99 protein-coding genes and 2 tRNA genes (2 of these 101 cut by a window edge) are annotated in these 115,343 nt (G+C 34.5%); 63 read left to right on the top strand and 38 right to left on the bottom strand.

Going from position 1 to position 115,343, the window contains the following annotated elements; translation table 11 throughout:
* Both yihA and FGF67_RS08750 read right to left on the bottom strand, forming a co-directional pair.
* On the bottom strand, positions 1 to 589 hold the 5' portion of the coding sequence (gene yihA, locus FGF67_RS08755) for a ribosome biogenesis GTP-binding protein YihA/YsxC (RefSeq protein ID WP_139696817.1). The gene continues 23 nt to the left of window position 1, outside the view; the window shows 589 of its 612 coding nt (coding positions 1–589); its start codon is at positions 587 to 589; its stop codon lies off the left edge, out of view.
* Between the two features lie 46 nt (positions 590 to 635).
* On the bottom strand, positions 636 to 1,400 hold the full coding sequence (locus FGF67_RS08750; RefSeq protein WP_139696815.1) for an alpha/beta fold hydrolase: 765 nt from the start codon (positions 1,398 to 1,400) through the stop codon (positions 636 to 638).
* A 326-nt stretch (positions 1,401 to 1,726) separates the two neighbouring features.
* On the opposite strand from FGF67_RS08750, the gene mraZ reads away from it, so the two are divergent.
* The 25 genes from mraZ to FGF67_RS08625 all read left to right on the top strand — a co-directional run bounded on the left by mraZ (position 1,727) and on the right by FGF67_RS08625 (position 29,709).
* Entirely contained in the window at positions 1,727 to 2,197 is a 471-nt protein-coding gene (gene mraZ / locus FGF67_RS08745; RefSeq protein WP_139696813.1) for a division/cell wall cluster transcriptional repressor MraZ, read from the top strand.
* Entirely contained in the window at positions 2,178 to 3,080 is a 903-nt protein-coding gene (rsmH, locus tag FGF67_RS08740) for a 16S rRNA (cytosine(1402)-N(4))-methyltransferase RsmH (protein WP_233244044.1), read from the top strand. Before mraZ ends, rsmH begins: the two co-directional genes overlap by 20 nt.
* Positions 3,081 to 3,398, top strand: coding sequence for an FtsL-like putative cell division protein (locus tag FGF67_RS08735; protein WP_139696809.1), 318 nt, complete (start codon positions 3,081 to 3,083; stop codon positions 3,396 to 3,398).
* Positions 3,399 to 3,461: 63 nt separating this feature from the next.
* Positions 3,462 to 5,423, top strand: coding sequence for a penicillin-binding protein (locus FGF67_RS08730; protein ID WP_139696866.1), 1,962 nt, complete (start codon positions 3,462 to 3,464; stop codon positions 5,421 to 5,423).
* A complete protein-coding gene (locus tag FGF67_RS08725) occupies positions 5,420 to 6,883 on the top strand; it encodes a UDP-N-acetylmuramoyl-L-alanyl-D-glutamate--2,6-diaminopimelate ligase (RefSeq protein ID WP_139696807.1) in 1,464 nt (487 codons plus the stop codon). Before FGF67_RS08730 ends, FGF67_RS08725 begins: the two co-directional genes overlap by 4 nt.
* A complete protein-coding gene (mraY, locus tag FGF67_RS08720; protein WP_139696806.1) occupies positions 6,884 to 8,125 on the top strand; it encodes a phospho-N-acetylmuramoyl-pentapeptide-transferase in 1,242 nt (413 codons plus the stop codon).
* The gene (gene murD / locus FGF67_RS08715) at positions 8,126 to 9,457 is read left to right on the top strand and encodes a UDP-N-acetylmuramoyl-L-alanine--D-glutamate ligase (protein ID WP_139696804.1); all 1,332 of its coding nucleotides are present in this window, start codon (positions 8,126 to 8,128) and stop codon (positions 9,455 to 9,457) included.
* 11 nt (positions 9,458 to 9,468) lie between these two features.
* Positions 9,469 to 10,662, top strand: a complete 1,194-nt coding sequence (locus tag FGF67_RS08710) for an FtsW/RodA/SpoVE family cell cycle protein (protein ID WP_139696802.1) — start codon at positions 9,469 to 9,471, stop codon at positions 10,660 to 10,662.
* A complete protein-coding gene (gene murG, locus FGF67_RS08705) occupies positions 10,663 to 11,763 on the top strand; it encodes an undecaprenyldiphospho-muramoylpentapeptide beta-N-acetylglucosaminyltransferase (RefSeq protein WP_139696800.1) in 1,101 nt (366 codons plus the stop codon).
* Positions 11,760 to 13,112 (top strand): UDP-N-acetylmuramate--L-alanine ligase, encoded by a 1,353-nt coding sequence (gene murC / locus FGF67_RS08700; protein WP_139696798.1) that lies wholly within the window; start codon positions 11,760 to 11,762, stop codon positions 13,110 to 13,112. The genes murG and murC overlap by 4 nt, the downstream gene beginning before the upstream one ends.
* Positions 13,113 to 13,128: 16 nt before the next feature.
* Positions 13,129 to 13,821 (top strand): cell division protein FtsQ/DivIB, encoded by a 693-nt coding sequence (locus FGF67_RS08695; RefSeq protein ID WP_317128545.1) that lies wholly within the window; start codon positions 13,129 to 13,131, stop codon positions 13,819 to 13,821.
* A 3-nt stretch (positions 13,822 to 13,824) separates the two neighbouring features.
* Positions 13,825 to 15,159 carry a cell division protein FtsA gene (ftsA, locus tag FGF67_RS08690; RefSeq protein WP_139696794.1) on the top strand — a complete coding sequence of 445 codons (1,335 nt, stop codon included), beginning with the start codon at positions 13,825 to 13,827 and terminating at the stop codon, positions 15,157 to 15,159.
* A gap of 107 nt (positions 15,160 to 15,266) precedes the next feature.
* Positions 15,267 to 17,249, top strand: a complete 1,983-nt coding sequence (gene ftsZ, locus FGF67_RS08685) for a cell division protein FtsZ (protein WP_139696792.1) — start codon at positions 15,267 to 15,269, stop codon at positions 17,247 to 17,249.
* 143 nt (positions 17,250 to 17,392) lie between these two features.
* On the top strand, positions 17,393 to 17,842 hold the full coding sequence (locus tag FGF67_RS08680) for a GatB/YqeY domain-containing protein (RefSeq protein WP_139696791.1): 450 nt from the start codon (positions 17,393 to 17,395) through the stop codon (positions 17,840 to 17,842).
* Positions 17,843 to 17,864: 22 nt separating this feature from the next.
* Positions 17,865 to 17,938 (top strand) — tRNA-Arg (locus FGF67_RS08675).
* Positions 17,939 to 18,041: 103 nt separating this feature from the next.
* Positions 18,042 to 18,833, top strand: coding sequence for an IclR family transcriptional regulator (locus FGF67_RS08670; protein WP_139696788.1), 792 nt, complete (start codon positions 18,042 to 18,044; stop codon positions 18,831 to 18,833).
* A 171-nt stretch (positions 18,834 to 19,004) separates the two neighbouring features.
* Complete coding sequence (locus FGF67_RS08665) at positions 19,005 to 20,021, top strand: zinc-dependent alcohol dehydrogenase (protein WP_139696786.1); 1,017 nt, start codon at positions 19,005 to 19,007, stop codon at positions 20,019 to 20,021.
* 105 nt (positions 20,022 to 20,126) lie between these two features.
* Positions 20,127 to 20,891, top strand: a complete 765-nt coding sequence (locus FGF67_RS08660; RefSeq protein ID WP_199240675.1) for an SDR family NAD(P)-dependent oxidoreductase — start codon at positions 20,127 to 20,129, stop codon at positions 20,889 to 20,891.
* A 131-nt stretch (positions 20,892 to 21,022) separates the two neighbouring features.
* Positions 21,023 to 22,477, top strand: a complete 1,455-nt coding sequence (gene aldA / locus FGF67_RS08655) for an aldehyde dehydrogenase (protein ID WP_139696781.1) — start codon at positions 21,023 to 21,025, stop codon at positions 22,475 to 22,477.
* A gap of 5 nt (positions 22,478 to 22,482) precedes the next feature.
* Entirely contained in the window at positions 22,483 to 23,577 is a 1,095-nt protein-coding gene (locus tag FGF67_RS08650; protein WP_139696780.1) for a mandelate racemase/muconate lactonizing enzyme family protein, read from the top strand.
* Positions 23,578 to 25,365, top strand: a complete 1,788-nt coding sequence (locus tag FGF67_RS08645; protein WP_139696778.1) for an arylsulfatase — start codon at positions 23,578 to 23,580, stop codon at positions 25,363 to 25,365.
* A 3-nt stretch (positions 25,366 to 25,368) separates the two neighbouring features.
* A complete protein-coding gene (locus FGF67_RS08640) occupies positions 25,369 to 26,403 on the top strand; it encodes an aldose epimerase family protein (protein WP_139696775.1) in 1,035 nt (344 codons plus the stop codon).
* 38 nt (positions 26,404 to 26,441) lie between these two features.
* Entirely contained in the window at positions 26,442 to 27,464 is a 1,023-nt protein-coding gene (locus FGF67_RS08635) for an L-rhamnose/proton symporter RhaT (RefSeq protein WP_139696773.1), read from the top strand.
* A 14-nt stretch (positions 27,465 to 27,478) separates the two neighbouring features.
* The gene (locus FGF67_RS08630) at positions 27,479 to 28,717 is read left to right on the top strand and encodes a glycoside hydrolase family 117 protein (protein WP_139696771.1); all 1,239 of its coding nucleotides are present in this window, start codon (positions 27,479 to 27,481) and stop codon (positions 28,715 to 28,717) included.
* A gap of 254 nt (positions 28,718 to 28,971) precedes the next feature.
* Positions 28,972 to 29,709, top strand: coding sequence for a zinc-dependent peptidase (locus FGF67_RS08625; RefSeq protein WP_233244041.1), 738 nt, complete (start codon positions 28,972 to 28,974; stop codon positions 29,707 to 29,709).
* A gap of 78 nt (positions 29,710 to 29,787) precedes the next feature.
* Here the strand turns inward: FGF67_RS08625 and FGF67_RS08620 are convergent, their stop codons facing one another.
* Positions 29,788 to 30,354 (bottom strand): CHRD domain-containing protein, encoded by a 567-nt coding sequence (locus FGF67_RS08620; protein WP_139696768.1) that lies wholly within the window; start codon positions 30,352 to 30,354, stop codon positions 29,788 to 29,790.
* A gap of 252 nt (positions 30,355 to 30,606) precedes the next feature.
* On the opposite strand from FGF67_RS08620, the gene FGF67_RS08615 reads away from it, so the two are divergent.
* Positions 30,607 to 31,029, top strand: coding sequence for a CBS domain-containing protein (locus tag FGF67_RS08615; RefSeq protein ID WP_139696766.1), 423 nt, complete (start codon positions 30,607 to 30,609; stop codon positions 31,027 to 31,029).
* A gap of 95 nt (positions 31,030 to 31,124) precedes the next feature.
* Positions 31,125 to 31,544 (top strand): CBS domain-containing protein, encoded by a 420-nt coding sequence (locus FGF67_RS08610; RefSeq protein WP_139696764.1) that lies wholly within the window; start codon positions 31,125 to 31,127, stop codon positions 31,542 to 31,544.
* Here the strand turns inward: FGF67_RS08610 and rpe are convergent.
* From rpe to FGF67_RS08595, 3 genes are all read right to left on the bottom strand, one after another.
* Positions 31,541 to 32,203 carry a ribulose-phosphate 3-epimerase gene (gene rpe, locus FGF67_RS08605; protein WP_139696762.1) on the bottom strand — a complete coding sequence of 221 codons (663 nt, stop codon included), beginning with the start codon at positions 32,201 to 32,203 and terminating at the stop codon, positions 31,541 to 31,543. The genes FGF67_RS08610 and rpe overlap by 4 nt on opposite strands.
* 179 nt (positions 32,204 to 32,382) lie before the next feature.
* Positions 32,383 to 33,246 carry a sigma-70 family RNA polymerase sigma factor gene (locus tag FGF67_RS08600; protein ID WP_019387909.1) on the bottom strand — a complete coding sequence of 288 codons (864 nt, stop codon included), beginning with the start codon at positions 33,244 to 33,246 and terminating at the stop codon, positions 32,383 to 32,385.
* A 149-nt stretch (positions 33,247 to 33,395) separates the two neighbouring features.
* Positions 33,396 to 33,770, bottom strand: coding sequence for a hypothetical protein (locus FGF67_RS08595; RefSeq protein WP_139696760.1), 375 nt, complete (start codon positions 33,768 to 33,770; stop codon positions 33,396 to 33,398).
* 292 nt (positions 33,771 to 34,062) lie between these two features.
* On the opposite strand from FGF67_RS08595, the gene FGF67_RS08590 reads away from it, so the two are divergent.
* The 14 genes from FGF67_RS08590 (at position 34,063) to FGF67_RS08525 (ending at position 50,680) form a co-directional block, all read left to right on the top strand.
* A complete protein-coding gene (locus tag FGF67_RS08590; protein WP_139696758.1) occupies positions 34,063 to 35,205 on the top strand; it encodes a helix-turn-helix domain-containing protein in 1,143 nt (380 codons plus the stop codon).
* A 123-nt stretch (positions 35,206 to 35,328) separates the two neighbouring features.
* Complete coding sequence (locus tag FGF67_RS08585) at positions 35,329 to 36,012, top strand: DUF6134 family protein (RefSeq protein ID WP_139696756.1); 684 nt, start codon at positions 35,329 to 35,331, stop codon at positions 36,010 to 36,012.
* A 2-nt stretch (positions 36,013 to 36,014) separates the two neighbouring features.
* Positions 36,015 to 36,686: a CPBP family intramembrane glutamic endopeptidase gene (locus tag FGF67_RS08580; protein WP_139696755.1), complete on the top strand. Its 672-nt coding sequence runs from the start codon at positions 36,015 to 36,017 to the stop codon at positions 36,684 to 36,686.
* Complete coding sequence (locus FGF67_RS08575) at positions 36,683 to 37,663, top strand: NAD-dependent epimerase/dehydratase family protein (RefSeq protein WP_139696753.1); 981 nt, start codon at positions 36,683 to 36,685, stop codon at positions 37,661 to 37,663. The genes FGF67_RS08580 and FGF67_RS08575 overlap by 4 nt, the downstream gene beginning before the upstream one ends.
* A gap of 6 nt (positions 37,664 to 37,669) precedes the next feature.
* Positions 37,670 to 38,461: an SDR family NAD(P)-dependent oxidoreductase gene (locus FGF67_RS08570; protein ID WP_139696751.1), complete on the top strand. Its 792-nt coding sequence runs from the start codon at positions 37,670 to 37,672 to the stop codon at positions 38,459 to 38,461.
* A gap of 66 nt (positions 38,462 to 38,527) precedes the next feature.
* The gene (locus tag FGF67_RS08565) at positions 38,528 to 39,619 is read left to right on the top strand and encodes a fatty acid desaturase family protein (RefSeq protein ID WP_199240672.1); all 1,092 of its coding nucleotides are present in this window, start codon (positions 38,528 to 38,530) and stop codon (positions 39,617 to 39,619) included.
* Positions 39,620 to 39,639: 20 nt separating this feature from the next.
* Positions 39,640 to 40,620, top strand: a complete 981-nt coding sequence (locus FGF67_RS08560; RefSeq protein WP_139696749.1) for an NAD-dependent epimerase/dehydratase family protein — start codon at positions 39,640 to 39,642, stop codon at positions 40,618 to 40,620.
* A gap of 317 nt (positions 40,621 to 40,937) precedes the next feature.
* Positions 40,938 to 41,339, top strand: a complete 402-nt coding sequence (locus tag FGF67_RS08555) for a hypothetical protein (RefSeq protein ID WP_139696747.1) — start codon at positions 40,938 to 40,940, stop codon at positions 41,337 to 41,339.
* A 114-nt stretch (positions 41,340 to 41,453) separates the two neighbouring features.
* The gene (locus FGF67_RS08550; protein WP_139696745.1) at positions 41,454 to 45,479 is read left to right on the top strand and encodes a hybrid sensor histidine kinase/response regulator transcription factor; all 4,026 of its coding nucleotides are present in this window, start codon (positions 41,454 to 41,456) and stop codon (positions 45,477 to 45,479) included.
* Positions 45,480 to 45,831: 352 nt separating this feature from the next.
* Positions 45,832 to 47,628 carry a hypothetical protein gene (locus FGF67_RS08545; protein ID WP_139696743.1) on the top strand — a complete coding sequence of 599 codons (1,797 nt, stop codon included), beginning with the start codon at positions 45,832 to 45,834 and terminating at the stop codon, positions 47,626 to 47,628.
* Positions 47,621 to 48,850 (top strand): radical SAM protein, encoded by a 1,230-nt coding sequence (locus FGF67_RS08540; RefSeq protein ID WP_139696741.1) that lies wholly within the window; start codon positions 47,621 to 47,623, stop codon positions 48,848 to 48,850. Before FGF67_RS08545 ends, FGF67_RS08540 begins: the two co-directional genes overlap by 8 nt.
* Before the next feature lie 14 nt (positions 48,851 to 48,864).
* Positions 48,865 to 49,593 carry a sterol desaturase family protein gene (locus tag FGF67_RS08535; protein ID WP_139696739.1) on the top strand — a complete coding sequence of 243 codons (729 nt, stop codon included), beginning with the start codon at positions 48,865 to 48,867 and terminating at the stop codon, positions 49,591 to 49,593.
* A gap of 67 nt (positions 49,594 to 49,660) precedes the next feature.
* The gene (locus FGF67_RS08530; RefSeq protein WP_139696737.1) at positions 49,661 to 50,134 is read left to right on the top strand and encodes a lipocalin-like domain-containing protein; all 474 of its coding nucleotides are present in this window, start codon (positions 49,661 to 49,663) and stop codon (positions 50,132 to 50,134) included.
* A gap of 3 nt (positions 50,135 to 50,137) precedes the next feature.
* Positions 50,138 to 50,680, top strand: a complete 543-nt coding sequence (locus FGF67_RS08525) for an outer membrane beta-barrel protein (protein WP_139696735.1) — start codon at positions 50,138 to 50,140, stop codon at positions 50,678 to 50,680.
* A 210-nt stretch (positions 50,681 to 50,890) separates the two neighbouring features.
* Here the strand turns inward: FGF67_RS08525 and FGF67_RS08520 are convergent, their stop codons facing one another.
* Entirely contained in the window at positions 50,891 to 51,208 is a 318-nt protein-coding gene (locus FGF67_RS08520) for a hypothetical protein (RefSeq protein WP_139696733.1), read from the bottom strand.
* Between the two features lie 23 nt (positions 51,209 to 51,231).
* Positions 51,232 to 52,197 carry a sodium-dependent bicarbonate transport family permease gene (locus tag FGF67_RS08515; RefSeq protein WP_139696731.1) on the bottom strand — a complete coding sequence of 322 codons (966 nt, stop codon included), beginning with the start codon at positions 52,195 to 52,197 and terminating at the stop codon, positions 51,232 to 51,234.
* Positions 52,198 to 52,499: 302 nt separating this feature from the next.
* Between FGF67_RS08515 and FGF67_RS08510 the strand changes: the two genes are divergently transcribed.
* The gene (locus FGF67_RS08510; protein WP_139696729.1) at positions 52,500 to 53,426 is read left to right on the top strand and encodes a LysR family transcriptional regulator; all 927 of its coding nucleotides are present in this window, start codon (positions 52,500 to 52,502) and stop codon (positions 53,424 to 53,426) included.
* Positions 53,427 to 53,461: 35 nt separating this feature from the next.
* On the opposite strand, the gene FGF67_RS08505 is transcribed toward FGF67_RS08510, so the two are convergent.
* From FGF67_RS08505 to FGF67_RS17250, 8 genes are all read right to left on the bottom strand, one after another.
* A complete protein-coding gene (locus FGF67_RS08505) occupies positions 53,462 to 54,901 on the bottom strand; it encodes a glycosyltransferase (RefSeq protein ID WP_139696727.1) in 1,440 nt (479 codons plus the stop codon).
* Positions 54,902 to 55,144: 243 nt separating this feature from the next.
* A complete protein-coding gene (locus tag FGF67_RS08500) occupies positions 55,145 to 56,011 on the bottom strand; it encodes a DUF1735 domain-containing protein (RefSeq protein WP_158293205.1) in 867 nt (288 codons plus the stop codon).
* Positions 56,012 to 56,047: 36 nt separating this feature from the next.
* Entirely contained in the window at positions 56,048 to 57,769 is a 1,722-nt protein-coding gene (locus FGF67_RS08495; protein ID WP_233244040.1) for a RagB/SusD family nutrient uptake outer membrane protein, read from the bottom strand.
* Between the two features lie 82 nt (positions 57,770 to 57,851).
* Positions 57,852 to 60,629 (bottom strand): SusC/RagA family TonB-linked outer membrane protein, encoded by a 2,778-nt coding sequence (locus FGF67_RS08490; RefSeq protein ID WP_139696721.1) that lies wholly within the window; start codon positions 60,627 to 60,629, stop codon positions 57,852 to 57,854.
* 17 nt (positions 60,630 to 60,646) lie between these two features.
* Positions 60,647 to 62,488 carry a RagB/SusD family nutrient uptake outer membrane protein gene (locus tag FGF67_RS08485; protein ID WP_158293204.1) on the bottom strand — a complete coding sequence of 614 codons (1,842 nt, stop codon included), beginning with the start codon at positions 62,486 to 62,488 and terminating at the stop codon, positions 60,647 to 60,649.
* 26 nt (positions 62,489 to 62,514) lie between these two features.
* Entirely contained in the window at positions 62,515 to 65,691 is a 3,177-nt protein-coding gene (locus FGF67_RS08480; RefSeq protein ID WP_139696717.1) for a SusC/RagA family TonB-linked outer membrane protein, read from the bottom strand.
* Between the two features lie 615 nt (positions 65,692 to 66,306).
* On the bottom strand, positions 66,307 to 67,614 hold the full coding sequence (locus tag FGF67_RS08475) for an FG-GAP repeat domain-containing protein (RefSeq protein ID WP_139696715.1): 1,308 nt from the start codon (positions 67,612 to 67,614) through the stop codon (positions 66,307 to 66,309).
* A 71-nt stretch (positions 67,615 to 67,685) separates the two neighbouring features.
* The gene (locus FGF67_RS17250; protein ID WP_158293203.1) at positions 67,686 to 67,982 is read right to left on the bottom strand and encodes a c-type cytochrome; all 297 of its coding nucleotides are present in this window, start codon (positions 67,980 to 67,982) and stop codon (positions 67,686 to 67,688) included.
* 218 nt (positions 67,983 to 68,200) lie between these two features.
* Between FGF67_RS17250 and FGF67_RS08465 the strand changes: the two genes are divergently transcribed.
* Positions 68,201 to 70,012, top strand: a complete 1,812-nt coding sequence (locus tag FGF67_RS08465) for a tetratricopeptide repeat protein (RefSeq protein WP_158293202.1) — start codon at positions 68,201 to 68,203, stop codon at positions 70,010 to 70,012.
* Positions 70,013 to 70,093: 81 nt separating this feature from the next.
* Here FGF67_RS08465 and FGF67_RS08460 read toward each other — a convergent pair whose 3' ends face one another.
* Together FGF67_RS08460 and rpsO are read right to left on the bottom strand one after the other, a co-directional pair.
* On the bottom strand, positions 70,094 to 72,361 hold the full coding sequence (locus tag FGF67_RS08460) for a polyribonucleotide nucleotidyltransferase (protein WP_139696709.1): 2,268 nt from the start codon (positions 72,359 to 72,361) through the stop codon (positions 70,094 to 70,096).
* Between the two features lie 264 nt (positions 72,362 to 72,625).
* Positions 72,626 to 72,895 carry a 30S ribosomal protein S15 gene (gene rpsO, locus FGF67_RS08455; protein WP_139696860.1) on the bottom strand — a complete coding sequence of 90 codons (270 nt, stop codon included), beginning with the start codon at positions 72,893 to 72,895 and terminating at the stop codon, positions 72,626 to 72,628.
* 170 nt (positions 72,896 to 73,065) lie between these two features.
* On the opposite strand from rpsO, the gene FGF67_RS08450 reads away from it, so the two are divergent.
* On the top strand, positions 73,066 to 74,175 hold the full coding sequence (locus tag FGF67_RS08450; protein ID WP_139696708.1) for a sensor histidine kinase: 1,110 nt from the start codon (positions 73,066 to 73,068) through the stop codon (positions 74,173 to 74,175).
* 28 nt (positions 74,176 to 74,203) lie between these two features.
* Here FGF67_RS08450 and accD read toward each other — a convergent pair whose 3' ends face one another.
* From accD to tamL, 3 genes are all read right to left on the bottom strand, one after another.
* Complete coding sequence (gene accD / locus FGF67_RS08445; RefSeq protein WP_139696706.1) at positions 74,204 to 75,061, bottom strand: acetyl-CoA carboxylase, carboxyltransferase subunit beta; 858 nt, start codon at positions 75,059 to 75,061, stop codon at positions 74,204 to 74,206.
* A 280-nt stretch (positions 75,062 to 75,341) separates the two neighbouring features.
* Positions 75,342 to 76,409: a class II fructose-bisphosphate aldolase gene (gene fbaA / locus FGF67_RS08440; protein WP_139696704.1), complete on the bottom strand. Its 1,068-nt coding sequence runs from the start codon at positions 76,407 to 76,409 to the stop codon at positions 75,342 to 75,344.
* A gap of 134 nt (positions 76,410 to 76,543) precedes the next feature.
* Positions 76,544 to 79,069 carry a translocation and assembly module lipoprotein TamL gene (tamL, locus tag FGF67_RS08435; RefSeq protein WP_139696702.1) on the bottom strand — a complete coding sequence of 842 codons (2,526 nt, stop codon included), beginning with the start codon at positions 79,067 to 79,069 and terminating at the stop codon, positions 76,544 to 76,546.
* Between the two features lie 179 nt (positions 79,070 to 79,248).
* On the opposite strand from tamL, the gene FGF67_RS08430 reads away from it, so the two are divergent.
* On the top strand, positions 79,249 to 79,965 hold the full coding sequence (locus FGF67_RS08430; protein WP_139696699.1) for an RNA methyltransferase: 717 nt from the start codon (positions 79,249 to 79,251) through the stop codon (positions 79,963 to 79,965).
* Between the two features lie 4 nt (positions 79,966 to 79,969).
* On the opposite strand, the gene porT is transcribed toward FGF67_RS08430, so the two are convergent.
* Positions 79,970 to 80,698 carry a type IX secretion/gliding motility protein PorT/SprT gene (porT, locus tag FGF67_RS08425; RefSeq protein WP_139696697.1) on the bottom strand — a complete coding sequence of 243 codons (729 nt, stop codon included), beginning with the start codon at positions 80,696 to 80,698 and terminating at the stop codon, positions 79,970 to 79,972.
* A gap of 4 nt (positions 80,699 to 80,702) precedes the next feature.
* Complete coding sequence (gene ubiE, locus FGF67_RS08420; RefSeq protein WP_233244043.1) at positions 80,703 to 81,368, bottom strand: bifunctional demethylmenaquinone methyltransferase/2-methoxy-6-polyprenyl-1,4-benzoquinol methylase UbiE; 666 nt, start codon at positions 81,366 to 81,368, stop codon at positions 80,703 to 80,705.
* 297 nt (positions 81,369 to 81,665) lie between these two features.
* Here ubiE and trkA point away from each other — a divergent pair, with 297 nt between their 5' ends.
* From trkA to FGF67_RS08405, 3 genes are all read left to right on the top strand, one after another.
* Positions 81,666 to 83,015, top strand: a complete 1,350-nt coding sequence (gene trkA / locus FGF67_RS08415) for a Trk system potassium transporter TrkA (RefSeq protein WP_139696693.1) — start codon at positions 81,666 to 81,668, stop codon at positions 83,013 to 83,015.
* Between the two features lie 69 nt (positions 83,016 to 83,084).
* Positions 83,085 to 84,536, top strand: a complete 1,452-nt coding sequence (locus FGF67_RS08410) for a TrkH family potassium uptake protein (RefSeq protein ID WP_139696858.1) — start codon at positions 83,085 to 83,087, stop codon at positions 84,534 to 84,536.
* Positions 84,537 to 84,734: 198 nt separating this feature from the next.
* Complete coding sequence (locus tag FGF67_RS08405) at positions 84,735 to 85,001, top strand: hypothetical protein (protein WP_139696691.1); 267 nt, start codon at positions 84,735 to 84,737, stop codon at positions 84,999 to 85,001.
* A gap of 50 nt (positions 85,002 to 85,051) precedes the next feature.
* On the opposite strand, the gene FGF67_RS08400 is transcribed toward FGF67_RS08405, so the two are convergent.
* Positions 85,052 to 86,236: a pyridoxal phosphate-dependent aminotransferase gene (locus FGF67_RS08400; RefSeq protein ID WP_139696689.1), complete on the bottom strand. Its 1,185-nt coding sequence runs from the start codon at positions 86,234 to 86,236 to the stop codon at positions 85,052 to 85,054.
* A gap of 33 nt (positions 86,237 to 86,269) precedes the next feature.
* Positions 86,270 to 87,364: a fatty acid desaturase family protein gene (locus FGF67_RS08395; RefSeq protein ID WP_139696687.1), complete on the bottom strand. Its 1,095-nt coding sequence runs from the start codon at positions 87,362 to 87,364 to the stop codon at positions 86,270 to 86,272.
* Positions 87,365 to 87,582: 218 nt separating this feature from the next.
* On the opposite strand from FGF67_RS08395, the gene rsmG reads away from it, so the two are divergent.
* On the top strand, positions 87,583 to 88,212 hold the full coding sequence (rsmG, locus tag FGF67_RS08390) for a 16S rRNA (guanine(527)-N(7))-methyltransferase RsmG (protein ID WP_139696685.1): 630 nt from the start codon (positions 87,583 to 87,585) through the stop codon (positions 88,210 to 88,212).
* A gap of 3 nt (positions 88,213 to 88,215) precedes the next feature.
* Here the strand turns inward: rsmG and FGF67_RS08385 are convergent, their stop codons facing one another.
* Positions 88,216 to 89,175 (bottom strand): tetratricopeptide repeat protein, encoded by a 960-nt coding sequence (locus FGF67_RS08385; RefSeq protein ID WP_139696683.1) that lies wholly within the window; start codon positions 89,173 to 89,175, stop codon positions 88,216 to 88,218.
* A 258-nt stretch (positions 89,176 to 89,433) separates the two neighbouring features.
* Between FGF67_RS08385 and FGF67_RS08380 the strand changes: the two genes are divergently transcribed.
* Positions 89,434 to 94,401 (top strand): LamG-like jellyroll fold domain-containing protein, encoded by a 4,968-nt coding sequence (locus FGF67_RS08380; protein WP_139696682.1) that lies wholly within the window; start codon positions 89,434 to 89,436, stop codon positions 94,399 to 94,401.
* 127 nt (positions 94,402 to 94,528) lie between these two features.
* Here FGF67_RS08380 and pruA read toward each other — a convergent pair whose 3' ends face one another.
* On the bottom strand, positions 94,529 to 96,157 hold the full coding sequence (gene pruA, locus FGF67_RS08375; protein ID WP_139696680.1) for an L-glutamate gamma-semialdehyde dehydrogenase: 1,629 nt from the start codon (positions 96,155 to 96,157) through the stop codon (positions 94,529 to 94,531).
* Between the two features lie 149 nt (positions 96,158 to 96,306).
* Here pruA and FGF67_RS08370 point away from each other — a divergent pair, with 149 nt between their 5' ends.
* Both FGF67_RS08370 and FGF67_RS08365 read left to right on the top strand, forming a co-directional pair.
* The gene (locus tag FGF67_RS08370) at positions 96,307 to 97,032 is read left to right on the top strand and encodes an NRDE family protein (RefSeq protein WP_139696678.1); all 726 of its coding nucleotides are present in this window, start codon (positions 96,307 to 96,309) and stop codon (positions 97,030 to 97,032) included.
* Positions 97,025 to 98,014 carry a DUF6695 family protein gene (locus FGF67_RS08365; protein ID WP_139696676.1) on the top strand — a complete coding sequence of 330 codons (990 nt, stop codon included), beginning with the start codon at positions 97,025 to 97,027 and terminating at the stop codon, positions 98,012 to 98,014. The genes FGF67_RS08370 and FGF67_RS08365 overlap by 8 nt, the downstream gene beginning before the upstream one ends.
* Before the next feature lie 46 nt (positions 98,015 to 98,060).
* Here the strand turns inward: FGF67_RS08365 and apaG are convergent, their stop codons facing one another.
* Both apaG and FGF67_RS08355 read right to left on the bottom strand, forming a co-directional pair.
* On the bottom strand, positions 98,061 to 98,447 hold the full coding sequence (apaG, locus tag FGF67_RS08360; RefSeq protein ID WP_139696674.1) for a Co2+/Mg2+ efflux protein ApaG: 387 nt from the start codon (positions 98,445 to 98,447) through the stop codon (positions 98,061 to 98,063).
* A gap of 105 nt (positions 98,448 to 98,552) precedes the next feature.
* Complete coding sequence (locus FGF67_RS08355) at positions 98,553 to 99,803, bottom strand: type IX secretion system plug protein (RefSeq protein ID WP_139696672.1); 1,251 nt, start codon at positions 99,801 to 99,803, stop codon at positions 98,553 to 98,555.
* Positions 99,804 to 99,957: 154 nt separating this feature from the next.
* Between FGF67_RS08355 and FGF67_RS08350 the strand changes: the two genes are divergently transcribed.
* From FGF67_RS08350 to nqrF, 6 genes are all read left to right on the top strand, one after another.
* A complete protein-coding gene (locus FGF67_RS08350) occupies positions 99,958 to 101,313 on the top strand; it encodes a Na(+)-translocating NADH-quinone reductase subunit A (protein ID WP_139696658.1) in 1,356 nt (451 codons plus the stop codon).
* Positions 101,313 to 102,539: an NADH:ubiquinone reductase (Na(+)-transporting) subunit B gene (locus FGF67_RS08345; protein WP_139696656.1), complete on the top strand. Its 1,227-nt coding sequence runs from the start codon at positions 101,313 to 101,315 to the stop codon at positions 102,537 to 102,539. The genes FGF67_RS08350 and FGF67_RS08345 overlap by 1 nt, the downstream gene beginning before the upstream one ends.
* Before the next feature lie 2 nt (positions 102,540 to 102,541).
* Positions 102,542 to 103,285: a Na(+)-translocating NADH-quinone reductase subunit C gene (locus FGF67_RS08340; protein WP_139696654.1), complete on the top strand. Its 744-nt coding sequence runs from the start codon at positions 102,542 to 102,544 to the stop codon at positions 103,283 to 103,285.
* A 1-nt stretch (position 103,286) separates the two neighbouring features.
* Positions 103,287 to 103,934: an NADH:ubiquinone reductase (Na(+)-transporting) subunit D gene (locus tag FGF67_RS08335; protein WP_139696652.1), complete on the top strand. Its 648-nt coding sequence runs from the start codon at positions 103,287 to 103,289 to the stop codon at positions 103,932 to 103,934.
* A gap of 75 nt (positions 103,935 to 104,009) precedes the next feature.
* Positions 104,010 to 104,732 (top strand): NADH:ubiquinone reductase (Na(+)-transporting) subunit E, encoded by a 723-nt coding sequence (nqrE, locus tag FGF67_RS08330; RefSeq protein ID WP_139696650.1) that lies wholly within the window; start codon positions 104,010 to 104,012, stop codon positions 104,730 to 104,732.
* 1 nt (position 104,733) lies between these two features.
* Positions 104,734 to 106,044, top strand: coding sequence for an NADH:ubiquinone reductase (Na(+)-transporting) subunit F (nqrF, locus tag FGF67_RS08325; protein WP_139696856.1), 1,311 nt, complete (start codon positions 104,734 to 104,736; stop codon positions 106,042 to 106,044).
* A gap of 63 nt (positions 106,045 to 106,107) precedes the next feature.
* Here the strand turns inward: nqrF and FGF67_RS08320 are convergent, their stop codons facing one another.
* Positions 106,108 to 106,683 carry a c-type cytochrome gene (locus FGF67_RS08320; RefSeq protein ID WP_139696648.1) on the bottom strand — a complete coding sequence of 192 codons (576 nt, stop codon included), beginning with the start codon at positions 106,681 to 106,683 and terminating at the stop codon, positions 106,108 to 106,110.
* Between the two features lie 50 nt (positions 106,684 to 106,733).
* Positions 106,734 to 107,177 carry a Na(+)-translocating NADH-quinone reductase subunit F gene (locus tag FGF67_RS08315; RefSeq protein WP_139696646.1) on the bottom strand — a complete coding sequence of 148 codons (444 nt, stop codon included), beginning with the start codon at positions 107,175 to 107,177 and terminating at the stop codon, positions 106,734 to 106,736.
* Positions 107,178 to 107,238: 61 nt separating this feature from the next.
* Here FGF67_RS08315 and FGF67_RS08310 point away from each other — a divergent pair, with 61 nt between their 5' ends.
* The gene (locus tag FGF67_RS08310) at positions 107,239 to 107,616 is read left to right on the top strand and encodes a Na(+)-translocating NADH-quinone reductase subunit F (RefSeq protein WP_139696644.1); all 378 of its coding nucleotides are present in this window, start codon (positions 107,239 to 107,241) and stop codon (positions 107,614 to 107,616) included.
* A 9-nt stretch (positions 107,617 to 107,625) separates the two neighbouring features.
* On the top strand, positions 107,626 to 108,627 hold the full coding sequence (locus tag FGF67_RS08305; protein WP_139696642.1) for an FAD:protein FMN transferase: 1,002 nt from the start codon (positions 107,626 to 107,628) through the stop codon (positions 108,625 to 108,627).
* 7 nt (positions 108,628 to 108,634) lie between these two features.
* Here the strand turns inward: FGF67_RS08305 and FGF67_RS08300 are convergent, their stop codons facing one another.
* From FGF67_RS08300 to gpmI, 5 genes are all read right to left on the bottom strand, one after another.
* Positions 108,635 to 109,000, bottom strand: a complete 366-nt coding sequence (locus tag FGF67_RS08300) for a DUF423 domain-containing protein (RefSeq protein WP_139696640.1) — start codon at positions 108,998 to 109,000, stop codon at positions 108,635 to 108,637.
* Between the two features lie 7 nt (positions 109,001 to 109,007).
* Entirely contained in the window at positions 109,008 to 109,772 is a 765-nt protein-coding gene (locus FGF67_RS08295) for a class I SAM-dependent methyltransferase (RefSeq protein ID WP_139696638.1), read from the bottom strand.
* Between the two features lie 3 nt (positions 109,773 to 109,775).
* Positions 109,776 to 110,594, bottom strand: coding sequence for a type I methionyl aminopeptidase (gene map, locus FGF67_RS08290; RefSeq protein ID WP_139696854.1), 819 nt, complete (start codon positions 110,592 to 110,594; stop codon positions 109,776 to 109,778).
* A 116-nt stretch (positions 110,595 to 110,710) separates the two neighbouring features.
* The gene (locus FGF67_RS08285) at positions 110,711 to 111,115 is read right to left on the bottom strand and encodes a BT0820 family HAD-type phosphatase (protein WP_139696636.1); all 405 of its coding nucleotides are present in this window, start codon (positions 111,113 to 111,115) and stop codon (positions 110,711 to 110,713) included.
* Between the two features lie 128 nt (positions 111,116 to 111,243).
* A complete protein-coding gene (gpmI, locus tag FGF67_RS08280; RefSeq protein WP_139696634.1) occupies positions 111,244 to 112,761 on the bottom strand; it encodes a 2,3-bisphosphoglycerate-independent phosphoglycerate mutase in 1,518 nt (505 codons plus the stop codon).
* A gap of 250 nt (positions 112,762 to 113,011) precedes the next feature.
* Between gpmI and FGF67_RS08275 the strand changes: the two genes are divergently transcribed.
* Complete coding sequence (locus tag FGF67_RS08275) at positions 113,012 to 113,413, top strand: ankyrin repeat domain-containing protein (RefSeq protein WP_139696632.1); 402 nt, start codon at positions 113,012 to 113,014, stop codon at positions 113,411 to 113,413.
* Positions 113,414 to 113,482: 69 nt separating this feature from the next.
* Here the strand turns inward: FGF67_RS08275 and FGF67_RS08270 are convergent, their stop codons facing one another.
* Positions 113,483 to 114,250, bottom strand: a complete 768-nt coding sequence (locus FGF67_RS08270; protein ID WP_139696630.1) for a M48 family metalloprotease — start codon at positions 114,248 to 114,250, stop codon at positions 113,483 to 113,485.
* 72 nt (positions 114,251 to 114,322) lie between these two features.
* Positions 114,323 to 114,742: a GNAT family N-acetyltransferase gene (locus tag FGF67_RS08265; protein ID WP_233244042.1), complete on the bottom strand. Its 420-nt coding sequence runs from the start codon at positions 114,740 to 114,742 to the stop codon at positions 114,323 to 114,325.
* 105 nt (positions 114,743 to 114,847) lie between these two features.
* On the opposite strand from FGF67_RS08265, the gene FGF67_RS08260 reads away from it, so the two are divergent.
* Complete coding sequence (locus tag FGF67_RS08260) at positions 114,848 to 115,273, top strand: GNAT family N-acetyltransferase (protein ID WP_139696625.1); 426 nt, start codon at positions 114,848 to 114,850, stop codon at positions 115,271 to 115,273.
* Positions 115,274 to 115,324: 51 nt separating this feature from the next.
* Positions 115,325 to 115,343, top strand: a tRNA-Gly gene (locus FGF67_RS08255); it runs 54 nt beyond the window's last position.

The raw sequence follows: 115,343 nt of genomic DNA, 5'->3' as shown, positions 1-115,343 counted from the left end.
TGCCATTAAGTTGTTCAATATAGTCTAAAACGGTGTCTTTGCCAATGCTCTTTGAGGATGAAGTAATAAAATAATTAGGCATGTCTTCCCAGGTTTCAAGAAGGATTGCTTTATAGGCTTCAATATGGTTTTCAATGGCTTTAGGTTTTAGTTTGTCCGCTTTCGTAAAAATTATAGAAAACGGAATGCCGTTTTCACCAAGCCATTGCATAAATTCTAAGTCAATAGGTTGTGGTTCATGTCTTATGTCTACTAAAACAAAAGCAGTAATCAGTTGTTCACGCAGACTAAAATATTGAGTAATAAATTTTTGAAAAACCTTTTTTGAAGATTTTGATACACGCGCGTAACCATAGCCTGGTAAATCAACTAGATGCCAGTTTTTATTAATTAAAAAATGATTGATAAGCTGTGTTTTTCCTGGTTTTCCTGATGTTTTAGCAAGGCTTTTTCTTCCGGTTAACATATTAATTAAGGAAGATTTACCTACATTACTTCTGCCAATAAATGCGTATTCGGGAAGCCTCGTTTTAGGACACTTAGACACATCAGAGTTACTTACTACAAATTCAGCAGATTTAATTTTCATGAGACAAGCACTTTTTAAACGACGCTGTATTAATTACGGCTCTAAACTAGAAGCCTCTTTTATCAAGCCAAGATTTCAGAATATCATTAAATTCATCGGGATGCTCCATCATAGCAGCATGGCCACATTTATCAATCCAGAATAACTCTGAATCAGGTAAAAGATCATTAAACTCCTCGGCCACCTCTGGAGGTGTTACAGTGTCATTTTTACCCCAAATAATGCAGGTAGGCGTGTGCATTTTTGGTAAATCTTTAGACATATTGTGTCTTATGGCACTTTTGGCAATAGCTAAAGTTTTTACAAGTTTGTTTCTGTCGTTTACCGTTTCATAAACTTCATCTACAATTTCTTTAGTAGCTACCTCTGGGTCATAAAAAACATCTTGCGCTTTCTTTTTGATAACTTCATAATCACTACGTTTAGTATACCCGCTACCCATAGCGCTTTCATAAAGTCCTGAGCTCCCTGTAATAATTAAAGCTTTCACAGATTCAGGAAACATTTTTGTGTGATAAAGTCCAATATGTCCACCAAGTGAATTTCCAAGAACAATGACTTCTTTAAGTCCTTTAAAATCAATGAAATCATGTAAGTATTTGGCAAAACTTTTTACATTGGTTTTTAATAAAGACATAGAGTATATGGGGAGTTCTGGGATGAGTATTTTGTAGCCTTTCTCACTAAAAAAATCGGTCACAGCATCAAAATTACTTAAGCCTCCCATTAAACCATGAAGTATTATAATTGGGGTGCCTTCTCCTGCTTCTATATAACTGTATTTGCTTTCTTTTTTTAAACTATGTGTCATTAAAGAGTCGGTCAATCATTGAAAACAAATATAGTTATTTCATTGAAATTTCAACTATAATTATTCTTTTCCCTTAAAATTAACAAATCTTTAAAATTCACCTAAGATCTCAGCAGCAATTTGAGATGTTAACATTGGGCTGCGGTAAAACGTGAACTGTCTGGTAGTTAGTTGTATACTGTTTTAGGTGGGGATGAGCCACTTTTTTAGCTGTTTTAAATTCGAGTTTATCGAAAATTTATTAACAAAGTGGTATAAAGTGGTAATATGTGGTAAATTTTTCAATATATTTGAAATATAAACGTTTACCAACTAGAAAACTGCTTTTGGACTTAATCACAGGAACATACGATTGCAAAGTTGATGCAAAAGGCCGATTAATGATGCCTGTTGCAATCAAAAAACAACTTTCTTCTGTCATGGATGAAGGGTTTGTATTGCGTCGTTCTGTATTTCAAAAGTGTTTAGAGTTGTATCCCATGAGCGAGTGGCAGGTGCTTATGCAGAAAATGAACAAACTTAACAAGTTTAAAAAGAAGAACAACGATTTTATTAGAAGGTTTACTGCTGGCGCCAAAATTGTTGAGGTTGATGTGAATGGACGCTTGTTGATTCCTAAAGATTTAACGGTTTTTGCTAACATTTCAAAAAATATTGTCGTGGCTTCGGCTATCAATATTATTGAAATATGGGATAAAGATTTGTATGAACAAGCTATTGATGATGCGGCAATTGACTTTGCTGATTTAGCAGAGGAAGTTATGGGACAAGACGATGATGACTATGGAATATCATAACCCAGTGCTTTTAAAAGAAACAGTAGATGGTTTGGCGGTAAGGCCAGATGGTATTTATGTGGATGTAACTTTTGGTGGTGGCGGGCATAGTAGAGAAATATTGAATAGGCTTGGAGCTAATGGGCGTTTGTTTGCTTTTGATCAGGATTCTGATGCGTTGAAGAATGCTATTGATGATGAACGGTTTACTTTAATTCATGAGAATTTTAGATATATAAAACGGTTTTTGAGGTTTCATGGTGTGAAAGAGGTAGATGGGATTTTGGCTGATTTTGGAGTGTCTTCGCATCAGTTTGATGTGGCCGAACGTGGGTTTTCTACGCGATTTGAGGCCAACTTGGATATGCGAATGAATCAAAAGAATGAATTGTCTGCCTTTCATGTGGTCAATGAATATAGTGAAGAAGATCTTAAAAAGGTGTTGTTGCAGTATGGGGAGTTAAGAGCGGCTCCTGCTATGGCACGAGCTATTGTTGAGCAGCGAGATGTTAGTCCTATTGTAACGAGTGAGCAATTGAAACAGGTTTTAAACAAGTTTTTGTCGCCAAGACATGCTAATAAAATTTTGGCCCAAATTTATCAGGCTATTAGAATTGAGGTGAATCAAGAGATTGAGGTGTTGAAAGAGTTTTTATTGCAAACACCTGATATTTTGAAGGTTGGAGGGCGTTTAAGTTTTATTTCCTATCATTCGTTAGAAGATAGGTTGGTGAAGCGCTTTATTAGAAACGGTATGTTTGAGGGTGAGCCTGAACGTGATATGTTTGGAAATTTTGAAGTGCCTTTAAAAAAAGTTAACGGATTACTAGTGCCATCGGCTAAAGAAATAAAAATGAATAATAGAGCGAGAAGCGCAAAATTAAGAGTGGCTGAAAAAATATAAATGAAGACGAATATTTATAACATATTAAAGGGTACATTTTTAATAAGTGAAGATGCTTTTAGGAGTTGGCGGTTTATTCTCTTTTTGTCAGGATTAGCTATTGTGATGATTGCAAGTTCTCACAGTGCAGATAAAAAAGTTTATGAGATTGCACGTTTGAAAAATGAAGTAAAAGAAATACGGTCTAAGTTTTTTGATGGTCGGTCAAGATTGATGAAGTTAAAAATGGAGTCGCATGTTGTAAAGGTTATGAAAGAAAAAGGATTATCGCTTTCAGAGAATCCGCCTCAAAAAATTAAAGTTAAATCTCAAGAATAGCGTTCGGTTTTGGCAGTGAAAGAAAAAGACATATTGAACCGTTTGTATTTTATAGCAGGATGTATGTTCATCTTTGGTATTGCTGTGGTGTTTAAGCTATTGAGTATTCAGTTTGTTCATGGTGAAAAGTATAAAGCATTAGCTACAAAGCGCGTGGTAAAAGATGTGATTATTCCCGCAAATCGAGGAAATGTTTACTCTGTGAATGGCAATTTATTGGCTACTTCAATTCCTAAATATGATATAAGGTTTGATGCTATAACGTCTTCGAAAAAAACATTCGAGAAGCATGTTAAAGGATTGGCAGATTCGCTCGCTGAGTATTCAGGTAGGTCTTCAGCTAAAATAGAAAGGCAATTAAGGCGAGCTAGAGCTAATAAAAACAGATATTATCTTATCGCAAGAAATATAGGGTATTCTGATTATGTACGAATTCGAAATTTTCCATTATTAAATCAGGGAGCGTTTAAAGGTGGCTTAATTGTTGAGCAAACAACAAAGCGGGAGCACCCTATGGGGGGTATTGCGCAAAGAACTATTGGTTATGAGCGTATTGATGATAAAGGCAATGTAACCAGACCAGGTATTGATGGAGCTTTTGGTGTGAAGTATTTGCGTGGCGTTGACGGGAAGCGTAAAAAACAGAAAATTGGGAACGGACAGTGGAAGCCTTTAAACGATGCTAATGAAGTGGAACCAAAAGATGGATATGATGTCTATACAACTATTGATGTAAATGTTCAGGATATTGCGCATCATGCTTTGTTAGAACAGTTAGAAAAGTACAAGGCAGATCATGGCTGTGTAGTGGTTATGGAAACTAAAACAGGAGAAATCAGAGCGATTTCTAATCTTGGTAGAAATAAGAATGGAACATACTATGAGCGCTTAAACTATGCTGTTGGTGAAAGTCATGAATCTGGATCAACATTTAAGTTAATGGCGCTTGCAGCTGTTTTTGAGCATAAGTTGGCAGATACAAGTGATGTGGTGGATACAGAAAAAGGAGAAATAAGTTTCTATGGTAAGAAAGTACGCGATTCTAAACATGGAGGGTATGGTAAAATTTCTGTTTCAAAGGCTTTTGAAGTGTCTTCAAATACAGGTATTGTAAAGGTAATTGATAAGGCTTACAAAAAGAAGCCTGAAAAGTTTGTAGATCAGCTATATGAGATGAACTTGCATAAGGATTTAGATTTGCCAATAATTGGTGAGCCTAAACCTATTATTCCAGATCCTCGTGTAAAAAACGGTAGGTGGAGTGGTATTGCTTTGCAATGGATGGCTTACGGTTATGGTGTGTCTTTTACGCCACTGCAAACCTTAACTTTTTACAATGCTGTTGCTAATGATGGGGTTATGGTTAAACCACGATTTTTAAGAGAAGTTAGAGAGTTTGATAGAGTAGTAGAGACATTTGAAAGAGAAGTGATAAATGAACAAGTCTGCTCAAAAGAAACTATTAGTAAGTTGCAGAGTTTGCTTAAAGGAGTTGTTGAAAAAGACCATGGTACAGGGCATCGTTTGTATTCTAAAAACTTTTCAATGGCAGGTAAAACAGGAACTTGTCAAAAAGATTATAGGAACAAAGAGAAGCTAAATTATATTTCATCATTTGCAGGGTATTTTCCTGCAGATAACCCTAAGTATTCATGTATAGTTGTCATTCATGAACCAGAAAAGGGAATAGGGTATTATGGGGCTGATGTTTCGGGGCCTGTATTTAAAAGAATTGCAAAAAAAATATATACAGATACACCTTTAATAGATCAAGTAACCTCTCTAGATGTGAAAGTGGCAACAGTAGAGAATGAGTTTGAAGACTTTTATAAAGTGGCTCAAACCTATAAAACCATTATGCCTAATGTGGTTGGGATGCCTGCTATGGATGCTGTTGTATTGTTGGAGAATATGCAGGTTGATGTTAAAGTGAAGTTAGATGGGAATGGGGTGGTGCGAGCGCAGTCTATTGATAAAAATACCAAGTTAAAAAATAATCAAACCATAGTTTTAAGAGCCTCTTGATGCAGTTAAAAGATATATTATATAAAGTGACTATCAACGCTGTGGTAGGAAGTACTACTGTGCGTACACGCGCTATTGCGTTTGATTCCAGACTTATAAATAAAGGAGATCTTTTTGTAGCGATACGTGGTTTGGTGTCAGATGGTCATGACTTTATTAAAACGGCTATTTGTGGTGGTGCTGTTGCTGTAATTTGTGAAGAAATACCAAAGGAAATCGTTGAAGGAGTCACCTATATTGAAGTTGATAATTCAAGTAAAGCTCTTGCGGTTGTTGCGGCCAATTATTATGAAAACCCGTCTGAAAACTTAAAACTTGTTGGAGTTACTGGAACAAATGGTAAAACTACGGTAGCTAGTTTGCTCTATCAATTATTTAAAAAGGCGGGCTATAAGGTGGGCTTATTGTCAACTGTAAAAATTATGGTTGATGATAAAGAGTTTAAAGCGACGCATACTACGCCAGATTCTCTGACGATTAATAAGTATTTAAAGAAGATGAATGATGAAGGTGTAGAGTTTTGTTTTATGGAAGTGAGTTCGCACGGTATTCATCAGTATAGAACAAAAGGATTGCGTTTTGAGGGCGGAATTTTTACCAATCTGTCACATGATCATCTAGATTATCATAACACCTTTGCAGAATACAGAGATGTAAAAAAGACTTTTTTTGATGAGCTTCCTAAAAGTGCTTTTGCCTTATCTAATGTTGATGATAAAAATGGTCTCGTTATGTTGCAAAACACTAAGGCTAGAAAGTACACCTATGCTTTAAAACAGTATGCAGATTATAAGGCTCAGATTTTAGAAAATCAATTTGGGGGCTTGTTGCTTAAAGTAAATGATAGTGAGGTTTGGACTAAGCTTATAGGTCATTTTAATGCCTATAATGTTTTAGCAATTTATGCAACCGCCGATTTGCTAGGATTAGAACGTGTTGAAATTTTAAGGTTAATAAGTGATTTGGAAAGTGTAAGTGGTCGTTTTCAATATCTTGTTTCTAATGAGAAGATCACTGCCATTGTTGATTATGCACATACCCCTGATGCTTTGAAAAATGTACTGGAAACCATTAATAGTATCAGAACCAAAAATGAGGAGTTAATCACCGTGGTGGGGTGTGGTGGCGATCGTGATAAGACGAAGCGACCTGTCATGGGGAAAATAGCAGCGTCTTTAAGTACAAAAGTTGTTTTTACAAGTGATAATCCGCGAAGCGAAAATCCTAAAGTTATACTTGATGAAATAGAAGCTGGTGTTGAGCCTCAGAATTTTAAAAAAACACTTACAATTGAAGACAGAAAACAAGCCATAAAAGCCGCCTGTCAAATGGCGCAACCTCATGATATTATTTTGATTGCGGGTAAAGGACATGAAACCTATCAGGAAATTAAAGGAGAATGCTTTGATTTTGATGATTTTAAAATAGTAAAAGAACTTTTAAAACAATTACAGAAGTAAATGCTCTATTATTTATTTGAATATTTAGAATCGCAATTTAAATTTCCAGGTGCATCGCTTTTTGGGTTTATCACCTTTAGAGCGGCTTTGGCTATGATCTTTTCGCTATTATTCTCAACCATTTACGGTAAAAGAATTATTCGTTTTTTACAAAAACAACAAGTAGGAGAAACAATCCGCGATCTAGGACTTGAAGGGCAAAAAGAAAAAGCGGGAACGCCAACCATGGGTGGACTTATTATTATTTTAGCCACATTAATCCCTGTATTTCTATTCGCAAAACTTGAGAATATCTATATCGTCTTGTTGATTGTTACAACACTATGGATGGGGGCTATAGGTTTCATTGATGATTATATTAAGAAATTTAAAAACGATAAAGAAGGTTTAAAAGGAAGATTTAAGGTGCTTGGTCAGGTTGGTTTAGGTATTATTGTAGGAGCAACTTTGTTTTTTCATCCCGATGTTACTCTAAAAGAAAACTTGCCTTTTGTAGAGCAACAAAAAATACTTACAGAGAACCCTAAGGTCGAGTCGTCCAAACTATTTTCGGCAGAAGAAAAAAGTACTAAAACCACCATTCCGTTTGTTAAGAATAATGAATTTGATTATGCTAATTTAATCACATGGATAAACCCCGATTTGAAAAAATATGCCTGGGTTATATTTATTCTAGTGGCTATTTTTATTATTACGGCCGTTTCAAATGGGGCTAATTTAACCGATGGTATTGATGGTTTAGCGGCTGGAACTTCGGCTATAATAGTGCTAACGTTAGGAATATTTGCTTGGGTATCGGGTAATATTATTTTCTCAGATTATTTAAATATTATGTATATACCTCGCGTAGAGGAAATCACTATTTATATTGCGGCGTTTGTAGGAGCTTTAGTTGGGTTTTTATGGTATAACACCTATCCTGCTCAAGTGTTTATGGGAGATACAGGAAGTTTAACTATTGGGGGAATTATAGCGGTAATAGCGATAGCTGTTAGAAAGGAGTGGTTAATTCCAGTATTGTGTGGCATTTTTTTAGCGGAGAATCTATCCGTGGTGCTGCAAGTAAGCTGGTTTAAGTATACCAAGAAAAAATATGGAGATGGGCGACGAATTTTCAAAATGGCACCTTTGCATCACCATTATCAAAAATTAGGATATCATGAGAGTAAAATTGTTACTAGATTCTGGATTGTAGGTATTTTGTTAGCTATTGTGACAATTGTGACCTTGAAAATACGATAAATGAAACGATTGGTTGTTCTTGGTGGAGGTGAAAGTGGTGTAGGAACCGCTCTTCTAGGTAAGGCAAAAGGTTATGATGTTTTTGTTTCGGATAAAGGAACAATAAAAGAAAATTATAAACAAGTTCTTATACATAATGAGATTGAATGGGAGGATGAAAATCATACAATATCACGGATATTAAATACCGATGTTGTGATGAAAAGTCCAGGGATTCCAGATAAGGTGGCTTTGGTGAAACAAATTCGAGAACAGGGGATTACGGTTGTTTCAGAAATCGAATTTGCATCACATTTTACAGATGCTACCATTATAGGGATTACAGGTAGTAATGGTAAAACTACTACGGCAACGCTAACACATCATTTATTGAACACAGAGTTGAATGTGGGATTGGCAGGAAATATTGGGGATAGTTTTGCGAAGCAAATTCTAGAACATGATTATGAAAACTATGTTTTAGAGATAAGTAGTTTTCAATTAGATGATATAAAAGATTTTAAACCAAAAGTAGCGGTTATTACTAATATCACTCCAGATCATTTAGATAGGTATAACTATGAGTTTGAAAATTATATCAATTCAAAATTCAGAATTGCCATGAATCAAACAGCAGATGATTATTTGATTTATGATGCAGATGATACGGTTATAGTGAATCATTTAAAAACAAATCCAGTTCAATCTACATTATTGCCATTTTCATTGGTTACACCCGTTGAAAATGGTGCATATTTTGACGATAATAAAATTATAATAACAATTAATAACAATAAAATAATTATGCCAATATCAAACATGACATTAGAAGGAAAGCACAATGTAAAGAATGCAATGGCAGCTTCTACTGTGGCACACTTGCTTAAAATAAGAAAGCAAACTATACGTGAAAGTTTAGAGAATTTTCAGGGTGTAGAGCATCGTTTGGAGCATGTGCTTAAAATTAATAAAGTGCAATATATAAACGATTCAAAAGCAACAAACGTAAATGCAACGTATTATGCCTTAGAAAGTATGGATGCGCCTACGGTTTGGATTGTTGGTGGTGTTGATAAAGGTAACAATTATGAAGAGTTATTTTCCTTTGTTAATGAAAAAGTAAAAGCCATCATTTGTCTTGGTGTTGATAATGAAAAGTTAATGAGTACGTTTGGTAACATGGTTGATGTTATTGTGGAAACTCAGTTTATGAGTGAGGCTGTGAAGATAGCTTATAAATTGGCTGAGTCTGGTGATAATGTACTGCTGTCGCCGGCATGTGCTAGTTTTGATTTGTTTGAGAATTATGAAGACCGCGGAAGGCAATTTAAAAATGCAGTAAGAAATTTGTAGCAAAATAACGGATGCAAACAGTATTTAAAAACATAAAAGGAGATAGGTTAATTTGGGCTATTGTGGCCTTATTGGCTATATTGTCCTTTCTGCCTGTGTATAGTGCTGCCAGTAACTTGGCATACAGAGGTGGTGGTAGTAATACATTTGCATTTTTTGTAAAACACTTTGTGCATCTTGTTTTGGGTTTTGCCATTATGTATGGGGTACATAAAATTCCATACAGATATTTTAAAGGGTTGTCATTAATTATGATTCCTGTGGTTTTGGTGTTGTTAACGCTAACCATGATGCAAGGCACAAAAATTGAAGGCGCCAATGCAAGTCGTTGGATTCAAATCCCTTTTGTTGGTATGTCATTTCAAACGTCTACTTTGGCAGCGGTGGTGTTGATGGTGTACGTAGCTCGATATATGTCTAAAATTCAGGATAAAACCATCACTTTTAAAGAATCTATTTTGCCGCTTTGGTTTCCGGTGTTTTTAGTACTGATATTAATACTTCCGGCTAACTTTTCTACAGCGGCTATTATTTTTTTAATGGTTACCATGTTGGTGTTTTTAGGAGGGTATCCGTTAAAATATTTAGCGGTAATAATTGGTTCGGGTGTTGTGGTGTTAACTCTTTTTATTTTAACAGCTAAAGCATTTCCTGATGCCATGCCTAATAGGGTAGATACGTGGATGGGACGAATTGAAAGTTTTGCAGATTCAGAAGATACAGAAGAGGATTATCAAATTGAAAAGGCAAAAATAGCAATCGCTACAGGAGAAATTTGGGGTTTAGGGCCAGGGAAAAGCTTACAAAAGAACTTTTTACCGCAATCTTCTTCAGATTTTATTTTTGCCATAATCATTGAAGAATATGGTTTGTTAGGCGGCTTTATGGTTATGGTTTTATATCTGTGGCTGCTTTTTAGAATTGTTATTGTAGCTCAAAAGTCGGAAACTGTTTTTGGTAAATTGTTAGTGTTTGGTTTGGGGTTGCCTATTGTGTTTCAGGCATTAATTAATATGGCTGTAGCAGTTGAATTGTTTCCAGTTACAGGACAAACATTACCATTAATAAGTAGTGGAGGAACATCAATTTGGATGACCTGCTTGGCGGTTGGCATCATTTTAAGTGTAAGTGCAAAACGTGAAGAAATAAAAGAGCAAGAATTAAGGGATGAAAACCCGTTAGAAATCCTATCTGAAACCATTTAAATGAAGAACTATAAGATTATATTATCGGGAGGAGGAACAGGAGGTCATATTTATCCTGCTATAGCCATTGCTATGGAACTAAAATCTCGTTTTCCTGAGGCTGAGTTTTTATTTGTTGGGGCAAAAGGGAGAATGGAAATGGAAAAGGTGCCTCAGGCAGGGTTTGAAATAAAAGGGCTTTGGATCTCTGGAATTCAGCGTCAACTAACGCTCAAAAACTTGAGTTTTCCGGTTAAAGTTATCAGTAGTTTAATGGCGGCAAGAAAAATAATAAAAGCATTTAAACCCGATGTGGCTATTGGTACGGGTGGTTTTGCTAGTGGTCCATTGTTGCATGTTGCAGCTTCTCAAAACATACCTACCTTAATTCAAGAGCAAAATTCTTATCCTGGTATTACAAATAAATTGTTGTCAAAAAAAGCAAATAAAATATGTGTGGCTTATAATGGGTTGGAGCGATTTTTTCCTGCTGATAAGATTGTAAAAACAGGAAATCCAGTGCGTCAGGGGTTGTTGCAAATCGATTCAAAAACCATAAAAGCTAAGGATTTTTTCAAGCTTAATCATGGTAAGCACACGTTGTTGGTTATTGGGGGTAGTTTGGGGTCAAGGCGCATAAACCAGCTTATTGAAAAGGAATTAGACTTTTTTGATATGCAGAATGTTCAAATTATTTGGCAGTGTGGTAAACTGTATTATCAGCAGTATAAAATATACAATCATACCAAGAATGTACAGGTGTATGAGTTTTTAAATACTATGGATTTGGCCTATGCTGCGGCCGATATCATTATATCAAGAGCGGGAGCCAGTTCGGTATCAGAATTATGTATTGTTGGGAAACCTGTCATTTTTATTCCCTCACCTAATGTGGCTGAAGATCATCAGACAAAAAATGCACAAGCCATTGTTGATAAAAATGCCGCTTTAATGATTAAGGAGGAGGATTTAGATGCCGATTTTGAAAATAAGTTTGCTCAGGTATTGGCTTCAGGTGAAAAACAAGCTTTGTTAAAAGAAAACATTAAAAAATTAGCGTTAGTTAATGCAACTAAAGATATAGCAGACGAAGTTGAAAAGCTTTTGAAAGATAAAGAATGAATTTAAAAAATATACATAACGTTTATTTTGTTGGAATTGGCGGGATAGGAATGAGTGCTTTGGCACGTTATTTTAGCATGCTAGGTAAGCATGTGGCTGGTTATGACAAAACGAAAACAGAAATAACCCAAAGCTTGATAGATTTTGGAATTCAAATTCATTTTGAAGATGCCGTTGAAAATATTCCACAATGGTGCCTTGATAAGCTATCAACCTTAGTGGTTTATACGCCTGCTGTTCCTGAAAATCATGTAGAGTTAAATCATTTAAAAGCGCAAGGATTTCAAGTTTTAAAACGATCACAGGTTTTAGGAATAATTACTGAAAACATGTATTGTTTGGCTGTTGCTGGAACACACGGAAAAACCACAACAACTAGTATTTTAGGGCATTTGTTAAACGTGTGTGATGTGCCTTTAACTGCTTTTTTAGGTGGCATCAGTGAAAATTACAATTCTAACTTAATATTAAATGGTGCTGAAGTTTCAGTTGTAGAAGCGGATGAGTTTGATAGGTCATTTTTAACCTTATCGCCTAACTTAGCTTGTATTACATCTATGGATGCAGACCATCTTGATATATATGGTGATGCCAGTGAGTTAATAAAATCGTTTGAAGCATTTTCAAAGAAAATAAAGCCAAATGGAAAATTATTCGTGAAAAACGGATTGCCTTTGCAGGGTATTACCTATGGTATTGAAGATGATTCAGATTATAGTATTCAAAATATAAAAATAGAAAATGGTGCGTATGTTTTTGATGTGAAAACGCCAAAAACAGCACTTAAAGATATAGAATTTAACCTACCAGGTAGACATAATCTGTCTAATGCACTTATAGCCTTGGCGATGGCTGTTGAATATGGTTGCCCGCACAAACAGCTCGCCAAAGCTTTAGCGTCTTATAAGGGTGTGAAACGAAGATTTTCATATCAAATAAAGACAGATGATTTGGTTTATATTGATGATTATGCACATCATCCAGAGGAAATTAATGCCGTGCATCAAGCCGTAAGAGAAATGTATCCAAATAAAAAGGTGCTTGCTGTTTTTCAGCCGCATTTATTCAGTAGAACGCGTGATTTTATTGATGGTTTTGCTTCTAGTCTGTCGCAGTTTGATGAGGTTTTGTTACTAGATATTTATCCGGCAAGAGAACTGCCAATAGAAGGGGTGAGTTCACAATTGCTATTAGATAAAATGTCCCTTAAGCACAGGGCGTTAATAGATAAGGAAAATCTATTGACAGAAGTGCTAAAAAGTGATGCGCAGGTTATTTTAACCTTAGGGGCTGGTGATATAGGAGAAGAAGTTAAACATTTAAAACAAGGATTAAGTCTTGCAAGTTAATTGGAATGTTATAAAAATGCTGTTACTGTTAGTAATAACAGTGTTTTTGTTTGCGTTTGCCTCAGCGAGAAATGAAGAAAGGTCCATCTCAAATCCTAAGGTTACGTTTGTTGGAGAAAACAACCTTTTCATTACAAATGAGGCTGTTAGTAAATTGTTAATACAAAATTTTGAAGGAACTAAAAAGGTGTCCAAAGAAACTTTAGATTTGAATGAATTAGAGAATGCCCTCAAGTCTAACCCAATGATCAAAACTGCAGAAGTGTATGTTGCTGTTAATGGTACACTTAATGCTGAAGTAGAGCAAAAAACACCTGTCGCAAGAGTAAGTACAAATGCATCTTATTATATCGATGACGAAGGAAAGTTTATGCCATTATCAAGAAATTATGCTGCAAGAGTTCCCCTAGTTACTGGTTATGTTGAAAAGAATGATTTAAAAAACATCTATCAAATAGCTCGAAAAGTGCAGGATGATGATTTTTTAAAAAAGCATGTAATAGAGATTCATCAAGATATAAAAGGAAAGTTTTTTCTGAGATTAAGGCGGTGTGATTTTAATGTAGAAATAGGAGATTTATACTATCTAGATAAAAAAGTGAATAATCTTAAAGCTTTTTATAAGAAAAATTTAAAAGATAAGACGCTGAACAATTATAGTAAAGTAAATTTGCAGTTTGAAAATCAAGTAATAGGTACCAAAATTTAAGCTATGGAGCATAATTTAGCAGTAGGATTAGACATAGGAACCACTAAAATAGTGGCAATGATTGGTCGTAAAAATGATTACGGCAAGGTTGAAATTTTAGGTATAGGAAAATCTAAAAGTTTAGGCGTACACCGTGGTGTTGTAAATAATATTACACAAACCATTCAATCTATACAACAAGCAGTACAAGAGGCAGAAGCGGTGGCCGATATGAAAATTGATGAAGCTACTGTTGGTATTGCAGGTCAGCATATAAGAAGTTTGCAACACAGTGATTATATTACTAGAGCGGATTCAGAAACGGTGATTGATGATGATGATATAGATAAACTCATAAATCAGGTACACAAATTGGTGATGTTGCCCGGAGAAGAAATTATTCATGTACTTCCGCAAGAATATAAGGTTGATGGGCAAGCCGAAATTAAGGAGCCAATTGGGATGTACGGAGGCAGGTTGGAAGCCAATTTTCATGTCGTTGTAGGGCAGGTATCTTCTATTAGAAATATTGGGCGTTGTGTAAAGAGTTCAGGGTTGAATTTAGAAGGCATAACCCTAGAGCCTTTAGCTTCAGCCAATGCGGTATTGAGTCAGGAAGAAAAAGAAGCGGGTGTTGCTTTAATAGATATAGGTGGTGGTACAACAGATTTGGCCATTTTTAGAGATGGTATCATCCGTCATACAGCGGTAATTCCATTTGGAGGTAATGTGATTACCGAAGATATAAAAGAAGGGTGTTCTATCATTGAAAAGCAAGCTGAATTACTAAAAATTAAATTCGGCTCAGCATGGCCTGGAGAAAATAAGGATAATGAAATTGTTTCAATCCCAGGTTTAAGAGGGCGGGAACCCAAAGAAATCACCTTAAAGAACTTATCAAAGATTATTCATGCACGTGTTGTTGAAATCGTTGAGCAAGTTTTTGTTGAAATCAAAAACTACGGTCATGAAGAACAAAAGAAGAAATTAATAGCAGGTATTGTGTTAACTGGTGGCGGAAGTCAGTTGAAGCATTTAAAACAGTTGGTGGAGTACATCACAGGAATGGATACCAGAATAGGATATCCAAACGAACACTTAGCGGGCGATAGTGATGGTGAAATTACTAGTCCGTTGTATGCAACGGCAGTTGGCTTGGTTTTAGATGGTTTAAAAAGACAAGAGCGCAGAAAAGTTGAAGAAAAACCAATACAGGAGGAGCATGGAGGAACTGGAGAGCAGCAAGGTGCACAGGCTTCAAATGAGCCAAAAATCACAGAGCAACCTCCTAGAGAGAGACGTTCGTTTTTAGATAAATTAACGGAACGCCTAAAAGACTTTCTAGATAATGCTGAGTAAGTATTTGAGTAGATCGTTTTAAGTAAGCGTTTTCAAGAATAATATTTTAGAACCATTGAACTAAAGAATAAAGTACAAATAAAACAAACCCCAGTAAAACAGAATTTATGAGCAGCAACAAAGAATTCGAAACAAATATTTCATTTGATCTTCCTAAAAACAAGTCAAATGTTATTAAAGTTATTGGAGTTGGCGGTGGCGGTAGCAATGCTATTAACCACATGTTTCAACAAGGTATTAAAGGTGTAGATTTTTATATCTGTAACACAGACTCACAAGCCTTAGAAAATAGTGGCGTGCCTAATAAAATACAATTAGGTGTTCATTTAACCGAGGGCTTAGGAGCAGGAGCAAACCCAGATATTGGTGAGCAATCAGCAGTAGAAAGCGTTGAAGAAATTGCACAAATGCTTGATACTAATACCAAAATGGTTTTTATTACCGCAGGCATGGGTGGTGGAACAGGAACGGGAGCAGCACCAATAATTGCTAGAATGGCTAAAGAAAAAGATATTCTAACAGTAGGTATTGTGACTATGCCATTTCAGTTTGAAGGAAGGATGCGTATTGAGCAATCTCAAAAAGGTATTGAAAAACTAAGAAGCGTTGTTGATTCATTAATTGTAATTAATAATAATAAACTTCGTGAAGTATATGGAAATCTTGGGTTTAAAGCCGGGTTCTCAAAAGCAGATGAAGTATTATCAACCGCTGCCAGAGGTATAGCCGAAGTTATTACACATCACTATACACAAAACATAGATTTACGTGACGCTAAAACGGTTTTGAGTAATAGTGGAACAGCCATTATGGGGTCATCTTTAGCGTCAGGTCAAAACAGAGCTCAGGATGCTATTCGTAAAGCCTTAGATTCTCCGTTGTTAAATGATAATAAAATTACAGGAGCTAAAAATGTATTGCTGCTAATTGTTTCTGGTACTCAAGAGATTACTATTGATGAAATAGGAGAAATCAATGATCATATTCAAAATGAAGCAGGTCATGGTGCAAATATCATTATGGGGGTTGGTGAAGATGAAGCCTTAGAAGAGTCTATTGCCGTAACTATCATTGCTACGGGTTTTAATATTGAACAACAGGATGAGATTTCTAATACTGAAACAAAAAAGGTTAGGCATGTTTTAGGTGAGGATCCAGAAGCAAAAGCGGTAGAAAAGGAGCCTGTAATTATTGCTCCAATAATTGAATTGGAGGAGAAAAAAGAACCACCAGTAGTGCGTCATACTTTAGAGTTAGATTCAGAAGATGATGATAAGCCTGTAGTCTCAAAAAAGGAGAAAGAAGCATCGTCAACAAATTTTAATATCATTCCAACATCTGAGATTATTAAAAATATGGATGTGATTTATAAAGAAGTGTCATCAAGTATTGAAGAGGAGGACGATTTTATTATTAAGCCAGTAACTAGAATGTCATCTGATATTGACGACTTAACCGATGTTGAAGTGGTTTCAGATTATATAGAGGAAGAAAAGCAAATCACACTTACGTTTGATATGCCTATTCATTCTACCAGTGAAAATAATGAAGACAAGGACGATGTTATTGCTCACAAATTAACAGATGATAGTGAGGTAAAAGACATACCGGTGAATGATTATGTTGAGGTTGTTACCGTAACGGAATCTAGTAAAAATGGAGAAGTACGTTATGCACTTGATGATTATGCAGAATCAGATTCTTTAAATAGAAAGAAGAAAGATAACTCGAGCAAGTTTTTAGACGATGTTGAGCCAGATGTTGTTTTTGAGAAGAAGGTGTTGAATACCTCAGTTTCGGAAGAACAAACGGAAGAAATTGATCCTATGAATTCACCTATCTCAGAGCTATTAAAAGATAGAGCAGAGGAGCGTAGGAGAAAAATGAAGGATTTTAATTATAAATTCAACAATGCAAAAATTGATGATATAGAAAGAGTCCCTGCCTATAAGCGTCAGGGAGTGAATTTGAATGAAGCAAAACATTCTTCTGAAACGAATAACATATCAAGAACAAGTGTTGGGCTAGATGATAATGATGATATTCAATTAAGAAGTAATAATTCTTTTTTGCATGATAATGTAGATTAAAAAGAAGGTGTTGTAACCTTTGTGTACACTAAAACCCATAAAGTTGGTCAAGACTTTTTGGGTTTTATTGTGTAAAATTACAGTTGAAGTCTTGTGAGAGTAAGGCTTTTTATTTTTATATTCGCGTACTAAAAAAATAGGAGATGAGTTTACAACAAGAGGTAATGTCTGCTTTAAAAGAAGCAATGAAGTCTAAAAATCAAACGGCTTTAACGGCATTAAGAGCAGTAAAATCAGCAATATTATTAGCGCAAACAGAAAGTGGTGCTAAAGAAGAATTAACTGAAGAACAAGAATTAAAAATTCTCCAAAAACAGGTAAAACAAAGACGTGATAGTGCGGCTGTTTACCTAGAGCAAGGAAGAGAAGATTTAGCAGAGCCAGAATTGGCTGAGGCCAAGGTTATTGAGCAGTTTTTGCCCGAAGCTTTATCAGAGGAAGAGATTGAAAAAGTTGTTGTAGCAACTATAGGTCAAATTGGTGCTGAAGGCATGAAAGATATGGGGAAAGTTATGGGGATTGTTAGTAAAGAGTTAGCAGGACAGGCTGATGGAAAAACAATTTCTACCATAGTGAGACAAAAATTAGCTTGATGCAATTTGTATAAAAACATAAGGCTGCGTAGTTCAACTGGATAGAATATCAGATTTCGGCTCTGAGGGTTGGGGGTTCGAATCCCTTCGCGGTCACTGGAAAAGCTTGGGTTTTATACTCAGGCTTTTTTGTTTAAGTCATTAATTAAAATAGAATTAAAAAATAATTCTATTTTTGTGAAACTAAAACACTAAACCAATGAGTCAGGAAAAAGGAGAGGGAAAATCTACCTATAATGTACCTAATTTAGAACGTGGACTACAAATTATAGAGCTTCTATCGGTTCATAAAAAAGGACTCACTTTGTCAGAAATCATTGATACTTTAGAGATTTCTAAGTCAAGTGCTTTTAGGATTACAAGTACCTTAATTTTTAAAAATTACCTTCAGAAAAACGAAACCACCAAAAAGATAACATTGTCTAGAAAGATGTTAACCCTTGGTATTTCATCACTTAATGAGCAAAGTTTAGTCGAGTCTTCTATTGATGTTATGCGGGCGCTTCGAGATGAATTGAAGGAGTCGGTTATGCTTGGGGTTATTTTAGGCAATAAAGGAACCATTTTAGAGCAGGTGCCATCATCATATTCTGTAAAATTATTTGTGGAGCCAGGAACCCAATTTAATCTTCATACCTCTGTTGGAGGGAAGTCGGTTTTGGCATTTTTACCCAAAGAAGAAGCAGGTAATATAATAAGAACAATGAGTTTTACTAAATACACTAAAAATACCATTGTTTCCAGAAAGGTTTTTAGAGAGCAATTGAAAGAAATATTTGAAAACGGTTATGCTATTGATAACGGTGAAGATATAAAAGGTATTCATTGTATTGGTGCGCCGGTATTTAATGAATATGGGTATCCTGTTGCTGCTTTGTGGATTACAGCACCTCATGGTAGGTTGCCTCATGAAGATTTTCCAATTAAAGGGAATATTGTAGCAAAATATGCTCTTGAAATCTCTACAAAATTAGGGTATACCCAGCGCTAGATTTCAAATCATTATTTTTTATGAATTCTTGACCTTATGGTGTTTTAACCATAGGGTTAGTTTGTTGTACAAAAAAAAATGTTGATTTTCAACTATTTTTTTAAGGGAAAATCATATATTTGTTCCAAATAGCAAACTTGTTTCTTATTTGAAACTAATAGATAATTTTTTATGAAAGCAACGCAGTATGAGGGTAATAAGACCTTCTCGGTAATTGAAAAAGAGATTGAATCGCCGGGTAAAGGCGAAGTAAGAATTAAAGTAGCATATGTAGGTGTGTGTGGAACAGATGTCCATATATATCACGGTATGATGGATAAGCGCGTTAATATTCCGGAGACTATTGGTCATGAAATGTCTGGAGTAATTGATGCTGTTGGAGAAGGTGTTGATGGTTTTAATGTTGGAGATAAAATAGTAGTGAGGCCGCTAGATGATAGAAAGGCTAAGGCTTCCGATAAAGGGTTTAATCACATTTGTGAAGAATTAAAGTTTATTGGTATTGATAGTCCAGGTGCCATGCAGCAGTATTGGAATGTTCCAGCGTTTACTTTGCATAAATTAAAGGAGACTACAGATTTAAAATTAGCGGCACTTATTGAGCCGTTGTCGGTGGCTGCTCATGACGTGCGTTTAAGTGATCTTAAAGCCGGAGAAACTGCGGTGGTTTTAGGTGGAGGTCCAATAGGGTTACTTGTAGCTATGGTGGCTAAAGAAGCTGGGGCTCAGGTTATTATTTCTGAAGTAAATCCTACAAGAATTGAAAAGGCAAAATCTATGGGGCTTGAAGCGGTAAGTCCTGTTGATGTTGATTTGGTAGAATATGTGCGTTCAAAAACAGAAGGTAGGTTAGCTGATGTTGTTTTTGAAGTAGCTGGTGTACAACCCGCTTTAGATGTTATGACAGAGGTGGCAGGTATTAGAGGACGCATTGTAATGGTGGCTATTCATGGACAGCCAAAACCAGTTAACTTATTTAAATTCTTCTGGAAAGAGTTAAAATTAATTGGGGCACGTGTTTATGAGAAGGAAGATTACGAAAAATCAATCGCATTAATAACTGCAAATGAACTACCATTTGAAGATATGATAACAGATGTTCAACCGTTATCAAACATTCAGCAAGTATTTGAAAACATTGATAATAATCCTGATGGTATGAAGGTCTTAATGGATTGTCAACTTTAAAAATAGCGTTTGTGGTTGATGGTTTTTAGTTGTAATAATTTAAAACTAATGAAAAACCTACAGCCATTAATCAATAACAAATAATTTAAATTAATAAGAATGAGTATCTTAAATAAATTCAGTTTAGAAGGAAAAACAGCATTGGTTACAGGGTGTAAACGAGGTATTGGTAAAGCTATGGCAGTTGGTTTAGCCGAGGCAGGTGCTAATATTATTGGTGTTTCGGCTTCCTTAGAAAAAACAGGAAGTGATGTTGAAAAAGCGGTACAGGCTACAGGTAAAGCGTTTACGGCGTATCAATGTGATTTTTCGGATCGTAAATCCCTTTATGCATTTATTGCAGAAGTTAAAAAGAATCATCCTCAAATAGATATTTTGGTAAATAATGCAGGAACTATTTTAAGAACACCAGCAGCAGAACACCCAGATGACATGTGGGATAAAGTTATTGAAGTAAACCAAAATGCACAATTCATATTAACAAGAGAGTTTGGTAGAGACATGGTTGCAAGGGGTTCTGGTAAAGTTATTTTTACAGCTTCATTGTTAACATTTCAAGGCGGTATTACTGTTCCAGGTTATGCGGCGAGTAAGGGCGCTATTGGTCAGTTAACAATGGCTTTTGCTAACGAATGGGCAGGAAAAGGTGTAAATGTAAATGCCATTGCACCAGGATATATTTCAACAGATAATACAGAAGCTTTAAGGAATGATCCTGTAAGAGCAGAGTCTATTTTATCAAGAATTCCCGCTGGTAGATGGGGTGAACCAGAAGATTTTGCTGGTCCAACTGTATTCTTGGCTTCAGAAGCGGCGGCTTATATGAATGGATCTATCGTTTTGGTTGATGGTGGCTGGATGGGAAGGTAACTTCTAGTACTGTTCGTTTTAGTTCAATACAATATAGGTGTAGGTCATCATTAAGACGGAATATAGAAGGATAAATCACAATAAGTAGTAAGATAATAACAAAAAAGGAAAACAAAGAAAAAATTATAAATATGGCGGAAATTAAGGAATACCAGTTGTTTATTAATGGAGAATGGAAGACTTCGGCGTCAGGCGAAACAATAGATATCATAAGCCCATCAACAGAAGAGGTTGTAGCAAGAGTGCAAAATGGTACGGCAGAAGAGGCCATTGAAGCTTTAAAAGCTGCTGAGGCTGCTCAAAAAGAATGGAAAAAATTACCAGCAAGAGATAGGGCAGATTTGTTATACAAATTAGCCGACGAAATTGACGCAAATAATGAGCGTTTAGCAGTATTACTAACAAAAGAGCAGGGTAAACTTTTAAAAGTAGCTCGTTTTGAGGTTTCGGTAACAGCGTCATTTATTAGGTACGCAGCAGAGGGGGCTCGTAGAATTGAAGGCGATATTATACCGTCGGATAATCCTAATGAGCAAATCTGGATTCAAAAAATACCTAAAGGGGTAGTAGTAGCCATTACTGCTTGGAACTTCCCATTAGCGTTGGCAGGTCGTAAATTAGGGCCAGCTCTGGTTGCAGGAAACACTATTGTGATTAAGCCTACTTCAGAAACGCCAATTGCTACTTTAGAGTTAGGAGATTTAGCTAATAAAGTGGGTATTCCTAAAGGTGTTATTAATATTTTAACAGGCCCTGGCCGCGCTATGGGTAATGCTTTAGTAGAGAGCCCCATTACTAAAATGATAACTATGACGGGTTCTACACCTGTAGGGCAAAGTATTGCTCGTGCAGCTGCAGATAACTTAACACATGTGCAGTTAGAATTAGGCGGGAAAGCACCATTTATTGCCTTTGCTGATGCCGATATTGATGCTGCTGTTGATGCTGCGTTACATTCACGTTTTGATAACTGCGGACAAGTTTGTACCTGTAATGAACGTATGTACATCCACGAAGATATCTATGATGTGTTTATGGAAAAATTCTTGGCAAAAGTTGCAGAAATTAAGGTTGGTGATCCTATGTTAGAGGAAACAGATATGGGACCAAAAGTAAATGCTAATGAGTTAAAACACATGGAGCATTTGGTAGAAGTTTCTGTAAAAGAAGGCGCTACAATTGCAGCCGGAGGAAAACGTCCAGAGGGAGCAGAATTCGAAAAAGGGTATTGGTTTGAACCAACAGTTTTAACTAATGTTACTCAAGATATGACTATTGTTCATGAGGAGTCTTTCGGGCCAATTTTACCAGTTTTGAAATTCAAAACTTTCGAAGAGGTTATTGGGTATGCTAATGACTGCGAATATGGTTTAGCTGCTATGGTATTTACCAACGACATGAACACCATCATGAAATGTAATGATGAGTTAGAATATGGGGAAATTTATGTAAATAGAGGTCATGGAGAACAACACCAAGGATTTCATAATGGCTATAAACTTTCTGGTTCTGGAGGGGAAGATGGTAAATACGGGTTTGAGCAGTATTTAGAGAAGAAAACATTTTATATCAGACACAAAGCTTAAAAGCTATGAGTACAAAAATTTCAAAAGTTGAGACACGATTATTTACGGTGCCCTTACCAGAAGTAATGTCTGATGCTAAGCATGGTGATCATTATCATTTTGAACTAGTAACGGTTACTATCACTTTAGAAGACGGTAGTGAAGGCACAGGGTACACGTATACAGGAGGAAAAGGAGGCTTTGCTATAAAAGCCATGGTAGAGCATGATTTTTCTGAAGTACTTATAGGCAAAGATGGTACCGATGTAGAAGGCATCTATGACTTTCTAGAATGGCATGTGCATTATGTAGGCCGTGGAGGAATCGCATCGTTTGCTATTTCTGCTGTTGATATTGCCTTGTGGGATATACGCTGTAAAAAAGCAGGGCAGCCCTTATGGAAAATGGCTGGTGGACATGGAAATACCTGTAAAGCCTATTGTGGGGGTATTGATTTAATGTTTCCTATAGAGAAGCTTTTAGGAAATATGAAAAGCTACTTAGAACGTGGATTTAATGCCGTTAAAATTAAAATAGGAAGAGATAATTTGCAAGAAGACCTTGATCGTATTAAAGCGGTAAGAGAATATATAGGGCCTGATGTAACCTTTATGGTAGATGCTAATTATTCCATGACCGTAGAGAAGGCTATAAAAGCTATTGAAGGCTTTAAGCAATACGATATCACCTGGTTTGAAGAACCAATTATTCCTGATAATTATAAAGGCTTCGGAGAAATAGTTGATGCCACAGGATTTCCATTAGCTATGGGTGAAAATTTACATACCATTCATGAGTTTGAATATGCTATGGATCAAGCAAAATTGTCTTATGTACAACCAGATGCCTCAAATTGTGGTGGTGTTACAGGGTGGTTGGCCGCCGCAAGACTTGCTGATAAGCATGGCATTCCAGCATGTTCACATGGTATGCAAGAACTGCATGTGAGTTTAGTGTCTTCACAGCCAAATTCAGGCTGGTTAGAGGTGCATAGTTTTCCTATTGATGAATATACAACAAGACCTTTGGTAGTTGAGAATTTTAGAGCTGTAGCTCCAGATTATCCAGGTGTTGGGGTGATTTTTGATTGGGAAAAATTAAAGCCCTTTGAAGAAAAGTAAATGAAATATAGAATTAAGATAATAGTTTGTTTCTTGATTGTGGCGTCATGTGTATGGGGCTGCAATCAAGCGAATGAACAAATTGAAAAACCTAATGTTATTTTTATTCTTACAGATGATCAAGGTATAGGTGACTTAGGCTGTCATGGTAATCCGTGGCTTAAAACACCTAATATTGATGCTTTTTATGCAGAATCTGTAAGACTTACCGATTTTCATGTGAGTCCTGTTTGTACGCCAACAAGGTCGGCTTTTATGACTGGCCAATACCCCATAAATAATGGAGCTTGGGCCACTTTTAAAGGACGTGCTGCTTTGCATGAAAATACGAAAACGATTGCGGATATTTTTAAAGATAATGGGTATCAAACAGGTATGTTTGGTAAATGGCATTTGGGCAACAATTATCCCTCACGCCCAACTGATATGGGATTTCAGGAAGCTATTCATCATGAGTTTGGGGGTATTGGTGAGATAACCGATTATTGGGGTAATGATTATTTTGATGATGTTTATTTAGCCAATAACAGACAGCAGCAATTTTCAGGATACTGTACCGATGTTTGGTTTGATGAAACCATGAAGTTTATCAAACGCAATAAAGAAAAACCGTTTTTTGTGTACCTGCCTACTAACGCTGCACACCATCCGTTAAATGTCGATGAGGCTTACGCTGCGCCGTATAAAGATTTGGAAGGGAAAGAAATACCTAGTGCCAATTTTTATGGTATGATTGCCAATATTGACGAAAATATGGGAAGGCTAAACCAGTTTCTTGAGGACAATAATTTGATCGAGAATACCATTGTTGTTTTCGCTACAGACAATGGAAGTCAATTTGGGTACAGTGAAGATGGAAACTTAGGCTATAACAAGGGGTTTGAAGGAAGAAAGGGTGATATTGAAGAAGGCGGCCACCGTGTTCCATTTTTTATAAGATGGCCTAACGGAAAAATTCAAGGCGGAAAAGATTTAAATATTTTAGCTTCACACGTAGATTTAATCCCAACGTTATCGGGGTTATGTGGCTTTACATTGAGTGAAGACTTAGATCTAGATGGGATTGATTTATCAAATGCCATAAAAAATGATGAGAAGGTAGTATCTAATAGAACCGTTTTTGTTCATAATAATCAAGATTGGCGCCCACCACATTCTACTAAAAAAGCCTGCATCATGAAAGGTAACTGGCGTCTTTTAAACGGTACCATGCTGTATGATATTCAAGCAGATCCTAAACAAAATAATGATGTTTCAAGCCAATTTCCAGAGGTAGTACAAGAGCTTATAGCAGAAAATGAACAATTTATAGCTAAAGCAAAACAAAAGGACGCTTATCAAAATTTTCCTGTTGAGATTTGCGGTAGTTTGCTACAAGCGGTTACAACGTTAACCATTCAAAACGCCATTGGAAATGATACTCCTGTATGGAAACAATCACAAATTGCCCAAGGCAAAAAAAACAAAAACAATAAGTATTCCGTTGGATTTGCTACTTCTGGAAAATATCAAGTGTCTTGCAGAAGGTGGCCTATAGAATGCCCAGGGCTTATACTTGGTATTCCAGCCAAAAATCCAGATAATCAATTTGATTATCAAACCATCTCACCTGAAAAAGTGCGATTAAAAATATTTGATAAAGAATACTTAAAAGAAGTTGAAGCGAATTCAGAAGAAGTCGCTTTTGAAATTGATGTTAAAACAGGACATACCATGTTGGAAGCTGATTTTATTGAGGAAGAAGCCAATTATGGAGTTTATTACATATACATAAAAAAACTAGACTAAAATATGGCAATTACCAAAACGCATTTCGGAACATTAAATGATCAAGAGATAGACTTGTTCACGTTGAAAAATGAAAACGGAGTTGAGATTAAAATAACTAATTATGGGGCAACCATTACATCAATCTTAGTTCCAAATAAAAATGGAGATATTCAAAATATCGCTTGTGGTTTTGATACTTTAGAGGGCTATTTTGAAAAAGAGTATGTTGAAAATGCACCCTATTTTGGTGGAACAATTGGCAGATATTGTTCCCAAATAAAAGATGCCAAGTTTTCCTTAAACGGTAAAGTGTATCAACTAGAAAAAAATTGTGGAGATAATAATTTGCATGGTGGAGCTGTTGGCTTTGATAAACGCATCTGGACAGCAGAAGTACTTGAAAATGGTGTTAAGATGTCTTTAAAGAGTAACAATCTTGAAGAAGGTTTTCCTGGAAACGTTGATGTTATCGTCGTGTTTAGTCTGACTTCAGATAATACATTGAAAATAGATTATAATGCTATACCAGATCAAGATACACCGTTATCACTAACTAATCATACCTATTTTAATCTAGATGCATTTTCAAATACGGTTGAGAGTCATATTGCTCAGGTAAATACCAGCAAACGACATGCTATGGACGATACTGGTGCTGCAACAGGAGAAATACTGTCCATTGAAAATGAAGTTGATGATTTAAGAACAGGCAAAATTATAGGTGATGTACATGAAGCTATGGGCGACGGGTTTGAACATTTTTATGTTTTTGACAACCCAGAATTTAAGGTTCAGGAAGTAGCAAAAATTAAATCGGATGCATCTGGTCGTTCATTAATCGTTTATTCGTCAGAACCATGCATGTTGCTTTATACGGGCAAATATACGTCTGATGCGTTAAAAAGAGAGAATGGAGAGCAATATGGCAAATATAGAGGCTTCTGCTGTGAAACTCATCGTTATCAAAATGGACCAAATATCGAAGATTCCCCAAAGTCAATAACCAAGGCAGGTGAATCTTTTGAAAGTACAACTATATTTAAATTTGATTGGTAAAAACAACCATTATAAATAATAACTAAAACTATATTATTATGATTACAGGCGTTTTATTTGCTATTCTAGCAGGTTTATTACTGGGTTTATACGCATTGCCCGAAAAATTCACAAAAGATTATGAGTTTGAGAACACATGGAGTATGTTTTTTGCCATTAATACCTTTGTTGTTCCCAATATTGCGGCCTTTTTGCTGATAGATGGTTTTTCCGATGTACTTAAATCTATTCCTGGTGACGTATTACTGGGTATGGTTATCTCTAGTGTGGCATGGGGTATTGGTGTAATGATGTGGGGTAAGGCTATTAACTACATAGGGCTTTCATTAGGGTTTTCAATATTTATAGGAACCGTTATTTTGGTGGGATCGTTGCTTCCATTTTTTGTTCAAGGTGTTCCAGAAACTAATGTTTTTCTTACTATTCTTGGAGGATTGTTTGTGGTACTTATTGGTGTTATGGCCAATGGTAGAGCAGGTATTCTTCGCCAAAAGGACGAAGAACAAGCTGAGTCATCTGAATTGGCTAAAAAAGAAACATCAATGGTTACAGGTATTTTAATTGCAGTTGTTGGTGGGTTATTGGCTACAGGTTTTAGTTTTGCAAATTCTTATGGCGCAGAAGTTATTAATGAAGCAGCGCTTGCTCAGGGTAATGCCCCTTGGAAAAGTGCCATAGCCGTAATGTATGTTATTTACATGTCTGGTGGGGTGGCAATTGCCGTTTACTTTATTCAGCAACTTTCAGCAAAAAAATTGTGGTCTAAATTTAGAACGCCTTACCTAGGAAAAAATATCTTTTTAACATCAATAATGGGGGTGTTCAATTTTGCCGCTTCTGTGGTATTTGCTTACTCTGCATTTAAATTAGGTCAAGAATTAGGAGGAAGTGTGGGCTACGCCATTTTTAATACAGCTTGTGTGGTCACAGCAATAGTAAGTGGAATAATCACAAAAGAGTGGATTAAGGCATCATCAAAAGCAAAGAAGTTTTTATACTTTGGTCTAGCTTGTATGGTGTTGGGTATTTTGATAGTAGCGTATAGTAATAGTTTAAAATAACAATTAAAATAATAATGAATAACCAATTAAAAGCATTAGTGTTTTGCGTAAGTTTAGGTTTGTTGTCTTGTAACAACAAGGTAGATTGTAATCATGAACAAAAAGAAGATAAAGAGAAAGTATCCGATGAAAAATTAGACCGGTTTGGTATAACTAATAGAGAATATTTAAGTGCTGCATCAAAGAGAGCATTACAATGGGAGTATGTTGAAAATGATTGGTACAGAGATTTTAATCCAATGAAACCTTTAAAAGGAGATTTGGCTTATGAAGAAGGGGTAGTTCGTAGAGATCCTTCAGCTATGATAAAAGAGAATGGAAAGTACTATGTTTGGTATTCTAAAAGTACGGGGCCTACTCAAGGCTTTGCTGGTGATGTTGAGAATGACAAAGTGTTTCCTTGGGACAGATGTGATATTTGGTATGCCACATCTGATGATGGATGGACTTGGAAAGAAGAAGGACCAGCAGTATTAAGAGGAGAGAAGGGGGCTTATGATGATCGTTCAGTGTTTACTGTTGAAATTATGAAACACGAAGATATGTATTATTTGTGTTATCAAGCTGTAAAGTCACCTTACACTGTAAGAGTGAAAAATACGGTTGGTTTGGCATGGTCAAATTCTCCTGATGGCCCATGGACGAAGAGCGAAGAACCTATTTTACAACCTGCAGATAATGGTATTTGGAAAGGAACTAAACAGAACCGATTTTTGGTTGAGAAAAAGGGCGATTTTGATTCACATAAGGTACATGATCCGTGTATTCTTCCTTTTAATGGAAAGTTTTACCTGTTTTATAAAGGCGAGCAGATGGGAGAAGAAATCTTGTTTGGCGGACGTCAAATTCGTCATGGAGTGGCTATCGCGGATAACCCTAAAGGACCATACATTAAATCAAAGTATAATCCTATATCAAATTCAGGTCATGAAGTAGTTGTTTGGAAAACTCAGGGAGGAATAGCTTCTTTAATTACTACTGATGGTCCAGAAAGAAATACATTTCAATGGTCTCCTGATGGTATTAACTTTGAAATTCGTGGAGCAGTCAAAGGAGCCAATATGCCTCATGCTATTGGTTTAAATAGAACTGTTGAGGTTCCGGACGATAATCCAACAAAAATTTTCGATTGGGGATTGTCTCATGTTTATAACAGTTGGGATTATCAAAGTATCATGCGTTTTGATTCAAAGAGGATGACGTCTCATGTAGCCAAAGGAGAGGATGATTCTAGAAAAGATGATGAAGAATAATAGGTTTTAAAGAGAATACCTAAAGTACATATATTTTTTAGGCAAATAGGGGTTTGAGGACTCTATTTGCCTTTTTTTATTTAGAAGGTAGTTATTTAAGTTTTTATTTGTTTCTTTAAAACAAATTGATTTATCTTAATATAATGGTTTTAGTGCTATTTGATTCAGATGTACTTGTAAGTAAAATTATTCTGGCTGGTTGCATTGCAGTCTTGTTTTATTTGATTTTACATTATGCTCTTAAAATGTTAGAAATGGGATACGTGCTAAAGTATATGAAACCTTGGTATACCCATTTTTATTTAAGGTCAAAAAAACTTTCAAAACAGCAAAGACATGTGTTGCAGCAAGACTTTCCGTTTTTCAACAAGTTGGATAAGAAATATCGTGGTTACTTTGAGCACCGTTTGGTCTCTTTTATGTCTGATAAAGACTTTTTAGGAAGGGAAGGATTTCAAGTAAACGATGAAGTAAAGGTATTAATTTCGGCCACAGCCGTTATGTTAACATTTGGTTTTAGGGATTATTATATTGGGATTATTTCTAAAATTATGATTTATCCAAAAGCATTTTATTCAAATACTAATAAAACATTTCATAAGGGCGAGTTTAACCCCCGATTAGGAGTGCTGGTGCTTAGTTGGGAAGATTTTAAATTGGGATTAGATATAAGCAATGATAATTTGAATTTAGGTATACATGAGTTTACCCACGCCATTCACATTAATAGTATAAAAGAACGCGATATAAGTTCAACCATTTTTAGTGATTCCTTTAAAGAATTGAAAGAGCTTTTACAACACAGACCTGAACTTAGGGAAACGCTATTATCATCTGGATATTTTAGAAATTACGCCTTTACTAATCAGTTTGAGTTTCTCGCCGTATTGATGGAAACGTTTATTGAGACGCCAAAAGAGTTTCAGGCTAATTTTCCTGAGGTTTATGCTAAGGTAAGGCAAATGTTAAATTTTAAGTTTGCAAATTATTGAGCATATGTTTTTATATAATAAAGCTACTTAATCCATAGATTTAAGTAGCTTTATTGTTCTTTTAACTAATAGGTACTGTTATAATTGACCTCTTATTTCTCCGCTTCCAATAGCCGTGGTATGTACATTTACATATATGAGTCCATCTCTTATGGCTTCAACTAAATCTCCAATAGTTTTTCCAGTTAAGCCTCCAGTTAGATCGCTTTCATTTATATATCCTTCTGCAAGAACACCATTAAAAATACCTGAGGGCTGCCCAGTTCTGTTATCATAAAGCCAAACCACAACACCTCCATTAGTTCCAGCGGCCCCCATATGAAAATGAGCCATAGTAACATTTTCAATATTAGAAACAATTAATTTATAATGAATCATGGTTTCCTCCTTGTTTATATGAACAATGGCTTGTCCGGTAGCATTTGAATCATTAGGTGTTGTTTCATTACTGCCTTTTAAGGAAGCAGTAAAATGGAGTCTGTTGCTTTTATTCGCATCTTTTTGAATTGTGATTTTGCTGTCTAAGCTCGTTACATCTGCTTCGGAGGTTGAAGTGATAAGTGGTTCGCTAGAGCATGTTAACAACATGCCACTAAGCACAAAAAATACCATTTTGTGCATTACAAGGTTGTAACTTTTAATCATAATAAGTTTTTTTTAGTATTCAGTTTTATGCACTCACGCATAAAATTTGGGGAAGAGGTTAGTTATAAAACTAAACAGTGTTGATATTAATAGGTATAAAATAGTGAAAAATTACGAGCTTTTAAAAATTAATCGATATGGGGAAGTATTTCAATATTAACACGTTATATGCCAATTAACATGATTTTTATCATAAAATTTTATGCGTTGTTTTTCTAACTTTAGTGAAAGCTAAATTAAAACGATAAGATTATGATACGGAAAGCACCAATTTCAATGATAATGACATCGCCTGTTATTACATTGCATAAAGACGATAGTTTAGAAAAAGCGGAGCAATTGTTTAAACAGCATAGAATTAGGCATATTCCTGTAGTGACTGATGGAGTTGTAATAGGTATGTTAAGCTATACTGATTTATTACGTTTTAGTTTTCCAGATATGACTAATAATGATTATAATGACGATACGGATGTGGCCGTTTATAATATGTTTAGTATTGGGCAAATAATGACTAGGAATATTGTTACAATATCGTCATCTAGTTCAATTAAGGATGTGGCCGAAATTTTTGCAACTAAAGAGTTTCATGCATTACCAGTTGTGAGCAATTCCATTTTAGTTGGTATCGTTACAACAACCGATCTTATAAAATACTTACTGAATCACTTTTAGTACATACTCATAATTGAGATTCAGAAGGTAGTTGTGTTTGTATGGCTGTTAAGGCTATTTCCGTTATGTGCGTTTTTAATGTTTAGTTTAAAAGAATGAGAAATTGTACACCAATATCCTCAATCATGACAAAGCGTGTTATTGCTTTAACCAGAGAGGATGACTTAGAAAAAGCAGACAGACTTTTTAAAAGATATAAAATAAAGCATATTCCAATAGTTTCAAGAGAAATGGTAATTGGTATGCTTAGTTATACAGATTTGATGCGTATAAGTTTTGCTGAAACTTCATCAACATCAGAGGAAAGAATCGATACTGTGGTTTATAATATGTTTTCAATTGAACAGGTTATGGCCAAGCATGTCATAACCGTTACCGAGGACACCTGCGTAAGAGAGGCATCAAACATTTTAGCTAAAGCCCCTTTTCATGCTTTGCCAGTAGTTGAAAATGGATTTTTAAAAGGTATTGTTACGACTTCAGATTTACTAAACTATTTTTCCAAACAATTTTAAGAATTAGCCAGTTCCTTTAATGTTTTGATGGTTTCTGTTTGGTTGCCACTTTTAAATACATGACTTCCTGCAACAAACACATCAGCACCAGCTTCAACCAGTTGTTTTATGTTTTTATCGGTAACACCACCGTCAATTTCAATATGCGTATGTAGCCCTTGCTCATCTATCATGTTGCGGAGTTTTTTAACTCTGTTATAGGTGATGTCCTCAAACTGTTGTCCGCCAAACCCAGGATTAATAGACATAAGTAAAACCATAAAACATTCTGGTAAAATGTCTTCAAGAACTGATACAGGAGTTGTTAAATTAAGTACAATACCTGCTTTACATCCTGCGGCTTTAATTTGACGTAAGGTTCTGTGTAGATGCACCGTAGATTCATAATGTACTGTGATAATATCGGCTCCAACTTTGGCGAATTCTTCAATATAACGTTCAGGTTTTTCTATCATTAAATGCACATCAAGAGGCTTGGTAGCGTGTTTTTTAATGGTTTGAATTACAGGCATGCCATAAGAGATGTTAGGTACAAAATGCCCGTCCATAACATCTATGTGAAACCAATCGGCATCACTGTTGTTAACCATTTCGGTATCACGCTGTAAATTACCAAAATCTGCTGCAAGCATAGATGGCGCAATTAACTTAGAACTCATATTGTGAATATTGTATTTAATTTTTGCAAATATAGAAAAGTCTTTTTGTTCTCATGAAATTTAAATATACAAAAGAACAAACCCCCGGTAATCAGCCGGGGGTTCTTTCATCAATCAAAAAACGAACAGTTATATTGTAACTGTTGTTACCTTTATTTAGTCGTAATTTTTAAATATTACTATCCTAAATAGGTCTTTAATATTTTACTTCTAGAGGTGTGTTTTAATCGTCTAATCGCTTTTTCTTTAATTTGTCTTACACGCTCACGTGTTAAATCAAATGTTTCGCCAATTTCTTCTAAGGTCATAGGGTGTTGGTTTCCTAAACCAAAATATAAACGAATCACATCGGCTTCACGAGGCGTTAACGTTTCTAGAGCACGTTCAATTTCGGTGCGTAAAGACTCATGTAATAACTCTTTATCTGGATTTGGAGATTCACCAGAATTTAAAACATCATACAGATTAGAATCTTCTCCTTCAACTAAAGGCGCATCCATACTTACATGACGTCCTGAGTTTTTCATAGACTCTTTAACATCATTTATGGTCATGTCTAGCTCTTTTGCAATTTCTTCAGCAGAAGGCGGACGCTCATGGCTTTGCTCTAAAAAAGCAAAGGTTTTATTAATTTTGTTAATAGATCCAATTTTATTGAGTGGCAAACGTACAATTCGAGATTGCTCCGCTAAGGCTTGTAAAATGGATTGTCTAATCCACCAAACAGCATAAGAAATAAACTTGAAACCACGCGTTTCATCAAATCGTTGTGCTGCTTTAATTAAACCAAGATTACCTTCGTTTATTAAATCTGGCAGGGTTAAACCTTGATTTTGGTATTGTTTTGCAACTGATACCACGAAACGTAAATTAGCTTTTGTTAACTTTTCTAAAGCAATTTGATCTCCAGCCTTGATACGTTGCGCTAATTCTACTTCTTCGTCTGCAGTAATAAGATCTACCTTGCCAATTTCTTGCAGGTATTTATCTAACGATGCAGTTTCTCTATTGGTAACCTGCTTCGTAATTTTAAGTTGTCTCATCTAATATTCTCCTGTAATTTTATTGTGAATAAATAGGGCATTCATTAGTTATACGTAAAAGAGTGAAAAAATGTTACAAAAAATTACATGTTTTTTATCATTACGATTTTAAAGACAAATGACACGGGTGCATTTGTTTTGAAATACGCTTAAATTTTAATAAGGTTTTTGTTGCTCAAGTTAACATCCTCTAGCATGTCTTCAGTGAATTTATAATGCCCTTTTTTTGTGATGAGCTTAAAATGATGTGATTTTAATCGACTTAGCGTGTTTAAAAATAGCCATTTCGATTTTAAGAGTTGCGGTTTTTCAGATTTTAAACTGATATCAAAAATGTGTTTTCTTCCTTCTTTAATAGCAACAATATCTGGGGTAATTGAAATATTTGTGCCTTTTTTTGTATATGATTTGGGCGATTCATAACCATCCATATCGGCTTTGATATTTTTATATCCGCGGTTTTGTAAATAGTTTATGGAATCTTCCAGTACTTCAGAATATTTCTCTTTTTCAGAATAAATCATGGTATCTTTTGCGTTTAAGGTGAACGAATAAGATAGATTTTATTTTGTGAAAGCCAAGTTTTTAACAGGGTTTAACAGTTTGTTTGCACAAATGTTAATGTATTAGTAAGTTAAAATGTTTTTTGAAACCTTCCAAAAGGCGTACTTTGTGCTAAAGTTTTTCCGTATTTAATCATTTGGTAATTAGTGTTTTGTAGTAGTTTGTTTTTGATGGTGTAAATAATTACTACACTTTTTTTATTATCTTAGAGAAGTGTAATCCGTTAGTTTAGATGATAAGATTGAACTCTGAATGAACTTAGAAGGTATTATTAATTTTTTGCTCATAGCTGGAGTAGTACAGGGTTTAGGCTTTAACCTTGTAACCTCATGTGTTAAAAAGAAAACCAATAAAACCATCGTGTTTTTAAATTTAACAGTTTTATTTATTTCACTAAATAATTTACAACGCTGGTTAATTGAAAACGGTTATTCTTCAGAGTTGTTTTTTTTCAAGAACTTTTTAGTACCATGGTATTTTTTAATAGTACCCATGTTTTATGCCTTTACTATTCACTTTACTAAAGTGCAAGATAAGGTAAGAAGTTTTTTAAAGACTACTATTATAATATTTATAGTAGAAGTTATATTAAGACTCTGTTTAATGTCTTATGTGTATTATGAAGTGCCCGACAGAAATACTATCTTGTTAGAGTATTACACTTTTATTGAAGACTATTTTAATCTGTTTTATATTATATTTCTCTTTACTAATGCCTGCTTTATAATTTTTAATAGACAACGTTTAACCTCGTACATATTATCTTATGATGATTTAAATTGGCTAAAATGGTTTGTTCGGTTTGGCTTTATCATTATTGGTTGTTGGGCCATTGCATTAACCGTAAATCTTTTTACAGGAAATGATATGGTTTATCTGCTTCTGCGTTTTAGTATGTCCGTTTTACTATATTGGTTAGGGTATCAAGGCTTTTATAAGTACAATGTTATAAAAGATAGAATTTCACTAAGAAGTTCTTTGGCAGCAGAAGAACTTGGCATTGGAAATATCAACCCATCAAGCTTAGATAATGATAAAGATGATTTTTTTAATAAAAAGCATCAAGCCGATTTTGACAAGATTAAAAATTACATTATCAAGAATAAGCTTTATTTAGATCCCTTGTTAAGTATGGAATCTGTAGCATCAGAATTGGGAATGAGCAAAAGTTATTTTTCAAAGCTTATAAATTCGTATAGTGACTATAATTTTTCCGATTTTATTAATTCACTTCGCGTAAAACAGGCCAAAAAGTTTTTGTCTAACGATGACTTTAGTGATTATACCATTGTCGCCATAGGTTTAGAATGTGGATTTAATTCTAAGTCGACATTTTATGCGGCATTCAAGAAATTTACTTCAGAAACCCCTTCAACTTACAGAGCACAATTTTAAAAAGTATTAACTGTCCGAAATTATCGTTGGACATCCAGAAAATTACATCTTAGACTAATTGGGATAGTCGTTCTATGTCTTGGTAATAATTTTACAGTAAGCAAAACCATTAAACTTACTGTCATGATACCCATGTTAATTTTATATCTGATAAGAAAAGCGAAAAAGGCCTCGTTCTTTTCAAGAAGGTTAGGCGATTTTAAAAAATTGGTTTGGAAACTTAAATTACTCCTCACTCTTTTTACAGTAACTATCTCTTTTGCAAGCAACACAGATCCGAATACGCATTTAACTTATAATGTGGTTAGAAACAATCATGTGATTGGAACCATTAGTATAAATAGAATGTTTAGTGAAGATTCTATAGCGTATTATTTAGAGAGCAAAATACAAGCCAAAGCGCTTTTCAAATTTGTAATCATTGGGAAGGAAACATCCATTTATAAAGATGGTCTACTTACATATTCTTCCATTTTCAGAAAGGTAAATAATAAAATTAAGGCAAATCATAAGTTGGTTTTTAAAGGAGTTACCTATAAAAACCTAAATGCAGATAAGCACCATCAGCTAAACCATACCAAAATACATAGAAACTTGGTAACCCTCTTTTTTGTTGAACCCAAAGGAGTGAGCGAAGTGTTTTGTGATTTTGAAAAACGCATGGTACGTTTAGAATATTTAGGGCATGGTAAGTACAAAGTGATCTTTAATGGTGGTAAGTACAATATTTATCATTATCGCAATGGTAAATGTGTGAAAATAGAAGCCAATAGCACCTTATTTGATGTTGATTTAATACCTGTATAGTCATGGAAAATTCACAAGATATTTGGGTTTTTATTAGTGTGGTGTTTCTAACCTATTTTCTTTTAAGTTGGATTTATGAGAAATTAGATATTTGGAATTTAGAGCAGGCACTACAAGTTAGAAATGGCTTAAGGTTATTAAATATGAGGCACGGTTTGGGCATTGTGCTTTTAGGTGTTTTGTTCTATGAGATATGTCCTGATTTAAGATTTTTATTAAATTATATTGAAATCCCGAGGTTGTACATCCTTCTACCTTATGTTGCTTTGGTCTTTTCGGCGGCATACATATCGTATTTGGCATCCAAGAAAGCAAAGGATACAAACGACGACGTTATTTACTATAAATTTGAACAGGCCTGGTCTTATTTTATTATTAGAACCCTCTTTTTATTGAGCTACGAATTCTTCTTCAGAGGTGTTTTGTTTTTTACATTTCTAGAATATTTCAGTTTAGTGGAATCTATCGCCCTAACAACAATTCTGTATTTAATTATTCATGTATTCGATTCAAAGGGAAAGATGATGGGAACCATTCCGTTTGGCATCATTCTATGCGTAATAACCTATGAAACACAAAGTATCTGGTATGCCTTTGTATTGCATTTAACATTATCTGCGGTATACGAAATCTCAATTTTTTACGGTAAAACACTTAAAACTTTAAAATCATGAAAGTACTATTAACTGGGGCTACAGGATATATTGGGCATCAATTGGCAATGACTCTGGCTTCAAAAAACATTAAGGTTCATGCCCTTGTACGAGATGTAAACTCGAGCAAGGTGCCAAAGCATGAAAACATAACAGTTTTTCAAGGAGATATTTGTGATTTACAATCCATACAACAAGCTATTAAAGGCTGTTGTTATGTGTTTCATGCCGCCGCGTTTACAAATTTGAAATGTAAAAATATTCATCGCTTTTATAAAACGAATGTTGTGGGAACAGAAAATGTATTACAAGCCGCCTCAAGTGAGCAGGTAAAGAAGGTTATTTATACAAGTACCTTATCCGTTTTTGGTCCTTCCTATAAGAGAAAGCCTATTACAGAAAATCAGCCCCGTTTGGCTTCTTATGCTAATGATTATGAATTAACCAAAACCATGGCTGAAGAGAAAATTGGAGCGTTTGTAAAGAAAGGTTTGCCATGTGTTATTTTAAACTTAACTCGGGTTTACGGCCCTGGGTTAAGAACTTTCTCAAATGGCGTCAATAAATTGGTCGATATCGTTACAAATAAGAGCGTACTTATAGTGCCTTCTAAACTCAAAATAGTTGCAAATTATGTTTTTATAGATGATGTTATTAAGGCTCATATATTGGCTATTACCAGTGGTGAAAATGGAGGAAGGTATATCATTGGGGGTGAAAACTTAAATTACAAAGAACTTTTTAAAAAGGTAAAAAAGTATACCAAGAGCAATATAAAAATACTAACGCTAAACTATAATGTTTTGAAAATGTTGTTGGTGCTATATTCAAACATAAGGGCTTTATTTAAAATGGGCGTTAGTATGACCCCTAGGGTAATTGATTCCCTTTTTATAAATAGAAGCTCTTCTTCGCAAAAAGCAGTAGCGGAATTGAATTATACTATTACACCTTTCAAAACTGGGATTTTGAGAACCATTGAGTCCTTAAAAATTTAAAATATTATGAAAGCGTATACACTAATTACGGGAGCAAGTCAAGGTTTAGGAAAGTCTATCGCGCTTGAATTTGCAAAACGAAATATGAATTTGGTTTTAGTGGCATTACCCAAGTCTGGTTTGCCTGAACTGTCTAAATTCATTAAAGAAAATATGTACGTTGAGGTGCATTATATTGAAATTGATTTAAGTACGGTTGACAGTTGCTACGCCATTTCAGAATATATTACAACGCATAACCTTCCAATTAAAAACTTGGTTAATAATGCAGGAGTTTTAAGTCGTGGATTGTTTGATAATTTAGACGAAGCCTTTATTCTTAAGCAAATTGCTGTAAACGTTACTACGCCAACTCTACTAATAAAATTGTTATTGAATAATATGAAGTCGGTTGCGCCAGCATCTATTCTTAATATAAGCAGCATGGCCAGTTTTTTTGCTCTACCTAAAAAACAGGTGTACGGCGCCACAAAGGCTTATTTAACCTCCTTTTCAAAAAGCTTAAGAAAGGAATTAAAAACAACTAACATATCAGTTACAACCATTTGTCCAGGAGGATTAAATACAACAACCAGACTGTGTTATCAAAACCGAATTGTTAGTTGGGTAACACGAAAAACGGTATTAAATCCAGAAGATGCTTCAAAAATAGCGATTGAAGCCATGCTCAGAAAACAAAGGTTAATCGTACCAGGGTTTGTAAACAAATGTTTAATGATTTTAGATAAACTTTTGCCTGAATTTATTAAAGATAAGTTGGCGGAAAAGGAACTCAATAAATTTCCTAAGGCTGCTTAATTGTCAATAAATGATATCATTTCAATGTAATAGTAAATCAAATTGTCAATATAAAAATGTACAATCATGGAAGCTCAAATTACTTTTTGTCCAAGTTCTACATCAAATTCACACTATAGAAAATTAAGACTGCGTTTAAAGGAGGTTATGAAAACCTTGCCCAAAAAGCGCAAACGTAATAAAATTTACGTGGTGTTAAGTTTGCCTCTGGTATTTTTAGGTGTATATGTTTTAGCACTGTATTTCCATAATCTAAAAAGTCTTTTTTATTTGTTGTATGCATTTTTAGGCATACTATCTGTGTTGATTTTTTTAAACATCATTCATGATGCTGTGCATAATAATGTTTTCAAAAAACGATGGATGAATCATTCGTTATTAATAATTTTTGATTTTTTAGGAGCCAACAGTTATATCTGGAAAAAACGTCATGTTTTATTACATCATAATTACCAGAATATAGCAGGATGGGATTCTGATATTGAACAATCAGGGTTGATTAGAATTTTTAAAGATGATCAGCTTTCTTGGGTAAGTAGAAATCAAAGTTGGCTTATTTTTATACTATATCCAATGTATTTGTTAAACTGGATGTTTCTAAGAGATTTTAAAGATTTCTTTGTAAAAGGGAGAACCATAAAGAAGGTGTGTGACATTCCACGTATTGAATATTTTAAGCTAATTTGTTTTAAATCATTTTTCATTTTTTATACCGTGATTCTTCCTATTGTTTTAGGCGTAAAATGGTACGTAGCTTTAACGGCATTATTTATTCTTTTAACCACTGGAAGCATATTTGCCATGCTAACCCTATTGCCGCCGCATGCTAATGATAAAAGTGAATTTCCTATTCCAAATGAAGAAGGTATTGTAAATATAAGCTGGTTTGAACATCAGTTTAAAACCACTAATGATGTTATTATGGATAATTGGATTTCAAGACATGTAATGGGAAACTTTAATTACCATGTTGTACATCACTTATTCCCCAACATAAGTTCGGTATATGCTCCAGAAATGACTAAAGAGATAAAAGCATTCGCTGAATCGGTTGGGATTAATTATCGTGAGTATAAATTGCATAAAGCGCTGTATTATCATTATCAGTTAATAAAAGCCAATGCATTTGATGAGAATATTTTTGAGGAAGATATGTAGGTATAAATAGACGGGTTGTAATGTCTGATGTCACTAGAGTTTTTATTACAGGAGTTAGCGGATTACTTGGCACTAATACAGTGCATGCCTTTTTAGAAGCAGGGTATCAAGTATCTGGTCTGGTTAGAAAGAAGGTTAGTTTTGTTGGAACTCAACATAAGCATTTACAATTAATTGAAGGTGATATTTTAAATAAGATGGCGATTGAAAAGCATATGAAAGGGTGTGAATTTGTTATTCATATTGCCGCTTTATCAGATCCTAAAGAAATAAATTATAAACGATTTCACCAAGTGAATGTTATAGGCACCAAAAACATTGTAGAATCAGCTATAATCTGTAAAGTTAAAAAAGTCATTTATGTAAGTACAGCAAATGTTTTTGGCTATGGGAATTTGAATAATTTGGGACACGAATTAATGCCTATTAAAACACCTTTTTTAGAATTAATGTATTCTAAAAGTAAAAAGAAAGCCCAAGAGTATGTGTTATCTAAAAAAGATGATATTGAGGTGGTAAGTATTAATCCCACGTTTATGCTTGGTGCTTATGATACTAAACCAAGTTCGGGAAAACTGGTTTTGTATGGTTTAAGAAAGTTAATTCTTTGTCCGCCTGGTGGAAAAAGTTTTGTGTGTGTTAAGGATGTAGCAACAGGTATAGTAAAAGCTATTGAAAACGGTGAAAACGGGGCATCCTATATTTTATCAAACAATCATCTAAGTTATAAGGCCTTTTTCTCACTGTTAGCTAAGTTACATGGTACAAATTCGCTAATACTTAGCGTACCAAAATTATATCTCCGCGTTATTGGATTTGTGGGAGACATTTTAAGAAAGTTTCATGTTAAAGTGACATTTTCGTCAAATAATATTAGCGTGTTGTGTGTAAGTAGTTTTTATTCTAATAAAAAAGCCAAAGAAGAATTGGGAGTTACATTTTCTCCTATAGAAGAAGGGATGACAGATGCTATTAATTGGTTTGCAACCAGGAAGTCTTAGAGGTTTTTACCATCTGAATAATTCATAAAATCATTAAGATAATTATGTTTACTAGTATTTCTAGCAATTATTATCAACGCTAGAGCCTTCATCCTAATCAAAAAAGAAATTAAAAACAGGAATAGTGAAGCTCAAGAGCTCCATTGCTATTTACCAATAATCTGGAAACCAATTTGTGCATATGTTATAGCCCCAAAATGAAGGTTTTTCTCTAAGAATCAAAAGCACGTAATAGGTGTCTAAAATACGCTTCAAAAAGCAGTGTTGGGTACTTAAGAGTATTAAGTTAAGAAATGGGTTATGTAAAATTTATAGTCATGAAAAGATTAGAACAATTTATTGTATTCTGTTTGCTTTCCGTTTATTGTTATGCACAAGATACCGCATTAATGGCAGACAAATGTTTAGTGTTAAGTACATCTAAAAATACGCTGAATTTTAATCAGGAGTTTTCTGTTTATAAAACGCTAAAGATATGTGCAGAACCTCAGTTTGGAGATTTGTTCAATAACTCTTTTAAACAAATACTAGGCATTGCAAATTTAAATCAGTTTTATAATCGGTTTGATTTGGGGGTGAATTTAGGATTGGTTCACAACTTTCAAAAGCATATTAAGGTAAAAGGACTTTGCAATTTTGGAATGTTAAGGTTTAAAAATTACGAGGCCAATAAACCTGAGAATTATATGGTGAAGGTATCGCTGAGTTATATTTTTTAAACGTATCCTCTATATGTCTGATTTTAAATCAGAAAACAGTTTAATTTCAGTACTCTCACTGTAAGAATATATTTTTTATATTTAGATATGTTTACTTAAAATCGACTATTAAAAGTGAAAGCCATCAAACTCTTATGTTCTTATTTTCTCTTTTTTGTGGTTTTTCTAGTTTTTGCACAAGAGCCTTCGTTTAGAATAAAATATCTTTCTGTAAAGGATGGTATGTCCCAAGTTTCGGTAAATGACATGATAAGGGATGACAGAGGATTTGTTTGGATTGGAACCGCCGATGGATTAAACCGTTATGATGGCAATTTATTTAAACATTTTGGTAATGATGTAAGTGATTCGATTTCAATTTCTGGAAACTATATCACTAAACTAAAAAAATTACCTGATGGAAACATACTAGTTGGTACAAGGGATGATGGATTAAACCTATATGATCCTATTGAAAATACGTTTAAAAGATTAAATATTGGAAGCCATTTTGAGCAGATCACCGTTTCAGGTATTGTTTTAGATGAAAAGGGTGCGGTATGGGCTTCAACTCAAAATAATGGTTTATTTTATTGGGAAAATTTTGATACACAACCAGAGCATTTTTTACCGCATCGTAAAATTACAAGTATCTTTAGAGATTTTGAGAATGCCCTATGGGTAGGGGAGTTGAACGGAACCATTGAAGGTTATGTAGGAAACATGCAGCACCCAAGGATTAAATTTAAGGTTTCAGGAAATGTGCAGAGTTTTTTCAGAACCAAAGATTATTTGTTCGCTGGAAGTTACGATGGCCTATTTGTTTATGATTTTGAAACAAATAAAGTGAAATCTATAGAGCTTGAGAATAGTGGGAATTTTAAAACCATGCATGTTCTAGACTTTCTTCAGGAAGATGACAATCAAGTTTGGATTGCCACAGGAAGAGGACTCTATCTATACAATTTTAAAACGTTTAAAGTTGTAAATAAAATTGAATACAAGGAACATGGAGAACAGGGTTTGAGCAATAATACAGTTCAATCGTTGTTGAAAGTGTCTCCAAATCAATTATTTGTTGGTACCGCCAATGCATTGAATTGTATAGATTTCAAAACATCGGTATTTAAAAATATCTCTAAGAACAAAAAAGGGGATAGGTTACTTAATGATAATGTCATCTTTTCGGTATATAAAGATGAAAACAGATTATGGATAGGCACTTCAGATGGTGGCCTTAATCTTATAACCAACGGCAAAGTTTATTACTACATTGATAACCAAAATGACCCCAATAGTATTGCAGGATCAGTAGTTAGGAGTATTGTGCATGACAAGGTAAATAACCGCATGTGGTTTGCTACTTCAAGAGGGCTTAGTCTACTAGGTTTAAATAATTTTGATCCTGAGCACCTTGTTTTTAAAAATTTCTACCACAACCCTAAAAATATTAATTCTATAAACTCTAATTTTTTAAAAGATTTAGTGCTTGATGTCAATAATAACCTTTGGGGGGCTACGCATGAACATGGTATATTTAAAATGGCATATGCTTCTGATGGCAACTATCAAATAACAAGATATGTACATAAAGAAGGGCGCTCTAATTCACTAGTAAATAACGAAACCAATTGCTTAGAGGTTGACAAGGCCGGCAATATTTGGGTAGGCACACAAAATGGTGTTTCTAAAATTACTTTAAAAGGGATTAATTATATTCAGATTGAATTTGAGAATTTTATAAAGGAAGATAGAATAGATAAAACACTAGCGCATAATGCTGTTAATGATATTTCGGTAGATAGCAGTAATCGAATTTGGCTGGGTACAAGAAATGGGTTGAGTTTGTTAAATGATGATAAAACATATACCACTTGGACAAAGCAGGATCAGTTTCCCAATACGTTAATTTATAGCCTGCAAGATGATTTGCAAGGTAATCTTTGGATGGGCACCAATGATGGTTTGGTAAGGTTCAATACGTCTACACAGCAATTTTCTCATTTTTCAGTTTTAGATAATATACAGGGAAGAGAATTTGATACCCATGCACGGTTTCGTGATGCGGATGGTATGGTTTATATGGGCGGTGTTGAGGGTCTTACTTTTTTTAATCCCAATGAAATACACGTCTTAGATGCGCCCCAGCAACTTTATTTTTCACAATTACAAATAAAGAATCAAAACATAACCCCTTTAAATCAAAAAGAGGTTATAAAATCTTCTATAGAAACTGCTGAGAACATAACTATTCAAAGCGATCAGTTTCCTTTCTATTTGAAATTTTCTGCTTTAGATTTCAGGATGGATAAAAACATCCAGTATGCTTATCGACTTAAGCCACTTGATAGCAAGTGGAGCTTTCTTAGTGAAAACAGAATTCAGTTTTTAAACTTACCACGAGGGGAATATAATTTAGAAGTCAATGGTTTTTCAAGAGGAATAGCATGGAAACAAGCCCCTCTCCAATTAAAGATTAAAGTAAATCCGCCTTGGTGGTCTACAACCATTGCCATTATAGGTTATATTATGTTGCTTTTAGTGTTATCCTACTGGTTGTATAATTTTCAGTTGTCCAGAAAATTGGCCCTTGCAGAATCGAAAAAATTAAAGGAAATAGATGAACTTAAAAATTCTTTGTATACCAATATTACTCATGAGTTTAGAACTCCTATAACGGTTATACAAGGCATGATAGAAACCTTAGAAAATCAGGAGAATTCTAAAAACCCTAAAACTATAAAATCGTTAAAGCTTATAAAAGAAAATAGTGCCAGCTTGCTTAAAATGGTAAATGATATGCTTGATCTAACCAAGCTTGAAAGTGCTGAACTAGAGGTTAATTGGAGTCAGGTTGAAATAGTAAATTACGTTAAATACCTTTTTGAAAGTTTTGAATCTATGGCTAAAGAAAAGCATATAGATTATGTGTTCTATTCAGAAGTGGATACTTTGTATATGGATACAGACGCTGAAAAACTTTCTACCATAGTTAAAAACCTAATTATTAATGCTATTAAGTTTACCCAGGAACGGGGAAAGATAATTTGTCATATAAAAACGTTTAATAATAATTTGGTGCTTAAAATTATCGATAATGGTATTGGTATAGCTAGAGAAGATCTTCCCAATGTTTTTGAAAAATTTTATCAGGCAAAAAACTTGGCAACACCACAGTTTAAAGGAACAGGGATAGGGTTAGCCTTAACAAAAGAACTTACAAAACTTTTGGGCGGCACTATTGATGTAAAAAGTGAGAGGCAAAAAGGCAGTGAGTTTTCTATAACACTACCTATAACCAATCGTGCAGCGATAATTAAATCGAAGTTGGAGGATCACTTAGACCCTCCCAAAACTGTGCACCGTGATGAAACGGATGTGGAGCAATGTTTTCATACCGACTTAGATGAAACATCATCTATAGCCTTAATTATTGAAGATAACAAAGACGTTGCTTATTATTTAAAGACTTGTCTTGAAGCTAATTATAAAATCCTTCTAGCAGAAGACGGGGAAAAGGGCATAGAATTAGCAAAGACATATATTCCCGATATTATAATAAGTGATGTGATGATGCCAAAAAAGAACGGTTTTGAGGTTTGTAATACACTGAAATCGGAATTAATGACCAATCATATTCCTATAATACTATTAACAGCGAGGGCCAGTGATAAAGACCGCATAACGGGGTTAATACATGGTGCAGACGCCTATTTAATAAAACCATTTAATAAAAACGAATTATTTGCAAGAATAAATCAATTGACAAGCCTTAGAAAAACCATGATTGAAAAATTCAGTCAGGAGGATTTTAAGACTTTTATTGCACGTAGAGATAAAGAGCCTCAAACGGTATTTATTAAAGCGGTTGTTAAGTTTGTAAATGAAGCGTTAGATGACTCTGGGTTTGGATCGGTTCAGCTCGCTGAAAAATTACATTTAAGCGAATCGCAGTTATATAGAAAAATCAAGGCAACCACCAACCGTTCTACGGCAGTATTCATTCGATCTATCAGACTAAATAAGGCTAAAGCCCTCATTCAAACTTCAAATAAAAGTATATCAGAAATCGCTTATGAAGTCGGTTTTAACGATCCTTCATGGTTTAGTCGTGCTTTCAAAAAAGAGTTTGGAATAGCTCCAAGTGAACTAAACGAATAGTGCAATTTATTTTGTATAATGCAATAATAATTCTTGCGTTTATTGGGTATGCATAAATACTCCTATGCTTTGACAAAATAGTTAATGCAGTTTCTTATTGTATGTTTTAATTTTACTCTATCTCCTTTTTAGAATATTAATAGTAGCCATTTCCTGTTGAATTATAAAATTTTAAATCTGAAAAGTATTTTCAGATTATTATGGTACAAAGGTTACAAGTACTTAGGTCTTTGCATTAAAACCTAAAGCCCGTTCTTACTTATGTAAGTATGGCCAAAATACTTGTTGGCAAGTATCAATATAAATGGTCAAATTGAATTAAACATGTCAACCTATACTAAAAGCTTCTATCATGAATATAAAAAATAACAATTGTATGTATGGTTGGGTTCCTCTTAAATTATGTAAAAAATATACAAGAGAAATAGCAGTACTTTTTTCATTCGCTACTATAAATCTTTCTATATCATGTTCCTATTACACTGTTAAGGATGTTGCAACCACTAAAGAAACTATTTCAGGCACTATCAAGAATTTTAATGAGCAAGATAAGTATGCTATTCTACATCAAAAGGATTTAGAATGGCATTTAAATGAGATTGTAGTTAATGAAGATGAGCAAACAATTAGTGGTGTTTTGGCTCCTGTTTCATCAAAACATCAGTTTGAAAAAAAGGTTTCAAAAAAAAATCCCAATAAAGGATTAAAAAATAAATCGAATAAGAATCGTAGCGAAAGCACAGATGAGGTAAAAGATTCTGTTCAAACATATACTGCTACTCGAGATACTAAGCGAGTTCATCGCTATAAACCATCAAAGCAAACACCACTTAATGAGGTGCATTTTTATTTGAACAATAGTTCAAACTTCAATGACTACCAAAATGTAAGTATCCCTTTTTCAGATGTAGAACGGGTTTCTATTAATGATAAGAATACGGGGCGGTCAATAGCAAATGTATTGGCAGGTACATTTGGTACTATTGCCTTTGTAACCTTGTTGGTGGCTGCGCTTAAAAGCTCTTGTCCTTTTGTTTATGTAAAGCATAATGAAGGCTATTATTTTACTGGAGAGCTTTACCCTGGAACCATTACTTCAAACATGCAACGAGATGATTACCTGGCGCTTCCTAATATTCTAGGTGACAACGGGGAGTATAATATAAAAATAGCCAACCATCTAAAGGAAGTGCAATATACGGATGTTGTACAATTGATTCGGTTTACGCATAACGAGGATATAGAAGTCTTGATAGACCATCAAGGTAAACCTCATACTTTTAAGAATTTGATAGCGCCTAAACGAGTTACAATGGATGATGGATATGAACAGATACAGCCTGCATTGCATAAGGATAATGATTTTTATGCCTTTAATACAGCTTTAAATAACCAAAATAGTACTAGACAAGTGGTTTTTGATTTTGAAAAACCAAGCCATTGTAAAAACGCCAAGTTATATGTAACAGCCAAAAATTCTGTTTGGTTAGATTATATGTACGGGAAGTTTAATGAGCAGTTTGGTTCATACTACAATACGTTTCAAAAAAGACAACAAGAAGTTTCTAAGGTATCTATAGAAAATTGGGTAAAAGCCCAAAATATTCCCCTTTCAGTTTATCTAAAAACAGATAAAGGGTGGCAATTGGTACAAAATATCAATACTGTAGGACCAATGGCAACTAGAGATATTGTTGTGTCAATACCACTGGATGATGTTTATAAAGAAACTATTCAAATTAAATTAGAAACAGGATTTATGTTCTGGGAAGTAGACTATGTAGCAATAGATTATTCGGAAAACGAGAGGTTAATTTCAGAATATTTAAAGCCTAACTCGGCTATTAATCAAAAAGGTAAGGACATTACAGAACTTTTAAAATATAAAGACGCAAATTATTTGGTACAACCTAATATTGGCGATGAGGTTACGGTTTCATTTCAAACCCATAGACATAATAAGGAAGCTAAGGAATCCTTGTTTTTACTAAGTAGAGGCTATTATAATTATATACGGGATTATAAAGGTGTTCCAGATTTTGAACGATTGAAAGAATTTAGAAAGGATAATGTTTTTACCAAGTATTCAGAACAATACTATTTTGATATTGTGAATTTTAATTCAAAAAAAGTGGCGTATCATGAATGAAGTAACCACAATTTCTGTAAGTAAACAAACGTTTATGATGGAGTCAACTACATTTAAGAATGTAAGTTATAAAAATCATAGCGCTCAATGTAAAACCATATCTGGGTTACAGAAAACCTTGTGGTTGTTTGTCATTAGATGTTCGCTTTTCGGTATCTTGTTAAAAGCATACAAGAGTCCTTTAAACTGGTATTTAGGACTTAGATACCTTATTCAGTTGAGAAAAAAGTTTCTCGGTAATTTTAAGTTAAAGAAAATGGTTAAGGTAGACGGCAAGTACTATATTGGCTTATATACGCCTGGATATTTTGATGACAATTACCGTCGTTTTATCACTTCTGAATTAAATTATTTTAAACCAATAAAGGGTGCAGGATTAAGATTTAACCATGTGCACTTGGCCATAACCCATAAATGTGCCCTACAATGTGATCATTGTTATACATGGGATACGCTAAACCAGAAAGATCAACTAGATGAAGAAGATTTGTTGAAGGTGATTTCTAGATTACAAAATATGGGGACAGGCCAGATTCATTTAACAGGAGGTGAACCTTTGCTAAAAATTAATTTACTAATTAACCTATTGAACAAGGCCAATAAGAATTCAAATATTTGGATTAATACATCGGGGTATCGACTTACTTTTAGCAAGGCAAAACAATTGAAAAAAGCTGGTTTAACTGGAATATTCATAAGCTTAGATCATTTTGATGAGGAAATGCATAACAGTTTTAGAGGGTTTAAGCATGCTTATCATTGGGCGCTAGAAGGTGCCAAAAATGCTATTGCAAATAATATGGTTGTAGCCTTTTCTGTATGTATAACCAATGACTTTGTTAGTGAAGAAAATTTGATGAAGTATATGTTGCTGGCTAAAAACATTGGGGTGCATTTTGTACAGTATTTAGAGCCAAAACCAGTTGGACACTTTGAAGGTAGAGATGTAAAACTATCAGATGATAATCTTAAAATCTTAGAATCCTTCTTTGTTAAAATGAATTATTCTAATGACTTTCTAGATTTCCCTATAATTAGTTATCATGGGTATTATCAACGAAGACAAGGGTGTTTTGCAGGTGGAAACAGGAGTGTTTATATTGACGCAAAAGGAAATTTAAATGCCTGCAATTTTTGTCATACTAATTCAGGGAATATTTTAAGTAAGGATTTTAATCTAGCCTTAGCTAATTTGTCAAAAAAAGGATGTTCAATCTATTAATCAAGTAATGTATTATGGAAACGTTGTTAGAGTTATCGGTGTTTAAATTATGGTTTCTGTTGATGGTAATATTAGTTGCTAGATACATGGTAGTTGCTGGATTGCCGTATTTTTGGCTGTACATTATAAAAAAAGAAGAGTATCAATCGCTTAAAATTCAAAAGGCACATCCCAACAGGAAGCAAATCTTTCAAGAAATAAAATATTCTTTGGTTACTTTTTGTATTTATAGTTCAGGAATTTGGCTATTTGTGTATTGGTTAAAAAATGGTTATACAAGAAACTATGCGGATATCAATGAATATGGATTGGTTTATTTTGTGGTTAGTATTCTACTTATGGTGGTGTTACATGATACATATTCCTATTGGGTTCATAGGCTCATGCACCATAAAATAATTTTTAAGTACACACATTTATTACACCATAAATTTAAAAACCCATCAACGTGGGGTGCTTTTGCGTTTCACCCTTTAGAATCGATTTTAACTATGGGTATTATTCCAATAATTATTTTTACAGTACCATGGCATAATTGGGCTTTAGTGGTGTTTATTACTTGGATGATTTTTTATGATACTTTTGTGCATTTAGGATATGATATAAAACAACTTAAATTGTTTAAGTTCCAAAATACGCCATTAGATCATGATGTTCACCATAGGAATTCAAAGTATAATTTCGGGTTGTATTTTACATTTTGGGATCGCTTAATGGGTACTTATAAATATAAATTAGATTGAATTTTTAAAATGCAAATTTTTAGCGTAGTGACATCAAATAGGATATATTAATTTAATTCAAACAGTCATGAAAACACAAAGTTTAATAGTTTATGTAGCTGTATTTTTTTTGTTTTTTGCTTCATCATGTTCTTCAAATGACGATGAAAAAGAAACCCCACAGCAAAATATAGAGAGTCAATTTGTTGGTGTTTGGAAGCCCGTAAGGTTTGTCATAGTTTGTTCTGGTGAAGACCAAGATGTTGAAAACTATACATCCTGTGAACAAAAGGGGCGGTTGACTATAAACGCCGATGGCACTTGGGTTGAAACGTATTTTTATGAGTATATCGATGATAAATGTACAGAAGATGTCTTGGAAAAAGGGACATGGAAAATTATGGATGGTGCTTTATTTGTGAAATATGAAGGACAGGAGGAAGAGGAGGCTACTTATTTTAAAGTCAGCAAAAATTCCGTTAAAGTTGGGCAGTATAATCCAATTTTTTATTGCGGTGATGACGCGTCGTCTTACTTTTATAAAGAATATATTAAACTGTAAACAATGATAAAAGCAATATCAATTTACTTAATGGTAATTGCTATTTGTTTTTTTTGTTGTGTTGCAAATGCTCAAAAAGGTTTTAGGGTGGAAATTAGTGTAGGGCCTACATTAGCAGATTCAAAGGAGCTTTTTTCGTATACCCTTCAGGGACATGTTTGTTACTTATGGTCATTATCAGATGTTGTTAATTTAGGTGCGTCAACAGGTGTTGTTACTTTTTTAGGAGAAGGCAGTAATGGAGATGGGTCAAAAGGATGGTTTAGCTCAATTCCAGATGTTTTTATGCCACTAGCAGTAGCTTCCAATTTTAATATTTCCAAATCTATTTACGCAGGAATTGATCTGGGGTATGCTTTAAATGCAAATTATATTGGAGATAATGACGGTGGTTTTTTTAATGATAGCAATGGCGGATTTTATATGCGTCCATCAATGGCGTATCGGTTAAAAGAGAAGCTAGCACTAGTACTATCGTATACATCAATAGCAGAGGACAACTATAATTCAGCTGCTCTAAACATAGGTTTAAATTTTAGGTTTTAGTAGATTAAAATATTTTGTTCGCAAAGGAAATTCTACAACCGTTTAATAGTTAGAAGAACTTTAGTCTTTGTTGGAACCAAGTCTAAATCAAAACGGCTCAATTAGAAAATGTGATTAGGAAAATAGCATATATATTACAGTTTAAAGCAAAGAAAAGTCCAACAATTTTGAAATTGTTGGACCTATTTTACAAATACAAATGTGATTCAATTAGTCGGTAACCGTAATGGTAACGGTACTTTCTATTTTTAGAGTTTTACCATTCCATTTCGGATCGGATAAAAAAGTCTTAGTATCCTGTTTAGAATCAATAAGTTCAATGATTCTGCTATTGTCAAATTCGCAAGCATCATTGATGTTGCCTTCAGTTTTAGACAATCGTTGAAGTTTGTGAAAATTAATTTTAACATCTAATATCTCACTCAAGATATCTCTGGCCTCAGCATTGGTGAAACAACCATCAATTAACTTGACGGAGTGTTGTAATGTTTTTTGGGTTTTACTTTTTGATTTCAATGATGTTTTCATAGTAATTAAATATTTAGGTTCTATTAAAAGTTTTGAATTATGCATAAGTACAAGGGCATGCCCAGTGTGATATTGAATGGAAAGGTAATAGCAAGAGCCATTGGAATATATAAACTCGGACTAGCCTTTGGAACAGCAATTTTCATGGCAGCAGGTACGGCAATATAGGAAGCACTGGCGGCTAGGATTGCGAATAATAATCTGTTGCCTATTCCAGTGACAAAGCCTGCCGTAATAATAGATACCAAGCAACCGTTGAGGATTGGAATTAAAATTGCAAAGATTAGAGCAAACCAACCTTTCTTTATAAAATCTGAGAGTTTTCTTCCACTGGTAATTCCCATGTCTAATAGGAATACGGCAAGGAATCCTTTAAAAATATCTGTGGTGAATGGTTTAATACCTTCAGCTTGAGCATCGCTAGCAAGAAACCCAATTATAAGGCTTCCTATTATTAATAATACACTTCCATTGAAAAGTGCGTGACGTAAAACGGTTGACATGGGTATGCCTGATTTCTTTTTGCCTCCCTTTGAAATCATGATAAGTAAGAGTCCAACCATGATAGAAGGAGCCTCCATAAGCGCCATTACAGCAACCATGTGGCCGCTAAATGGAATTTGCATAATTTCAAGATAGGATATGGCTGTTACAAAAGTGACGGCGCTTACAGATCCGTATGATGCAGCTATGGCTCCGGCATTTTCTACACTAAATTTTTTACGCAAGATGTAATAAGTATAAATCGGTACAGATATAGCTAATAGGATGCCGAAAATTAAAGCCCAAAGTATTTCTAAGCTAAATGTGCTATGAGATAATTCCTGTCCGCCTTTAAAACCAATGGCGAGAAGTAAGTACAAAGAGATGAATTTTGATGAGTTTTCAGGTATTTGTAGATCACTCTTTAATTGAACCGCAATAATTCCTAAAAAAAAGAAAAGTAATGCAGGGTTGGTTAGGTTGTCAATTAGTAAATGTAAATCCATGTAGTTATATTATTTGGTTTTGGTTAACATATTTAGGTTTTTGTTGGTGACAGCTAGAAATACAATCAAACCACACAAAGTCAGTTCTTGCGTAAATAAGCCGTTGTTTTTCAACGATAGACTTACAAAAAACAAAAACATAGCAGTTATAATAATATCATTAATCTGTACAATTTTGTTGTGGAATTTAATGAGGAGGTTAAATAGTCTTTTCTTCATGTTTTTAAATTTTGATGCAAAGTTTAGATATATTTTTCATAAATTTTTATTTATATTTATTATGAAATACATAAAAAATAATTATGAATTATACATTGCACCAGCTAGAAGTATTTTTAAAAATAGCCGAATTACAAAGCGTAACAAAGGCATCAGAAGCTTTGTATTTAACACAGCCAGCAGTTTCCATTCAGTTAAAAAACTTTCAAGATCAATTTAAAATACCACTTTTTGAAGTTGTAGGGAGGCGTATTTATATCACCGAGTTTGGTGAGGAAGTAGCCCAAGCTACTCAAAAAATTATGGATGAGGTTAAGGCTATTGATTATAAAGCATTGTCTTATCAGGGTGAGTTAGCAGGTAAATTAAAAATTGCCATTGTTTCTACGGCAAAATACGTTATGCCTTATTTTATATCTGATTTTATAAATCAACACCGAGGTATTGACCTTGTTATGGATGTAACTAATAAGGCTTCCGTAATTAAAGCTCTTGAGAATAATGAAGTTGATTTTGCTATGGTTTCCACAATCCCTAAAAAGTTAAAAATTAATAGAATTCAACTTATGCCTAATGAACTTTATATGGTAGGGGGTAAAGAGTACCAGCATAAAGGCAAATACTTGTCAAAGTCTGAATTCCAAAAACTTCCTTTGATATACAGAGAACAAGGTTCAGCAACTAGATTAGCTATGGAAAAGTTTATAGACTCTAAGAAAATTTCAACCTATAAAAAAATGGAGCTTACCTCAAATGAGGCCTTAAAACAAGCTGTTATTTCTGGTTTAGGCTATTCAATCATGCCTCTTATTGGTATTAAAAATGCGCTTACCATTGGCGATTTGCAAATTATCCCAGTGAAGGGATTGCCCATTGTTACTAATTGGAATTTGATTTGGTTAAGTTCCAAGAATATGTCAACTATAGCTAAATCTTTAATCAACTATGTAAAAGAAAATAAACAAGTTATTATCGATAAGCATTTTGATTGGCTAAATGAAAGCGAGTAGAAAGATTCAATGCAAAAATAATTTTTCTTCTCGATTTAAACGGTATTAGACTTTGGTAATTCTCTAGTTAACCAACCACTTTTGCTAGCCGTGGCTATGGCATAGGGGGTAATCCAAAACAAACCAAAGGTGTATAAAATGCTATAGGTATACGCCCAAAAAGACGCTTTTATATCATATCTTTTTGCATAAAATAACACTGGGAATGTTGAAACTACCAAAATACTTAAAAAGGTTGAACTTAAAAATAATATAGGGTGGGTGAAAATAAATAATATCATCAGAATTAAAAAAGGGTAGGTCATGATGATTTCAACGGACTGACTCAGAAACAGTAATCGTGTTCCCAGTTTAGAACCCTTCCTAAAATTTTTGAAAACATATTTAGACATTTCAATGTTTTCACGCACATTACTACGCCCCCAACGAATAAACATCTTGTAAAGGCCGCGGTATTTTTCAGGAACATTGGTATATGCATAAGCATTTCTTTGAAATAAAACATGATAGCCTTGTTTTAAAATCATATTGGTCAATGCACGATCTTCTCCAATATCTGAAGGGTTTCCCATAAAGGTTTGATTCATCCATTCTTGAAGGCAATTAAAAACAGCGGCTCTACGGTATGCTGCCAAAGCGCCTGGTGTACATAGTACTGATTTTAGTGTGCTTTCAGCAGAACGTACAAATTCAAAACTTAAAACAAAGCTTACATCTAGCATTTTAGGTAACAGCCCTTTGTCTTTGTTTAATACGCGAATATTGCCAGCAACAGCTCCACAAGTTTCATCTGTCACTAAAGGACCTATTAAATTTCTTAGAGTATCAGGATTAACTATTGAATCACTATCAACGGTAACAAAAACGTCACCAGTGCCATTATTAAAACCGTAATATAAAGCATGGCGCTTTCCTTTGTTTTCAGGTTGCTGATGAATTTTTAAACGGTCACCCAGTACTTTTTTTGCTTCAATCATCCATGGCCATGTGTCATCTTGACTGCCGTCATCAATAGAAAGCAACTCAAATTTTTCTTCAGGATACTCACTTTGAGCGAGACTCATTAAAGTATCATAAACTTGTTTACCTTCGTTATAGGCTGGTACTATGACAGTACACGAGGGCAATTCTGTATCGCTTACAGATGTAATGGGCTTGTATTTAAAGTAACGGAATAGTGTGTAAATAAAGAAACTACCTTTAAAAAGAAGTAAAGCAATCGAAAAGATCATAAGAGCAACCCCAAAGGTAGTACTTAATCGTTGTGCATTATAAATAGCAATATCTTTCCGTAAAATAACACCTAAATAAACAGCGTCAATAATTAATAAAAAAGTAGCTGATAGGACTAAAATTCCCCAAAGATTTTCTTTTTTAAACCTTTTAAGCTTGGTTTGAAATAGATGTACGAATAAGTTTAAATTAGCTGTTATGGAAATATTAGACTGGTTAAAGTCCTGTTTTCTGATTTTCATAGTTCTGTTAATCACAATTAGTTTTACTCTTTTACGTACTAATTGACATTTCAGATTTTTATTATGAAAACCTTATAAGGATTTAAAAATTATTTAACATTATGAAGCCTATAAATTAGATTTTAAAGGCAAGGCCCTGTCATTAACAACAGGGCCTCTAAACAAAATAAAACTAAACTAATTCTGAAATTTTACTATTAATCTTTTTTATTAGTAATTAGATTGATTAAAAATGCTCAAGTTTTAATTCCATTCTTCTAGAATAAGTTCAGTATTTCTGTAAATAAGTGTGTCTTTTACCGTATGTACCGCTCCATCTCCATCTGTATAGGAATAATCAAGAGTGAAATTTCTAGTGTTTGAATCATAAGAACCAGTTCCAGATGTACCTGTTACATTGTCTTCAGAAATGATTACTGAGCCATCAGTATCTATAGAAAAGTTCATGTTTCTTCCTGAAACATCTGGGTTGCCTACATAAGGTACAGTAAGCTCATTTTTAGATGTTGTTTGTAATAGAACATCTTCATTTAGTACAAGGTCATCGTTTGAATACGTTACACTAGTGTTATCTGAAGTATTCGTGTCTACCCCCTTAACATAATACCAGCCGTGGTATTGGTTGAAATACTTAATCACAACAACAGAGTAACGTTTGCTGTGCAAAATGGTGTCAGCTGTAGACTCCGTCATTTCAATTGGAAGGGCGTAGTTATTACCTATAGCTAAAGGATCATTTAAAAATAAATCTTTATTAATGGTCATGGTTGTACTTCCCTTGAACTGTCCACTTGGAATAACAATATCGTTGCTTTTAAGTGTATAGTAATTATCAGGAAGCTTTGTGAACTGCGGATAATTATCAGCATTCAATAAGGTGTCTTGAATAATAAAAGATGCACGTTCATTAACATCATTTGAATATTTTCCACCTAAAACGGCACCAATTTCAAGAGTCATATCTTTGTCTGCTTCATCTACCAACGTACGTATTGGATACTGACGGGCAAAATAGGTAGCAGAATATATGTAATCTTCTTTATAGTCTTCATAGCAAGCCTGAAGTAAAAACAGGGATCCTATGCATATTAATAATACTACTTTTTTCATAATCTTCATTTTTCTAGTTTAATATATTTGATTTGACTACCATCCTTGGTTTTGAGTTATATTTTGAGTTTTCAATATTTCATTGAACGGAAGTGGCCCATAAATCATAAAGTCTTTATAGCTAGGGACAACAATAGTTTGTCTGTCATAGTTAAAAGAGTCATCTGGGTTTTTTGTTATAGTAACCCCTTCAATTGGCATATTCAAATTGTCTTTCCAACGTCTTAAATCGAAAAAGTAGTGGCCTTCAAAACATAATTCTATTCTGCGTTCGTTTTTAATCAATTCTCTCATCGCCTCTTTTGTTGTTATTGATGCTAAATAATCATCATTACCTCCAGAAGCTATACCGGCTCTTCTTCTAACTTCTGCAATCGCTTGTCTTGCAGTTAAATTTAGATTTCCACCATCAGGACCATAAGCTTCATTTGCCGCTTCTGCTAAATTTAAAAACACTTCTGCTTTGCGTAATAAAGCATTGTAGTGATAATCAGAAGATATGTTACCCGGAACTAAATTAGATGAATTGCTAATCCATTTACGTAAATAGTATCCTGTTCGTGTTGAATTTTCTACAGTTACGCCTGGGGCAGGTGGCACATTGTTTCCTCCTTGAAAAGTTTCAATAGCTTGTCCTTTAAAAATTCTATTGTTATAAATAACCGTCATTTCAAATCTAGGATCACGATTGTTGTACATCATGTTTTCGTCATAACCACTAGAGGGGTTGTTAATGGGGTAGCCATTGGCCATAGGAAAAGCATCCACTAGATTTTGTGATGGATTACATCTGCCATTTCCTAATAAACTAGGAGGGAAATTACTTTGCTCAAGCCCATTATCTCCGTTGGTTCCGCCATTAACACGACGCATGATTAGTTCATCATTAGTGTCATTATTAAAGTAATCTTTAGAAATGTTATCAATATCATAGACATTTGGCAAAGTAGTTCCTATATCATCAATAACATCATTGGCTGCTTGAGCAGCATCGGTGTAAGATGATGTTCCAAATGAAGGACTAGCAGCATACAATAAAACTCTAGATTTAAGAGCTTTTGATGCAATACTGGTTGGTCTACCTAGGTTATTAATGCCAAAATCATCATTGCTACCTGTGTATTCTGAAGGCAAATTAGTAATAGCGACGTTTAAATCTTCAACTATTTGTTGCACACATTCATCATAGGTATTTCTTGAAAGATTTAAGTCGTCAACATTAATGTCTATAAAGGAGGTGATTAAAGGGATTCCCATTAAGTTTCCACTAGTATCGATTCCTCCATAACGTCTAAGTAGATCAAAATGAATCCAAGCTCTTAAAAAATAAGCTTCTCCTTTTAAACGTTGGCGATAAGCTTCATCTCTTTCCTCATCAGCTTTAAAATAAACAACTGTACCATCTAAACCAATTTCTATAAATTGATTAACATTCTTCAAATCGTCATATCTACCTTGCCAGTTGTTAATTGGATTGCTAACTGCAGACCAAAAGCCATCCGTTTCTACCATTCTGTTAATCCCACCTGCAGGTACATTTGATAAAGCATTGTCTGTTGCCGCATCTAAAAAATCTCCACCATAGGTGTCAAATGATGACGGTATAGCACGGTATGCATAGGTAAGTAAACCTCGAACATAGTCTGCGTTTGCCAAAAATTGCTCTTCACTTCTTTCGTTAGTAAGCTTTGGATCAAAATAATCATCGCATGATGAAAACGCAATTAAAATACCGAAAGCAATTAAAATATTTCTCATTGTATATTTTTTTATGGAATCTTTAGTCTTCATAGTACTTAAAGTTTCTTTATTATCTGTCTTTTGCATAACTATTCTGTATTTAGTAAGTTAACTTTAAACCCAATGAAATGGTTTTATACATAGGATATGCATTGATGCCCGCATTCATATTCTCTGGATCAGAGTCTTTAATATCAGAAATTGTTATTAAATCGTTACCTCTAACAAATAGTTTTAAGTTATTTGCTCCAATTTTGCTACTAACGTTTTCATCAAAATTATATGAAAGCTCCATGGTTCTAATTTTAAAGAATGCTCCATTAGTGAGCCAATATGACGAGTTGCGGTAGCTGTGAGATTGTGATAAAGAAGTTAAACGCGGTGAGCTAGCCCCAGCTACGGAGCCTGGAACTGCCGCACCACTTGCATAATTTGAATACTTGTTTTCTCCTACATTCCAATAATAACTGGTGTTAAGAAATCTATCTACTCCCGATACACCTTGCCCTATTACAAATAATTGAAAGCCTTTATACTCTAAATCAAGGTTTAGGGCATAATGCGTTCTAGGGAAACTATTACCAATTATTTTTCTATCAAATTGGTCTATAACATTATCTCCTTTGTCATTAACAATATTTAGTAATCTGACGTCACCAGGGATGATTTCACCATAAGATGACGTAACATTATCAGCAATTATTTCGGCCTCATTTTGATATAAGCCATCTGCTTGCCATCCAAAAATGGCATCTGTAGCTTGTCCCGTTCTATTTAAATGAGCATACTCATTCAATTCATCAAAAACTTCATTGACTGCCTTAGAAAAAATTACGTTTGTGCCAATGGAAAAATTAAAATCGCCAATATGTTCTTTATATCTTACAAAGAAATCGACACCTGTGTTTGAAACTTCATTAAAGTTTCCAATAGGTTTTAGTTCTCCAGTAAAATCGGGAAGTGCATTATTTAGTACCGCGGGCATATCATATCGATATTCGTTAAAATAATTGGCCTCAATAGCCACCTTATTATTGAATAAACTAGCTTCAACGCCAATATTAAATTCTCTCGATTTTTCAAAGGTAAGATTTGTGTTTCCAATTTGACCCGCACGCCAACCAAATTCTTGAACCGCATTTTTAGGACCTGTTCTTAAATTTCCATTAGCCACATAGAAGTCACGATATAATAAGTAGTCAAAGGAATTATCATAACCCATAACCCCGAAAGAACCTTTCAATTTAAGGAAATTTACAGCAGAACTGTTTTTTAGGAAGTTTTCATTAGAGATAATCCAACCCAATCCACCAGCACCAAATAAGCCCCAACGGTTAGCCTTGGTAAATTTATCAGACCCCATGTACGATGCGGTTCCTTCAACAGTGTATTTATTATTGAAGGTGTAATTAACACGTCCACCAAAGTTCATGTTTTTATCATCTTGCTGGGTTGTTGGGCCATCAAGTGTCGATTTTCTAATAAGTGTTTGTTGTAGCGCCGAAAAATTGATTTGTAAATCATTTTTACCCCAAGATTTATTATAATCAAGTGTACCAACAATACCTAAATTCTGTCTTGTATCATCTCCCATACGGCTTTCAGAACCCGTTAGCACATCTGTACCAATTCTAGTTTCAGTAATGGGGTCAACTCTTGAGTATTGTAAACTCTTACCTAAGCCAACATTGTTATAAAAATCAAAGGTTACATACCCTCCTATGGATAAACCACTCGTAATGCTACTAAGATCAATGTTTAATCCTAAGTTTGTTTGCGCATAGTAATTATTTGTTTTAACATAGCCTGATCTGGTCAATTCACCAACTAAGTTTGTTGCAACCCTTGGGCTCCAACCTAAATTATCCGTGTCTCCATAATCACCCACATACAGCGCATAATCATTAGGTCTGTGTGATGATAAAGAGTTAAAGAATTCATTGTTGTTAATGTTTGCTCTGTCCCATATATCCATCCTACCAGCTATATCTAAAAACATAGATACAGATTTGTTAACCTGATAATCAAGATTACTTCGAATGTTAAGACGATTAAAATCTTGACTTCTTAATTTTTCTAATCCATCTTCCCTAATATAACCAAGGTTTAAGAAGTATTTGGTTTTGTCGTCACCTCCAATTAATTCAGCATTGAACCTTGTAAAAGAAGCATTGTTTTTTAGGAACTCACTGTTATAATCAACATCTGGATTTAGTGGAGAAGGGTTGTTTCTGTAATCACTTATTTGTTGGTCAGTATATACAGGATCTAGCCCATCATTAATCCTTGCTTGATTGTAGAGTGTAGCATAATCTGCCGAATTAAGATATTCAGGTAAAACGGTAGCGGATTTAAATCCAGATTCAACAAAGAAAGAAACCTTCTTTGTTCCATTATACCCACGTTTTGTGGTAACCATTAATACACCATTGGCAGCTTTACTACCATAAAGCATTTTGGCTGTTACGTCTTTTAAAACTTGAATACTTTCTACTTCATCTAAGGCAATACTAGAAAGCGATCTGTTAGCAATACCATCAATCACAATTAATGGAGAATCGCTATTACCTCCTCTTGATAAGCCCCTAACTTTCATCCATGTTGTATCAAAACCTGGAGCACCATTACCTTTACTAATTATGAGTCCTGGTGCTTGTCCTGCTAGTGCAGATTCAACATTATAGTCAGAAGTATGTGACAATGCGTCTGCCTTGATGACATCAACGGCACCCACCAGTTTGTCTTGGTTAAGTTCTCCAAATGGGAGTTTAACTTTTTCTTCTACTTTTATTTTTGTTATGGTATCAATATTCTTCTGCTGTGCAGAAACAACCCCCATAGTAATGGTTGTTAAAACTAGTAATATATAATATTTCATGTTTATAATTTTATAATTTACCACCCAGGGTTTTGTTCAAACTTGGTCATAATATTCATAACATCTGTTGGGAACGGGTACCAATAATGCTTATGTTCAAAAATACGTTGTGCTCCTTGAATTATCTTTTTGTCATAAACAATGTTACCATTTACGTCTTTAATATCTGCACCCCATATACCTTCGGCAAAGACGTCTTGTGCCAATTTCCAGCGTCTTAAATCATGCCATCTATGGAATTCATGAAAAAGTTCTACAGCTCTTTCATTATAAATACGTTTTTTAAACGTCTCCTTATCTGCAGTATATTTGGCAATAACATTAGGCATTTCAGCCCTGTTACGAACAACGTTTATAGCTTGAACTGCTGTTAACGATGTGCCAGGAACAGCACCATTTGGACCATAGGCTTCATTGGCAGCTTCTGCAAAATCAAGATAAACTTGAGGCACTCTAATATGAGGAAACATACGGAACCAACCTCTTGACCTGTGCCATTTATTGCATCCGGGCCATTTGAATTTACCTCTGTGATAGTAACCTGTAAACATTTTGCTTCTACTATTTTCAAAGTTATAATGCCAACCTCCAGGAAGCGCATTTAAAGTTCTGGCTGCACCTGGGTTAGGGTTAGGTAAATCCGGATACATATCATCACCATGTACCCATATTAATCTTCTAAAACGAGGATCTCTATTTTCATAAGGGTTGTTAGGGTCATATCCTCCCATAGTTTGAGCTTCTGGGTCATTAATGTCATAACCAGAAATAGTTTCAAATTTATCAACTGCATTTTGCGTAGGTTGTCCTTCAACAGCCCAACCGCCTTCAAATTGAGCTAAAAACCATCCTTGGCCAGCTCTTCCAGATCCATTAGGATCAGTATTTGGAGATAGAGGTGCTTGAATAATAGCTTCTTTAGGGAAGCCAGAGTTTCTGCTATACCAGTTTTCGGTATAGTCTTCCATGCTAAACATTTCATAACCCCCGGCTGTAAGTCCATTAATAGCTTCAGCACCAGCTTGAGCGGCTCTTTTTGCTAAATCTATATTGTATGTTTTAGAGTTTGAACCATAAGGGTTTAATTGAGGGTTCATCAAAGGACTTGCTGCATATAAGAGTGACATGGCTTTTAAAGCTCTTGCTGAAGTTTTAGTTGCTCTACCAAGATTTTGTGAATTCCATTGCTCAGGAAGTAATTCTATAGCTTTATCCAAATCAGAAACCATAAACTCTGTTGACTCTAAGTAAGTTGGTCTGGTTTCATTAAAGTCATGAGTAGTATCATATACTTTGTCCATAATTGGAAAACCACCATATCTTCTAATAATTTGAAAATAGTGGAAAGCTCTTAAAAAATAGGCCTGCCCAATTAATTGGTTTTTCAGCTGTACCTTAGTATAGCCTAAACCCTCTGGATATTCCGTAATTAAGTCAATATTCTTCATTACTTGATTTACGGCTCTAATGGCTATAAATGCTTTGCCAACTATCTCAATAGGAATATCATTCCCATTAAATTCTTGATTTACATTAAAGCTTCTCATACCACCAATTTCTCTAAAGTTGCTGTCCATCCAGTTTCCTGAATTTAAAACTGTATGAACTGGAAATCTAGTGGCAGACACCTGACAGTCATCAGCCATGCCGTTTAATTCACTAGACCAGTCGGAATCATTAAAGACGTAATTATGTATTAATCGATTGGCTCTATCTAGTGTACCTCGCGTAGAAAAATAATCGGAAAAAACTTGCTCTGAAGTTAACCCATCTTCTGGGCTTTGATCAAGATAGTCTTCACAAGAGTATGTGCTTGCTAGGACTACCAAAAGTAGTAATATATTAAAATATCTTTTCATAATGTTATACTTTTTCATTTTTTTTATTAGAATGATAATTTAACTCCAAAATTATAGCGTTTTGTGATTGGATACACAAGTAACTGTTGTGATTCAGGGTCAAATTCATCTGGTAAAGCAGACCAAGTAGCTAAGTTATTTCCATTTACAAATACTTCAAACGTATCAAATAAATTTAACTTATTAAGTAGCTTTTTACCAATTCTATATCTTAGTTCTAAAGTTTTAAATCTTAAAAAGTCACTTGATCTATTCGTGTAGGTGCTTTGTTGATTATCATGACCATTAGATGTTGTTCGTAAAGCAGGATGTACACCATTAGGGTTATCAAAAGACCAAGCATCAAATTGTTCATTATTTAAGAGTTGCCAATTGGTTGTTGCAGCAGAGGCATATTCAAATAAATACACGTCGGCAAGGTTTTTTGAAATGTCCCACATACCATTAAACAAAGCGTGTGCAGAAAAGTTTTTATAAGAAATACCAAGACTAAAAGCGTATGTTTTAGTTGCGAATTGCGGATTATTAATAGGCACTCTATCTTGAACAGTGATTACTCCATCAGCATCATAATCAACAAAACTCAGGGAGCCAGGAATTAAATTATTGGAAAAGGAGGATGGTGTACTATTATATAGGTCATCCCATGACTGATAAAGTCCATCACTTAGAAGACCATTTTGCCATCCAATTGGCTTACCCGCATCAGCTTGATAAGGTGCTGTACTTACAGGATCATCACGTTCTATAATTCTACTTTCACTAATGGACATGTTAGCTGTAAGGAAATATTGGAAATTTTCTCCAATGTTAGAATTCCATTTTAGCTCTAAATCAATACCATGATTTTTGGTTTGACCAATATTAGCAATAGGTGCGGTATTACCAAACCAAGGAGCAACAGTACGTCTTTGTGTTAAAATCTCTGAACGTTGTTCATCAAAAAGTTCAACAGTGGTTCTAAGTTGACTATCAAATATGCTAAACTCTACGGCTAAATCTTGTTTTATGGCCCGCTCCCAGGTGTTTCCTGTAACTCCAGGTCTGCCTTCTAAGTAAAGGGGGCCATAATTAATTAAAGGGTTTCCGTAAAAGAACTGAGACGAACCACCTGCACGCGTACCATATGGTGAGGCATAAAGAAATCGCTGTTCTTGGTTATTTATTCTAATGTTGTCATCTCCAACCTCACCATAAGAATATCTAAACTTTAAGAAATTAAAAAAGCCTACATTGTTTTTAAAGAACTTTTCTCTCGATACGACCCATCCAACGGCTGCTGACGGGAAAAATCCGTAGCGTAAACCAGGCTCCCAGTTTTCACTACCATTATATGCACCATTGAATTCAACTAGATATTTTGATTGATACCCGTAAGTGGCTCGACCTACCCAACTCTCTTCAAAACTTGGAAAACTAGTTCCATTTTGGGCACGTCTTCTACTAAATAGCCCCATAACACCAATTTGGTGGTCATTTAATGTTTTATCGTAATTGGCACGAAATTCATAATACAAACTATTGTTGGAACCATTTATTACTTCTGCACCAACCACCGGAGGTCCAACAATGGCATTAGGATCACCTTCCTGAATAAAGTCCGTATTATCTTCGTTAGGGTAGTACTGTAAGATAGGTTGCTTTATTAGAGCTTGTTGTTGACCATTACCTCTATAGGATTGAGAAAAATTATAAGATAATCGTCCTTGAACTTTTAAATCTTTAGTAAGGTTTTGTACTAAGGTAAAATCTGTGTATAAGGTATTGCTACGCGTTCTCCATTGTCCTTCTCTTTCCATTACATAGAAGTTTGGGTTTACAACCGCACCAAGTACAGTGGTTAAGCGACCATCAGGTAATATTGGAGTAGGTCCAATAAGAGGAGTTTGCCAAATACGCGTAAAACTATCTCCGTTTCCTCTGGCAATTCCATTATTAGTACCTTGAGTAATAATATTTTGGTTAAGGTTTTTAAAGTTACCAGATAAACCAACTTTAAATTGGGTAGATTTGCTAAAATTAAAATCTAAATTTGACCGCCAAGTGAATTTTCTTTGATAAGTTCTTGGGTCAAAATCTTTTTGTTTTTCAATGTCAAAAATATCACCATCATATTGATATCCTAAAGATGTAAAATATTTAACAAAATCATTACCACCAGAAACATTTAGGTTGTACTGAGAGTTGGTTCCCGTGGTTAATAATTCATTTATCCAGGTAGTATAGGTGTAGAAGGTTTTATCGCGATTAGGGTCTCTCCAAGTATCAATAAGGCTTTGTGGATGCAATTGGTCATACGCACGATCATTAAGTGCTGCCTCATTAAATTTTTCTAGGGTAGTAGGGTAATCTGCATAATAATTGGTGTTCATTGTTGGTTCTTTTAACCCCCAACTGCTTGTAAAGGTCACTTTAGTATCACCCGATTTACCGCGTTTGGTTGTAACTACAACAACACCATTTGCTGCCTTAACTCCAAATACAGCTGTGGCTGAAGCATCCTTTAAAACAGATATAGATTCTATTTCGTTAGGGTCTAGGTCGTTAAAGTCTCTTTCAACGCCATCAACAATATATAATGGATTATTGTTTCCACTAAAGGTAGATTGACCACGTATTAATATTCTTGAAGCTGTTGAGCCTGGTTGTCCAGCAGCTTGTTGCGTAGATACCCCGGGCATAAGTCCTGTTAGCGCCTCCGAAACGGTTGCAACAGCACCGGCTCTAAGTAATTGTTCTCCTTTAGCCTGAACTACTGAACCTACAACAGTTTCCTTTCTTTGACTACCATAACCTACAACCACAACTTCATCAAGTTCTGATAGGTTTTCTTTTAGGACTATTGAAATTTGCGACCGTCCGTTAATCTGTATGTCTTGATCTATAAAACCAAGAAAGGATACTTCTATTATGGCGTTTTTATTGGAAACCATTATAGTATAGTTTCCATCAAAATCTACAGTAGTACCATTAGTTGTGCCTTTTTCAATAATTGTAGCTCCTGGTAAAGGTTGATTGTTTTCATCTAAAACAGTTCCGCTTACTTGAAACTTGTCTTGTAAGGAAACCGAGTTTTCGTTTCGCAAAGGGTTTGCATGAATTTGAAACAAGGATACAATTAAAAAAAGCGCCGTAAGTTTCATTTGTAAATTGCAATGCAACGGAATTCTAAAATTATCCGTCTGAATAACTAGTTTTTTCATTAAGTTTTAATTCTATTGTTAGTTATAGTTAAATAATTCAATTACAACTCTACCAGGTTATTAGGTTAGCATACTTTTTTTACTATTAAATATGGGTAGGGTGTAATCAATAGGTAAGAAAAGAAGATAGTTTTAAGTCATAGTTCGTTTTTAGTTTAATTAGTTAGAATTTGTTTATAGTTTGTTTTTGAGCTTCATCTTGTTTTATAACATATTTGACTCTTAAAGCATAAACTATATTTTGTTTAAAACAAATAGTTAAAATGCAAGTATGTTAAAAACAGTTAAAAACTTTGTGTAAATATTGTAAATCAAAATAGTTTGGATTGTATCATATGGTTTAAATGCTATCACAAATGTATTTGATTAAAGATATGCGCTGTTTTAGGCTTTATATCAGTGTTTTTTAAAGCCTCTTTTGTGATAAGGATGAAATGATTACCACTTACTAAGGAGTAGAACAAGTTATTTTGTTAAAAATAACTTGTATTTCAGGAGGTAAAAAACAGGTGTTTTTTACAAATAATATCCTTGTTCTTGTAAATAAGAATGTAATTATAAATTGAAAACTAGGTAACTATTTTTTTCTGTTTATAAGCTGGAAGTGAGAGGTAACTATTTATTGTTTTTCCATAAGGAGAGTCGTTTCATATGGTTATAAGGGGGGTAAACATACATACCACCTGTTACTGCATCCATGCTCCCATTATTGTCAAAATCTCCTAGATCCATGGTAATTAGATGAGTTGGAGAGGTTGCTATAGTGTGCTTTGTAAAATTATGACTTCCATCATTCTCTAACCATATAAAGCTTTCTGCAAATGGTTTATCCCAAAGATTGAAACCACTTACCACTAAAATATCCATGTCGTTATCTTTATCAAAATCACAACTTCGCGCACTAAAAGCTCCTGGGAAATCACAGATTCTATGCGATTTAAAGGATAAATTCCCCATATTTTCTAACCATTGAACACCATGCCATGGTCTAGGCATTGGTGGTACATAATCAAAAGCATCACCATTGGTATATAAAATATCCATAGCACCATCTTGGTTGATATCGGCTAAACTAATTCCGCTAGAACCAAAATCCTGATTATTTGATCCCCAAATAAGTTTGGCTTCAAAATGACCTTTGCCATCATTTATAAAACAATATATGTCTTCCCATTCTTGGGTTACTAATGAAATAATATCAAGGTCAGAGTCATTATCTATATCAATAATTTCAACATTAAGGGGGCCAGAAATTCTTTGAATAATATGACTGTTGAATTCCCAATTGCCTAAGTTTTCAATCCATCTGGTTTCACCGTCGTCATAACCAAATTGTGCTACTGCTAAATCTTTATCTCCATCACCATCTAAGTCTCCAGCTCTAACATCGGTTACACGTGCAATTTTATCAACAATAACATGCTTCTTAAATTTGTTGTTACCATCATTTTCTAGTATTACAACAGAACCTATTTTGTCATTATTAGGAAAAAGCATACCCAGAACAGCAACCATAATATCTTTATCTCCATCTTCATCAAAATCTATGGCTTCAACATGAGCGGGAGCAATTAAGTTGTCAGCTAGGCGTATTTCTTGAAAAACACCTATAGGATGCTGCCTAATCCATGAAACAGAATTAGAAAGCATATCACACACAACAACATCAAGTAGTTTATCGTTGTCAAGGTCGTTAGCTATAATATGAGAAATCCGTGGGTTTTCTGTAAAATCGTTTCCAATGGCAGATATTGTGAAATATTCTATTGCATTATTTGCAACCTCTTTTTTTTCCTTATCCATATCATCATCTGTTTCAATAGTAGATTTATCTATTGATTGATAAATGAAAAATGAACTAAGTATTCCTAGAATAACTGTAAGAACTACCAGAATTGTGATTTTGTTTTTTTTTTGAGTCATTTGTTAATTTTGACTTATTAAGTTTTTTTGCTTTGGGTAATTTATTGTTAGGTTAATGCTGCATTTTTTGTTTAATGCTTGTTTAATTGAATAATGTATGTGCTTAATATTTCAATTTGTTTGTCGGTTAAAATTGGTAAAGGCATTTTTTTTGACAAGTAAGCTTCATTTTTTTCAAAATCGGGATCTTTTATTGCTCTATAAATATAGTCCTCATCCACTGTAATTGAATGTTGAATACTATCTCTTAATACGTGAATGGATTTGCCTAAAATAGAATTTAATGCAGGACCATACATGGTTTCTCCATTTAAAGAGTGGCAAATGGCACAACCAGATTGTTCAAATATTAATTTGCCTTCAGCCATAAAATCTGTTTGGTTTTGTTTCTTTTTCTGTGTGCAAGCGATAAATAATACACAAAAAAAGCAGAAAAAAAAGAGTTTTAAATATTGTACCATATATTTATTAGGCCATAATGAGGGATTATTTATATTGCAAGATAAAAATATGAAAATTACATATAATCTCATTATTTATTTAATAAAACATGTTCAATAAGAATTGTGGTTCAAAGTTACTTCGGATGATTACTAGGAATAGCCTGGTTTTATACTTTAAAAATAGTTTATCAGCTCTTTTAGTTGTGTTATTTATAAGTTGTCAGGGAAATTATAAAGAGCAAATTCCTGTAGTACCAGATCTTAATAATATACCTGAGTCGTTAAAAAATCAAGTAATACATGCTGATGATTTAGCAAGAAAAAAAACAACTGATGAAAATTTAGGAAATTTAGGAATGGTATATTATGCGTCTAATTATTATATACCTGCGGCTAAATGTTTTGAATTAGCCAATATAATAAACCCTAAATCTTGGCAATGGTTATATTACAAAGGTTTATTGCATATCGAATTGGGTGAGTCGGCACTTGGGCTTAAAGCTATGAAAAGTGTTGTCGATATCCAACCAAAAGTCTGGAATGCTTGGTATCAACTGGGGGAAATTTACAGGCAAATGGATTCCACAGAACAAGCAACGGATGTTTTTAAGCGTATTACATCTCTTGATGCTAAATATACTTATGTAAGAAGTTCTAATCACGGCTCATATCTACCGCTTCAAGTTTTTTCTAAGTTATCATTGAGTAAAGTTTATATGATGGAAAAAGCAAATGATAAAGCAGAGCGAGAGCTTCAAGAGCTTACCAGAACCTATAAATCATTTGGACCAGCATATAGAGAACTAGGGAATTTGTATGCGTTGAAAGGAGATCGTATTAAGGCAGAAAAATATAAAGAAAGAGCAAATGATTTAAGAGTATTTAGTCTTCCCATTGATACGCTAAAAGATAATTTATCTCTAATGTCAAAATCAGAGGCTTTTGTTTTAAAGCAAATTGATGATGCTATGAGTGGTTCAGATAGTAAATGGACCAATATACTTTTGCAGCATGCTAGGAAAAATATACCTGATAGTAAATATGTGTTATCTAAGGTTATTCGACAAAATTTAGCACAAGGAACAGGAGAACAAATTCTTTCGCTTTTAGATAGGCATATTTTGCTTTTTAAAGATAACTATAAGGAAATACTACAAATAGGTATTGCTTTAGGAGATGCTGGTTTTAAAAAGGAATCTTCTCGGTATTTTGAAGAAGGGTTAAGTTTTGAAAGTAATACACCAAATCAGAAATCAACTTTGGCTGGTTTGTTTTATGAAAAAGCTAATAATAAAGAAAGAGCTGTTGAAATCATGAAAGAAGTTGCAACTAGTAATTTTTCTGATGTTCATATTTTGGGAGATGCTTTGTTTTTAATGATTCAAACGGGTTTCACAGATATAGCCAAGGCATATTACGCTCGATTAAGAATGTTGAGTCCTAATGATGCCAGTGTAAAAATTTATGAAGGTATTAACGAAGAAAAAAAAGATAATGTTTTTAAAGCCATTTCATTGTTTATGCAGGCTTTTAATGCAGAACCAAAAAATAAATATTTAATAAAACATTTAACAGACCTTTTTATGACAAATGGGATGTGGGAGGATGCCGAAGATTTTTTTAGAAGAGCGCTAAGCTTTTATCCCAATGACAGTGAATTGCAAATGTATTTAGGTTGGGTTTTGGTATCATATCCTCAAGATAGGGTTGCAGATTTAAAAGAAGGCATTGAGTTTTCTGAACGGGCCTTTTATAATAGTCGGTATAAAACAAATAATCGGGTTTCGGCAGGGCGGAATATTGCTGTAGGCTATTATCAATTAAAAAATAAGGAAATGGCTTTACAGTATATTAATCAAACCATTGGTTTAGCATTGAAATATAATATAGATGAGAACTATGTTAATGGTTTAAAAAATTTGGCGGAACAGTTTTCTAGTGAGATGAATGGTTGATTTTTTTTAAAAATCTGAATTATAAAAAAGTCCATCAAAATACGATTTGATGGACTTTGTTTAATACTAAGAGAGGTTTAATTAATCCTCATTTTTGTCTTCTCTTGGTTTTCTATCGTCTCTACGATTATCCCTGTTACGGTTATCGCGTCCACGATTATCTCTACCTCTATTGTCACGACCACCACCACGATTATTATCTCTTGGAGGTCTTGGTTGCCAACCTTCTGGTTTTGGTAAAATAGCTTTTCTAGATACTTTTTCTTTACGTGTTTTAGGGTCAACTCCAAAGTATTTTACATCAAACACATCACCCATATTTACAACATCAGATACATTTTCGGTACGTTCCCAAGCTAATTCACTTACATGTAAAAGTACCTCGTTTCCTGGAGCCTCAGTATATTCTACTACAGCACCAAAGTCAAGCATCTTAATAACTTTTACCTCATAAACGCTACCAACTTCAGGTTTAAACATTAAAGAATCAATTTTAGCTAATACAGCATCAATTCCAGCTTGGTCAGTTCCTAATATTTCAACAATACCTTCTTCTGTAATAGGGTCTTCATTGATAACAATAGTAGTTCCTGTTTCTTTCTGTAATTCTTGAATCACTTTTCCGCCAGGACCAATAAAGGCGCCAATTAAATCGTTAGGTAAAATTGCAGTAACCATTTTTGGCGCATGTGCTTTTACATCTGCATTTGGAGTAGCAATTGTATCAGTTATTCTTTCTAAAATGTGTAAACGACCATCACGCGCTTGTTTTAAAGCATTTACAAGAATTTCATAGGATAATCCTTTTACCTTAATATCCATTTGGCAAGCTGTAATGCCATCTGCCGTACCAGTAACTTTAAAGTCCATATCTCCTAAGTGATCTTCATCACCTAAAATATCAGACAATACTGCGTATTTTCCAGATTCAGTATCTGTGATTAATCCCATGGCAATACCAGAAACGGGTTTTTTTAGTTGTACGCCAGCATCCATCATGGCCATTGTACCCGCACAAACCGTTGCCATAGATGAAGAACCATTAGATTCTAAAATCTCAGAAACAACACGCACAGTGTATGGACAATCTTCAGGAACCATACCTTTTAAAGCACGTTGCGCCAAATTACCATGTCCTACTTCACGTCGTGATGTACCACGAATTGGTCTTGCCTCACCCGTTGAAAAAGGAGGGAAGTTATAATGTAAATAAAAGCGCTCTTCACCTTCAAAAGATGGCATATCAATTTGGTTAGCCTCTCTACTTGTACCTAAGGTCACGGTAGCTAGAGCTTGAGTTTCCCCACGAGTAAAGATTGATGAACCATGCGTTGATGGCAAATAATCAATCTCACACCAAATTGGTCTGATGTCTGTAGTTTTACGTCCATCTAAACGTAAACCTTCATTTAAAGTTAAATCTCTAACCGCTGTTTTTTCAGCTTTAGAGTAATATTTTGAAATTAAATCTCCAAAATCTTCTATGTCTTCTTCAGAGAAACTAGCAATAATCTCTTCTTTAATTTCAGCAAAAGCAGCACTTCTTTCATGTTTTGAAGACCCCGCTTTGGCAACAGCATATACTTTATCATACGCCATATCGTGAATTTTTTGAGCTAAAGCCTCATCTTCTCTCTCTGGCTCATATTCGCGTGTTTCTTTTTTACCAAATGCCTCTGCTAATTTTACTTGAGCAGCACATTGTACTTTAATAGCTTCATGGGCAAACTTGATAGCTTCGGTCATTTCTTCTTCAGAAATCTCGTCCATTTCACCTTCAACCATCATAACAGAATCAGCCGATGCACCAATAATCATATCGATGTCAGATTCTTCTAATTGAGAAAAAGAAGGGTTAATAATAAACTCACCATTAATACGACCAACTCTTACTTCAGAGATAGGGCATTCAAATGGGAAATCTGATAATTGAATAGCCGCTGAAGCCGCTAAACCTGCCATAGCATCTGGCATAACTTCAGGGTCATGAGACATTAACTGAATCATTACCTGAGTTTCAGAATGGTAATCTTTTGGGAATAACGGACGTAAAACGCGGTCTACTAAACGCATGGTTAATACTTCCCCGTCACTAGGTCTGGCTTCTCTCTTAAAGAAACCGCCAGGGTATCTACCAGCAGCGGCGAATTTCTCACGGTAATCTACTGTTAAAGGTAAAAAATCAACATCTGCTTGTTTGTAATTGGAAACAACCGTACATAATAACATACAGTTTCCAGATTGCACAACAACGCTACCATGCGCTTGTTTTGCTAATTTTCCGGTTTCAATAGAAATTTCTCTACCGTCACCAAGGTCAATAACCTCTTTAAAAACTTGTGGAATCATAAATTTTTTCTTGTAATTCAAGCACATATGCGCTCAAAATTGTTAAACAATGGTCGTTGTGTTGTGTGTAGTTGTTGTGTGTTGTGACAGTTATGTCATGACCAATGAAAAACTATAAAAAGCTTCTTCTATAAATACGTAGTTTAAACTCTTACGTTTGAGTTAATTTATTTTGCGTTACTTTTTTGTAAAAGTTTAGCGGTATTTGATGTCTTAAACCTTTTACGCAAAAACAAAAAAGAGGCTCAAAGGAGCCTCTTTTTATTATTTTCTTAATCCTAATTCTTTTACTATGGCACGATATCTTAAGATATCTTTCTTAATTAAGTAATCTAGTAATGCACGACGCTTACCCACTAGCTTTACTAATGAACGCTCTGTATTATAATCTTTACGATTCTTTTTTAAGTGCTCAGTTAAATGATTAATTCTGTGCGTAAATAACGCAATTTGACCTTCTGCAGAACCTGAATCGTTTTTTCCTTTTCCGTGTTTTGCGAAGATTTCTTCTTTTACTTCTTTGGTTAAATACATGCTAATATTGTTGTAAATAATTGTTATGTACACGAAAGTCTTTCTTTCGAGCGGCAAATATAGAAACTTTTTTGGGTTTATTGAGTTTTTTATGTAACTTTTAAACATATTCCTAAAGGTTAATAGTGCCAACCGTTTTTAAAAAAGATACTTAAACTAACATTCAGAGTATGAAGTCACTATTTCCTCAAAATAATTTTCCAGATACTTATGATTCGTTTGAGAAGATTTTCAATAATACGTATGATGGCATTGTTATATTAACGCTAGACGGTGATTGGATAAAAGTAAATGACAGTGTTTGTGAACTCTTTGGGTACACCAGAAACGAGTTGTTTAATATGGATATTCAAAATATTGTTTTTCGTGAAGATTTGGGCGTGCATGAAAAAAAGTACGAACGTTTAATGGCGGGAAAAATTAACCGTTATAGAGTGCGTCAGCGTTATTTTCATAAAGATGGTTCAATCATCTGGGTGTTAATCTCGGTCTCTTTAATATTGAATAAAGACCAGTCTCCAGCTCAAATGATTTGGCAGTTTTCTGACATCACAAGTAGAAAGCTTAATCAGGATAAGTTGAAACTCATGTTAAAAGTGGTTAGAGAACAAAATGAGCGGCTAAATACGTTTGCTGATATTATAACACATAATTTACGATCTCATTCTGGTAATCTTTCTACAATTAAAGATTTTTTACTTGAGGAATTTGAATGGTTAAAAGATAATGAGAATTACAATTTATTGGTTAAAGCAATAGATAACCTTGAAGAGACTGTATCACACTTATCTGAGGTGGCTAAAATTAATCAAGTTGGTAATGATCAATTAGATGTTTTAAACCTTTATGATTATGTTGAGAGAGGTATTTATAATGTGAGGGCATTAGCTCAAAATTATAATATTAGTATTGAGAATACTATTGAAGATGATATTGAGGTAAAGGGCATTCCGGCATACTTAGATAGTATTATATTAAATTTTTTAAGTAATGCCATCAAGTACCGTTCAGAGGAAAGAAGCCCTACAATCAAATTGTCTTTTAGAGTAGAAGATCAATATATTGTTTTGATTATAGCCGATAATGGTTTGGGTATTGATTTAGAAAAATACGGAAAAAGCCTATTTCAAATGTATAAAACATTTCATTTACATAAGGATGCTATTGGTGTTGGGTTGTTTATTACTAAAAACCATATTGAATCTATGGGAGGTAAAGTAGAAGTAGTTAGTGAAGTTGATGTAGGAACTGAATTTTCAATCTATTTGAAGAAGGCATAAAAAAAGCGAGCCAAACGGCTCGCTTTTTTTATGCTCTTAATGGTTGATTTAAAATTAAATCTAAATATTGATTAACTTTATTTTTTAAATCTTTTCTTAATGTAATGAAATCAAGAAAACCATGTTCTAATAAAAACTCTGAGGTTTGAAAGCCTTCTGGTAATTCTTTACCCGTAGTGTCTCTTACAATACGAGGGCCTGCAAAACCAATTAAGGCTCCTGGCTCACTAATATTGATATCTCCTAACATAGCAAAAGAGGCTGTGGTTCCTCCCGTAGTAGGATCTGTACATAATGAAATGTACGGTATTTTTGCATCTGCTAATTGTGCTAGTTTTACTGAGGTTTTGGCTAACTGCATTAAGGATAATGCGGCTTCCATCATTCTGGCACCACCAGACTTTGAGATTACCATTAAAGGTATATTGTGTTTTAATGAATAATCTGCCGCTCTGGCTATTTTCTCACCAACAACACTTCCCATAGAGCCTCCAATAAAAGCAAAATCCATACAAGCCACAACTAAATCTTTTCCTTTCGATTTTCCAACGGCGGTTCTTACGGCATCTTTAAGCGCTGTTTTTTCTTGAGCCGCTTTAAGGCGTTCTGGGTATTTTTTGGTGTCTTCAAATTTTAAAGGGTCTTTAGACTCTAAGTTTTTGTCTAGCTCTTTAAACTTGTTATCATCAAATAATATTTCAAAATATTCTTTACTACCAATTCTTACGTGATATCCATCTTCAGGACTTACATAAAAGTTTTTTTCTAACTCTTCGGTATCAACAATTTTTCCTGTTGGAGATTTGTACCACAATCCTTTAGGTGTGTCTTTCTTTTCTTCGGTTGTTGTTGTTATCCCTTTTGTTTTTCTTTTAAACCAAGACATAATGCTGTATAGTTTTTTCCTTTTTAGGTTTATGATTAACTCATCTTAACGTTTTGTTTGAGCGTTAAGGATTGAGGCATTTGTTGAAGCTCTTTTAGTTTTTCCCAAAAAGCGACCGCCGAAAGCCTGACCACAAAATTAAGCCTTTTTTTAATTTTGTGGTAACGCCATAAACATTATTATTATTATAGTGGGTGTAAATGACTCTTTTATAGAGCTATAAATAAAAAAAACGACCTTTAAAAAAGGTCGTTTTTATCATGTTTTAAGGAAAACCTGATTACAAAGTGTTAACATTGTTTAGGTCTTCAAACGCTTTTTTCAATCTAGCAACAAAAGTTTTTTCACCTTCACGTAACCAAACTCTAGGATCGTAATATTTTTTGTTAGGTGAATCATCGCCTTCAGGGTTACCAATTTGCGATTGTAAATAGTCTGATTTGTCTGCCATATAATCACGTATACCACTCATAAATGCATATTGTAAATCAGTATCAATATTCATTTTAATAACACCGTAGCTGATGCCCTCACGAATTTCTTCAACGGTTGATCCAGATCCGCCATGGAATACAAAATCAATGTGGTTATGACCTACACCATATTTTTCAGAAATATATTCTTGAGAATTTTTTAAGATTTTCGGAGTTAATTTTACGTTTCCTGGTTTGTAAACCCCATGAACGTTACCAAAGGCTGCAGCGATAGTAAATTGCGAACTCACTTTGCTTAATTCTTCATAAGCATAAGCAACTTCTTCTGGTTGGGTGTATAATTTTGAATCATCAACATCGGTATTGTCTACACCATCTTCTTCACCTCCAGTAATTCCTAGTTCAATCTCTAAAGTCATGCCCATTTTTGACATGCGCTCTAAGTATTGTTTGCAAATTTCGATGTTTTCTTCAATTGGTTCTTCCGATAAATCAATCATGTGAGAACTGAATAATGATTTACCTGTTTCAGCAAAATGTTTTTCACTGGCATCTAATAAACCATCAATCCAAGGTAGTAATTTTTTTGCACAATGGTCAGTATGTAAAATAACAGGAACACCATAAGCTTCCGCTAAAGTATGTACGTGTTTTGCTCCAGCTACAGCACCAGCAATAGCCGCTTTTTGTCCGTCATTACTCAATCCTTTTCCAGCGTTGAACTGCGCACCACCGTTTGAAAATTGAATGATTACTGGAGCATTTAGGTCTCTAGCAGTTTCTAAAACACCGTTGATAGTATCAGATCCGATAACGTTTACTGCAGGAAGCGCATAATTATTAGCTTTAGCGTGGTTGAATATAGCTTGAACCTCTTGTCCTGTAGCTACACCTGGTTTTATATTGTGTCCCATGTTCTAATTAAAAGATTTCTAAATTATTGAGGCACAAAAATAAGAATTTTTTAACTAAGTTTTTTGGCTTTTAAGTCTTGAAATGGTTAAAATACTACTAAAACGTTATAGTGTAAGGTTGAAAAATAAATAACTTAAAAGGGGTAGTTTATTCCAATATTGTAAACAGCGTTTCTAAAATTATAGTCATTAAACCAACGATTATCTTCACCATATGACGGATCGTAGGTTTTAAAACCTATATCAAGCCTAAATACAAAAAATCTAAAGTCATATCTAAAGCCAATACCAGAGCCTACGGCAATATCCTTTAAATCACTGAAACCGTTAAAAATAGCTTTGTCATCGGTTGCACTATCAAGAACATTCCAAATATTTCCAGCATCAACAAATACAGCGCCATAAAATTTATCGAAAATATTAAAACGTTGTTCTACACTAAGCGCAATTTTCATATTCGCCTCGTTAAATTCATTATTTGATTTTGAACTACCAGGCCCTAGGCTATAGGCGGACCAAGCTCGGTTATCATTAGGTCCTCCAGCGAAAAAACTTTTTGCAAATGGTATGCTATTTGAGTTGCCGTATGGGATGGCTATACCAAAAAAGCTTCTCATAGCGAGTACGTTCTTTTTACCTAAATCCCAGTGTTTAATATAATCAAGTTCTGTTTTTACAAACTGTGAATAGGCTACATTGAAAAGAGTGTATCGGCCACTAGAATCTTTAGGGAGATTTAGTAGATTAGATGCTGCTCTTAGGATGTTTCCTGCGGGTTCTAATCTTGCCCTGAAAATAGAAAAGTCTTCATCAAATAGATTTTTTCTTTCATCTATGGTAATTCCGAAACTTGTGGAGAGAATAAGGTTGTTTTCTGTTAGTCTTGTTTTTCTTTCATTAATACCATTTACGGTGAGTAATTGCTCTTGTGATAAATCTTCTGACGGAGGAGGGCCTAATGCAAATTTTATAAATTCATCAGCACCATCAGGAATAGATAGGTCATCTTCAGAAGGAATGTAATTAATGTCTTTAGCAATATTATTAAGTGTTTGGTAAGAGTTATTGTAGACTAAAAAATACCTGTCAATATTAAGATTTCTAACGTATTGAATATTAAATAAATCGAGCCTATTACTTACCTTGTCATTAGGATACCAGTTGTAGTTAAAAATACCGCTAAAGGTTTGTTTGTCTAATCCAATATTCGTTTGGCTGGTAGTTGATAAACTAATATTGGTTGTAGGTGACATATGTTTAGGGATGAGGTGTTTAGTGTAAAATGGCGAGAAAAACCGAGGGATGGATAATCTCAAATCAACCCCATATTCAATAATATCAAAAAAGGCATCACTTTCTCTATTTCCCTCTTTTGAAGCACCTATAGAGCCTTTTCCTGCAATTTCAAGGGTTTCGGCTCCTCTGAAAACATTACGTATTTGAAGACTAGGGCTTACCCCTAAACCAATGGCTTGAATGTTACTTTGAGACACATCAGCAGCAAAACCCAAACTAAACTTTTTAAGCGGTGTTAAAAGTATTGTGTCTGATAGGGTATTGTCAAGGTGTTCGGTTACTTCAATATTAGGGTATTTAAAGGTTTTTAACTCTTTAAGGTGTCTGTATGTTCGGGTAACATCCTTATCTCGATAAACATCACCAGGTGTAATAAAAATAGCATCTGTTATGGTTCTGGGGGTATACCTCATTTTACCATAACTAAACAAATTATATCCGTTGTGAGATATAGAATCCTGAAACGGTTTGTTTCTGTTCTCATAATTGTAATCTGTGATGATACTTACATTTTTTACATTGTAAACTTCAAAAGGTTCTCTTCTTATAGAATCCGGTGTTCTTATTGCTCTATCTTGAATTGATAACTTAACATTTACATTTTTATTGGTTCCTATGGTGTCAATTTGAAAGGAGACATAATCTTGGTTGAAATGATAAATACCATTATTTCTAAGACTATTAGAAATCCGTTCTCTCTCAGCATCAAAATTGGATGTACGATATTGCTGACTAGGTTTTATAATAGACTCGTTTTTAATGGTTTTGTAGATGTCTTTAATAACGGGAGACTTAATGTTGGTTGTAATAGAGTCTAACATATAAGCAGATCCTGTTTTAACAGAGTAATCGATTTCTGCCCTTTTATTCTTTGTAGGTTGCAACTCATAAGATGCTTCGGCATCAAACCAACCATTATTAATATGGTAAGCCTCCAGTAGTTTTAAAGACTTTTTTGTTTTCTTGTCATCAATAATAATTGGCGCTTCTCCTGTTTTTTTAAGCCAATTGTTAAACCCAATAGATGAAGCTCTTAATTTGTCTACTTGTTTTTGTGAAAAAGCATTTTTTAAGCGTTCTGGGCGTTTAGGGTTTTTGTGTAACCAAGCGTCAAAAATAGAGTCTTTATTTGGTCTGGCTGAATTATAAATATGTAAACGCAACGGAATACCAACTATTTTTCTGTTTGGGTGTTGAATGACTAATTTCTCAATAGTTTCTCTTTTATCAACCTTATCATTGATTTTAATGGATGTTTTGGTAAGCAAATATTCATCATCTTCTACACGTTTTACAGCGTTGCATGATATGAGCAAACCTAAACAAAGGGCAATTAAAAATTTATTTGAGATGTGTTTTTTCAAACGGAATTAAGGTTAATTCATTCAATGATTTGTTTTTCGCTTTACCAATTTACCATAAGTGTATAACGGTAATTTGAGTTCAAAAATACGTTATTTAGGATAAAAAATACTTAAATATATCAAGGCGTTATTTTACTTATTAATATTTTCTTTTCTTTATTGAAATTTTAAAAGGGGAGATGCTTTCAAAGAGTCAAATAAAATTAATAACCCAAATAAAGCAAAAAAAATACCGTCAACAATACGGTCTGTTTGTTGTTGAAGGCGTTAAAGGGATTGTAGAACTTTTAGGGTCTAGCATAGAAATGGATACCTTGTATACGGTAGAAAGCTTCAATATTGATGCCAAAAATGAAGTTGTTATTTCGCAATCTGATTTAAAACGTATAAGTGCTTTAAAAAATCCTAATAAAGCTTTAGGTGTTTTTAAAATTCCAAAACCTCGTGAAATAAAAAAGGAAGGCCTTATAGTAGCGCTTGACGATGTAAGAGATCCAGGTAATTTAGGAACCATAATTAGACTTTGTGATTGGTTTGGTATTGAAGAATTAATTTGTAGCCATGAAACGGTTGATTGTTATAACCCTAAGGTGGTTCAAGCTACAATGGGTTCTATTGCAAGAGTAAATATTAGTTATGTTGATTTACCAAAATTTTTATATGGTGTTGATATGCCTGTTTTTGGTGCTTTTATGGATGGGGAAAATATCTACAATAAAATGGTACCCAAGAACGGTGTATTGGTTATGGGTAATGAAGCTAATGGTATTTCAAGTGATGTTGAAGAACTAATTACCGAAAAGATTAGCATTCCTAGATTTGGAAAATTAAAAGCAACAGAAAGTTTAAACGTAGCCACTGCAGCGGCTATTTTGCTCAGTGAGTTTAGACGTTAAAGTGCTATTGAAACGTGAAATTAATAAACAAGCCTCTGGTTTTCATGCTTGCAACATTGCTAGTCCAAGGGCTATTGGGGTCTTTATCTCTAACCAGTTCATCATTGATTCCAAAAATACCACGTATAGAGGGGGTGAATTTAAAATTGTAAAAGTATAAATCAATCCCAAATCCTAATTCATAAAAGAGGGGATATGTGGTTGTTCTAAATTGCCCGTTGCTGTTGTCTTCAGGGTTATTTTCGTTGCTAGATAAGTTAATGGCTGTAGAAATTCCACCAACTACAAAGGGTTTAAAGTTGTTAATGCGTTTAGCTGAAAGTTTTACCAATAACGGAAAATGAATGTAAGTAGACTTAACCTCTCTAATTAAATCAGATTCTCTTACCTCTATCCCTTCAAAGTAGGTTCTGCTGTAGTACAATTCTCTGGTAGTAATGCATAGACCAGGTTCAAATCTTAAATCAATAAAGCTGTTTACTCTTAAATTACCAATTAATCCTACATTAAACCCAGGAGTTCTTTTTACATAAATATCGCGCTTGTCCTGGTTGTAATCAAAATTGAAATCGTAATTATTTATACCCAAATAATAACCCCATCGTAATAAATCGTTATCTGTAGAGCCTCGTCCTTGGTTAGCATCATAGGTTACTTTTTCTTTACTAAAAAGTTGAGCATGTACTGATTGAAATACTAGGGTGCATAAAATTAGGGCAAAAAGATGCTTCATATGTTTATTTAGATGATTTGTAAATTGTAGCCACACCAAAAGTTTGCGGAAAATCTTCAACATTAATAAACCCAATTTTACGCAAAATATTGTTCAAAGCTTCTCCATAAGGAAAAACCGAGGCCGATTCACTTAAATATTTATACGCGCTTCTGTCTTTTGAAAATATTTTACCAATAAGTGGCAAGATATGTTTTGAATAAAAATTATACCCTTGTTTATAAGGTGTTTTTGTAGGTATTGAGGTTTCTAGAATAACAAAAGTCCCCGTTGGTTTTAAAACACGATAAATTTCTTTTAATCCGTTTTCTAAATTTTCAAAATTTCGTACGCCAAAAGCTACAGTAATGGCGTCAAAGGTATTGTCTTCAAAAGGCATATTTTCACTATCACCAAGAACCATGTCTATTTTTGATTCTAAGTTTTTGTTTTTAACCTTTTCTTTGCCTATTTCAAGCATACCACTACTTATGTCTAACCCAATAATTTTTGATGCTTGAGTTTCAGCAAGGTTAATAGCCAAATCACCTGTTCCAGTAGCAATATCAAGAATGGTGCTAGGAGCCGTTTTTTTAACCATCTCTACCACCTTTTTTCTCCATTTGATATCAATGCCAAAAGAAATCACCCGATTTAAACCATCGTAATCTCTAGAAATAGTATCAAACATTTGAGTCACCTGCTCTTTTTTACCTAAAGTGCTGTCCTTATATGGTTTTACTTTTGTCAAATTCTTGAATTTTAGGCAAACCTACATAATTTATTTAAAACTTTTATACATTGATTCATGCCAAATTAGTACATCATGCTATTTTGTATGAAACAATCTTTAACCAATCTTTTATGGTAAACAAAAAGGTGTAACTTGATTTTAGTCTGAGCCCACAGTTCCAATTATATTAGTGTATTAAGATGCTTGATATCTATTTTGTACTATATTTGCGTACATTTTTATGAAAACTAAAAAATGAAAATTATTATTGCTGGTGCAGGTGAAGTTGGATTTCATTTGGCAAAACTGCTATCTTACGAATCTCAAGAGATTACTTTAATTGATACAAACAAAAAAAGTTTAGCTTACGCGAATAACCATTTAGATATTAAAGTAGTAAAAGGTGATTCTACATCTATAGCTATTCTAAAGGAGGCTCGTGTAGAATCATGTGAGTTGCTTATTGCTGTAACTTCAAGTGAAACCACAAATATTACTGTTTGTGTTTTGGCAAAACAATTGGGCGCACAAAGAACCATTGCCAGAATATCTAATACTGAGTTTATCAATTATAAAGATGAAGTTGGTTTTACCAAGTTTGGTATTGATGAGCTAATATCTCCAGAAGCATTAGCTGCTTCAGAAATTGAGCTATCGTTAAAACAATCTTCATTCAATGAAAATTATGAGTTTGAAAACGGAGCTTTAACAATGGCTGGACTAACATTGTCAAGGTCGGCATCCTTTGTTGGAAAAACGGTAAAAGAAGCAGCTGCGATTTTTCCAGAAATTCATTTTGTACCCATTGCTATTCAGCGTTTTGGTACACAATATACCATTATTCCCCGTGGAGATACAGAGTTTAAAAGAGGTGATAATGTAGTTTTTGTGACGTCTGAAGGCGGAGCAGAAGAGCTTTGTAAACTCACAGGAAAAGAGAACAAAGAGATTAAAGATGTTATGATTTTGGGGGGCGATCAAATTGGTTATAAAACGGCCAGAGATTTAAGTGAAAAAGGATTTAATGTAAAACTCTTAGAAGGAGACAGAGACCGAGCTTTTGATATTGCAGATGAGCTAACTAAAGTTTTAGTGATTAATAGCGATGGACGAAATGTAGATGTGCTTGAAGAAGAAAACATATCAGACATGGAGGCTTTTATAGCAGTAGGGCCTAATTCTGAAACTAATATCATGTCATGTTTAGTCGCAAAATCAAAAGGGGTAAACAAAACCATAGCTTTGGTTGAAAACATGGATTATTTTGATTTGTCACATTCTATTGGTATTGATACTTTAATTAATAAAAAGCTTTTAGCAGCCAATAATATTTTTAGATACATACGTAGAGGTGAGGTGGTCGCCATGACCAAATTAAGTAATCTTAATGCCGAACTTTTAGAGTTTGAGGTAAAATCAACATCAGCAGTATGCAATAAAACCATTAAGTCTATTGACTTTCCTAGAACAGCCATTATTGGGGGTGTCATAAGAAATGGGGTTGGTATGATTGCCTTAGGAAGTTTTAAAATTCAGGAAGGAGATCGTGTGGTAGTATGTTGTTTGCTGAAGTCGATAAAGCGTGTTGAAAAACTTTTTATTTAAAACTCTTCTAATAAATAGCGAAAAGTATTGAAACTCAATTTTAAAATTATAAGTCATTTTTTAGGATTAATGCTCCTTTTTAATGGAGGATTTATGTTGCTGGCTGCTTTGGTAAGTCTAATTTATGATGATGGTGTTACCCAGCAAATAGTATCCGCAGGAATCATTACACTTATTATAGGTGGGCTGATTATGTTTTTTACTAGAAATCATCAGAAAGAAATTAGTAAACGCGAAGGGTATATTGTTGTAACTTTTGGTTGGATAATTATGTCTTTATCAGGGGCCTTGCCCTATATGATTACAGATAGTATACCTAGTTTTACCAATGCCTTTTTTGAGACCATGTCTGGTTATACTACAACAGGCGCATCTATTCTCAATGATATTGAAATTGTGCCCAAAGGGGTTTTGTTTTGGCGTAGCTTGACGCATTGGATTGGGGGCATGGGTATCATTGTTTTAGCTATAGCCATTTTACCACTTTTAGGAATTGGAGGTATGCAGCTATTTGCAGCCGAAGCTCCAGGCCCTAGCACAGATAAATTACATCCTCGAATTACTGATACGGCAAAACGTCTTTGGCTTATCTATTTTGGGTATACGGCAGCAGAAACAATATTACTTAATGTAGCTGGTATGTCATTTTTTGACGCTATAAATCATGCGTTATGTACATTGTCGACAGGTGGGTTTTCAACAAAAAATGCGAGTGTAGCGTATTGGAATGATCAACCAATGATTCAATATATTATTATACTGTTTATGTTTTTAGCAGGAACCAATTTTGTTTTGAGTTATTTTGCATTCAAAGGGAAATTTCAGAAAATTATCCATGATGAAGAGTTTAAACTTTACTTTAAGTTTATTGCGGTATTTACGGCAATTGCATCTCTTGTAATTTATTTTCGGGCAGATGTTAGTATGTCCTCTATATCACACCCTATGGTTTGGGGAGAAGGAGAAAGTGCGTTTAGGCATGGGTTATTTCAGGTGCTTACGGTGATTACAACTACGGGTTTTATTTCGGCTGATTATACCTTATGGACACCATTTTTAGTGGTTTTCTTTTTCGGACTTATGTTTTTAGGGGGCTCTGCAGGAAGTACCTCTGGTGGTGTAAAAGTAGTACGTCATTTAATTTTAATTAAGAATGGATTTTTAGAGTTTAAGCGAACACTTCACCCTAGTGCCATAGTGCCCGTGCGCTATAATAAAAAAGCAATAAACCGATTTATTGTATTTAATGTGCTAGCCTTTTTTATACTTTATATGTTATCCTTTATTATTGGTAGTTTAGGGTTTTCATTGATGGATTTAGACTTTAAATCGTCCATTGGTCTGGCCGCTTCTACATTGGGCAATGTTGGGCCGGCTTTGGGAGATTTTGGTCCAGTAAATAATTATGCGGCATTACCAGGTATAGGGAAATGGTGGGCTTCGTTTTTAATGCTTATTGGGCGTTTAGAGCTCTTTACAGTGCTTATTTTGTTTACCCCATTCTTTTGGCGCAATAGGTAAAACGTAAAGTTTTTTTGTTTAGTTGTATTTACCATACTTTCTTGATATCCCTTAATTCCTTGTGTTAAAATTAAAATGTAACATTTGGGTGATGTTTGCTACTTATAAGTAAAAGCAGCTACTTTTTGTTAAATAGACTTTCATTTGGTTCCATTGAAAGTTATTATCGATTGTTTCATATTTAAAAATTAACAAACCATGGAAGGAGAAGGTTCAATGGCTGCTGCCAATAATTCATTAAAGAACAACAGAAATCTGTTGTATAAAAGAAAAGAAAAGAAAGTCTTATCCGGAAGTTATGCTAAAATAAAGCTGAAAAAATTTCCTGAGTTGACTTCAGAAGAATTATTAAAAATTAAAGAAAGAATACATCGCGAAAATAAAACAATAAGACAAAAGCAAGTTGTTGGTTTTATTCTTTTCCTTTTAGGGTTTATCTCTTTTCTATATGTGCTTTTAAAATAAGAAAGCCACTAAATATTTAGTGGCTTTCTATTATCGTCATGTGAAATTAATTAACTCACAGCTTCTTTAATACGTTTAATAGCCTCTATGATTTGTTCAGTTGAAGCAGCATAAGAAATTCTGATGCAATCAGGGTTTCCAAAGGCTTCACCAGTAACCGTGGCAACAAGAGCTTCTTCCAATAAGAATAGTGAAAAATCGGAAGCGTTATTAATTTTAGTACCTTTTAATGTTTTTCCGAAGAAGTAAGACACATTAGGAAATACATAAAATGCACCATCAGGAACATTGCATTTAAATCCTTCAATATCGCTTAGTAGTCCTAAAATTAAATCACGACGCCCTTTAAACTCATCAATCATGTATTTAACTTTTTCAGGAGATTCATTACATGCGGTAATTACAGCACGCTGTGCAATACAGTTAGCTCCACTAGTTGCTTGTCCTTGAAGTTTATTGCAAGCCCGTGCAATTTTTTCAGGAGCACCAATGTAACCAATACGCCACCCAGTCATTGCAAAAGCCTTTGATACACCGTTTACCGTTATGGTTCTATCATACATAGATTCAAATTCAGCAATACTAGTATGGCCTTTTCCATAATTAATGTGTTCATAAATCTCGTCAGAAACCACATAAATATCAGGGTGTTTTTCAAAAACATTTACCAAAGCTTGTAATTCTTCTTTACTGTAAACAGAACCACTGGGGTTACAAGGCGAGCTAAACCACATCATTTTAGTTTTTGGTGTGATAGCAGCTTCCAGTTGTTCTGGTGTCATTTTAAAATCTGTATCAATAGATGTTTTTACTTCTACAGGAACACCTCCAAATAACTTAACAATGTCAGAATAACTTACCCAATACGGACAAGGCAAAATAACTTCATCGCCATCATTAAGCATAACCCCTGCAATATTAAATAATGCCTGTTTAGCCCCTGTAGAAACTACAATTTGATTTGGTGTATATGTTAAATTATTATCACGCTTAAATTTGGTAATAATGGCATCTTTTAATTCAGCATAACCATCAACAGGTGTATAGGAATTATAATTGTCATTTATAGCTTGAATTGCTGCATCCTTGATAAAATCAGGCGTATTGAAATCTGGTTCTCCCAAACTCAAACCGATAATATCTTTTCCTTCACCTCTAAGCTCTCTAGCTTTTGCAGCCATGGCCAAAGTTGCAGACGTAGCCATGTTTAAAATTCTATCAGATAGTAATTGCATTCGTTATTTAATTTAAATAGTGTTTAAAATTATTTATGCCATGCTTGGTTTTTGCCCAAGTACTTTTAATTGGTTGTAATGTTCGGCCACTGCCCCCCAAAAAGAATTGTATTCATTGTAGGGTAAGCTAAATTCTTTAGCGGTCTTTTTTACAATGTTTGAAATTTTACTATAATGCACATGGCTTATATGTGCAAATAAATGGTGCTCAACTTGTCTGTTTAACCCACCAGTATAAAACTCAGCCAACCAGCTTTTAGGTGAAAAGTTTGATGTAGTAAATAACTGGTGAATAGCCCAAGTGTTTTTCATGTTACCGTTTTCGTCTGGCAAAGGCATTTCGGTATTTGGCATCACATGTGCTAATTGAAAAATGACGCTTAAAATAATACCAGCAGTATAGTGCATTACAAAAAAGCCTATTAATACTTGCCACCATGGAAATCCTAAACTTAACGGTAAAACAATCCAGATTAAATAATAAACAATTTTACCAATTATCAACTTGGTCCACTGCGTAGCTGGATTGGGGAATTTACCATAAGATAATTTTCGCTTAAGGTATTTATAGCTTTGAATAAAATCTGTAACAATAGCCCAGTTTGCCGTTAATAAACCATATAAGAAGAAGGCATAAAAACGTTGATATTTGTGAAACTTAAACCACTTGGCATGTTTTGAAAAACGAATAATTCGCCCAGCATCAATGTCTTCGTCATGTCCTTGAATGTTGGTGTAAGTGTGGTGTAGTACATTATGCTGTACTTTCCAGTTGTAGTCATTTCCAGCAAGAATATAAATACTGCTACCCATAAGTTTATTGACCCATTTTTTACTAGAGAAAGAGCCGTGATTAGCATCATGCATAACATTCATGCCAACACCCGCCATGCCAATGCCAGCCGTAATCATGCATAGTATTTGAGTCCAACCTGGCAGTTTTACGGTCAAAACCAAAACAACAGGAACTATCAATAAAGCAAACATAATAATGGCTTTGGTATATAGGGTCCAGTTTCCTGTACGTTTAATATTATTTTCTTTAAAGTAGTCGTTAACGCGTTTGTTTAGTGTCTTAAAAAATTTTGCAGAATCAGTTCTTGAAAATGAAAGTGCTTGTTTAGTCATACTGTAATAATAATTTTAATATCATACGGATAGAGTTCATTCTACCATATTCTGGGCAAAGATAGGTATAAAGGCATATAAGTTATAACGTTTTTTTGTAAAAAAATGTACTTAAAAACTATATTTTTGTTGAAAATTTAACAGCCATGATGGGCTTGTGATTCCTATTTTTTTTGCTAAGAGTAGCTAGAATTGTAACCTTGTGTAATATTTAAACTATGGATTTAATCTTAAAATATTTTCCTGATCTAACGCCAGATCAAATTGAAAAGTTTAAAAAGCTTGAAACGCTTTATCAAGATTGGAACTTAAAAATTAATGTAGTTTCAAGAAAAGATATTGATGAGCTTTATTTACGCCATGTTTTACATTCTTTAGGAATTGCTAAGGTTATATCATTTAAAGATGGCAGTAACATTTTAGATGTTGGTACAGGAGGTGGTTTTCCTGGGGTGCCATTGGCTATTTTATATCCAGAATGTTCATTTCATTTGGTAGATAGTATTGCTAAAAAACTTAAAGTGGTTAATGAAGTGGTTGAAGGTTTAGGATTAACCAATGTAAAAACAACACATAGTAGGGTAGAAGATATTGATGATACTTACGATTTTATAGTCAGTAGAGCTGTAGCCATTATGCCTACCTTTGTGCATTGGGTAAAGGGTAAAATAGCTAAAAAGCAACAGCATGAACTAAAAAATGGTATTTTATATCTTAAAGGTGGCGATTTATCAGAAGAACTTAAAGATTATAAAGCAGCTTCAATATACCATTTGTCCAATTATTATGCTGAAGACTTTTTTGACACAAAACAAGTAGTGCATTTGCCTCTAAAATATCGGGGTTAAAGACTATTGTAATTTAGCAAGATGTACAACGTTATTGTTAAAATAATAGTATTGATGTTGAAACCAATAGGTGTTGTTATATTGCTGGATGTTCGTGATTTCTTTTCCGATTGATAATATGTCGTTCGCCCGATTAAAATGAGTATTAGCTTTTTCAAGATCATTGAGCTTGTAATATGATAACGCTAGTCCTAAGTAAGCATCAAAATCTGTGGCGTCAAAAGAGATGGCTTTCGTAAAATCAGAAATGGCATCTTGGTATGCACCTAATAGTAAACTCGCTGTTCCTCTATAAAAATAAGCATAGGCGTTGTTACTATTTAATCTCAACGATTTGGTGAAATCCGTTTGCGCTTCTTTATAGTATTTAATGCTCATTAAAAAGGCGGCTCTGTTGTAAAAGTTTATACTGTTAGGTTCTATTAATATAGCTGTTGTATAATCTTTAGCTGCGTTTTCGTATGATTCAATAGCACTATAAGCGGAGGCTCTTAAGGTGTAGGTTTTGGGCTGAGAAGGAGCTACTTTGATGACTTCTGAAAAATCTTTAATGGCGTTATTGTACTCTTCTAGATCTAATTTTACACAAGCTAAACTGTATAAAGCATCTATAAAGCTATGGTCTAGCATGTAAGCTTTAGCATAATCTTCTTTTGCGCCAATAAAGTCCTGTATGCTATAGCGTGAATTCCCTCGGTTGTAGTATGTGTCGGCGTCAGGCTGTTCTACAATAACTTTTGAATAATCAACTATAGCGCCCCCAAAATCGCCTAAGTCATTTTTTGCAATACCCCTCTGGAAGTAAGCATCCAGGTTTTTCGGTTCTATTTTTATCACTTCAGATAAAAGTTCAATGCGTTCATTAAGGTTTGAGGTTCGCATAGCTTTTCTATACAGCTTATTAGCCTGAGCATAATTAAGTAGCGTAGAACACATAAATAAGGTTAAGAGTAGTTGTTTCATTTGCAAACATAGCGAGCAAATAATATGCCGTTTTTTTTAGGTATTAAAGTTAGTGATATTTTTAAATAATCATTCAGTTAAGTGTGTAGTTGTTGTATTACAAAAATAATTTCTATTTGAGGCGGAAAATATATTTAATATTTTTTTTCTTACAAAAATTTAACATTTACTGATTTTTATCGATAAAAAATGTTTTTAATCGATTTTTGTTTTTATGTTTGCTGAGTAAATTGTTAAAAATTAACCCTCTATTAACATATGGAACCTAATTACTCTCTCAAATTTTGGTTGTCTGGTATTTTTGTACTCATAACTTTTTTAGGGGTTGCTCAAGATATTAATGTAAATATTTTGGGAGGTGCAACAATCTCTGATGGAGGGTCTGTGGCTATAACAGCTGGGAATGCCATAACATTTAGAATTACAAATACCAGGGCAGACTGTGAAAAAGTAAAAATTGAAGATATAAGTATTTCTAACACTGCCGATTTTTCATTATCTACCGATAAAATACCCAAAAATATAGACCGTGATGTATGTAATGGCAATACAAAATATATTGATTTTGTGGTAACGAATGTTAGCGGCGATTGTAGTGCTTCAACCGCTATTGATATTTTGGTAAAGCAAGATCCTAATTTTACGTTTACTTTTTCTATAAGCGGATCACCTGAAATTAATCTATTAGGCGGAAGTCCTTCCGCAGATATTCTCCATGGTACCATAACCACATCGGCTACAAACGGAACCTATTTTGGTGTTGTGGAAGAAGGAGAAACCATAACAAGATATTTTGTTGTTTCCAGTACAGGTAGTTGTCCTTTAACCATAAGTGGAATATCAAGTTCATCTACACATTTTGTTGTGCCCACTAGTCCGGCGCCTTATGTGGTTTTACCAGATTTGTCAACACCAGCTTTTTTGACAGCTAGTGTTGATGCGGGTTCATACGTTATATTGCCCGTTACTTTTGTGGCGCCATCACTTGTAACAGGTACCGTATCTGCTACAATCAGCATTTCAAACAATGATAATACCACGTTTACGTTTAATGTAAGTGCCGAAATGTTTGATTTTAATATACCGGGACCTGGAGGCATTACGGCTGACTTTCGACTTTGGTTAAAATCTACCCGAGGTGTTACTAAAGATACCAGTTCAAAAGTATCGGTTTGGTCAGATATAGGAACAAATGGAAAAGATGCTATTCAGCCCGTATCAGCCAATCAGCCAATTTATATTGATGATGCAGCGTCTAATATTAACTTTAATCCAGTTATAGCATTTGAAAATGACGGAAGTAGTATAAGTCAATATTTATACAATACTGATAATGGGTTTTACAGTCAAGATATTTTTATCGTGATGGAATCGGATACCGATGTGGCTAGTTCCTCGGGTATGACCATCTTTTCAGGGTCTATTGCTGATATTATTACCCCTGAAAACTATGTAGATGATGTGAACGATGTAACGGCGGTTGGTCTTGGTGATTATACCACTAATTTATCAGGGGAACGCCTTTGGTATAATCAAGGGTCTTCGGCTTCAAATCCATACTATGCATTACCAGCCTCGACAACACGTGCGTATAGCGTGGCAGGTATTATCAATGCAGGAAATAAAACGACCACGGTTTCTGATGGTATGCGCATTTTGTATAATAGTGTAGATGATGCCGAGTCTTCTGTGCAAAGCATTACTACATTTGAAAATGTAGGCTCTGTAGACACTGCTCCAGATCCAGATGTGACTTTAGGGACGCCTTATGCTATCGGTAAAAATTCAAATCAAACCTTGGGAAATCTAAACGGTAGAGTGGCCGAGATTTTTACGTTCGCTGACCGGGTTTCAGATGCCGATCGACAAAAAATTGAATCTTATTTAGCTATCAAATATGGTATTTCATTAGGGGCCTCTAATCAAGCACAGAAAAATTATGTCAATTCCTTTGGAACAACCGTTTGGGATGTTTCTGCAAATTCAGGTTACAATTACCATGTGGCAGGTATTGGTAGAGATTCCATTTCAGATTTAAATCAGAAACAGTCTAAAACACTTAATGTAGACAATGAGGTTACTATAGGGCTAAATGGCATTTTTTCTACCAATAATGCCAATATCAACGCGTTTAATAATGATGGCGATTTTTTGGTTTGGGGAAGTAACAATTTGGCTTATACCACAAGTGGTTCAAATACCGTTTCAATTAGTTCGGGGATAACAACATCTTTAACTAGAATTCTTAGACAGTGGAAAATAGTAGAGTCTACTGAAGTGTCAAGCGATGTTGAAAATGTATATGTATCTATTCCAGAAGCGGCTTTTAGTGGTATGACCAAAGCTTCAAATGAAGAATATGTTTTAATTGTGGCCAAATCAGATAGTTTTGCAGATACAGATATTGTTGATGTTATTCCCTTAAAATCTGATGGCGCTGGAAACCTTTTAACTTGGTATGATTTTGACGGTACCAAATATTTTACCTTCGGAAAAGCAGAGCAACTTCAAGAAAATCATGCTATTTCGATAGCCTCGGGCGATTACTTGGTTGGGGAGTATGCTTTAAACTTAAACATCAATGATTTTACAATTTCGTCATGGGTAAAAGCAAACGCATCTCAAACAACCACCCGAACTATCATGGCAAAAGGCGATAAACTTCAACTCAGACTAAATGCCTCGCATCAAGTAGAAGTTATGGTAGATGATACTATAACCCCAAGATTTACCTCGTCTATGGCGCTTACAGATAGTAAATGGCATCAAATTACATTTGTTTATAATAGCGGAACTATTTTTCTCTATGTGGATGGTGTTTTAGATAAATCGGAATTAAATGTTGTGGCACCAAGTCCTAATTTCAATAGATTTTCTGTTGGGGCACTGTATATAGATAAAAATAATATTTCAAATCCCTTTTTAGGCGAAATAGACGAAGTGTATGTTTGGGATCAGGGTCTTAGTGAAGAGCAGGTTCACTATTTAATGAACCAAGAAATTGAAAAGGGAACAGGTGATGTCGTGTCAGGAAAAGTTTTGCCGCAAGCCGCTTCAAGTAATGAAGTGTCTGCTATTCCATGGAGTGATTTAAGAGCGTATTATGATTTTAATTCGTTTTATGGGAGCACCGTTGAAGGTTTAACCGATGCGAGAAACTTTTTAAGGCTCAAATATTTAGAGGTTGATAAGGAGGTTGTAGAAGCTCAAACTATTCCAGTTCCTTATATGTCTATAGCAAATGGTAATTGGGATGCATCAACTACTTGGAGTAATAGTACAGACCAAGTATTGCCAAATGCTTTGAGTTTAGATGGAAGCACAATGATTGACTGGAATATTGTGCAGATTGAACACGACATAAATTCTGGAGATCGTGATGTTTCTTTATTAGGCTTGATACAAAGCGGAGGAACCTTAACCATATCAGACCCTAATGAATCACAGGACGAAACAAATTCAGGTCAGGGTTTAACAATTACTCATTATCTGGAGTTAGATGGCGTGATAGATCTAATTGGAGAATCTCAGTTAATTCAAACAGAAGGTAGTGTGTTAGATGCGGATAGTGGTGGTTATATTGAAAGAGATCAACAAGGTACAGCTAATGCTTTTAACTATAATTATTGGTCGTCATCAGTAGGGCCAATTTCAGGTAATACAGCCACCAGAGGAACAGGCATTTCTTCAACTAATGCTGCTTATACTATTGATACTGTGTTGAATGATGGTAGTCTTCCTGCGGGCTATACCAATTTGAATTTTGAAACGTCACCATATGCTAGTGATGGCACTACGCCACCACCTGGTTTTGTTAAAACTATTAGTTCTTATTGGTTGTATAAATACTATGGCCCTGCAAATGATTACTATGCCTGGGCAAAGATCAATGAAAATTCATCTTTACTTCCAGGAGAAGGCTATACTATGAAAGGAACTTCGGGAGCTGTTTCGGTAGATACTCAACAAAACTATGTGTTTGAAGGTTTACCCAATAATGGCGATATTACCTTGGCTTTAGATAAAAGTTTAGGTGATGTGGAGCGACTCATAGGGAACCCTTATCCGTCTGCTATTGATGCTACCGAGTTTATACTAGATAATTTAAGTATAGCTGATGGTGGAAACAACCTGAATGGTACAGTTTTTAATGGCGCTTTATATTTTTGGGATCATTTTGGAGAACAGAATTCACACATATTAAAAGATTATGTAGGTGGTTATGCCACCAGAAATTTAACGGGTGGTGCGGTAGCCATATCAAATGACAGTAGAATAAACAGTACCTCCAATGGTGGTAATCCTGCTGTGGGAACTAAAATTCCTGGTCAATACATTCCTTTAAATCAAGGTTTTTTTGTTGGTACAAGTTTAGAAGGGTTTAATAATGATAATGGCTCGCCAATAACAAGCGTAGTGGGAGGTAATGTCGTGTTTAAAAATAGTCAACGTGTTTTTGCACCTGAAGATGGAACCACCTCACAATTTTTAAAGGCTTCTAAACGGAAAAGACCTATTAGCCCTACAAGACTCGAACATAAAACACCAACGATAAATTTAATGTATGACTCCCCAATGGGATATCATAGGCAAATTGTGTTAGGCTTGAATACGCTTGCTTCAACCGATTTTGATTTGGGGTATGATGCTCCCATGGCCGATGTTGCTGTTGAAGATATGTATTGGGTTTTAAATAAATTTAAGCTCGTTATTCAAGGTGTTGATAGTTTTGAAGATTTTCAGCAATTCCCAATAGGCTTGAAAGTAAAAAAAGCTGGTATAGTAAAAATTAGATTAGATGGCGTTTTAAATTTAGAAGCAGATAAGGTCGTTTATATAGAGGATAAGATTTCTGGAGAGACGTTTAATTTGACTAATGGGGCTTTTGAATTATATCTAGAACCAGGACATTATAATGATAGATTTCAATTAACCTTTCGGGTGTCAAATGATAATCTGTTAGCTATTGATGAGGTTAATTTAGGGGCAGAACATGATATTTTGGCGTACTTTGATTCCAATAACTCGGTGATTAGTATAATAAATAAAGAAAGTATTCAACTTTTAGATGTTAGTGTATTTAATGTTTTAGGACAACATGTAATGTCAATGAAGCTTGATTCTAGACATAATGCGGTTATCCCTATAGAAATAGCTGTGGGAGCATATATTGTAAAACTAAATACTGAAAAAGGTAGTGTTGCAAAACGAATCATCATCGATTAATGTAACAATAGTGTGTGTGGTGTTATTTTGTATTAATATTACCACTGTTAAAATTTTAGATGATATAAGATAAAAAAGGAATCGCGATGCCATGGCATCGCGATTCCTTTTTATTTTGAGTGTTTGCTTACTCTCCTAAAAAAGGATATCTGTAATCTGTTGGTGTTACAAAAGTCTCTTTTATCAATCTAGGAGATACCCAACGTAGCAGATTTTGAGCACTTCCAGCCTTATCATTGGTTCCTGATGCTCTGGCACCGCCAAAAGGTTGTTGACCTACAACGGCCCCCGTAGGTTTGTCGTTAATATAAAAGTTGCCTGCGCTATTTTGTAAAGCTTCTGTTGCTTGTGTAATAGCGTACCTGTCTTTTGAAATGATAGCACCAGTTAATGCGTATTCACTTGTTTCATCAACGAGCTTTAAAGTTTCCGCATAAGCATCGTCTTCATATACGTAGATAGTAATTACTGGTCCAAACAATTCAGTACACATGGTGGTGTATTTAGGGTTGGTGGTAACTATAACCGTTGGTTCAATAAAATACCCTTTACTTTTATCATAACCACCACCAACTATAATCTCAGCATCAGTATCATTTTTGGCCTGATCAATATATTTTGCCAGTTTATCAAATGATCCTTCGTGAATCACTGCTGTAATAAAATTACGCATGTCTTCTGGAGATCCCATTTTAAAGGACTTTACATCCTTAATAACCAAGTTTTTTACATCGTTCCAAATACTTTTTGGAATGTAGGCTCTTGAAGCAGCACTACATTTTTGCCCCTGAAACTCAAAAGCACCACGAGCAATGGCTGTGGCTACATGTTTTGGGTTGGCTGATTTATGTGCTACGATAAAATCTTTCCCTCCAGTTTCTCCTACAATTCTGGGGTAGGTTTTGTAGTTGTGAATATTAGTTCCTATTTGTTTCCAAAGTTCTTTAAAGATAAATGTAGAGCCCGTAAAATGTAACCCAGAGAATTCACGGTGTGATAAAACGGTATTGGTAATCATAACAGGATCGCCAAATACCACGTTAATCACTCCTGGAGGCACACCAGCTTCTTCAAAAACATCCATAATCACTTTTGCAGAAAATACTTGGCTGTCACTTGGCTTCCATACAACAACATTACCCATTAGAGCCATACATGCAGGTAAATTTCCTGCTATTGCAGTAAAATTAAAAGGCGTTACAGCGTAGGTAAACCCTTCTAGAGGGCGATACTCAACACGGTTCCATGCCTCATTTGTGCTTTCTGGTTGTTCCATGTAAATGTCAGTCATAAACTGGACATTGAACCTTAAAAAGTCTACAAGTTCGCAGGCTGAATCAATTTCTGCCTGATGAATTGTTTTTGATTGCGCTATCATAGTAGCCGCATTTATTTTGGATCGGTAAGGTCCTGCTATCAATTCTGCTGCTTTTAAAAATATACCAGCGCGCTGTTCCCAAGGAATTAAACTCCATGTTTTTCTAGCTTCTAAGGCTGTAGCAATTGCATCGTCTATGTGTTTCTGTTCAGCTAAATGATAAGTGCCAACAACATGTTGATGATCATGTGGAGGTGACATGGTTCTAGTGTTCCCAGTGCTTACATATTCGCCATTTATATATAAAGGTACATCAACTTGGGTATTGAACATGTTTTTATAGGTCTCTAGAACGGCTGCCCTTTCTGGGGAGCCAGGAGCATAAGATTTTACTTGTTCGTTAACTGCAATTGGTACATTGAAAAAGCCTTTTTCCATAATATGACGTTTTTTGTTGTTGAATTTTTAGTAAATACGCTGCAAATTTACGAATAATTAAAACAAATCAAGGAAGATGGAATAGTCTAAAATGTATTAATATTTCGTTAATTTTTGTAAGTTGCCATTTTTTACAAGACGAAACGTTCATGTGTACACTTACTGTCATTCCAAAAGGGAATAAGGATTTTATTATAACGCAAAATCGGGACGAGTCTCCAGATAGGAAATCACTGTTGCCAAATATATATATAGGCGCCAATACAAAAATGCTTTTTCCTAAAGATGTTTTGTCTGGAGGAACATGGATTGGTGTTAGTGAAAAAAAACGGGTAGTGTGTATGCTTAATGGTGCTTTTCAAAACCATAAACGTAAGCCAAACTACAGAAAAAGTAGAGGGATGGTTACTTATGAGTTTATGGTTTCAAATGATGTTTTAAAAATGATTGATGACTATAACTTTGATGGTATAGAACCTTTTACTATGGTGGTGGTTGATTGGAATGATGGCTTAAAATTACTTGAGTTGGTTTGGGATGAGAAAAATAGTCAGGTGTCAGAATTACCGTTAGAACCAAGAATGTGGTCGTCTTCCACCTTGTATACTGATGCTATGAAGGCTGAACGGCAACAATGGTTTAATACGTTTAAAGCGCAACATTCGTTAAATGCTAAAACGTTACTGCATTTTCATAAAACCGCAGGGGAGACTAATGATGACTATGGTGTTATAATGAATAGAGGATTTGTAAAAACAACTAGTATAACACAGGTGGAAAAGGTAGCTAATAAAATTCAAATGAGTTATGAGTATTTAGGTACTAATAAAGTTGATTTAAAAACCTTTAAATTTCCACAGGTTGTGAATGGATAGTACTGGGATTATCTTAACGCTTGCTTATCCTGAAACCGTTGTTATGGTGTCAAAAGAATGGTTTTCACCTGTTTTAAAATATATAGGAATAGGTAAAAAAGATTACCTACGCGCTGGGCATGCGGCTTTGGTTCTTATTAATAAAGAAACGGGTATTTTAGAATACCATGATTTTGGACGTTACATTACACCAGAACCTACAGGGCGCGTGCGTGGAAGGGATACTGACAATGAGTTGCATTTTCCGTTTAAAGCGGAGGTTGAATCGGGGCGCATTAAAAATCTTGATGATGTTTTAGTGTATTTGGCTACGCATCCTAAAATTACTCATGGCGAGGGTAAGTTAGTAGCATCTGTTTGCAGTCAAGTTAATTATGAAATGGCAAGAGCGCATATTGACTATATGCAGAGTAAACATTTTATTAGGTATGCTGCATTTATTAAAGAAGCTTGTAATTGTGCGCGTTTTGTAACCGATAGTTTAATAGCTTCGGTAACAGAAGCAAAAATCAAGAAGAAACTAATGGCATCAAAATGGTTTACCCCAAGTACGGTGGGCAATGTTTTGTTGGCTGATACCGAAAATTATGTGTATCAAATATCAGACCGTGGAGAAATTTCTAAATTTAAAGGATCGCAACGAAGTGAAAATATCCGATGTTTTTTAGATTCTTTAAAAGATCACGAACCAACGTTTGTTGGAACCTTGCAGCCAAGAAACGTGAATGAAACTCTTGAAAGTGCCCAGTGGTTATCTGGCATTGCTGCTGGTGCCTGGTTTGAATTACATAAAACAAATCATGAATTAGAATATAGATACCGTAGGATTTCGCCTTATGGTAATGTTGATGTTGATGCTATTTATATGGTTGAAAATCGTGATTTTGATTTTGATTCACCATATGAAATAGTGCATTATTCCAACTGTAAATTTTTTCATGTTTTGCAAAATGAAACACGCTTTAGATTTAATAGAAAATGACCTTGAATCATCAAAAATTAATCTAGGTTATTATGAGTGTTTAGGTTTAATTAATAGCAAAAGGAGCACTTAACTTAAATAGCGGAATAGTTACTTCAAAGTTTTTAGTGGTGCTAAAATTTACCATACTGTAGTGACCGCGCATGGCGCCAAAAGGAGAAGTTAGTAAACATCCTGAACTGTAGGTGTGTGATCCTCCCGGTTCTATAACAGGCTTTTTCCCTATAACCCCGTCACCATCAACATATTCAACATTATTCAAAGCATCTAGTATTTCCCAGTGCCTCGCATTCAGTTGAACGGCATCTTTACTTTGGTTTTCAATAGTAATGGTGTAACCAAAGGCATAATGAATTTTATAGTTTTTATAAAATGAGCCTTCAAAATTTGTATCTACTGAAATTTTTATGCCTTTTGTAACCTGATGAATCATGTTTTACTTTTGGGGTTATTTGTTTATGGTGGCTAAAATAATAAATGTTAGATGGTTAACGTAATTTTTAACAAGAATGCAACAAAAATTAGCTAAACGGTAATTTTAGTTCGTGATGTTGACAGAAGAGCCTTCTCCATAACCAATAATGCGGTCATAACGCGCTCCCAAATCACGGTAATAAACTAATACTTTGTAGTTGTTTTCCGTTTGCCAGAAGTTACCACTTATAACACCGTCGTTTATAACCCCATTATTATCTGCTACCACATATTTGTAGTTGTAAAAACCTTGTTTAAGTAGCATGGTGTGTTCAAAATTATGGCTTTCTGGATTATAAGTCATACGGTTGCTGTCTTCTATGGCATAATTATTAAAACTACCATAAATGTATACTTGTTTGTTTTTTAAAGCATCTGAAGCCTCTAAAGAAAAATAAACCCAAGCATAATCTGCTTCAATACTAGGGTTTGAGGCATCTATATTATTTATAACATAGTTTCCGTTAATGTCAGGATTGTATGTGTAAGGTCTGTTTGCTCTAATGATATTTGTGTACAAGTAGTTATAGTATAGATCTTTGAGGTCAATAAACTGAACGTTGTTGTTTGCTGCCCTAATGTCTTTGTTTTCAAAAAAGAAATATTCATTGCCTCCCCAAAAACTGGTTTCAGAATCATATTTGTAGACAAGTTTATTACCAAGCGTGTATTGAGGTTTTACATTGGTAATCGCTGTGTTTAGATTGTTATTTTGAATAATAGCAGCCTTTACAGTTTGGTAGGGGTTGTTTAGCTGCATGTTGTTTGAGTCTATAGTCAATTCAACCCGCTGTTTTTCTTCAATAACATCTAAATCTCTAGCTCTTTTTAAAACCACGCCTACGTTGGCTTTGTTTTCGTAAAGCATAAATTTGCGAGAGAAAACAAGTTGACCGTCGCTATTGTAAATATATAGCATATAATTTCCAGATACTTTAAGTCCTCTCGTTTGATCGTTAGGAAGTGTCAGTATATAATGCGAGTATATTTGATAGGTGTTGAACGAATTTTCATAAGTGCGTATGCGCTGATTATCAAATCCATCCATGTATTCAGACTGAACCAATTGAGACGGTGTCCAATCAAAATTAAAGTGTTTGATTTTATAGTAATAATCATTTTCTTCCCCATTCAGGGCATCAAATTCAAGAATCACTGCATCTCCAAGTGTTAATATGGGTAACTGATTTTCTGCTGTGGTACCTCTAAAATTAATAGTCTTGATGTGTTCTGGTGGATTTGTTTCTTCAACCTGGGGAAAAAGAGAAAAAGGAACAGCGAAAAGAATGATAACAAATAACGGTTTAAGGCTCATTAAAATTTGTTTTGGTAAATGTAAACAAAATTTATGCCTAAAAAACTAGGAAATATAATTAGCATAAAAAACTAAGTATTTTTTTGTGATAACTGTATATTTAATTCGTATTTTTGCACCGATTTTTAGATAAATAAATTCAATAAAAATAAATATGTCAAAAGACATTCGTATCAAAAAGGGTCTGGACATTAAACTTATAGGCGAAGCTGACAAAACTGTTGAACAAGCGGTGGTTAGTAACTACATCACTATAAGGCCAGAAGATTTTCACGGCGTTATTCCAAAACTTATTGCAAAAGAAGGATCTTCAGTTGAAGCTGGAGGGTATTTGTTTTATGATAAGTCAAACGAAGACATAAAATTTGTTTCACCAGTTTCAGGAAAGGTGATAGAAATTGTTCGTGGACCAAAAAGGCGTATTGATGCCATAAAAATTGAAGCCGATAAAGCGCAAGCATTTAAAGATTACGGTAAATTAGATGTAAGCAAGGCTAATGCTGAAGAGGTGAAAGCACATTTGCTCGATTCAGGGTGTTGGCCATTTGTTAAGCAGCGCCCGTATGATGTAATTGCAAAACCAGAAAAATCGCCAAAAGCTATTTTTATCTCTGGTTATGCCAGTGCACCATTAGCAGCAGATTTAGATTTTACACTTAAAGGTAAAGAAGCTGAATTACAAGCTGCGGTATCTGCTTTAGGAAAACTAACTGAAGGTCAGGTGCATGTGTCTGTAGGTAAGAATTCTAACTCTCCGTTAGCAAGCTTATCTGGAGTAACTGTACACAAAGTGTCGGGACCACACCCATCAGGAAATGTTGGAACTTTAATTAATAAAGTGGATCCTGTAAATAAAGGTGAAGTGGTTTGGACGGTAAATGCGCAAGACTTAGTTATAATTGGAGAGTTACTATTAACAGGTAAGTTTAATGCCGAGCGTATTGTAGCTTTGGTAGGCTCATCTGTTAAAAAACCTAGATACTTTAAAACCTTAATAGGGAGTGAGGTAGCCACCATGATATATGATAATGGTGTTGAAAAAGATGCGAATGACAGAATAATATCTGGAAATGTTTTATCAGGAAAACAAGTCAAACCTGATGGTGCCTTAGATTATTATAGTAATGTGATTTCTGTAATTCCAGAAGGTGATGATTATGAGTTTTTTGGATGGACGAAACCTGTTTTTGATAAAATATCTGTTTCAAGAGCACTTACGTTTTCTTGGTTAAATCCTAAGAAGAAGTATGATTTAAATACGAATACTAACGGTGAGCATAGAGCTTTTGTAACTACAGGAACTTATGAAGAAGTATTTCCTTTAGATATTTACCCTATGCAGGTTTTAAAAGCATGTTTGTATAAAGATTTAGATGAAATGGAAGCTTTAGGAATGTATGAGGTAGCTCCTGAGGATTTTGCTTTAACAGAGTTTGTATGTGTGTCTAAACAACCACATCAAAAGATAATAAGAGAAGGTTTAGACTTAATGCTTAAAGAAATAGGATAATGGGTTTAAAAGATAAATTACATGATTTTAAAGTAAAGAATAAAAATAAAAAGTGGTTGCCTGCGTTTTCGGCAATTCACACTTTTTTATTCTTGCCAGATGAGACCACGCACGGAGGAACTCATATTAAAGCTGCTGACGATTTAAAGCGTACCATGAATACGGTAATCTTGGCTATGATACCCTGTTTAATTTTTGGTATGTTTAATGCAGGTTACCAACATCATCTTGCTTTAGGTGATATTCAAGCGGCGTCTAGTGGTTTCTTTAGTTCAGAGTTTTGGACCCTAGATAACCTAACGGTTGGTTTATGGAAAATTTTACCTTTAGTGATCATCTCCTATGGTGTTGGTTTAGGTATTGAGTTTTTGTTTGCCATTTTAAAGGGACACGAGGTTGAAGAAGGGTACTTAGTAACAGGTATGTTAGTGCCGTTAATTGTACCTGTAGATATTCCATTATGGATGTTAGCGGTGGCTGTTGCCTTTGGTGTGGTTATAGGAAAAGAAGTTTTTGGTGGAACTGGAATGAATATTTTGAATCCAGCCTTAACCATTAGAGCCTTTTTATTCTTCGCTTATCCAACTTGGATGTCTGGAGATAAAGTATGGGTACATGGAGCAGTAGCAAGAGATAAAGCTATTGCAGCAGGCCAAAACTTAGATGCTATTTCAGGAGAAACTATTTTAGGCACATTAGCACAAGGTAAAGATGTCGCTTATAGTGCTGCTGATATGTTCTTAGGGTTTATACCTGGTTCTGTAGGGGAAACGTCAGCATTACTTATTTTATTAGGAGGGTTATTCTTAATTTTTACTAAAATAGGTAGTTGGAGAATTATGTTGTCTTCTGTGATTGGTGCTGTAGTCATGGGAGTAATATTTAATCAAATAGCTACGGCTGGCATTGTAACTGAATCTAGCAAGTTTTACGGTTTAATGAGTGCACCTTTCTGGGAACATTTAATAATTGGAGGTTTTGCTTTTGGTACCGTATTTATGGCAACCGATCCTGTTACAGCTTCACAAACTACAAGAGGTAAATGGATTTACGGGTTTTTAGTTGGATTTATTTCTATTCTAATACGTGTGTTTAATCCAGCTTATCCAGAAGGGGTAATGTTAGCCATTTTATTGATGAATGTATTTGCACCAACTATTGATCACTATGTGGTTCAAGGTAATGTAAAACGAAGATTAAAACGTGTAAAAGTTAAAACAGCTTAATCATGAGTAACAAGACGGAATCAAATGTATATACCATTTTATTTGCAGTAGCAATGGTGGTAGTTGTTGGTGGGTTGTTAGCATTTACGGCCTCGGCATTAAGACCAAAGATTGATAATAATCAACGTTTAGAAAAACAACAAAATATCCTTTATGCTATGGGTGTAAATGATAATGATGAAACTAGTGCTGTTTTTGTTTCTACAGATAAAGCACCAGAGTTGTTCAATCAATATATTACTAAGCAATTGGTTATAGAAGGCGATAAGGTAACTGAAGATGAAAACGCCTATTTAATTGATGTAAAAAAGGAACAAGCTAGTGCTAAAGCTGGTAAAGAAAGACGCTTACCTTTGTTTGTTGGGAATAAAGATGGACAAACTTATTATATAGCGCCCATTAGAGGAAAAGGATTGTGGGATGCTATTTGGGGCTATGTTGCTATGGATAAAGATATGGTTGTTCAAGGCGTTTATTTTGACCATAAAGGAGAAACAGCTGGATTGGGTGCCAATATTAAGCAACGTTATTTTATGGATGATTTCATCGGAGAACATCTATTAAGTGAAAATGGTGACTTTGCAGGAATTACGGTTGCTAAAGGAAATAACGATCCTAAGAACGAAAATAAAACAGATAACAAGGTAGATGCTATTGCTGGAGCTACTATTACTGGAGACGGTGTTACAGCGATGCTTAAATCTGAGCTTAAAAAGTATGTGCCTTACTTTAAAACATTGAAATAATATGGGACTTTTATCAAAAAAAGACGCAGCATTAATTAAAGATCCATTAGCAGATAACAATCCAATTACCATTCAGGTATTAGGTATATGTTCTGCTTTAGCCATTACTGCTCAGTTAGAAGCAGCTATAGTAATGTCTTTTTCAGTGTTGTTTGTATTAGGAATAGGAAACGTAGTCATTTCTTTAATGAGAAATATCATTCCTTCAAAAATTAGAATTATTGTACAGTTAATTGTAGTGGCGGCTTTAGTTATTATAGTAGACCAAGTACTTAAAGCTTTTGCTTATGAATTAAGTAAAACACTTTCGGTTTTTGTAGGTTTAATTATCACTAACTGTATTATTATGGGACGTTTTGAAGCGTTTGCCTTAGGTAACGGACCATGGAGGTCATTTTTAGATGGTATAGGTAATGCAGCTGGTTATGGTGTTATTTTAATTATTGTAGCGTTTTTTAGAGAGCTATTAGGAGCTGGAACCTTATTAGGTTTTCCTGTATTAGGAGATCCAATTGAGAAAACTGGATTATACGCTTTTGGTTATGAGAATAACGGGTTCATGTTATTAGCTCCAATGGCATTAATTGTTGTAGGTATTATTATTTGGATTCAACGTACAAAAAATAAAGCATTAGTAGAAGATCATTAAAAAATTGGTTAATAGTTATTGGTTTTTGGTTTATAAAAACCATGAGCAAATAACACATAACAAATAACTAATAAAATGGAACATATAGAATTATTTTTCAAATCAATATTTATAGACAACATGGTATTTGCCACGTTCTTAGGAATGTGTTCATACTTGGCGGTGTCTAAAAAAGTAAGTACAGCAGTAGGTCTTGGTGCTGCGGTAATCTTTGTATTAGCCATTACAGTACCGTTAAACTGGCTTTTAGATCAGTATCTTTTACAACCTGGTGCTTTGGGTAAATGGTTAGGTGCTGAGTATGCAGATTACGATTTAAGTTTCTTATCCTTTATCATGTTTATTGCAACTATTGCAACCATGGTACAGTTAGTAGAGATTGTAGTGGAGAAATTTTCTCCATCATTATACAACTCATTGGGGATTTTCTTACCGCTTATTGCAGTAAACTGTGCTATTTTAGGTGGATCATTGTTTATGCAGTCTCGTGAGATACCTACGTTAGGATTAGCAACTACTTACGGTATAGGTTCTGGTATTGGATGGTTTTTAGCCATTTTAGCCATTGCAGCTATTCGTGAGAAAATAAGATATTCTAATGTACCACCTGCATTAAGAGGTTTGGGCATTACATTTATCATTACAGGCTTAATGGCGATAGGATTTATGAGTTTTGGTGGTATGTTAACCGGTGGGGATGATGAAGGTGCTAAAGAAGAAAAAACAGCTCAAGTTGAAAAAAAAGTGGTAGACGATAACGAAAAAGAGATGGCTAACAACATAAAAGTAAATGAATAATATGATATTAGCAGCAAGTACAACAGGAATGGTCGTAGTAACGGTAATAGCGTTTTTAGTAGTAACGCTATTATTGGTTGCCTTACTTTTATTTGTTAAGCAAAAATTATCACCGTCAGGGCCAGTTAAAATTACTATTAATGGTGAGAAAGAGATTGAAGTGGCTTCAGGAGGAAGTTTGCTTTCAACGTTAGGAAGTCAAAAAATATTTTTACCATCAGCTTGTGGTGGTGGTGGTACATGTATTCAATGTGAGTGTCACGTAAATTCAGGAGGTGGTGAAGCGCTTCCAACAGAAACGCCGCACTTTACACGTAAAGAATTACAACATGGAGCGCGTTTAGCTTGTCAGGTAAAAGTTAAACAAGACATGGATATTTCTATTCCTGAAGAAGTTTTTGGAATCAAGAAATGGGAAGCTGAAGTAGTTAGAAATTATAACGTGGCTTCTTTTATTAAAGAATTTGTGGTGCGTATTCCAGAAGATATGAACTATAAGGCGGGTGGTTATATTCAAATTGAAATTCCACCATGTGAAGTAAAATATTCAGATATAGATATTACGGCACACCCTGAAGAACATGAAACGCCAGATAAGTTTCAGGACGAGTGGGATAAGTTTGGTTTATGGCCATTAGTAATGAAAAACGATGAGACTGTTGAGCGAGCCTACTCTATGGCTTCTTACCCAGCTGAAGGACGTGACATTATGCTTAACGTGCGTATTGCTACACCACCATGGGATCGTGCTAAAAACGATTGGATGGACGTTAATCCAGGGGTTGCTTCTTCTTATATTTTTTCAAGAAAACAAGGCGATAAAGTAACCATTTCTGGACCTTACGGTGAGTTCTTCATTAACGAGAGTGATGCCGAAATGTTATACGTAGGAGGTGGGGCTGGTATGGCACCAATGCGTTCACACTTATACCATCTGTTCAAAACATTAAAAACAGGAAGAACAGTGACCTATTGGTATGGAGGACGTTCTAAACGTGAGTTATTCTATTTAGATCACTTTAAACAATTAGAAGATAGTTTCCCTAACTTTAAATTTTATTTAGCACTATCTGAGCCTTTACCAGAGGATAACTGGAAAGTGAAGAAAGACATTAACGATACAGAAGGTGATGGTTTTGTTGGATTTATTCACAACTGTGTAATTGACAACTATCTAAGCAAGCATGATGCGCCCGAGGATATCGAGTTATATTTCTGTGGACCACCATTAATGAACAAAGCTGTTCAAAAAATGGGTGAAGATTTTGGTTTACCAGATGAAAATATCCGATTTGATGACTTTGGAGGATAATCCCCTTTGAAATTTTATGAGATACAAAAAAATCCCAGCTAATAATTAGTTGGGATTTTTTTATCATTGAGGTGGTATATTATTAGGAACAGCATTTTCAACAGCAGGGATACTCTTGAGGTATGCAAAGATGGCTTTTAAGTCATCGTTAGTAAAATTTTTATAATGTTCCCACGGCATTGGAGGTAATAAAGGCCTGCTGTTTTCTAAACCTTTGTAAAGTCCCTTTTTAATACAGGTTAAGAACTGCTCTTCAGACCATGTCCCAATACCCGTAGCATCCGGGGTTAAATTAGCCGCAAAAGAAGTACCCCATGGACCAGTTGCCGACGTAAGTCCTATAGAGAAAAGGATATATGATTTTGCAGTTTCTGGATCAAATGGCGGTAATGCTTCATTAGCAGGATGACCAGATAAAATTCTAGTAGTATCTACTTCCATACCTCTTTCTGTAAACTTTTTTGGTGAGTGGCAGTCATGGCATCCATTGGTGTCAACAAGATATTTACCTCTTTTTTCAGGATTAATTGCGCTTGCACTAACAGGTTGATAGGCTTTTTGTTCTTCTTTTTTTGATTGGCAAGCACTGAATAGCAAGCCAAAAGCAAACATAAAAGCCAAAATTCTTTGTTTTTTCATTAGTTGGTTGGTTTATTGGTTAAAATTACACTTGAAAAAATAAGAAGAAGTTAATTGATAGAAAAAGGGTAGTGTTTTTGTTTGAGTAATGCTGTGTAATCCATGATGTTACGTTTACCTTCCAATTTACAAAGGTATTTAATCACAGCACTAAGTCCTTTAAATAATACATCCTTATTTTTAGGATATTTAGGTTTTTTATTTTGATGGTTTATAGGCAGGTCATAACCACAAGCGGCCAAGAAAATAACTTCTATTTGTATCAATTCTTTTGGCGTGTAACCATTAAATTTTCGTCCCAAATTTTGGTGTACGCGTCCAATATAATTTAATTTTAAAGAGCCATGATGGTCAGATAAATGTTTCCAACTATCGGTATTGTCCAAAATGTTACCTACCGCACATTGCTTGCAACATTCGGGGTTTAAGGTATTATCATGAAAAGCTATATAAAGCTTTTTGATGGCCACTTCAAATCGTGATTTTGCTTTCATGGAATTTTGTTTTGACTATAATTTACAAAATTTATACGAATTATAATGTTATTTTTGCAATATGAGTCAACCCCTTACAGCACAAGAACTACATAATTTAGCCATGAATCACGTTGGAAAGGATCTTGAGAAGCGTGGTTTTGAGTTTATAGCCGTAAATAGTAAACTAAAAAAACATCCACAGTTTGTTTGTATAGATAAGAACAATCAATACTACTTTGTTATAGTCCGTGCTGTGATTTTGCCTGATAACCCCAATAATTATGATGTAGTTTGGATGGAATCTTTTAAAAAACACGCTAGAGAAAAGGAAGCCATTGTTTTGTATGCAGGCGTTGGCATTGGTAGTTTAGCAGGTGAAAAGGAACCCATTTATTTGAATCAGGATTATTTGTTAGAGTATAATGGAATTCAGGTTTTAGAAACAAATTTAAACTAATCTAAAATAATGAGGCTTATTAACGCATATGTAGGTAAACATATATTTGGTATATTGTTTGTTGTAATACTGTTTTCATGTGAAAAACAGGTAAAAAACACCAAACTATCTGGGGGTGTTTTTGGAACAGGTTATTCTATCATATATGATTCAAGCACAGATTTTAGCCATCAAATTGATAGCCTGTTTTATGTTATAAATAAAAGTATGTCAACTTACCAGCAAAACTCTGATATTTCAAAGGTGAATAGAAATGAAGCGGTTAAGGTAGATGCACATTTTAGGCATGTATTTGAAGCTTCTAAAATTATTTATTCTGAAACTAATGGTGTTTTTGATCCTACTATTGGTGCTGTTGTAAATGCCTGGGATTTTGGCCCTGAAGGTAAAATTGTTAATCTTGACAGTTTGAAAATAGATAGCTTAATGCATTCTGTGGGCTTTGGCAAAGTTAAAATAGTAGATAGCGGCATTGTTAAACCCAAGGCTACTTTTATTGATTTTAATGCTATAGCCAAAGGATACGGTGTGGATGTCATTGGAGCGTTTCTAGAATTGCAGGATATAGACAATTATTTAGTAGAAATTGGAGGAGAAATTCGAGTGAAAGGCATAAATGCTGAAAAGAATATGCCATGGAAGGTAGGGGTAGAAAATCCTAATTTTGATGGAAAACAATCTATTTTAATGGCTATAGCGCTACAAGATGAGGCTATGGCAACCTCAGGAACATACAGAAAGTTTAAGGTAGATGAGAATGGAAACAGATATGCACATATTATTGATACACAAACAGGTTATCCTAGTAAAACAAATTTGCTAAGTATTTCTGTAATAGCCGAAACATGTATGGTGGCTGATGCTTATGCTACGGCTTTTAAAGCTATGGGAATTGAAAAAATCAAGCTCTTTTTAGAGCGACACCCCGAACTTAAGGTGTTTTTAATTTTTGAAAATGAGCAAAAGGATATTGAAACCTTGGCGCTTAATGGGTTTCCTGAAGCTTCATAATTTACTATTAAAATTGGAAGCATATTAATAACCAACCCAACACTAGAAGCAGTCCGCCAATAGGTGTAACAGGGCCTAAAAATTTTAATTTTCGACCTTTAGCATCAAACAAAACAAGGACGTAGATACTGAATGAGAATAAAATAATACCCAAAGTAAAACACCAATAAACAACATGAGCGGTATCTATTGAACTATATCCTAAAATTAATAAAACAATAGCGTGGTACATTTGATATCTAACACCAACGTCAAAACTTTTCAATTGATTTTCAGATAAGGTTTGCTTTAAAGCGTGTGCACCGAAGGCTCCGAAAATCACAGCGAGTAACCCAAATAATGCACCTGTTGAAATAACTATTTGTTCAGACATTCTTTTTTTACTTATAAACAACAGGAATTATTTCTCCTTTAGCTAAACAATAAGTTGCAATTTCAGCATCTGGCAGTTGCTTAGTGTAATCTACTTCATCTACTTTAAAACCTATACGTCTTAATTTATCAAAATAGTCACGGCCGTAAATACGAACATGGTCGTATTGTCCAAAAATTTTAGCACGTTCTTTAGGATCTGTAATCGTGTTGTCTTCAAAAGTTGTAGCTCGATTTAGATCCTGAGGGATTTGAAAAATACCAGTACCGCCCTTTCTTAATACACGATATAATTCCTCCATCGCCTTAGTGTCATTTGGTATGTGTTCAAGAACGTGATTACATAAAATAAAATCGAAGGTGTTATCTTCAAACGGTAGGTTGCAAATATCAGCTTTTACATCAGCCAAAGGCGAATTTAAATCGGTAGTCGTATAATCTAAATTCAACATGTTTTTAAACCGCTTGAAAAAAGCCTGCTCTGGAGCAAAATGTAGCACTTTCAAAGGGGCAGAAAAGAAAGTAGTTTCATTTTTTAAGTACAACCAAAGTAACCTATGACGTTCTAAAGAAAGGGTCGAAGGCGATAATACATTGTTACGCTGCTGCCCGTATCCATAAGGTAAAAACGTTTTAAAACTTTTGCCGTCAATAGGATCAGTGTATTTGTCGCCTTTTAAAAAGAAGGCTAAAATAGGCCTAATAATATAGCTAAGCCTGATTAATAAAGGTCTAGGAACAAGGTTAAGAATAAACTTAAAAGTCTTTTTCATGCATTAAAGCACTAAAGCTTTTTGTCTGAATTCATCTTCTTCCTCACTCTCAATACCTAACGCATCATAAATATAAGCGAATGTAGATAGTAATTCTGGTTTACCATCAATTAAAGCAACATCATGCTCAAAATGAGCAGAAGGTTTGCCATCTAACGTTGTAATTGTCCAACCGTCTCTATGCTGTTTTATGCGTTGCGTGCCCATATTTATCATTGGCTCAATGGCTACCACCATACCTTCAATAAATTTTTTGCCGCGTCCACGTTTACCATAGTTTGGCATTTCTGGGTCTTCATGCATTTTTTTTCCTAAGCCATGACCAACCAGTTCTCTTACTACACCATAACCATGATCTTCACAGTATTTTTGAATGGCGTACCCTACATCACCAACACGATTATTTGCTTTAAACTCGCGAATACCAACATACAACGACTCTTTGGTTACTTGAAGCAGTTTTTCTGTTTCTGGATCAATCTCTCCAACAGCAAAAGTATAGGCATGATCACCGTAAAAACCATCTTTTAGAGCGCCACAATCTATAGAAATAATATCACCTTCTTTTAAAGGGTCTCCATTAGGTATGCCATGAACTACTTGCGAATTGGGACTCATACAAAGCGTATTAGGAAAATCATATAAGCCTAAAAATCCAGGTTCGGCGCCATGATCTCTAATACAGGTTTCGGCAATTTTATCTAATTGCAATGTGGTTACGCCTGGTTTAATTTCTTTGGCTAGTTCTCCTAAGGTTTTAGAAACAATTAATGCACTGTTACGCATTAATTCAATTTCTTCTCGTGTTTTTACAGTTATCATAACATCAAAAATAGGATGCAAAGATACTTAAATTTTACCATTTTCATATAGGAGAAGATGAACCGTATGCAGCCCAAAATTCATTGAAAAATTTAAAAAAGGGCTTACGGATGTTATTACTTAAATAACCCAAAAAGACCTCCTTTTTTCTGTGGTATAATAGGCTCAGTATCGGTCAATAGTTGGTATACTTCGCCCCAACCAGGAAACCCTCCAACATTGCGATCATCAATAAACAAATCGGCATTTATTTTTCGGCTAAAAGCAGGATCAAATTCTTCTTCAGGAAAACTTTTGTTAACGGCATAGAAGTGTATGCCGTTGGCTTCGCAAAATTTGACAGCCTCTTCTAATTTATCACCACATCTATAGGTCCATAGTATTAAACGGTGTCCTTCTTCTTGCAGTTTTTTTAAAGTTTCAAATGCAAAAATCATAGGTTTGCCTATTTTAGGATAGGCATCCTCAACAATAGTTCCGTCAAAATCGACTGCAATGGTAAGCTGAAGATTAAAATTCATAAATACTTATAGAATTGGGTTTGTACAAAAATACATATTTTTTGGGGATTAGGATATTTGAGCATCATGGAATAAAAAAAAGCCTTGCTTTTTAAACAAGGCTTCATTACTATGTATACTGAATACTACTACACTAACGCGTGTCTTGTCATAGCTTCAGGTTGTGGTACATTCATGAGTTTTAAAATGGTTGGCGCCATATCTCCTAAAATACCATCCTTAATTTCTTTCAATTCATTATCAATTAAAATAACAGGAACAGGATTAGTGGTGTGCGCTGTGTTAGGGGTTCCGTCAGGGTTAATCATGGTTTCACAGTTTCCATGATCTGCAATAAGTAATGTGGTGTAGTTGTTTTCTAGAGCTGTGGTCACGACATCTTTAACACATGTATCTACAGCTTCACAGGCTTTAATAGCGGCTTCCATAACACCAGTATGTCCTACCATGTCACCATTGGCAAAGTTTAAACATACAAAATCAACGTCTCCTTTTTCAAGCTCAGGCACTAAAGCATCACGAAGCTCATAAGCACTCATTTCTGGTTTTAAATCGTAAGTAGCAACTTTAGGTGAGTTTCTTAATATACGTTGTTCGCCTTTAAATTCAGCTTCTCTTCCTCCAGAGAAAAAGAAAGTGACATGTGGATACTTTTCTGTTTCAGCAATTCTAATTTGCTTTTTGTTATGATTTTCTAAAACTTCACCTAAGGTTTCGGTTAAATTTTCCTTGTTGAAAATAACATTGATATTCTTATAGGTGTCATTGTAATTTGTTAAGGTAACATAATACAAATCAAGTTTATGCATGTTTTGTTCATGGAAATCGGTTTGAGATAAGGCCTCGGTAAGCTCACGTCCTCTATCGGTTCTAAAGTTAAAGAAGATAACTACATCCCCTTCTTTTATGGTTGTTACAGGATTTCCTGAATCATCAGTCATAATAATAGGCTTGATAAACTCATCAGTAATATCATTATCGTAGCTTTCTTGAATGGTTTCAATGGCATTTGTTGATTTTTGACCAATACCATTAACCATAGCATCATAAGCTAGCTTAACGCGTTCCCAACGTTTGTCTCTATCCATGGCATAATAGCGACCAGTTATAGAGGCAATTTTAGTGTTAGTGTTTTCAATATGATCTTCAAGTTGTTTAATAAAGCCAGCACCAGATTTAGGGTCAACATCACGACCATCAGTAAAAGCGTGCACATAGCTATTGGCTATTCCAGCCTCATTAGCCGCATCAACAAGGCCTTTTAGATGGTTGATATGAGAATGTACACCACCATCACTAAGTAAACCTAAAAAATGAATATCTTTATTGTTTTCCTTAGCATAGTTAAAGGCATCAACTAAGACTTTCTCTTTATTTAAAGTTTTGTTTTCAACAGCCAAATTAACTTTAACCAAATCTTGGTATACAATACGGCCAGCTCCAAGATTCATATGCCCCACTTCACTGTTTCCCATTTGGCCTTCAGGTAGTCCAACGTGTAACCCGTCTGTACGAAGGGTTGCAAAAGGATATTTTTTATATAAAGAATCTATAAAAGGCGTATTGGCATGATCAATAGCAGAGACTTTTGGATCAGGTGAATTTCCCCACCCGTCAAGTATCATTAGGATAACTTTTTTATTCATTTTTTGTTAAAATTTTAATGCAAACAAAGATACGGAAGTTATATAAAAAACAGGTATCGAAACCTTTGAAAAACCCTGAAAAACAAAGGTTTTTAGGATAATTTTTTAAGAAAACGATTTCGTTAACAAATTGTGAATCAAACGTTAAAAATCTGTTATAAAAAATATTTTATGTAACAGAATCAAATTTTTATCGTCTCTTTAGTATATCAAAAAACGTAATCATTTAATCAAACTAAAATCTTTCATCATGAAAAAAACAATCATCATTTCCGCTGTGGCATTATGCTTTTCTTTAAGTACTGTAAATGCTACTTCATCACCTGTTGCCTCAAACGATTTTAAAGTTGAGGCTTTTTTTAAAGTAAATTCTTTTTGTGTTTCAATTGCCAAAGGTGATTTTGAAACCGTAAAAAAATTAATTGACCGTGGTGCAGACATTAACCAAAAATCAAACGGCATGACGCCAGCTATGTATGCAGCTAAGTTTAACAGAGTTGAAATTTTAAAGCTGTTAATTGCTGAAGGAGCTAATTTAAAAGTGAGATCAGAAAAAAAGAAAACTGCGGCAGACTATGCCAAGTTGCACGGTGCAGATGAAGCCTTAATAATCATAGAAGAAGCGCTTGCTAAGAAAAAAAATAATTGTTAAGAAAAACGTATAATAATTATTTGAGTTAGTCATTTTTAAAAAGCCTTGACATGTCAGGGCTTTTTTGTGTTAATTAGTTTGATGTTTTTTTATAGCTTCACGTATTCTCTCAATTCTATTGTCTGGATCGGGGTGCGTGCTCTGAAATTCAGGAACTCGGTTTGGTCCGGCTGCAGCTTTTAAAATTTCCATAACACCAATCATTTCTTCGGGGTTGTAATTAGACTTTATCATGAATTTAACCCCAAGATCATCACTTTCAAGTTCGTCATCTCGTCCGTTTGTTAATAATGTATTTTGACCTATACCAGCTACAAGTTCACCCATATCTGCACCTACAGAACCCGCCGTAGTTAAGCCTTGCCAGTATTCACTTTCAGCAATACGTTCTGCACTATGCCTACCCAGAACATGACCTATTTCATGCCCCAAAACACCAGCAAGTTGATCTTCATTCTCTAATTTCGAAAATAGGGCATAGGTAATGAAAATTTGCCCACCTGGTAAGGCAAAAGCATTAATTGTGTTTGGGTCATTTAAGAGGTGAAATTCATATTGGTAAGGAGTTTCTCGGGCAATACTATTATTTACTAATTTGGCGCCAACATTATCAACTAAAGTTTGGTATTGATTGTTGGGGTGCAAACCGCCATGCTGCTCTGTCATTTGAGGTGCGCTTTGTAATCCTATAGCAATTTCCTTGTCTGGTGTCATTGATATGGTTTGTGTACGTCCTGTATATGGATTTACCTCTTGTTGACTACAGCGTTTAAAAACAAAAAACAGTGCGATAGCGGCACCTATTAATAGTCTGACTTTAAAATTTTTTCCTCTCATGATGGTTTTGCAAATAGCTTACTAAAATTACAAAAGATTTTTCATTGTTTGTTTTTAGCATTTCAAAAAAACTCATAAAGATTTACTCATAACATAATGCAATCCAATATGTTCAATGTTAAAAGGTTCGCTAATAATGGCATAATTATTCTTCTTATAAAAGGGCACGGCAAGTTGTCTAGCATTGCACCAAATAGTATCTGCACCTTTTTCTTTCATAAAGTTTTCACCGTATTGTAAAATTAGTTTACCTAAGCCTTGACCTTGAAACGTTTTTAGAACAGCCATTCCTCTTAGCTGGTATTGGTTTTTGCTAGAAATACCGCTGTAAGTATTGTTGAAAAAAGAACAAACGCCTAATAATTCTTCATTTAAATATAAACCAAAATGAAATGTAGTATTTAGTAAGTCGCCATCAAATTTGCAAGTATCTAAAGGTCTGTTAGGTCTAAGAACAGGTTGCCTTACCTGAAAGGTTTCTTCTGCTGAAATCTCGTGTATGCGATAGTTGTTAGTTTTGATAGCTTCAGTTTTTTAATGGAACATTCAAACATATTAATTTATATTTATAAATTGCTTTTATAAAGCAAGAATGATATGACATTCAAATTTAAAATTCTTGAACCAGAGCGCATACATGAGGTTGTGCCCTTGGTTTATAAGTTAAATGAAGCCCGTATTTCAACGGAGGTCTTACAAAAGCGTTTTTTAGATATGGTAACTCAGCACTATGAATGTGCTGTGGTTTTTGATGAAGATAATATTATTGGGGTTTGCGGACTTTGGTTTTGTACAAGGCATTATTCTGGTAATAGCGTAGAACCCGATCATGTTTATATTGATGATGCTTATAGAGGTACGGGGTTAGGGCATCGTTTTTTTAACTGGATTTATGATTATGTGCAAACCAAAGGAGTAGAAGCTATAGAGCTAAATACTTATGTTACAAATGCTTTGTCTCATAAGTTTTATTTTAAGGAAGGCTTTGAAATTTTAGGCTTTCATTTTTTAAAAAAGTTATAATTTTTTCTTGGAAATGATAGGTGAGTTTATATATATTTGCAACCGATTAACGCGGGAGTAGCTCAGTTGG

Origin of the sequence: Allotamlana fucoidanivorans (genome assembly GCF_006265225.1) — a bacterium.
In the GTDB taxonomy this organism is placed as follows: Bacteria; Bacteroidota; Bacteroidia; order Flavobacteriales; family Flavobacteriaceae; genus Allotamlana; species Allotamlana fucoidanivorans.
This window is presented reverse-complemented; position numbering and strand designations above follow the sequence as displayed.

What these genes read in the sequence shown, in the direction of transcription:
- nqrE (WP_139696650.1), top strand. Translation starts at nt 104,010, where the DNA reads ATGGAACATATAGAATTATTTTTCAAATCAATATTTATAGACAACATG.
- FGF67_RS08400 (WP_139696689.1), bottom strand. Translation starts at nt 86,236, where the DNA reads ATGCAATTACTATCTGATAGAATTTTAAACATGGCTACGTCTGCAACT.
- FGF67_RS08500 (WP_158293205.1), bottom strand. Translation starts at nt 56,011, where the DNA reads ATGAAAAAAGTAGTATTATTAATATGCATAGGATCCCTGTTTTTACTT.
- gpmI (WP_139696634.1), bottom strand. Translation starts at nt 112,761, where the DNA reads ATGAATAAAAAAGTTATCCTAATGATACTTGACGGGTGGGGAAATTCA.
- FGF67_RS08335 (WP_139696652.1), top strand. Translation starts at nt 103,287, where the DNA reads ATGGGACTTTTATCAAAAAAAGACGCAGCATTAATTAAAGATCCATTA.
- FGF67_RS08270 (WP_139696630.1), bottom strand. Translation starts at nt 114,250, where the DNA reads ATGAGAGGAAAAAATTTTAAAGTCAGACTATTAATAGGTGCCGCTATC.
- FGF67_RS08530 (WP_139696737.1), top strand. Translation starts at nt 49,661, where the DNA reads ATGAAAACACAAAGTTTAATAGTTTATGTAGCTGTATTTTTTTTGTTT.
- FGF67_RS08590 (WP_139696758.1), top strand. Translation starts at nt 34,063, where the DNA reads ATGAACTTAGAAGGTATTATTAATTTTTTGCTCATAGCTGGAGTAGTA.
- mraY (WP_139696806.1), top strand. Translation starts at nt 6,884, where the DNA reads ATGCTCTATTATTTATTTGAATATTTAGAATCGCAATTTAAATTTCCA.
- FGF67_RS08695 (WP_317128545.1), top strand. Translation starts at nt 13,129, where the DNA reads ATGCTGTTACTGTTAGTAATAACAGTGTTTTTGTTTGCGTTTGCCTCA.
- FGF67_RS08490 (WP_139696721.1), bottom strand. Translation starts at nt 60,629, where the DNA reads ATGAAATATTATATATTACTAGTTTTAACAACCATTACTATGGGGGTT.
- porT (WP_139696697.1), bottom strand. Translation starts at nt 80,698, where the DNA reads ATGAAGCATCTTTTTGCCCTAATTTTATGCACCCTAGTATTTCAATCA.
- map (WP_139696854.1), bottom strand. Translation starts at nt 110,594, where the DNA reads ATGATAACTGTAAAAACACGAGAAGAAATTGAATTAATGCGTAACAGT.
- FGF67_RS08285 (WP_139696636.1), bottom strand. Translation starts at nt 111,115, where the DNA reads ATGAATTTTAATCTTCAGCTTACCATTGCAGTCGATTTTGACGGAACT.
- nqrF (WP_139696856.1), top strand. Translation starts at nt 104,734, where the DNA reads ATGATATTAGCAGCAAGTACAACAGGAATGGTCGTAGTAACGGTAATA.
- FGF67_RS08275 (WP_139696632.1), top strand. Translation starts at nt 113,012, where the DNA reads ATGAAAAAAACAATCATCATTTCCGCTGTGGCATTATGCTTTTCTTTA.
- rpsO (WP_139696860.1), bottom strand. Translation starts at nt 72,895, where the DNA reads ATGTATTTAACCAAAGAAGTAAAAGAAGAAATCTTCGCAAAACACGGA.
- FGF67_RS08750 (WP_139696815.1), bottom strand. Translation starts at nt 1,400, where the DNA reads ATGACACATAGTTTAAAAAAAGAAAGCAAATACAGTTATATAGAAGCA.
- FGF67_RS08385 (WP_139696683.1), bottom strand. Translation starts at nt 89,175, where the DNA reads ATGAAACAACTACTCTTAACCTTATTTATGTGTTCTACGCTACTTAAT.
- FGF67_RS08735 (WP_139696809.1), top strand. Translation starts at nt 3,081, where the DNA reads ATGAAGACGAATATTTATAACATATTAAAGGGTACATTTTTAATAAGT.
- FGF67_RS08460 (WP_139696709.1), bottom strand. Translation starts at nt 72,361, where the DNA reads ATGATTCCACAAGTTTTTAAAGAGGTTATTGACCTTGGTGACGGTAGA.
- FGF67_RS08305 (WP_139696642.1), top strand. Translation starts at nt 107,626, where the DNA reads ATGAGGCTTATTAACGCATATGTAGGTAAACATATATTTGGTATATTG.
- FGF67_RS08620 (WP_139696768.1), bottom strand. Translation starts at nt 30,354, where the DNA reads ATGATTAAAAGTTACAACCTTGTAATGCACAAAATGGTATTTTTTGTG.
- FGF67_RS08315 (WP_139696646.1), bottom strand. Translation starts at nt 107,177, where the DNA reads ATGAAAGCAAAATCACGATTTGAAGTGGCCATCAAAAAGCTTTATATA.
- FGF67_RS08615 (WP_139696766.1), top strand. Translation starts at nt 30,607, where the DNA reads ATGATACGGAAAGCACCAATTTCAATGATAATGACATCGCCTGTTATT.
- FGF67_RS08535 (WP_139696739.1), top strand. Translation starts at nt 48,865, where the DNA reads ATGGAAACGTTGTTAGAGTTATCGGTGTTTAAATTATGGTTTCTGTTG.
- FGF67_RS08515 (WP_139696731.1), bottom strand. Translation starts at nt 52,197, where the DNA reads ATGGATTTACATTTACTAATTGACAACCTAACCAACCCTGCATTACTT.
- accD (WP_139696706.1), bottom strand. Translation starts at nt 75,061, where the DNA reads ATGTCTTGGTTTAAAAGAAAAACAAAAGGGATAACAACAACAACCGAA.
- FGF67_RS08580 (WP_139696755.1), top strand. Translation starts at nt 36,015, where the DNA reads ATGGAAAATTCACAAGATATTTGGGTTTTTATTAGTGTGGTGTTTCTA.
- FGF67_RS08350 (WP_139696658.1), top strand. Translation starts at nt 99,958, where the DNA reads ATGTCAAAAGACATTCGTATCAAAAAGGGTCTGGACATTAAACTTATA.
- FGF67_RS08465 (WP_158293202.1), top strand. Translation starts at nt 68,201, where the DNA reads ATGATTACTAGGAATAGCCTGGTTTTATACTTTAAAAATAGTTTATCA.
- ubiE (WP_233244043.1), bottom strand. Translation starts at nt 81,368, where the DNA reads ATGTTTGATACTATTTCTAGAGATTACGATGGTTTAAATCGGGTGATT.
- FGF67_RS08405 (WP_139696691.1), top strand. Translation starts at nt 84,735, where the DNA reads ATGGAAGGAGAAGGTTCAATGGCTGCTGCCAATAATTCATTAAAGAAC.
- FGF67_RS08650 (WP_139696780.1), top strand. Translation starts at nt 22,483, where the DNA reads ATGAGTACAAAAATTTCAAAAGTTGAGACACGATTATTTACGGTGCCC.
- FGF67_RS08730 (WP_139696866.1), top strand. Translation starts at nt 3,462, where the DNA reads ATGTTCATCTTTGGTATTGCTGTGGTGTTTAAGCTATTGAGTATTCAG.
- murG (WP_139696800.1), top strand. Translation starts at nt 10,663, where the DNA reads ATGAAGAACTATAAGATTATATTATCGGGAGGAGGAACAGGAGGTCAT.
- FGF67_RS08340 (WP_139696654.1), top strand. Translation starts at nt 102,542, where the DNA reads ATGAGTAACAAGACGGAATCAAATGTATATACCATTTTATTTGCAGTA.
- FGF67_RS08555 (WP_139696747.1), top strand. Translation starts at nt 40,938, where the DNA reads ATGAAAAGATTAGAACAATTTATTGTATTCTGTTTGCTTTCCGTTTAT.
- ftsA (WP_139696794.1), top strand. Translation starts at nt 13,825, where the DNA reads ATGGAGCATAATTTAGCAGTAGGATTAGACATAGGAACCACTAAAATA.
- FGF67_RS08670 (WP_139696788.1), top strand. Translation starts at nt 18,042, where the DNA reads ATGAGTCAGGAAAAAGGAGAGGGAAAATCTACCTATAATGTACCTAAT.
- FGF67_RS08560 (WP_139696749.1), top strand. Translation starts at nt 39,640, where the DNA reads ATGTCTGATGTCACTAGAGTTTTTATTACAGGAGTTAGCGGATTACTT.
- FGF67_RS08475 (WP_139696715.1), bottom strand. Translation starts at nt 67,614, where the DNA reads ATGACTCAAAAAAAAAACAAAATCACAATTCTGGTAGTTCTTACAGTT.
- FGF67_RS08310 (WP_139696644.1), top strand. Translation starts at nt 107,239, where the DNA reads ATGAGTCAACCCCTTACAGCACAAGAACTACATAATTTAGCCATGAAT.
- fbaA (WP_139696704.1), bottom strand. Translation starts at nt 76,409, where the DNA reads ATGGGACACAATATAAAACCAGGTGTAGCTACAGGACAAGAGGTTCAA.
- rsmG (WP_139696685.1), top strand. Translation starts at nt 87,583, where the DNA reads ATGGATTTAATCTTAAAATATTTTCCTGATCTAACGCCAGATCAAATT.
- FGF67_RS08520 (WP_139696733.1), bottom strand. Translation starts at nt 51,208, where the DNA reads ATGAAAACATCATTGAAATCAAAAAGTAAAACCCAAAAAACATTACAA.
- FGF67_RS08610 (WP_139696764.1), top strand. Translation starts at nt 31,125, where the DNA reads ATGAGAAATTGTACACCAATATCCTCAATCATGACAAAGCGTGTTATT.
- FGF67_RS08300 (WP_139696640.1), bottom strand. Translation starts at nt 109,000, where the DNA reads ATGTCTGAACAAATAGTTATTTCAACAGGTGCATTATTTGGGTTACTC.
- aldA (WP_139696781.1), top strand. Translation starts at nt 21,023, where the DNA reads ATGGCGGAAATTAAGGAATACCAGTTGTTTATTAATGGAGAATGGAAG.
- trkA (WP_139696693.1), top strand. Translation starts at nt 81,666, where the DNA reads ATGAAAATTATTATTGCTGGTGCAGGTGAAGTTGGATTTCATTTGGCA.
- FGF67_RS08395 (WP_139696687.1), bottom strand. Translation starts at nt 87,364, where the DNA reads ATGACTAAACAAGCACTTTCATTTTCAAGAACTGATTCTGCAAAATTT.
- FGF67_RS08505 (WP_139696727.1), bottom strand. Translation starts at nt 54,901, where the DNA reads ATGAAAATCAGAAAACAGGACTTTAACCAGTCTAATATTTCCATAACA.
- FGF67_RS08365 (WP_139696676.1), top strand. Translation starts at nt 97,025, where the DNA reads ATGGATAGTACTGGGATTATCTTAACGCTTGCTTATCCTGAAACCGTT.
- FGF67_RS08640 (WP_139696775.1), top strand. Translation starts at nt 25,369, where the DNA reads ATGGCAATTACCAAAACGCATTTCGGAACATTAAATGATCAAGAGATA.
- FGF67_RS08595 (WP_139696760.1), bottom strand. Translation starts at nt 33,770, where the DNA reads ATGATTTATTCTGAAAAAGAGAAATATTCTGAAGTACTGGAAGATTCC.
- FGF67_RS08635 (WP_139696773.1), top strand. Translation starts at nt 26,442, where the DNA reads ATGATTACAGGCGTTTTATTTGCTATTCTAGCAGGTTTATTACTGGGT.
- FGF67_RS08565 (WP_199240672.1), top strand. Translation starts at nt 38,528, where the DNA reads ATGGAAGCTCAAATTACTTTTTGTCCAAGTTCTACATCAAATTCACAC.
- FGF67_RS17250 (WP_158293203.1), bottom strand. Translation starts at nt 67,982, where the DNA reads ATGGCTGAAGGCAAATTAATATTTGAACAATCTGGTTGTGCCATTTGC.
- FGF67_RS08450 (WP_139696708.1), top strand. Translation starts at nt 73,066, where the DNA reads ATGAAGTCACTATTTCCTCAAAATAATTTTCCAGATACTTATGATTCG.
- pruA (WP_139696680.1), bottom strand. Translation starts at nt 96,157, where the DNA reads ATGGAAAAAGGCTTTTTCAATGTACCAATTGCAGTTAACGAACAAGTA.
- FGF67_RS08545 (WP_139696743.1), top strand. Translation starts at nt 45,832, where the DNA reads ATGAATATAAAAAATAACAATTGTATGTATGGTTGGGTTCCTCTTAAA.
- FGF67_RS08645 (WP_139696778.1), top strand. Translation starts at nt 23,578, where the DNA reads ATGAAATATAGAATTAAGATAATAGTTTGTTTCTTGATTGTGGCGTCA.
- FGF67_RS08430 (WP_139696699.1), top strand. Translation starts at nt 79,249, where the DNA reads ATGCTTTCAAAGAGTCAAATAAAATTAATAACCCAAATAAAGCAAAAA.
- FGF67_RS08575 (WP_139696753.1), top strand. Translation starts at nt 36,683, where the DNA reads ATGAAAGTACTATTAACTGGGGCTACAGGATATATTGGGCATCAATTG.
- FGF67_RS08485 (WP_158293204.1), bottom strand. Translation starts at nt 62,488, where the DNA reads ATGAAAAGATATTTTAATATATTACTACTTTTGGTAGTCCTAGCAAGC.
- FGF67_RS08540 (WP_139696741.1), top strand. Translation starts at nt 47,621, where the DNA reads ATGAATGAAGTAACCACAATTTCTGTAAGTAAACAAACGTTTATGATG.
- rpe (WP_139696762.1), bottom strand. Translation starts at nt 32,203, where the DNA reads ATGAGTTCTAAGTTAATTGCGCCATCTATGCTTGCAGCAGATTTTGGT.
- FGF67_RS08570 (WP_139696751.1), top strand. Translation starts at nt 37,670, where the DNA reads ATGAAAGCGTATACACTAATTACGGGAGCAAGTCAAGGTTTAGGAAAG.
- FGF67_RS08295 (WP_139696638.1), bottom strand. Translation starts at nt 109,772, where the DNA reads ATGAAAAAGACTTTTAAGTTTATTCTTAACCTTGTTCCTAGACCTTTA.
- FGF67_RS08345 (WP_139696656.1), top strand. Translation starts at nt 101,313, where the DNA reads ATGGGTTTAAAAGATAAATTACATGATTTTAAAGTAAAGAATAAAAAT.
- ftsZ (WP_139696792.1), top strand. Translation starts at nt 15,267, where the DNA reads ATGAGCAGCAACAAAGAATTCGAAACAAATATTTCATTTGATCTTCCT.
- FGF67_RS08480 (WP_139696717.1), bottom strand. Translation starts at nt 65,691, where the DNA reads ATGAAAAAACTAGTTATTCAGACGGATAATTTTAGAATTCCGTTGCAT.
- FGF67_RS08260 (WP_139696625.1), top strand. Translation starts at nt 114,848, where the DNA reads ATGACATTCAAATTTAAAATTCTTGAACCAGAGCGCATACATGAGGTT.
- FGF67_RS08510 (WP_139696729.1), top strand. Translation starts at nt 52,500, where the DNA reads ATGAATTATACATTGCACCAGCTAGAAGTATTTTTAAAAATAGCCGAA.
- FGF67_RS08625 (WP_233244041.1), top strand. Translation starts at nt 28,972, where the DNA reads ATGGGATACGTGCTAAAGTATATGAAACCTTGGTATACCCATTTTTAT.
- murD (WP_139696804.1), top strand. Translation starts at nt 8,126, where the DNA reads ATGAAACGATTGGTTGTTCTTGGTGGAGGTGAAAGTGGTGTAGGAACC.
- FGF67_RS08600 (WP_019387909.1), bottom strand. Translation starts at nt 33,246, where the DNA reads ATGAGACAACTTAAAATTACGAAGCAGGTTACCAATAGAGAAACTGCA.
- FGF67_RS08680 (WP_139696791.1), top strand. Translation starts at nt 17,393, where the DNA reads ATGAGTTTACAACAAGAGGTAATGTCTGCTTTAAAAGAAGCAATGAAG.
- rsmH (WP_233244044.1), top strand. Translation starts at nt 2,178, where the DNA reads ATGACTATGGAATATCATAACCCAGTGCTTTTAAAAGAAACAGTAGAT.
- FGF67_RS08320 (WP_139696648.1), bottom strand. Translation starts at nt 106,683, where the DNA reads ATGAAAAAACAAAGAATTTTGGCTTTTATGTTTGCTTTTGGCTTGCTA.
- FGF67_RS08410 (WP_139696858.1), top strand. Translation starts at nt 83,085, where the DNA reads ATGCTCCTTTTTAATGGAGGATTTATGTTGCTGGCTGCTTTGGTAAGT.
- murC (WP_139696798.1), top strand. Translation starts at nt 11,760, where the DNA reads ATGAATTTAAAAAATATACATAACGTTTATTTTGTTGGAATTGGCGGG.
- FGF67_RS08585 (WP_139696756.1), top strand. Translation starts at nt 35,329, where the DNA reads ATGATACCCATGTTAATTTTATATCTGATAAGAAAAGCGAAAAAGGCC.
- FGF67_RS08380 (WP_139696682.1), top strand. Translation starts at nt 89,434, where the DNA reads ATGGAACCTAATTACTCTCTCAAATTTTGGTTGTCTGGTATTTTTGTA.
- FGF67_RS08355 (WP_139696672.1), bottom strand. Translation starts at nt 99,803, where the DNA reads ATGAGCCTTAAACCGTTATTTGTTATCATTCTTTTCGCTGTTCCTTTT.
- FGF67_RS08495 (WP_233244040.1), bottom strand. Translation starts at nt 57,769, where the DNA reads ATGAGAAATATTTTAATTGCTTTCGGTATTTTAATTGCGTTTTCATCA.
- FGF67_RS08370 (WP_139696678.1), top strand. Translation starts at nt 96,307, where the DNA reads ATGTGTACACTTACTGTCATTCCAAAAGGGAATAAGGATTTTATTATA.
- FGF67_RS08525 (WP_139696735.1), top strand. Translation starts at nt 50,138, where the DNA reads ATGATAAAAGCAATATCAATTTACTTAATGGTAATTGCTATTTGTTTT.
- apaG (WP_139696674.1), bottom strand. Translation starts at nt 98,447, where the DNA reads ATGATTCATCAGGTTACAAAAGGCATAAAAATTTCAGTAGATACAAAT.
- FGF67_RS08665 (WP_139696786.1), top strand. Translation starts at nt 19,005, where the DNA reads ATGAAAGCAACGCAGTATGAGGGTAATAAGACCTTCTCGGTAATTGAA.
- FGF67_RS08630 (WP_139696771.1), top strand. Translation starts at nt 27,479, where the DNA reads ATGAATAACCAATTAAAAGCATTAGTGTTTTGCGTAAGTTTAGGTTTG.
- FGF67_RS08710 (WP_139696802.1), top strand. Translation starts at nt 9,469, where the DNA reads ATGCAAACAGTATTTAAAAACATAAAAGGAGATAGGTTAATTTGGGCT.